Below are 113,193 nucleotides of genomic sequence, written 5' to 3'. Positions count from 1 at the left end.
TGCTCCACCAACAAGGACCAGCAGTGGATCTACCGCAAGCGTAAGGTCGTCAACGCCAAGACCGGCATGTGCCTGGCGATCGCCCGCGGCGCCCAGGTCAAGGGCAAGTACGCGATCCAGTGGCCGTGCACCGACGGCGGGATCGAGCAGGAGTGGATCTACGACGAGCACCAGCGACTGCGGAACCGGGCCACCGACATGTGCCTGGCGGTCGGCAAGGGCGAACGCAAGCCGGGCAAGTGGATCATCCAGTGGACGTGCCGGGTCTCCGCCGACCAGGCCTGGCTGATGCGGTAGTACCGGGGCCGGCTTCTTGGCGGGACCCGGCGGCCGTACGCCGACGAAGCTGGCCGTCGAGCTTTTTGAGTTCGACGACCAGCTGGAGATGTACGAGCCCGCCGCCAAGCGCCGATCCTGTACGGCGACCGCCTGGTGGGCGAACTCGACGCCACCGCCGACCGCGGCGGCCCACCGACCTCTTAGTTCTTGCTCCAGATCGCCGCGTAGACGTTGTCCTCGACGTTCATCACGATGGGGTGGTAGCCCAGCCCCTTCATTTCGAGGGACTTGAGCTTGTAGGTCACGCTGGACAGCTGCAGGTACTCCTTCAGGCCGGTCGAGCTGGCCTTGCCCCACACGGTGGTGTAGAGCTTGCCGGGCTCGACGGCCATGGCAACAGGACTCAGACCCTGCTTCGCCCGCGCCAGGAGCTCCCTGCCGCGCTGCTCCACGGTCTGGCCGGTGGTCACTTGGAGGGTTCCCGTGACGGCCCCGGCAGCCCAAACGGCCGTGTAGAGCGGCTTCTCGGCCGTGCCATACACGTCCAGCGAGGCAATGTGGTAACCGGCGGTGCTGAGCTGAGCATTGACGGTCGCCAAGGTTTCCTTGGTGAGGTCGGTCTTGGACTGGAGCTTATTGGTGGTCTTCTCGAAGACCGCCGCGAAGATGGCGCCCGCGCCCGAACCCGTACCAGTGATCATGGTGGGCTGGAAGCCCAGCTTCTGCTGCTCGGTGATGCGCTTCGGCAGGTCGGTGACCGACAGGTCCTGCAGGACGTTCACCTTGCGGGTGGCGTCCTTGACCCATACGGAGGTGTACTCCGGGTTGGCCGCGTTGGTCACGCTCAACGCCGAGGGAACGTAGCCCGTCCCCAGCAACTGCTTGATGCGCTGCAGGTGCGCGTTCTCGGTGAGTCCCTGGAGGGAGAGCCAGTTCAGCGGCAGGTTCTGGACGGACTGGACGGTCTTGGCGGGCTGCTCGGCCATCGCCGGAGACGAGAGCGCCAGCAAGGGAGCCGTGACCGCCGCGAGAGCCGTGGTGACAGCGACGATTCTCGGAGTGTTCCTCATGGTCCTCCTTAGGTAAAGGTTGTCCCAAAACCAGGACAAGAAGCGACCATAACAGGGAATGAGCGAAACTTGACCATCTGTCACCAGGATCGTGACAACGATGTGTCAAGAAGGCGGGTGCCGAACGGCCTCAACCAGAGGAAGCTTCATGTTTTGGCCGGTCACCGTCGTGCCCAACCCACGCTGTCAGGTTTGCGAGGCTCGTGCGCGATTGGGGTGCCAGCTTGTGGCCTGGGCTTGTCTCATGTGCCTGAGTACTGCCTACTCATGCGGCTCACGCGGTGGCCGCTGATAGTGGCCGCATGCAGATCAAGCCAGCAATCCGCTACGCGGTCGCGCTGGTCGTGGCGCTGGCCGGGGTGTTCGTGACCTCGCCGCCGGCCAGGGCCGAGACGACGACCCAGCCGCTGACCTTACGCGTGCTCCTGGTGAACTGTGTGGACCCGTGCCGCAACGAGGGCCTGGAGGCCGCGGACGAGAGCGCTCCGGACTTCTACGCCGAGATCACCTTCGACGGGTTCGACACCTACACCACGCCCAGAGCGCCGGACGACCAGGTCCAGGTCGCGCCGAACTGGTCGCTGACCAAGCAGATCCCGACCACCAAGACCGAGCAGAAGATCAGCGTCCTGATCAAGGACCACGACGACACCAGCCCCGACGACTGGGGGGACGCCTCACCGCGCCCCGACGACCCGTACGCCCGCTTCACCGTGAACCTCATCCACGGCACCGTCACCGGCGACCTGACCTCCTCGACGGGCTGCGTCGCGGGCAACGGCGAGCCGGGCGGCGGGATCTTCGGGCCGGACCCGAAGCCCTCGGTCCAGGTCTGTGTGGACATCACGCCGTACCCCAGCGCGGACACCGACGGGGACGGGTTCACCGACTACGAGGAGTACCGGGGCCGGGACTTCAACAACGACAACGTGGTCGACCTGACGCTGCCGGGCGCGGACGCCGAGCGCAGGGACGTCTACGTCGAGGTGGACTGGATGCGGGGCGAGGACCCGCAGACGGGCGTGCTGCAGGACGTCGAGGGTGTCTTCAACAACGCGCCCGTGATCAACGATCAGCACCGGACGGGCATCGGACTGCACCTGCTGGCCGATGAGGCGGTGCCGTACGTCGCCACGCTGGAGTTCAACGACCATCCCACCGGCACCCTGGACGACTTCGACGACCTCAAGCTCGGCAACCCGGAGCGGGCGTGCGGTCCTACCGCCACCGGCCACTTCGGCACCGCGCAGGACAGGTCCAGCCCGCTGTGCAATGACATCATGCTGTTCAAGCGGCTGCACTTCCGGTACGGGATGTTCATCCACGCGCTGCCCACCTTCAACTCGGGAATGGCGGAGCTGGACGAGCGCGGCAGCAACGACTTCGTGGTGGCGGTGGACGGCCTCGGGACCTCGCTGATCAACACCCTCGGCGGCAGGAAGGTGGCCGAGGAGTCGACGTTCCTGCACGAGCTGGGCCACACGCTCGGCCTGGGGCACGGCGGCCGCTTCGACAACGGCGACCTCGACCTGCACAACTGCAAGCCCAACTACCTGAGCGTGATGAACTACCTGTACCAGTTCCCCGACGTCGACACCACGCGCCCGTTGAACCTGGCCACGGTCGCCACGGACACGCTGACGGAGAACGGCGGGCTCGACGAGCTCAGGTCGCCCGCGCTCGCTCATGCCGGCTCGCGGCTGATCATTCATGGCGTGGGCGGTAAGCCCGCCAACCACCCGGCGGACAAGGCCATCCATTGGGCAGGCGAGGACGGCTCCTACTCCGACCACGCCACCGAGGACGTCAACTTCATCCCCGTCTACGGCAAGGAATGCGCCACCGCCAGCCCCGGCGACACGCTGCTCAGCCACACCGATTGGGACCGGCTCCAGTTCAACTTCACCAGCAGCAGATACTTCTCCGAGGGCGCGCACGGTCAGGCCATCGACGAGCTCACCGCCGCCGACCTGGAGCGCGTGCATTCCATCGACCTGGCCGTGACCAAGACCGTGGACAAGAGCGACGCCCAGGCCGGCGACACGCTCACCTACACCGTGCGAGGCACGAACAAGTCCGCCAACGACGCCTCCTCGGTCACCCTCACCGACACGCCGCCGAGCGGCGCGCCGATCACGAGGTCCGTCGGCGCCCTGCCCGCCACCGAGACCTTCACCTACCAGGTCCCCTGTACGGCGGTGGACGGCAGCACGCTCACCAACTCCGTGCAGATCTCCGGCGTCAACGCCGGCGGCGAGCCCGAGGTCGAGGCGACCCTGGCCGACAACACCGCCACCGCCTCGACCACCGCCCACGCCCCGGTCCTGACCCTGTCGCAGACCGCGACGCCGTCGGCCGAGCCCGGGGAGGCGATCACGTACACATTGGCCTACCGCAACACCGGCAGCGCCCAGGCCACCGGCGCCACGCTGACCCAGACGCTGCCCGCCGGCCTGTACTACAGCCAGGCCCTGGACAAGGGCTCCGGCCCGCGCCCCGGAACGGTCACCCGCAACGCCGACGGCACCACCACGCTGACCTGGACCGTGGGCGCCCTCGCCCCGGACGCCACGGGCAGCGTCGCCATCACCGCCCGGCCGAGCCTGCTGACCCCGCCGGGGCCGCTCACCGTCCAGGCCGCCCTGCGGTACGGCGGGCAGAACGGCTGCGCGTTCACCCCCGCCACCGCCCAGGCCACCACCCAGGTCACCGAACCGGCTCCCACCAGGAACCCGCAGCTCAGCGCGGTCTGGGCGCTGCGCGGTGACCTTCGTACCCCTGAGGTGCTGGCCCGCGTCCAGGCGACGGACACCCGCTTCGACGGGGCCGACGGCACTACCCCGGACGGAGCGCTGTCCCAGGCGGAGGCCACGGCCGTCCTGACGCTGCCGGTTCTGCAGCCGCGCACGCTGCGTGCCGAACTGCTGGCCACCGCGCTCAACCTGGCCACTCACCGGATCAACGCCGGCACGGCCATCCGCACGATCACCATCGAACGGCTCGGCCTCCACACGGTCGCCGACGCCTACCGGTTCACGGCAGCCACCCTGGCGCTGCCCGTCCTGCCGAACACGATCCGCTACACCGACAACACACTGGCCCTGACCGAGATCAACTCCAACCTCGCCGAACGATATTGACCACCTCTCGCGGTGGCCCCGGCGCTTCGCCGGGGCCACACCCGCCGAACCGAGTCAGGCCAGATGGTCCATAGCGCGGCGGCGATCGATGAGCACCCCGATCCCGTCGAGAAGCCGGTCGAGCCCGAACTCGAATGCCTCCTCGCCCCAGAATCGGCCCTGGCGTGCGGCTTGCGCTGCGAGGCCGACGCGCGAGGACAAGGGGAAACGTCGTCGGTCGACCACCGGCATGAGAGTAGGCATGATCGCTTGCCACCATTGCGAATCATCGAGTCCGGTCGCGTCGCGTTCCCGCCGCAACATCGTCTCCATCCGCGTCATCCCCTCGACATGCAGGAGAAGCTGGGTCAGCACCTGATCCTTCTCGGCGTCTGCCAACGGTGTCGACTCCAGCGGAACGAGCTCGTGGTCACGCTTCTGCAATTCGCACGGTCCCATGAGAGACCGGACCACCTGTAGCTCATACAGCCACGGATGCGCCAGGCCGAGGTCACGGTTGGCGTGCGCGACCGCGGTCAACCCGCGACGCCAATCCAGGCCCTCTAGCTGTTCACCCCCGGGATACAGATCCCGATAGATCCGGTCCACAGCCAGCGCGACCAATTCCTCCTTGTTGCCGAACGTGTAGGTGGCCATCGTCCGGACACCCAGCCGAGCAGCCACCGCGCGCATCGACAGCCCCGCCGCACCGTGCTCGTCGAGGATGGCGATCGCCGCGGCGATGAAGTCCGCGATCGTCAGCCCTGTCCGGCCGACGGGCTTGTCATCCTCGCCCCACAGCAGAGCGAGGGTGCTGTCGAACCGCATGGCACTCAACCGCCTCTCTCAAAGATTCGTTGACACTACTAGAGACCATTCGATACGTTGTATCGGTACAGCGTATCAAATAAGAGGGAGTCTCATGCGGACAATCGACACCCGCGTCTACGAACTCGCATCCGCCGGAGCCGTGGACATGGCCGCACCAGCGATAGCCGGCGGCGCGATCGACATCGACGCACCGCGCGAAGTCGTGTGGGACGCACTGGCCCAGGTCGAGAACTGGCCTGGCATCCGCGCCGACGTCTCTGACGTGGAGCCTTCAGGGCCGACGGAGTCGGGCAGTTCGTTCACCTGGTCCGCCGGCGGCGCGCCGGTCACGTCGGCATTCGCTCTGGTCGAGCGTGCCTCCCGGCTCACCTGGGTCACGACCGCGCCTGGTTTCTCGATGGCCGCCGTCTACGAGTTCGATGACCTCGGTTTCGAACGCACACGTATTCGGTGCCAAGAGTCGATGGACGCCGCCGCCGTAGCGCCGCATATCGACCACGACGTCTTGGCGGGGCTCATCCGCTCCTGGCTCGAAGGCATCAAGGCCTTCGTCGAAACCCAGCCCGTCCCGCGGTGACCGCGCGGAAACGGAACATTGGAGAACAGCAGATGACCTCTGACGCGCCCCTCACGCCCGATCAGATGTGGCAGGCAGTCGCCGTCGAGCGAACGACATTGGTGCAGATGTTGGAGTCACTACCCGAACAAGACTGGGACCACAACTCGCTGTGCGCGGGCTGGCGAGTCCGCGACGTCGCGGCCCACTTGGTGCTGTCCACCAACGCCAACCTGGCCTGGATCCTTGCCAACGTGATCCGCGCCCGCGGCAACGTCAACCGAGCGATCCGCGACACCGCCATCCGTCACGCCGACCACACGACCACATCAGAACTCATCTCCACGCTGCGCGAGGGCATCCACCAACGCGTGACGCCGACCGGCTCGACCGTTGCCGATCGGTTGATGGATTTGGTGGTCCATGCGCAGGACATCGCGATGCCGCTGGGAATCCACCGCCATGTGCCCGCCGCGGCCGCCCGATCCGCACTCGACCGCATCTGGACAGGAGGTGGTTTCAAGGCTCACAAGAGCTTCAAATATCACCTTGTCGCCACCGATGCCAGATGGGAAGCCGGCGAGGGACCTCTGATCGAGGGCCCCGCCGTCTCGGTTCTGCTGCTGCTCAGCGGCCGCAACGCCGGGCGCGAACCTCTCTTCGGCGAGGGCGCGACACAACTGATCGCCCAAGGGATCTAGGAGCACGGCTGGTTTCGGTGCCCTGGCGCGCAGGGGCCCGCCGGGCAGGTAGTCGACCCGCAGGCGGATCAGGGTGCCCTGGGCCCGACTACCGCTGCGGCGTCACTCCCACTCGATGGTGCCCGGCGGCTTGCTCGTCACGTCGAGCACCACCCGGTTGACGTCGCGGACCTCGTTCGTGATCCGGGTGGAGATCCGGGACAGCACGTCATAAGGCACGCGCGACCAGTCGGCCGTCATCGCGTCCTCGGACGTCACCGGCCGCAGCACCACCGGGTGCCCGTACGTACGCCCATCCCCCTGTACGCCCACCGATCGCACGTCGGCCAGCAGCACCACCGGGCACTGCCAGATCTCCCGGTCGAGACCGGCGCGCGACAGCTCCTCGCGGGCGATCGCGTCGGCCTCGCGCAGCAGGTCGAGGCGCTCGCGGGTGACCTCGCCGACGATGCGGATGCCGAGGCCGGGGCCGGGGAACGGCTGGCGCCAGACCATCGCCGTCGGCAGGCCGAGCTCCTCGCCCGCCCGGCGCACCTCGTCCTTGAACAGGGTCCGCAGCGGCTCCACGAGCTTGAACTGCAGGTCCTCCGGCAGGCCGCCGACGTTGTGGTGCGACTTGATGTTGGCGGTGCCCGTGCCGCCGCCGGATTCGACCACGTCGGGGTAGAGCGTGCCCTGCACCAGGAAGTCGACGGGGCCGTCGGCCATGATGGCGCGCTGTTCGTCCTCGAAGACCCGGATGAACTCGCGGCCGATGATCTTGCGCTTCTCCTCGGGGTCGCTGACGCCTTCGAGGGCCTTGAGGAAGCGGTCGGCGGCGTCGACGACACGGAGCTTGACGCCCGTGGCGCGGACGAAGTCGCGCTCGACCTGCTCGGCCTCGCCCTTGCGGAGCAGGCCGTGGTCGACGAACACGCAGGTCAACCGGTCGCCGATGGCCCGCTGGACCATCGCGCCGGCCACCGCCGAGTCGACGCCGCCGGACAGCGCGCAGATCGCGCGGCCGTCGCCCACCTGCTGGCGGACCGCCTCGACGGCGTCTTCGACGATGTTGAGCATGGTCCAGGTCGGGCGGCAGCCCGCCGCGTCGAGGAAGTGCTTGAGCACCGTCTGGCCGTGCTCGGAGTGGAGCACCTCGGGGTGGAACTGCACGCCGTAGAGACCGCGCCCGGTGTCCTCGAAGGCGGCGACGGGCGTCTGCTGGGTCGAGGCGGTCACCGTGAAGCCCTCGGGGGCGGTGGCCACGCTGTCGCCGTGGGACATCCAGACCTTCTGCGCGGCGGGCAGCCCGGCGAAGATCACGCCCTCGCTGAGCACGTCGAGGTCGGTGCCGCCGTATTCGGCGACGCCCGTCTGGGCGACCTCGCCGCCCAGCGCCTGGGCCATGGCCTGGAAGCCGTAGCAGATGCCGAACGTCGGCACACCCGTCGAGAACAGCCCCTGGGGCACGGCGGGCGCGCCCTCGGCGTAGACCGAGGAGGGCCCGCCGGACAGGATGATCGCCTTCGGCTTCTTGGCCAGCATCTCCTCGACCGGCATCGTCGAGGGGACGATCTCGGAGAAGACGTGACACTCACGGACCCGCCTGGCTATCAGCTGCGCGTATTGCGCGCCGAAGTCGACGACGAGCACTGTGTCGAACTCAGACACCGAGAGAACCCCCCAAAGCGAATGCGGTGCTCCAAGTGTATCGGGGGGTGGCCCTAGCTAGAGGATGCTCCCCATCAGTCCCGAGGTGACCCTGGAGGATGCTCCTCAGTCCCGACATGACCCCTAGAGGATGCTTCCGATCAGCCCCAACGGCGGCGAGCCCAGGTCCAACAGGGCCTTGTGGAAGCGCTGCAGCGTGAAGCCCGTCCCCCATTCCTTGCGCGCCTGCTCGCGCAGGTCGAGGATGAGCAGCTTGCCCCAGGTGTAGCGGCCGTAGGTGGGGTCGAACGTGGCCCGCCTCGCCTCCGACAGCGCGGCCGGTCCGGCCAGGTGGGTGTCGGACTCGAAACGCCTGGCACCGTCCTCGACCGTCATCTGCCCGGTGTGTACGCCGATGGCGCAGGCCAGCCGGGTGACCCGGATCAGCGCCTCCACCCAGACCCCGATCTCGAAGCGCGGGTCCTGAGCCTCGAACCCCTCCTCCACACAGAGCTCCTCGGCATAGTGCGCCCAGCCCTCGGCGAACGCCATCGACTGCAGCAGCCGCCGCACGTCCGAGCCGGCCCGGCGCAGGGCGCGGGAGTGCGAGAAGTGCCCGGGAGCGACCTCGTGCACGTTGATCGCGGGCAGCGTGGTGTCGCTGAACACTTCCAGCCACTCCTCGGCGTCCTGCGCCGGCCAAGCGGGGTCGGGCGGCGTGATGTGGTACCAGGAGGGACCCTCCGGTTCGCCGGGAGAGTTCCACGACATCATCGCCATCCCCCAGCGGCGCGACGGAGGCGCCAGGCCGACCAGGCACTCGCCGTCGTGGTAGGGCACCAGGTCCTTCTCGCGGGTGAACGCGATGGCCTTCTCGGTGCCGATCCTGGCCGCCTCGATCACGCCGTCGGCGTCGGGGTGCTGCTTGACCAGCTCGCGTACGACGTCCAGCGGCGCCTCGTCCCGCCGCCCCAGCTTGGCGCAGGACTCGGTGAGCAGGGCCATGAGCCGGTCGCGCTCGGCGTCGGCGCGCTCGGCCAGCCTGCCGAGGTCGACGGGGAGCCCCTCGGTGGCGCCCATCAGCCGGGCCAGCGCGTCGCCGCCGAGCGACGCGTCGGGGTCGCCGACCGCCGCCGCCCGCTCGATGTGGGCGACCAGCAGGCCGTGCGCGTCGAGCGCGGCCTGGTCCGTGACACCGGCGGACAGTCCCTGTACGGGGGCGACCAGCGATCTCGCGACCGGCGCGCTGACCCGGTCGAGCGCGGCGATCGCGTGCGTCACCGCCTCCGGCCAGCGCGCCAGGTGCGCGGCCTTGGCGGCCTCGCGCTCGGCCTCAGGGGCGTAGTCGCGGTCGTAGCAGGCCAGGTCGAGGTTCGACAGGTGCGGCAGCGGATTGCTCCGGTGCAGCTCCAGCTCGCCGTACTGGGTACGCAGGCCGTCCTCGAAGACCCGGAGATGCGCCGAATCGTACGGGTCGGCGGGGTCGGCGCCCTCACCAAGCCGCGCCAGTCCGGCCTGTACGCCTTCCGGCGACAGATCCTGGATCTTGCCGTCGTACTCGTGCCTGCCGCCCGACTCGCGTGCGTCGGCCACGTTCAGATCCGTTATGGCGCGGAGCCTGGGGTCGAGTTCCGTCATGCCGCCGACGCTAGCGCACCGGAGTCCCATGGGATCCGGCCCATCGGCCGCCGTGAAGGGCCTCGCGCCGACCGTGATCCCGGCGGCACCGAGCATCAGCCTGTCCAGCGGCCGGTGGAAATGGGCTGAAGGAAGATCGCGACAGGTGTGACAATGAGCCGCATGTCCCTCCGGATCACCACGCTCGCCGAGCGTCCCGAGTTCGCGTCCGCGTTATGGGAGATGGATCACTCGTGGCGTGTCTTCATGTTCAACGACCCGATCGCCGACCTGTTCTATCCCGTCGCCGCGACGGACTACGCCGACTACGTGCTGGTGGCCGATGACGACGCCGAGCCCGGCCGGATGGTGGCCAGGGCCTGCATGATCCCCTTCCCGGCCAGGGACGACGGCGAGTTGCCCGACGACGGCTGGGACGGAGTGATCCGCCAAGGGTGGCTGGCTCGCAAGCTGGAGCGCCCCCTTGACGCCGTCTCCGCGCTGGAGATCACCGTCAGGAAGGACCTGCTGGGCTCAGGGGTGTCGCCGACGATGGTGGCCGGGATGCGGGACCACGCCGCGCGGCTGGGGTTCCGGGAGTTGGTGGCGCCGGTCCGGCCGAACCAGAAGCACCTCGAACCGCACACGCCGATGACGGAGTACGCCTTCAGGTCCCGGGACGACGGCCTGCCGCACGACGCCTGGCTGCGCGTGCACGTACGGGCCGGCGGGGAGATCGTCAAGGTCGCGCCGCGCTCGATGGTGGTGCCGGGCACGCTCGCCGAGTGGCGCGAGTGGACCGGCCTGCCGTTCGACCGGACCGGGCCGGTCGAGGTGCCCGGCGCGCTCAGCCCGGTGTACTGCGACGTCGCCCAGGACCACGCCGTCTACGTCGAGCCGAACGTCTGGGTCAGCCACCGGTTGAGCTGACGGGGGGCCGTCACACGACCGCCTCGACCTCTGTGACGGTCCGTGGTGGCTGAGGTCCTTCGGGGAGCGGAAGAAGACGGTCTGTGGTGGCTGAGGTCCTTCGGGGAGCGGAAGAAGACGGTCTGTGGCGGCTGGGTCCCTTGGAGGGATGAGGCAGCATCCTCTAGGAGAGGGTCACCCGCTCGCCCGGCTCCAGGAGGTGCACGCGGTCGCCGAGCCCCGCGAGGGACTTGACCAGCGTGTCGCGGCCCTGCGTGAAGTGTCCCCAGTGCTCGAAGTGCAGCGGCACCACGTGACGGGCGCCCAGGATCTCGGCCGCCTCGGCCACGTCGTCGCTGGTCAGCGTCAGGTACGCGGCACCCACCAGCGGCGTCCGCGCCCCTCCGGCGAACAGCACCGCCACGTCCACCGGCCCGACGCGCGCGGCGATGTCCCTGACCACGTCCAGCGAGGCGTTGTCGCCGCTCACGTACACGGTCGGCAGTGCCTCGCCGCTCAGTACGAACCCGGTCACCTCGCCCACCAGGTGCTCGCTACCGTCGGGCCCGTGCTGCGCGGGCACACCGGTGATCCGCAGCGTGCCGCCGCCGGGGCGTACCAGCTCGGTGTGCGTCCAGTTCGGCAGCGCCCGCACCGGCTCGCCGATCCGCTCGGCCGCCGAGCCCGTCGACAGCACCACCGGCGCCGAGTGCAGGAAGGCGCGCCCGGCCTTGTCGAGGTTGTCGGGATGCTGGTCGTGGGAGAGCAGGACGGCGTCCACGGTCCCGGCGTCGTCCGGCCCGAACGCCGGTCCGGCCGTCTTGACCAGCGCCCGGTTCCCGATCGGGTAGTCGCCCGGCGGGTCGAACGTGGGGTCGGTCAGCAGCCGTACTCCGCCGATCTCCAGGACCGCGGTGGGCCCGCCGACGTAACGAATCTCCATGGAGATCATGACACCCGCGCCGGACGCGGTATTCCACTCACGCCCGCAGGCCGTCGATGATCCGCCACATGGACCGGTGGCAGAGCGCGCGGAAGGCGGCCTCGTCCATCGCGACGCGCCCGCTCAGGTACTGGTGGATGAGCCCCTGCGTGCTCGACGTGACGGTCAGGGCCACCTCCAGGGGATCGTCGCGGCGGAGCATGCCGGTGCGCATCCCGTCCTCGACGAGCTCCACGATCACGGTGAACGGCGGCCCCTGCCCGTCGCGGAAGTCCTCGGGGAAACGGCGGGCCTGCGCCCAGGCGTCCGACATCAGGAACGTGTACAGGTGCGGCCGGCCGAGCGCGAAGTCGAGGAAGCCGTCGAGCAGGGGGTCGATCCGCTCCTCCAGCGTGCCGGCGGGCGGGAGCCGCTCCCACTGCTCGGACAGCTCACGGCCGCTGGCGGTGGCGACGGCGCGCAGCAGCGCCTCGCGGTTCGGGTAGTGCCGGTAGATGGCCATCGCGGTGACGCCGACGGCCTCGCCGACCCGCCGCATGCTCACCGCCTCGGCGCCCTGCTCGACGAGGATCCGCTGCGCGACCTCCGCGATGCGGGCGGCCGTTCCCCCATCTCTCACGTGTACAGCGTATACCTATTTGAGGCGCAGCCTCTTCATGCTCTTCAGCGTGGTGACCAGGACGCCCGCCCACTTGTCGTACGTCATGCCGAAGGGCGGCTCGAAGCCCAGCCACGTCGCCTGCGAGGCGACGGTCTGCGCCTCGGTGTAGCGGAGCAGGCCCTCGGCTCCGTGCCGGCGGCCCAGCCCGGACGCCTTCATGCCGCCCATCGGCGCGTCGTAGGAGGCGTACGCCGAGCCGTACCCCTCATTGATGTTGACCGTGCCCGCCTTGATCCGGGCGGCGAGCGCGCGGCCCCGCGCCAGGTCGGACGTCCAGACGGAGGCGTTGAGCCCGTAGATGGTGTCGTTGGCCAGCGTCACCGCCTCCTCGTCCGAGGAGAACCGGTAGAGGCCGACCACCGGGCCGAACGTCTCGTCGCGGCAGATCCGCATCTCCTCGGTGATCCCGGCGAGCACGGTGGGCTCGTAGAACAGCGGGCCGAGGTCGGGCCTGGCCTTGCCGCCGGCCAGCACGGTGGCGCCGTGGGCCACGGCGTCGTCCACGTGCGCGCTGACCGCCTCCAATTGGCGCCGCGAGGTGAGCGAGCCCATCTGGACCGACCAGTCGTGGCCCGCGCCCATCTTGAGCTCGGCAGCCTGCCCGGCGAAGCGCTCCGCGAAGGCGTCGAACACGGCGGTGTGCACGTACAGGCGCTCGATCGACAGGCAGAGCTGGCCCGCGTTGGTGAAGCAGGCGCGGATCGCGCCCTGGACGGCGAGGTCCAGGTCGGCGTCGTCGAGCACCACCATCGGGTTCTTGCCGCCGAGCTCCAGCGAGCAGCCGATGAGCCGCTTGGCGGCCTCCTCGGCGATCTTCCTGCCGCCTCGGGTGGAGCCGGTGAAGGCCACATAGTCGGCGCCGTCGAGCAGCGCGTCGCCGATCTCGGCGGGCTCGCCGAGCACGACCTGCCAGACCTCGCGCGGCAGGCCCAGCTCGGCCAGCAGGTCGATGGTCCACAGCGTCGACAGGGCGGTCTGCGTGTCGGGCTTGTGCACGATGGCGTTGCCGGCGAGCAGCGCGGGCACGGCGTCGGTGACGCCCAGGGAGAGCGGGTAGTTCCACGGTGTGATCAGCGCGACCACGCCCTTGGGCCGGCGCAGCTCCGTCACCCGGGTGGCCACGGGGAAGATGCCGGCGCGCCGCCGCGGGGCGAGCAGGCCGGGGGCGCGCCGGGCGAAGTAGAGGCTGCAGCCCGCCACGTCCAGCACCTCCTCGAAGGCGTGCTTGCGGGCCTTGCCGGTCTCGTTCTGGACGATGTCGAGGATCTCGTCCCTGCGGTCCAGGATCGCGTCGTGCAGCAGCAGGAACGGCCGTGCCCGCTCCGCGACCGGCCGCGCGGCCCACTCCTCCTGCGCCGTCCGCGCCTTCTCATATGCCGTACGTACGTCATCCACCCCGGAAACCGGCAGGTCGGCGAGGGGCTCGCCGGTGAACGGCGCGGTGATCTCGGTCGTCTTGCCGCTGGACGTCACGTGCATGGAAGCAGGGTATTCCGGATCGCTACCGGCGGGTAGTTTTTGCCAATCCATGGCATGGGGACAGAATCCCTTCATGCCTTCCTTCGCGCCACTCAGACCGGGAGACCCCGAGAGGCTCGGAGGTCTGCCTCTCCTAGGCCGGCTGGGCGAAGGCGGCCAAGGCGTCGTCTACCTGGCCAGAGATTCGGCGGGCACGCACGTGGCGGTCAAGTGGCTGCGCCCCGACCAGGCCGGCGACGAGGTGAGCGTGGGCCGGTTCCTGCGCGAGGTCCAGGTCGCCCAGCAGGTGGCGCCGTTCTGTACCGCCGCGGTGCTCGGCACGGGCATCGAGCACGACCGCCCGTACATCGTCAGCGAGTTCATCGAGGGCCCCTCCCTCCAGCGGGTCGTCCAGGAGGAGGGCCCGCGCACCGGCACGGCCCTGCACCGCCTGGCCATCGGCACGGCGACCGCGCTGGCCGCGATCCACCAGGCCGGGATCGTGCACCGTGACTTCAAACCGGCCAACGTGATCATCGGCGCCGACGGGCCGCGAGTGATCGACTTCGGCATCGCCAGGGCGCTCAACGCCACCTCGACGATCAGCAGCATGCCGGTGGGCACCCCCTCGTACATGCCGCCCGAGCAGGTGATGGGCCATACCGTCGGGCCGTCGGCCGACCTGTTCTCGTGGGGAAGCACGATCGTGTTCGCCGCCTCGGGACGTTCGCCGTTCGGCAGCGACACGATGCCCGCGGTGATCAACCGGGTGCTGAACCACCAGCCGGACATGAGCGGGCTGCACGGTCCGCTGCTCGACGTGGTGGCCGCGTGCCTGGCCAAGGATCCGGCGCTGCGGCCCACGGCGGAGCAGGTGATCATGCGCCTGCTGCAGCACCCGGTGCCCAACTCCGGCATGCTCGCCCAGGCCGCGGCGGCGGCCGCCCCGGTGGAGCCCTGGCAGGCGGCGCCCTACGGTCAGCCGCCCGTGACCGGTCAGCCCTCTCATATGGGGCCGCCCTCCATGCCCGGCGGGTCGCCTTCGGCGCCCGGCCACCACCATGGACCGCCGTCCATCGGCGGCGGATACCCGCACACGGGCGACCACCGGCCGACGCATCCGAGCCCGTACACCCCCGGACACTCCCAGCGGAAGAAGAGCAGGGCGCCCATCGTCATCGGCGTGACCGTGGCCGTCGCGCTGCTCGTGCTGGCCGGCGTCGGCGTGGTCATCAGCCAGACCAAGCCCCCGGCCACCACGCCGACCGCCAACAGCCGCGCCTCCACCACGACGTCCGCCAGGAAGCCCAGCACCACGCCGGCGGGCGTGCCGCGGACGGGCACGAAGCGGGCAATACCCGGCGGCGCCATCTCGCTGTACGAGAATCCGGCCGACCCGATCACGCTGACCTCGTACGAGGTCTACAACAAGAAGGCCGACGACTGGATCGACTACGCCCGCAACTCCCTGCGCGGCACGTACACGAAATACTCCGGCAACTGGGAGACGCTGGTCTCGCCCGACGGCCACTCCATGGTCGGCCGCGGCCGCAACTACACCTCCGACGACTACGACTCGGTGATCATCACCAACCGGCGGACGGGCGACAGGACCTCGATCAAAACCGTACGCAAGCCGCTGATCAGCAGCATCCGCGCGTGGTCGAAGGACGGCTCGAAGATCCTGCTCAACATCGAGAAGGAGTCGGGCAAGGACTGGATCTACCTCGGCTTCGTCATCGTGGACGTGGCCGCGGAGGACGCCAAGGTGGTCACCGTGGCCGACACCTCGATCCGCAAGACCGCCTTCGGCTGGGACGGCGAGGAGGAGGGCGTGGTCAACATGTCCCCCGGCCGGGGCCTGCGCTTCTACGACATCAGCGGCAAGGCCACCCGCACTCTGGCGAACATCGGCTCGCTGGCCTCCGGCACGCAGGACATCTTCTCCCCCTCCGGCAAGGTGTTCATCACGAACTGCCCCAAGGGCGGAGACGGCGACCACTGCGTCTGGAACACCGAGAGCGGCGACCGGGTCCGCCGGTTCACCTCTGACTGCGACAAGGTCCTCGGCTGGTACGACGACACTCACGTCTACTGCTGGGAGCAGGACAACTCCACCAGGGACGAGATCCAGGTGACGGACTTCCAGGGCAAACTTGTCCGCAAGCTGCTCGACATCCCCGAGAACCTTGACTTCAGCCCGGTCTTCACGGTCGACCCCCCTGGTTGATCGTGAACCGCTCGGCGCGGGGATCCGTCAATGAGGTCATGAAGACGCTGATCCGTACGGTCGTGGCCGGGGCGGCCCTCGCGACGGCCATCTCCGCCTGCACCTCCGCGCCGGGGGGCACCGCGCCCGTGAAGCAGCGCCTGCAGGTGCGCCTGGTCTCCTACAACGGGTGCGACGACCTGCTCGCCGGGCTGCGCGAGCACGCGGCGAGCAACGTCGGCCAGTGGGGCTTCGGCGGCCCGATGCCCATGTACATGACCCGCCAGAAGTCCGCGGACGCGACCGCCGACACCGCCCCGGAGCACTCCACGACCAACACCCACGAAGCGGGGGTGGACGAGCCCGACCTGGTCAAGACCGACGGCAACCGGATCATCACGGTCGCGGGCGGCACGCTGCGGATCATCGACACGGCCACCAGGAAGGTCACCGGGTCCGTCAAGCTCACCAAGGCCGACGAGCCCGCCTACGCCCCCGCCGACCTGCTCGTCTCGGGCGACCGCGCGCTGGTGCTGTATCGCGGGGGCGACATCATGTACAAGACGTTCGCGCCCGTCGGGGAGACCAGATACCTGCTGGTGGACCTGTCCGGTGCGCCCAAGGTGCTCGGGACGATCAAGCCGCAGGGCACGTACGTGGACGCCAGGATGGTCGGCTCGACCGTCCGGCTCGTCACCCGCAGCCGGCCCGACATCACCTTCCCGGAGCCGAAGCAGAACGCCTCCGAGGCCGAGATGAAGAAGGCGAACGAGGCGGCGGTACGCCGGGCGCCGCTCGACGCCTGGCTGCCCAAGATCCAGATCACGGACGCGGCCGGGACCGTCACCAAGAAGACGGTCGACTGCGCGCGGGTCAGCCATCCGGCCGACTACACCGGCACCTCGCTGCTGACCGTGCACACCATCGACCTGGCCCAGGGCCTCACGGAGGCGGGCACCGACCCGATCAGCCTGGCGGCCGACGGCGACACGGTCTACGGCACCGGCCAGAGCCTGTACGTGACCAGCAATCCGCGCTGGTGGTTGCCGGTGCCGATGGCGGCCGTGGAGGACACGCCCCAGGCCCCCGCCACCGAGCCCGAACCGACCGAACCCAGCCCCTCGGCCAAGGTCACACTCAGCCCCGAGCCCACGCCGACACCGACCGCCCCGCCCGAGGAGACCGAGGTCCACCGTTTCGACATCGGCAAGCCGGGTCCGCCCTCCTACGTGGCCTCGGGCAAGGTGCCGGGACGGCTGCTGAACCAGTACTCGCTGTCGGAGTACGACGGCAACCTGCGCGTCGCCACCACGCTCAACTCCGAGGCCCAGAAGACCAGCACCAGCAGCGTGTACGTGCTCAAGGCCGACACCCTGGACAAGGTCGGCGAAGTGGGCGGCCTGGGTGCGGGCGAGCGCATCTACTCGGTCAGGTTCATCGGCCCGGTCGGCTACTGCGTCACGTTCAAGCAGGTAGACCCGCTCTACACGCTCGACCTGCGCGACCCGGCCGCGCCCAAGGTGACCGGCGAGCTGAAGATCACCGGCTACTCCGCCTACCTCCACCCCGGCGCCGACGGCCGGCTGATCGGGATCGGGCAGGAGGCCAGCGAGAAGGGCCGGACGCTCGGCACGCAGATCTCGCTCTTCGACGTCAGCGACCCGGCGAACCCGAAACGGCTGTCGCAGATGTTCCAGAAGAACTCGGGCTCCGAGGCGGAGTGGGACCCGCACGCGTTCCTGTACTGGCCCAAGACCGGCTTGTCGGTGATCCCGCTCAACACCTACGAACAGAACAAGGAGGAGATCGGCGCGGTGGTCCTGAAGATCGACGACTCCGCCGTGACGAAGCTCGGCATGATCAAGCATCCGGTCCAGCGGCCGAAGGACGGGGCGTACCAGCCGAGCATCCAGCGCGCGATGGTCATCGGCGACTCGATCTGGACCGTCTCCACCGACGGCGTCCAGGTCAACGACGCGACCACGCTGGCCGAGCAGGCGTACATCCCACTCCGCTAAAGGCATCCCACTCCGCCAAAGGCATCCCACTCCGCTTAAAGGCATCCCACTTCGCTAGGCGTCACGATCCGGGAGGGCGACCGGCACGATCTCGGGCGCGCCGAGTCTGGTCGCGTCGGCCTCCTGGTCGGTGTCCTGCTCCTGGGACAGGCGTTCGGCCTCGACGCGCTTGGTGAAGTATTCGACCTCGCGCTTGACCTGTTCGCCGTCCCAGCCGAGCGGCTGGGCGAGGAGCTCGGCGGCCTCGTGGGCGCTGGCCAGGCCGCGGTGGAAGGTCTCGATCGAGATGTGCGTCCGCCTGGTCAGTACGTCATTGAGATGCCTGGCGCCCTCATGGGTGGCCGCGTAGACGATCTCCGCGCGCAGGTAGTCGTCGGCCCCGCCGAGCGGCCGGGCCAGCGACCTGTCGTGCTCGATCAGCTCCAGGACCTCGTCGACGAGCGAGCCGTACCGCTGGAGCAGGTGCTCGATGCGGGCCACGTGCAGGCCCGAGGTGCGCGCGAGCCGGTACCTGGCGTTCCACCGCGCCTGGTAGCCCTCGGCGCCCACGAGCGGGACGCGGTCCGTGCACGACCTCGGCACCCGCTGGTCGAGCCCGTGGGCGACGGCGTCGACGGCGTCCTTCGCCATAACCCGATAAGTCGTATATTTCCCGCCGGCGATCATCACCAGACCGGGAACCGGATGCGCCACCACGTGCTCGCGCGACAGCTTCGATGTCTCCTCCGACTCCCCTGACAGCAGCGGCCGCAGCCCCGCGTAGACGCCTTCGACGTCGTCCCGCGTCAGCGGCACGGACAGGACGGCGTTCACGTGGTCGAGGAGGTAGTCGATGTCGACCCGCGACGCCACGGGATGCGCCTTGTCCAGCTTCCACTCGGTGTCGGTGGTCCCGATGATCCAGTGCCGCCCCCACGGAATCACGAAAAGTACGGATTTTTCGGTGCGAAGGATGATTCCGGTGAGCGAGTGGATCCGGTCGCGCGGCACCAGCAGGTGGACCCCCTTGGAGGCCCGTACATGGATCTGTCCCCGGCCGCCCACCAGCTCCTGGATGTCGTCGCTCCACACGCCGGTCGCGTTGACCACCTGACGGGCGCGTACGTCCAGCTCGGCGCCGCTCTCCAGGTCGCGCACCCGTACCCCGGTGACCCGCTCCCCCTCGCGCAGGAACCCCACGACCTGGGCCCGCGGCGCCACGTGCGCGCCGTAGGTGGCCGCCGTGCGCAGCATCGTCATCACGTAGCGCGCGTCATCGACCTGCGCGTCCCAGTACTGCACCGCGCCGGTGAACGCGGTCCGCTTCAACGCGGGCACCAGCCGCAACGCCCTGCTCCTGGACAGGTGCCGATGCCCCGGCACCCCGCGGGCCAGCCCCGAGGCGAACCCCAGGGCGTCGTAGAGGGCCACCCCCGCCCCCACGTATGGCCGCTCCCACCCGAGGTGGGTCATCGGAAACAGGAACGGCACCGGCCGGACCAGGTGCGGCGCGATCCGCTGCAACAGCAGCGCCCGCTCCTGCAACGCCTCTCTGACCAGCTCGAAATTGAGCTGCTCCAGGTAGCGCAGGCCGCCGTGGATCAGCTTGGAGGATCGCGACGACGTACCGGAGGCGAAATCGCGCGCCTCCACCAGGCCGACGTCGAGCCCTCGGGTGACGGCGTCAAGCGCGATCCCCGCGCCGACGACTCCCCCGCCGACCACGACCACGTCGAGTTCCTGTGCCCCCATCCAACCCAGCGCCGAGGTCCGCTCTCCAGGCCCAAGCCGGGCGATTCCCCTTCCCGCCATGCCCCTCCTCTTACCCGCCGCAGGCTCTCCTGCGACAAACTTCACTCTTTTCTTGTACGGCACGCATGGGATACCCGCCACCCGCCGACCATGCCTGAGGGCCTCCAGGAGACGGCCGCTGACCGGATGGTGGCCGAGCGCCGTTACGGCCCGCGGAAGAGTGGGCGAGCACGCTGAGACGGAGGCGGGCACGAGCACGCTGAGACGGAGGCGGGCACGAGCACACTGAGACGGAGGAGCAGGGGAACCGCGCTGAGGCGGGAGCGTCAGGCGCGGATGACCTTCACGCCCGCGTCGGTCAGCTCGCCGGCGAGGGAGTCGGAGAGCTGGGCGTCGGTGACCAGCGTGTCGATCTGGTTGGTGGGACAGATGCGGGAGAACGCCCTCTTACCGATCTTGGAGGAGTCCGCCACCACCACGACCTGCGCGGCGCGGCTGATGAGCAGGTGGTTGACGCTGGCCTCCCCCTCGTGGTGGGCCGAGGCGCCAAGCTCCACGTCGAGCGCGTCCACGCCGAGGAAGGCCACGTCGAGCGTCACCTGTTCGAGCACGCCCGACGCCAGCGGGCCGATGAGCTCGTAGGACTGCGGCCTGGCCACGCCGCCCGTGACCACGATCTTGACGTGCTGGCGGACCGTGAGCTCCGAGGCGATGTTCAGGGCGTTGGTGACGATGGTGAAGCCCGATTCGAGCGCTGGGCTGGTGGCCAGCGTGCGGGCCAGCTCGGAGGTCGTGGTGCCGCCGTTGAGCCCGATCACGGCGCCCGGCGAGACCAGCTCGGCGGCCGCCGCGGCGATGACGTGCTTCGCGTCGGCGTGCCGGGCGGTCTTGTAGCGCAGCGGCAGGTCGTAGCTGACGCTCTGGGCGACGGCCCCGCCCCGCGTGCGCATGAGCATCTGCTGCTGGGCGAGCTGGTCGAAGTCGCGGCGGATCGTGGCGGTGGAGACGTCGAGCTCTTGGGCGGCCTCCTCGACGGAGAGCCGTCCTTCCTGCGCGAGCAGCTCGAGAATCGCGTTCCAACGATCGTAGCGGGACACGATGCCTCCCCTTTGAGATCCGTCGGGGCCAAGCGTGGCACAACCTGGGAGGTCAAGCCACCGGTGCAAATTTCTGCTCCTTTATGCTATAAAAACAGCAGAAATAATCAATCACGGGAGGCAAGTGGTGACCACCCACACCGAGGCCGAGATCGGCTCCCAGCCCGAGTGCTGGCGTCGCGCCGTCGCGAACGTGCCCGTCGACGCGCTGCCCCGCCCCGGTGAGCGGGTCGCCGTCGTCGGCTGCGGGACGTCGTGGTTCATCGCGATGGCCTACGCCACCCTGCGCGAGCGGGCGGGACTGGGCGAGACCGACGCGTTCGCCGCCTCGGAGGCCCCCACCGGCCGCTCGTACGATCGCGTGCTGGCTCTGACACGCTCCGGCACCACCACCGAGGTCCTCGAACTCCTGCGCAGGACCGACGCCAGGACCACGGCCATCACCGCCGACCCGAACACGCCGGTCATGACAGCCGCGGACGATGTCATCGTGCTCGACTACGCCGACGAGCAGTCGGTCGTGCAGACCCGGTTCGCCACCACGCAACTGGCCATGCTCCGCGCCAGCCTGGGCGAGGACCTCACCCAGGCGATCGCCGACGCCGAGCAGGCCGTGGCGGCCCCGCTCCCGGCCGAGCTCACCGACGCGGAGCAGTTCAGCTTCCTCGGCATCGGCTGGTCGGTCGGCCTGGCCCAGGAGGCCGCGCTGAAGATGCGCGAGGCGTCACGGTCGTGGACCGAGGCGTACCCGGCGATGGAATACCGTCACGGCCCCATCAGCATCGCCGGCCCCGGCCGCGTCACCTGGATGCTCGGCACCGCCCCCGAGGGCCTGCGCGAGCAGGTCGAGGAGACCGGCGGCACGTTCTTCCAGACCGGCCTCGACCCCATGGCCGAGCTGATCAGGGCGCAGCGGGTCGCGGTCGCCAGGGCGTTCGCCAGGGGTCTCGACCCGGACGAGCCCCTGCACCTCACCCGATCTGTGATCCTTTCTTCATGAGCCTTACTCTCGCCGACGCCCGCATCGTGACTCCTGAGGGAATCCACGACGGGTGGTTGACCATCGAAGACGGCCGCATCACGCACGTCGGGCACGGAGTCGCCCCCCGCGCGGGCCACGGCCTGGGCGGGCGGCATGTGGTGCCCGGCTTCGTCGACCTGCACAACCACGGCGGAGCGGGCGGCTCGTTCCCGACCGGCGAGCAGGACCAAGCGCGTGACGCCGTGGCGCTGCACGAGCGCCACGGCACCACGACGATGGTGGCCAGCCTGGTGACCGGCGCGCTCGACGACCTGGCCCGCGCCACGTCGTCACTGGCCGAGCTCTGCGACGACGGCCTGCTGGCCGGCATCCATTTCGAAGGCCCGTACATCTCACGGGCCCGCTGCGGCGCCCACGACCCCGGGCTGCTGCGCGAGCCGTCGCCGCGGGAGTTCGCCGGGCTGCTGAAGGCCGGACGCGGGCACGTACGCATGCTGACCATCGCCCCCGAGCTGCCCGGCGCCCTTGAGACGATCCGCATGGCCGCCGCCGAGGGCGTGCTCGCCGCGCTCGGCCACAGCGACGCCACCTATGAGCAGACGCTGGCGGGCATCGAGGCGGGCGCGACCGTGGCCACGCACCTCTACAACGCGCTGCCGTCGCTCGGCCACCGCGCCCCCGGCCCCATCGCCGCGCTGCTGGAGGACGAGCGGGTCACGATCGAGCTGATCAACGACGGCGTGCACGTCCACCCGGCCATGCTGCGGCTGGCCTACGAGGTGGCCGGACCCACCAGGACCGCGCTGATCACCGACGCGATGGCCGCCGCCGGCATGGGCGACGGTACGTACGTGCTGGGCTCCATGGACGTGATCGTCACCGACGGCGTCGCCAGGCTGGCCGAGGGCGACTCGATCGCGGGCAGCACGCTCACCATGGACGTGGCCTTGCGCCGCGCCGTCCAGGAGGTGGGCCTGACGCTGTCCGAGGCGGTCCAGCTCACCTCACTGACGCCCGCCCGTGTGCTGGGCGTCGCCGACCGCGCCGGCTCGATCGCCGTGGGCAAGGCGGCCGACCTGGTGGTCCTGTCCGACGAGCTGGAGGTGGCGGGCGTGATGAAGCGCGGAGCCTGGGTCGCGGAGCCCTGATGATCCTGACCGTGACGCTCAACGCCGCCCTCGACGTCACCTACCAGGTGCCCCGCGTCGACTGGGACGGGGTCAACCGCGTCGCCGCCGTACACCGGCGGGCCGGCGGAAAGGGCGTCAACGTCGCCCGCGTCCTGGCCGCGCTCGGCCAGGACGTGCTGGTCACCGGCCTCGCGGGCGGCCCGACCGGCCAGGCCATCGAGGCCGACCTCCGGGAGGCCGGACTGCCGCACGCATTCGTGGGGATCGCGGCCGACTCGCGCACGACGCTGGTGGTCGCGGATTCCGGCCAGGCCGCGGCGGGCGGCGAGCGGGGTTCCGGAGGCAGGGCCGCGCCGAGCGACTTCGGAGCCAGGGCCGTGGCGGGTGGCGAGCGGGGTTCCGGAGGCCGGACCGCGCTGTTCAACGAGCCGGGGCCGGAGGTCACGGCGGCCGAGTTCGGGCGGATGGTCGGCCGTTTCACCGACCTGCTGGCCACGGCGGAGGCGGTCGTCATCTCGGGCAGCCTGCCCAGGGGCGTGCCGCTCGACGCGTACGCGACGCTGGCCGCCATCGCCGCCGAGCACAGCGTGCCCGCCATCGTGGACGCCGACGGCGAGCCGCTGCGGCACGCGCCCGGCGGCCGCCCCTCGATCGTCAAGCCGAACGCCGAGGAGCTCGCGCGGGCCGTGCCGGAAGGTGGTCCCGAGGAGGGCGCCCAGGCACTGCGCGGTCGCGGGGCCGAGTCGGTGGTCGTGTCGATGGGCGCCGACGGTCTGCTGGCCGTCACGCCTGAGGGGATCTTCCGGGCGCGCATGCCGTACAAGGTGGAGGGCAATCCGACCGGAGCCGGTGACTCGCTGGTCGCCGGGCTGGCGCTGGGGCTCGTGGAGCGGTCCCCGTGGCCCGAGCGGCTCACCCGGGCGGCGGCGCTGGGCGCCGCGGCGGTCGCGGCGCCCGTGGCGGGCGACTTCGACCGCGACGTCTACGCCGACATCCACCCCCGCATCGTCATCGCTTGAGTAACCGTCTTCACCCCGTCTAAGGAGCCGTCATGCCCCTCGCCCGAATCGGCGACATCGTCCGCGAATCACCCGCGGGAGTGGGCGCGTTCAACGTGATCCAGCTGGAGCACGCCACCGCCATCGTCGCGGGCGCCGAGGCCCTGGGCCTGCCGGTCGTCCTGCAGATCAGCGAGAACTGCGTCCGCTACCACGGCGCCCTGGAACCCATCGCGCTCGCCTGCCTCGCGGTCGCCAGGGGAGCCACGGTGCCGGTGGCGGTGCATCTCGACCACGCCACCGATCGCGCCCTGGTCGAAGAGGCGGTGGAGCTGGGCGTCGGCTCGGTGATGTTCGACGCGTCGGCGCTGCCCGACGAGGAGAACGTGACCGCCACCGCCGACGTGGCCGCCTGGTGCCACGAGCGCGGCGTGTGGGTGGAGGCCGAGCTGGGCGAGGTGGGCGGCAAGGACGGCGTGCACGCGCCGGGCGCGCGTACCAAGCCGCACGAGGCGGTGGACTATGTGGCGCGCACCGGCGTCGACGCGCTGGCCGTCGCCGTGGGCACCTCACACGCGATGACCACCAAGGACGCCGTGCTCGACCTGGACCTCGTCGCCGAGCTCCGCGCCGCCGTGGCGGTCCCGCTGGTGCTGCACGGCTCGTCGGGGGTGCCCGACGACACTCTGCGCGCGGCCGTACGGCACGGCATGAAGAAGATCAACATCGCCACGCACCTGAACAAGGCGTTCACCGGCGCGGTACGCGACTACCTGGCCGGCGACGAGAAGGTGGTCGACTCGCGCAAGTACCTGCGGGCGGGCCGCGACGCGGTGGCCCGCGAGGTGACCCACCTCCTCGGCGTCCTCACCGGCTGAGCCCGGAAGAGCACTCAAGCGGATCCACGCTCGGCCGCAACCACCGTGCGGGTGAAGAAGTCGGTGACCGCCTTCTCGTAGCGGGCGGGGTCGGAGTTCCACGACTCGGAGTGCTCCGCGCCGGGGAACTCCGCGTACTCCACGGGCCAGTGCGCCTTCTTGGCCGCCGCGACGAAAGCGCGGTCCATCGCCGGCGGGGCCTCCGTGTCACTCAGTCCGGCAAAGAGCAGTGTCGGCGGCTTCGTGGCCGGTGGGTGGTTGATCAGATCCAGCTGATCCATGTCGACACCGCTGCGCCAATAGGTGATCTTGTTACTCAGCCAGATCGCCGGGGCGGGCACTCCGTAATGCTCCCCTCCGAACGCGGCCACCATCGGCATGCTGAGCAGCGGTGAGTCCAGCAGCGTCGCGGTGACGACACCGGCCAGCGGCGAGCGGGCCAGGAACTGGCCGACGATCATGCCGCCCATCGACCCGCCGTACAACACCACCCGCTTCGCCCCCTTGCTCTGCGCGTAGCGAACCGCCGACTCCAGGTCCCGATACTCCGATTCGCCGTAGTGCATCAGACCGTCGGCGGACGCGGGCGCCCCTTCGTCGTTGCGATAGGTGATCGCGAGCACCGGCAGGCCGAGCCGGTGGAATATCGGGATGGCCACCATGGCGTTGCGCCGAGCGTTCTGCCCGTGTACCGCGATCACCCACGTCGACCCGGACGCCGGTACGTACCAGGCCGGGGCTGGACCGAGCTCGGTGCGCACCGAGACCTCCGAGTAGTCCAGCCCGAGGGAGCTCTTCGGGTCGCTGATCATCACGCCGGTCACGTCCACCGTCGTCCCGACCGACGGAGCCGGGCCGCTCAGGATGGGCCGTTCCACGGAGCCCGCCGAACCGGCGACGACATCGCCGATCTTCGCTTCGACGCCGCCCCACACCATCCGGTATGTCCCGCGCCTTCGCGTGTACGCGTTGGGTGAGCCGATGACCACGTTCTCGCCGGAGCCGACACGCTTCACTTCGAGCACGACGTTGGAGTGGTCGGGGTGCGTGTTGAAGTGATGGTCCGGCTTGATGGCGAAGTCGCTCCCCCACCAGGCGACCCCGAAGGCGCCGCCGACCAGGGCCACCAGCAGCACGGACACCGTCACGATGATGATCCGCCGCCTGAGCTTCCCGCCCTCGGGCCCGTTCTTCCGGATGACCTTGAGCGTGGCATCTTCCGCTGTCATGTATACAGCGTACACGAACGATGTTTACGGCGTATACGTCACGAGACAGATTGACACCACTCCAGTCGTAGTACTACGGTGAAGCCACTTCATCCGCAGTACTATCAACGGAGTGCTCATCTTGCGAAGCCTCACCTACTACGTCGCGACCTCCATCGACGGCTACATCGCGGGCCCGAACGGCGAGTTCGACTTCTACCCGCTGTCCGACGACCTGGCCGCCTACATCAACGAGGAGTTCCCCGAGACCGTCCCCACCCACATCCGGAAGCAAATCGGCTTCGACGCCCCCAACAAGCGCTTCGACACCGTGCTCATGGGCCGGGGCGCCTACCAGCCGGGCCTCGACGTCGGCGTGACCAGCCCCTACGCCCACCTGCGGCAGTATGTCGTCTCCACCACGACCCCGGAGATCGACGACCCGGCGGTTGAACTCGTCTCCGGCGACCCTCTCGCGCTGGTCCGCCGCCTGAAGAAGGAGGACGACGGCCTCGGCATCTGGCTCTGCGGCGGCGGCAAGCTGGCCGGCACGCTGCTGCCGGAGATCGACGAACTGGTCGTCAAGGCCTACCCGGTGGTGGCGGGGTCGGGCATCCCCGCCTTCCACGGCGAGTTCCGCCCGACCCTGTTCAACCTGACCGCGACGCGCACGTTCGGCAACGGCACGGTCCTCATGACGTACGCGCGCTAGGAGTTCAGCGCGCTCATCAGCTCCTCGCGGTACTCGTCCATGCCCATGGGGTTCCCGTAGTCCCGCGAATGGACGATCAAGCCGTCCCGCACCCGGACGACCATGATGTACGACGAGACGACGGACCGCCCCGAGGCGACGAGACAACCGTGGATGTCGAACTCCACGATGACCACCTCGGGGTCAGCGGTCTCATGGATCAGCACGTTGTCCGTCCGCTCCCAGCGCAGCACGCCTTCAGCGGCCTTGAACCTGGCCCGCAGCTCCTCACGCCCCTGCGAGCGCCGAGGGATGCCGGCCGGGGCGAACGGTATTTCGATCACGACGTCGGGGGCGTACAGGTCGGCCAGCCCGCCGTCCACGGACGCCCGCAAGAAGCGATCGACGACCTCTCGGGCGGTCGGGTATGTCGGTACGGACATGCGAACTCCTCGTTGTGCATAGAATCGGAACGGTCAACCCGCTTAGACGCTACGGAACGCACGTTCCGGTTGTCAATCCGGGCACCGAACCGGCGCATGGGAGGCCACATGACGATCGCCGCTCGCGCGGACGCCCGGCACAACCGCGCCCGCGTGCTGGCGGCCGCCCAGGAGGCGTTCGCGGCGGAGGGTCTGTCAGTGCCGCTCGACGTGATCGCCAGACGCGCGGGCGTCGGCGCGGGCACGGTCTACCGGCACTTCCCCAGCAAAGAGGCCCTGTTCGAAGCGGTGGTCCACGACCGGATCGAACGCCTGGCCGACGACCTCACCGCCCTGCTGGCCACCGGCGAAGCGGAGACCGGAGAGGCGTTCTTCACCGCCTTCTCATCGACCGTCGAGCAGGCCGGGCTCAACAAGGCGCTCTGCGAATCCTTCGCCTCGGACCTGAAGGCGGAGATGGCGCCGGAGGCCCGGCGACGCTACGGCGTCGCCCTCGCCGCCCTGTTCGACCGGGCTCGTCAGGCAGGAGCCGTACGGCCGGACGCGCAGCTGACGGACGTCATGGCGCTGATGGCGGGATGCATCACGATGGAGGCGCACAGCACCACCCCGGGCAGGCCCACCGCCCTGGCCCTGGACGGCCTCCGCACCGGACGCTCCCCGCTGCCCACCGTAACGAAACCTGTTACGAAACAGGAGGCCCGTAACGAAACCTCTGTGGAGCCCACAGCCCGCTGCGAGGAGTGTGACACCATCATCCACACCTCCCGCACAGGCCGCCCACCCCGCTTCTGCGGCGGCGCCTGCAGGCAGAAGGCCCACCGCCGCCGGACCGCCGGCTGACGGGTGGATCACCAGGCCAGAGCCTCGCCGTCACGGAAGAACCCCCCGGTAGGCCCGTCATCCGGCAGATCCACCGCCCACAGCACACTCCGAGCCCCCTCGGCGACCGGCCGCCCGCCGGCCCCGCCCATGTCGGTGGCCACCCACCCGGGGCAGACGGAGTTCACCAGGATCCGATCCTCGCGCAGCTCGGCGGCCAGCATCCTGGTCAGCGCGTTGAGCGCGGTCTTCGACACGGTGTAGGCCGGGGTGCCGCCTCCCATGACGGCCAGCGACCCGGCCTCACTGGAGACGTTCACCACCCGACCATGATCGCCAGCCCGCAACGACGGCAGCAGCGCCAACGTCACCCGCCAGGTCCCCAGCAGGTTCGTCTCCAGAGCCTCCCGCACCACGTCGAGGTCGGCGTTCTCGGCTCGCTGCCAGGTGTCGTAGTGGATGGCGGCGTTGTTGACCAGGACATCTACCTTGTCGTACGGCAGCTCCTCGACGAATCGGCGCACCGACTCCGGATCACCGACATCCAGTTGTCGCGGTACCACGGTTCCGCGCAGTCCACTCGCCGCCTTCTCCGCCTTCCCCAGATCCCTGGCGGTCAGGATGACGGTGTCCCCAGCCAGCGCAAGCTGGCGACAGACCTCCAGTCCGAGGCCCCGATTGGCCCCGGTGACCAGGCAGACTCGATTCATTCGTAGGAGCCTATCCACGCATGTACCAAGACGGAGCCTCCTGCTTCGTAGACGAGCCGGCATGCGGCACAAGGGCGGGGTTCACAGACTGCCCCCGTAATTGGACGCGGAACACCGCCTGTGCGCTGCTGCCCTTTCTGGGCGCGGGGGCAGCCACGGCGCAGACCGCCACCGACGACCCGGGCGGCAAAACTCCGGTCAGGGACGCAACGGGCGTCGTGGAAAGCCGCGCCTACCCCACGGCGTAGGCGCGGATGACGGTCTGGGTGAGGCCCGCGCCGGAGGCGTCCTCGACCCGCGTTCGCAGCGACACATGTCCCGGCGTGCGTGGGTTGGGCACGGTCGCCGTCCATCCCGAGCCTGCTCGGGCCGTGGGGATGAGGCGCCAGGTCGCGCCGTCGTCATCGGACATCTCCAGCCGGACGCTCTTGACCGGGGCGCCGGGACTGCCCTCCAGCCACATCGGCAGTCGGGTCATCGACCCGGGGGCGGCGCGGTTGAGGTCGTCGAGCCCTGCCGGGGCGTACCGCATCGCCATCAGGGGCAGCGGCCGTTCTCCCGCCGTGTGTGCGGACCGCACCGTCCAGACGGCGTCCACGGCCGTGGACAACGTCGAGTACGGCACCTGTCGGCGCAGGGACGTGCTGATCGTGTACGTGGCCGCCTCGCCCGGCACGTTCGCGCGGAGCTCACACGTGCCGGGAATCTCGATCGCGCAGCCGGTGAGGCCGGCCCTGGCGAGCACCTGCCCGTCCCTGGCGACCGTGGCGGAGCCCGTGGCCGCGGCGTCCGTTCCGGCCCGTCCCGCGACGCCGTCGGCGAACATGGCCCCGGCCCTGAGTACCAGCTTGTCGCCGGTACGCCGTGCGTTGAGCCCGGCGAGCGAAGGCCCCGTCACCGCGGCGTTCCACACCTGCCGGGTGGCCCCGCGCCGCGCGGTTCTTCCCTCGTCCGCAATCGTCGCGGTGCCGACCTGGAGCTGGCTGTCCCAGACGAGGCCGGGTGTGCGGTAATGGGTGAGCGTGCTGGGCAGATCGAATTCGTCCAGGGGCGCCTGAAGGAACTCGTCAGGGGCGTCACCAAGGCGCGCCCCGGTCCACAGGATGCCCTTGGCCGCCACGCCGGAGGCCCGGTGTGTGGTCGTCGTCTTCGCCAGGTCGCGCCGCTTGGCCGCGTAGACGGGTTCGTCCGGGATCTCGTCGACGTGGCGCTGAGCCAGGTCGTAGACCGTGGTCTGGTTCACCCACATGTTTCTGATCATGAGCTTCAGTCCGGGTTGGCGGGTCGGGACGACGAACAGCCTGTCCGGATATTTCTTGAACGTGAGCCAGGTCATGGCCCACTTCCCGAACGCCACCTGGAAGTCGAAACCGCGCTGCTGCACCGCGTCCGGGTCGTCGATCGCGAAGCGGACCTGTTTGCCCGCGCGCGCGTCCAGCGCCACCTGCTGGTCCGTCTCGCCCACGGTGATGATGGCGTGGGCGATCGTGCTGCCTTCGGGCTCCGAGGTCTCCGTCAACAGGTTCCACTGGCCCTTGGGCAACCGGATGCGGGCGCTGCCCTGCTCGAAGAACAGGTCGCGTTCGGCACCTGTGTCCGGATTGTAGATGCGGGCCTGCGGGTCGGCGGGCGTACCGGATCTGCCGACGGCGGTGATGGTCACGTTGTGGGATTCCGGCTCGATGTACGCGCCGGCCAGCGTCCTGATCACCTGTTTCCCGGATCCGGCGGTGACGATTCCCGTATGGTCGCCGGTCGCCTTGCCACGTGCGTCGAACGTCAGGGTGACCGATGCCTGTCCGTGCGCGGGCACTTCGACGCGTTCGGCGGAGAGGTGGAGCAGCTCACCCTCCCCGGCCAGGTCAAGCGTGACCGGGGTGTCGCCCGCGTTGGTGTAGGTGACGATCCTGGTCTGCACCTGATCGGCCGCGCCGAAGGGGAAGACTGCCTGCAGGTTGGCCGGTTCGGCTACCACGGGCTGGGCCAGCGCGCGTACCAGGTCCACCAGGCCCGCACCCTGCTGGTACGGCGTCGCGTCCACCGTGGGCACGGCGGTGCCGACGAGGGCCGCCTTCAACCGGGAACCGGTCCAGTCGGGATGGCGCTGGGCGAGGATCGCGGCGGCTCCGGTCACGTGCGGCGCGGCCATCGAGGTGCCGCTCATCGCGACGTGGCCGCCGCCGGCCTGCGCGGCCACGATGCCGACGCCGGGCGCCGTGACGTCCGGTTTGATCGCGTGGTCGCCGTCGCGCGGTCCCTTGCTGGAGAAGGGGGCCAGCCGGCCCTGCCGGTCCACGGCACCTACCGTCAGGGCCGCGTCGGCGGTGCCGGGGCTGCTCACCGGGTTGATGGGGTCGTTGCCCGCAGCCACGACGAACAGCGCGCCGGTCCGTTCCGACAGCGTGTTCACCGCCTGCTCCACGGGGTCGAGCTCAGGGGTGTCGGGTGCGCCGAGACTCATATTGACGATCTTGGCCTTGACCTCGACGGCGGCCCACTCCATGGCGGTCAGCAGGGCCGAGTCGGTGAAAGAGGCACTGCCCAGCTTGGCGAGGGCGATCTCCGCGTCCGGCGCCACACCCCTGTACTTCTCGTCCGCCCCCGCGACGATCGACGTCACATGGGTGCCGTGCCCGATGTTGTCGCGGATATCGGGTTCATCGCTGAAGTTGCGCGCCTGTTTGACCACGTTCTTCAGATCCGGATGGTCGGGGTCGTACCCGGAGTCGAGTACGGCGACTTTGACGCCCTTGCCGGTGAAGCCCTGTTTCCACGCTTCAGGGGCGCCGATCTGCTTGACGCTCTCGTCGAGGCTGAAAGAGCGGCGGCCGTCCAGCCAGAGCTTGACCGTCCCCCCGGCCAGTGTGCGGGCTCCCTGGCCCGTCAGGTCCCGCCACATCTCGGCGGCGCCCGTCTTGGGCAAGCGCAGCGCGGTCATGCCCACGTCCGCGAGCCGCCGGACCTGCCCGGCGCCCCGCAACCGGGCGGCGGACTCGTCCCGCGACTGGAGGATGAGCGGGATGTCCTGCGTGGTGGCGTCGCCGTAGTCCCATCCCAGCAGCTGGGTGACGTCGAACAAGCGCTTGTCAAGGACGCCTTTGGCGATCAGCGGCGTGGCGTCGGATGGTGTCACGTACAGGTGGCCCCCTTGCACCTGCCCCGTGAACGTCACCTCGCGGCCAGGGCCGGGTGTCACGCGGTATCCCTTGCTGGCGACCATGACGCGGTCACCGGTGATCAGGGTCACCGTGTTCCCGGCGGGTCCGGCGCTCGCCTGGGCGGCCGATAACGGTGTCGCGGCGGTCGCCGAGAGCAGCAGTGCACCGATCAGCACCCTGGCGGCGATCATGACGTGCTCTTCTCGTCGGCGGCGCAGCCTTCCTTCCGCAGGATCGTGCGCATGAGCTCCTCCTCCATCGGCGTCTCGCTGACGATGAGGAAGGCCTTGCCGAGCTCGGACATCCCGCCACCGGTCACGTACATGGAGTCGGGCACGGATGTGCTGGCCTCCGTGTCCTCGCCCCGCTGGCCGGGCTTTTTGATCGAGAAGTCGGTGATGGAAATACCGAGCGCGGCCAGGCTCCCCCGAACCTCGCTGACCCGGCGGTTGTAGAACGGCTTGCAGTGCAGGGGCTCGCCCCGATCGTGCAGGCCGGCGACTGCTTGGTACTCCTCCCCGGGACGGCCTTTACGGCCGAGCTTGATCTCGGCCTTGCCGGTGAAGTCCTTGGCGATGGTGAGCCCGATCGGGCAGCTACGCGAGAAATCGCACCCCTCCGGGCGGTCGATCGTCTTGATCTTGTCCGCGTAGGGGAACGGGCCACTGGTCCATCCCGGGGTGTCGGGGGAGATCTCGCCCACGAAGGAAGGGGAGACGGGCACGACCTTGAGTGAGATGTCGAGGCCCGAGTCCTTGAGCTGTGTCTCGTACACCTCGCTGTTGGCGTACAGGTCCTTGACCTCGATGAGGTAGTGATCACCTTCATCCTTGATGTCCAGCGCGGCGGCGGGCGTGGCACCAAGAACGACCGTGGCCGACCAGCCCGCGGCGGTGACCGCCGCCGCGATCGGCAACGCGATCAACGGCCGCCACCTCGCGCGCCGGGCGCGCGGAGCGGGCTCGGCCATGTCCATGATCTGGGTCAGCATCTCCCGCGCGCCCGGTGTGAGGCCGGGGCCGGAGTCCGGGGCCAGGCTTCTGACGACGTTGTCGAGTGTCATGTGCTCTCCTTGGCGAGGCTTACGGCACGCGGGCCGTACGTGCTCAGGTCGACGTCGGTGGCGGCCAGCTCATTGGCCAGGCGCTTGCGGGCACGGTGCAGGCGCTGGCGCACCGCCACCCGCGAGCAGCCCAGCACCTTGGCGATCTCGGTGGCGCTGAGCTCTTCCCAGCCCACGAGTGACAGCAACTCCCTGTCGTCGTCCGACAGGCGCGCGAACGCCTCCCTGGCCCCTTCCGGGGCCTGGTCAAACGTCGTGCCGACGTACGCGGAGAGCTCTTCGCGAAGGCGCAGTGTCAGGGCCGTACGGCGCAGGGCCCCGCGGCGCTGGTTGGCCAGGATCCGCCGGGCCGCGCCGTAGAGCCACAGCCTGACCTCGTCACCGGCCGGCAGGTCCGCCAGCCGCCGCCAGGCCGTGGTGAACGTCTCGGCGAGAACATCGGCGCAGTCGTCCGGGTGGTCGGTACGCCGCCGGACATAGCCGGAGACCGCGGCGTAGTGCTCCGTGTAGATCTCTTCGAAGCGCCGCCGGGACTCCGCCGTGCCCACATCATCGTCCTTCTTCAGGAATGTCACATGCCGGTAGATGTCCGGCAACCTACGAGCGTGACAGTTCCACCGTCCGGAACGATCGCGACCCGGTGATGCGACAGTCGCACCGGGCAAAAGGAAGAACTATGTCTCGCCATTTGAACATCAGGCAAGCAGCGTAGACACTTCCCGACGCGGCGTGGGACCTGCATCTGGCCTGGCCGGAGGCGGAGCTGCGGATCGTCGAGGACGCCGGCCACGCGGGCGCCGAACGTGGCACCCTGCACGAGCTCATCGTGGCCACCGACGGCTACCGGGACCACCGTCCCGCCTCCCTCGTCCAGCCGCGCACCGCCGGCGGATCGCGTGACGGCCGCCAGATCGCGTGATGGTTGCCGAACGGGAGTCCGGCAGGCGGGTGGCGCCGCCCGCCGGACTCCCACCTGGAGAGGGTCAGCTACCCAGGGTCAGCTACCGGGCGGCGGGTAAGCCTCAGGGTGCGTCTTGGGATCGGGCATCTTGTCCCAGGAGGGGTCGTCGATGACCTTGCACGGCTTGACCGGACCGGTGACGAGATAGCCGCTGAACCCCCACAGAGCTCGGGGCTTCTCCGGCCCCGAGGTCTGGTCCGCGTTCTCGACGAACTCCATGACGGCGGTCTGCCCCAGCTTGATGTACTGCGGACTGATCCGGACCTCGCCGCCGCCCAACTTGAACGTCTTGCTGTTCACCGAGTTCTCGATCGCTTCCCTGACCCTCTTCTGGACCGCGGGATCCTTACTGGTGATCTCCTCCTTGGAGAACGAGGGGCCGAAGTCGGCGTCGCCGCGGCCGGTGGCGCATCGGGTGCCGGGCTTGACGTAGGAGACGTCAGCGGTCACGCCGGCTGCCGCCAGGTCCTTCTCCACCTGACCGGGGTCTCTGAACTCGGCGATCTTCAGGGTGACCGAGCCGTCGCCGTTCTTGGTCACCGCGTAGGCCGGGGTCTCCGACCCGGTCAGGAACGGCACCGCGACGGCCGCAGCCGCCGCCATCGCGGCCACCGCCACTCCGGCGAGCAGACGCCGCCTGACGACCACACGTCTAGCCGTGTTACGGGCGGCGATTTCGGATTTGAGCTCCATCAGCAGCTGCTCCTTGAATCTCATCGCATTCCTTCCATAACGAAGGGAGCCATCTCCGGCACGTTCCTGAGCGCGTGGCGAGCGCGGTGCAGCCTGGCCCTGGCGGCCCCCTGCCGGATGCCCAGAGCAGTGGCCGCCTCGCTGACGGTGAGCTGGTCGATGACGACCAGTTCGAGCATCGCGCGATCACCGTCCGCTAATCCGGCCATGGCCTGGAAGGCCCGCCTGGCCACGCTTTCCGCGTCGATCCGCTCTTCCAACTCGGCGAGGTCATCGGAGTCGAGCAGCCTTCGCCCGCCTAGGCGATCGGCCAGCCTCGTCTCCTTGAACGCCCGCCGCCGCTCGGCCGAGAGAGTGTTGCGAGCCACGCCGTACAACCACGCGATCTCGCTGCCGAGCCCGGGCCGGTAGGTGTGGGCGGAGTCGAGCACCGCGACGAAAACCTCGGCCACCAGATCGGCGACCGTGTGCGGATCATCGACCCGGCGAGCCAGGAACCGCGCGATCGCGTCGACGTGGCGCCGGTAGAAGGCTTCGAAAGCCTCCGGGTCTGTGGCGATGTCCGACTGTCTGCGACGCACCGGCCATGCTCCCTTCGTCGATTACATCCCTTCTTGGTCAGCTGCCGGAAAAGCGTTATGAGAGTGAGCAGAGATGACAATGTTCCCGGCGCGCGATGGTCGCGGGCCGGGAACATTGGTCATGGGCCCGCCGTCAACGCGGCGGGCCCATGCGGATGATCAGCTCTTGGTGCGCCGGGCGAGCCAGGCGGCCTCGTACCGGTCGATCGCCGAGCCCAGTTGGGCCAGCTTCTCGGTATAGGCGACCGGGTAGACGCCGGGCTCGGTGGCCGGCCGGTTGGCGTCCACGTACTGGGTGCCGAGGTTGGTGAAGGCCACGACGACGTAGTGGCGGCCCGCCTTGCCCGGCAGGGACCGCACGATGCCCGCGTCAGCTCCCGAGTTGCCGACCCAGCCGGTCTTGTGTGCGAACGTGACCTGCGCCTGCTTGTTGCAGGGCCGGACGTCCTTGCCGAACTTGTTGCCCTCGACCGTCACCGTGCCGTCGGCGGCCACCCACCGCGAAGCCACCCGCTGCGGGATGCCCGCAGCCGGGTAGGCGCTGCCGCACCGGTTGGTGGTGGAGAGCATGTCGTTGAAGCCCTGTTCGCCGAGCAGCTTCTTGAAGACCTGGCGGGAGGTGGGGCTCAGCACCGCGCCGGTGACCGGTGAACCGTTGGGGGCGGTCCACGCCGTGCCCTGTACGCCATCGACCAGCGTGAGCAGCTTGGCCGTGTCCAACGAGCTCATCGTGACCGGGTTGGACCAGCGGCCACCGTTGGCCGGGTTGGTGTTCTTCAGCTGCATGGTCTCCAGGCCCAGGTCCTGGAAGGTCTGGTTGAGCTCGTCCACCGCGCCCTTGTCGTGCAGCAGCTTCACCAGCGCACAGGACGCGGCGTTGGAGGAGGAGGTGATCGAGGCGTCCATGTAGGCGCTGATGGTGTTGCTCGACGGTCCACCGCACAGTGAGCTGACCGTTGTCGGCTGGTAGTCGTAGGTGTCGTCGAGCTTGATCACGCCCTTGTCCACCAGGCGCAGCACCCCGAAGTTGACCATCAGTTTCAGGACGGAGGCCGGGTAGGGCAGCATGAAGTCGATGGGCGCGTTCTCCCGGCCCGGCACGATGTCGATGGTGCCCTTGCCCTGGTTGGCGTACCATCCCGCGTCATCCCACTGCCGCCATCGCACCTGATCAGTGTGGAAGTTCTGGTCCACCGGCACGACGATCCCGTTCGGATACTGCGGGCTCATCAGGACCGTGCCGGACGACACCGGCCGGCCCCGCCGGTCCAGCTCCAGTACGGTCACGTCGAGTTGCGGCTGCTGGACGATGGGTTTGGGGTCGGCCGCATTGGCGAACAGCCGGGCATAGTCGGCGGCCGTCTTCGCGTCCTTGTCGACACCATAAGAAAGCGTCCGAGCCTGCGGGGATGTCGGCGGCGCCAAGTCGAGGACCTGCTCGAAGCGCAGTTCGTTCATGGCCTCCTGCAGGAAGGTCGCGACCTCGCCGGTCTCGGTGGCCTGGGCGGGCGGTGTCGCGGCGCATAACAGCACCGAGGCGGCGGACAGCGCGGCCGCAGCACGACGACTCGTTCTGGTGCGGAAGATGGACAAGTTTCTTGATCCTCTTCGGTAGATGTTCACGCTCCAGGGATTCAGGTGATGCGGGCTTCGGTTCGGCAGCCGAACGCCGATGGGATCGGCACTGTTCGCGGCCACTGCCGTCACACCGCCCTGGAGCCGGGCCGTTCTGCGTCTGGGAGTCGATGCCCCAACCTGATCGGCCTGGGCATCGTCCGTAGAGGACACTCGACGGCAGCCGTCACACGGCCAGCCGACCCGCCGGTGACGGTGACGGTGATCCCACCTCATCGCCGGAGCTGTCCCGTCCAAGCCCGGCCATGGGCGAGGATCTCGCAGCTCTTTGCGGTTCTTCGCCCGTTGACTGATGACACTTACACCCCGTCATCGATGCCCCCTTCGATGCAGGTTCGTGACCTTAACACAGTCTGGATCTTGGTTTCTGATGTTTTCGAGGCAACGGTCGTACGACGTGCTCTCGACTGGACGATCTGGAAGGCCGATGCCCACACCGTCCTCGCCGCAGCGAATCACACATTCAGCCCACGGAAGAGGAAACCTGCCTACTCCAGCCGCGCATACCTGATGGAATGTAGCGGCGGTGTGATCTTTCCTTGGGTGCGGGCAGGGCTGGAGGCGATGGTGCAGCGGAAGGTGGAGCTGGCCGGGCGATACCGGCTGGAGGAGCCGCTGGGCCGGGGCGGGATGGGCGAGGTGTGGCGGGGGGTCGATCTGCGGCTCCGGCGTCCGGTCGCCGTCAAGATCCTTCCGTTGACGATCGCGGCGGAACCGACCGGGGTGGCCAGGTTCCGGCGAGAGGCCGAGGTCGCCGCGACGTTGAATCATCCAGGTATCACCACGGTCTTCGACATCGACGAACACCGGCATGAGAACGAGCCCTGGCTGTTTCTGGTGATGGAGCTGATGGTCGGCCGCGACCTGCGCCACCTGCTCATCGCCAATCCCATGGGCCTGCCGATCGAGCAGGTGAGGGAGTTAGCCGTCCAGATCACCGATGCGCTTGCCGCCGCCCACCGCGGTGGCGTGGTGCACCGTGACATCAAACCGGCCAACCTGTTCCTGCTGGAGGAGGGTCGGGTGAAGATCTGCGACTTCGGGATCGCCCGCCTGGCCGACGCCACGAAGATCACCGCCACCGGCTCCTCGGCGGGGACCCCGCTGTACATGGCGCCCGAGCAGATCCAAGGCGGGCAAGTCGACCACCGCACCGACCTGTACGCCTTCGGCTGCGTCTTGTACGAACTGCTCACCGGGACCACCTGGGTCGAGACCGGCTCCAATGTCGGCGCGATCCTCTACCAGCACCTCGACCGGCACCCGGCGTCACCGAAGTCGTCGCGCCCGGAGATCCCCGACCATCTCGACTCGCTGGTGCTGGACCTGTTGGCCAAACAACCCGACGACCGGCCCCAGAACGCCGCGTTCGTCGCCGAACGGCTGCGCCAGTTGCCCGAGGTTCGGGTGAGCCGACGCCCTCCAGCAGAGGTGATCGACACACCGGACCCGCCCCCGGCAGACCGGACACCGACCCTGCGCGTACAACCGGTGGCTCCGCGACCAGAGAAGACCACCCCCGCGCCGGCGGAGACGTCCTCGCCCGCCCCACGCCGGATCCGGCGCCGCACCGTTCTCTTCGGTGGTCTCGGGGCAGCCGCCCTCGCTGGCGTCTCCGCGGCATTCCTGCTGCTGGACGCCGAATCCACCCCCTATATCACCCTCGCTACCGGTAACGACGACGACGTCACTGCGGTGGCGTTCAGCCCGGACGGCACAACCCTCGCCACCGGCAACGACAACGAAATCGTCCGATTGTGGGACGTGGCCACCGGCCGCAGCACCGCCGGCCTCATCGGCCACACTAACCCGGTGTCTTCGGTGGCGTTCAGCCCGGACGGGAAAATACTCGCCACCGGCAGCCATGACAGCACCGTCCGCTTGTGGGACATGACCACCCGCCGCACCACCGCCACCCTCACCGGCCACACCGGGTGGATCTCTTCAGTGGCGTTCAGCCCGGACGGCAAGATGCTCGCCACCGGCAGCGGCGACTACACCGCCCGACTGTGGGATGTGGCCACCGGGCGCACCACCGCCACGCTCACCGGCCACACCAACAACGTCACCGCGGTGGCGTTCAGCCCGGACGGCAAAACCGTCGCCACCGGCAGCGACGACGACACCGCCCAATTGTGGGAAGTGGCCCACGGCCGCACTGTCAACCTCATGGGCCACGCCAACAACGTCACTGCTGTGGCGTTCAGCCCGGACGGCAAAACTCTCGCCACTGGCAGCGACGACGACACCGCCTGGCTGTGGGACGTGGCCACCAGCCGCACCACCACCGCTTTCACCGGCCACACCGACGACGTCTCTTCGGTGGCGTTCAGCCCGGACGGCAAGACCCTCGCCACCGGCGGCGATGACAATACGGCCCGATTGTGGGATGTGGCCACCGCCCGCGCCACCGCCACCCTCACCGGCCACACCGGCTCGGTATCTTCGGTGGCGTTCAGCCCGGACGGCAAAACCCTCGCCACTGGCAGTTGGGACAGCACCGCCCGGCTGTGGAAGATCAAGTGACCACCAGATCGCCGGCTTTGGTGGACATCTCTACCCACACAACGCAGCGCCCCACGTCGCCGTGGCTGTGAGCCAGATCACGGTTGAGGTTGACCTTGGGTCAGGGTGGAAGCTCGGCGCAGCGGCAGGACGCCGACCCCGACATCACCCATTCGAAGGATCGAACCACCATGACGATCACCCTTTCCGACCAGGACAAGAGCACCCTGCGGACTGCCGCGTACGGCGCCGTGTCGCTGATGGCCGCCAACGGCGCCGCCGGCAAGCCCCACAAGATCGCTTCCACCGGCAGCATCGCGCTGGGCTCGGCCACCGGTCTGATCGGGCACGTGCTCGCCGAGTACCCCAAGGGCAAGGACCTGGCCGGCAAGTCCGTGGCCGAGATCGCCGACCGCGTGCTGCCGGCCCTGACCGCGGCCATGAACCTGCTGAATAAGCAGGATCCGGCCGAGGCCGACAACTTCCGCGGCACCGTTCTCATCGCCGTCGAAACCGCCCAGATTCACCAGGGCCAGCCAAGCCCTGCCGCGGCCGAGATGGCCCGCAAGATCACCGCAGCTCTCGACGCCGCCAGGGTAGCCGCCGCGGACAACGGGGCCGTGCCGGAGGCGGCTGCCGGGCAGGATCGCCCGGAGCTGCAGAAGGCGATCGAGGAGATCGTCGATTCCGGTTTCGTCGGGGTGTCGCTGCGCGTGCACGATGAGCGGGGCGAGTGGGCCGGCAGCGCCGGGGCGGCCGAGCTGGGCGGGACCGCCAAGCCGCCGATCAACGGACATGTCCGGATTGGCAGCAACACCAAGACCTTCACCGCGACCCTGGTGCTGCAACTGGTGGCTGAGGGCAAGATCGGGCTGGACACCCCGGCGGCGTACTATCTGCCCGACTTCGGGCTGGATGAGCGGATCACGGTGCGGATGCTGCTGCGGCACACCAGCGGGCTGTTCAACTTCAGTGGCGAGGTCTACGACGACGGGACGGTCGTACCAGGGATCCCCATCCCCTACGGCACCACAGGCAAGGAGTGGGTGGACAACCGGCTCAAGACCTACCGGCCGGAGGAACTCGTACGTCTGGCGTTGTCCAAGCCTGCGCGGTTCGAGCCGGGCACGGGCTGGAGCTACTCCAACACCAACTACGTGGTGACCCGGCTGCTGATCGAGGGGGTCACCGGCCGTTCGGTCGCCGAGGAGATGCGGCGGCTGATCCTGGGGCCGCTCGGGCTGTCCGGCACCATGGTGCCGGATGCCTCGCCGGAGATCCCCGCGCCGCACGCCCACGCCTACTACCGGTACGAGGACGCCGGCGAGCAGAAGACGATCGACATCACCCGCCAGAACCCCTCCTGGATCTCCAGCGGCGGTGACATGATCTCGACCACCCGAGACCTCCACACGTTCATCTCCGCGCTGCTGAGCGGCAAGCTCCTGCCGGCCCCGCTGCTGGCCGAGATGTGCACCCCACACCCGACGGGCATCCCGAACATGGACTACGGCCTGGGAGTGTTCGTGGTGACCACGGACGACGGCACGGTCATCTCCCACAACGGCGCCGCCGTGGGCCACGCGGCGCTGATGTACAGCACACCCGACGGCAGCAAGACCCTGATCGCCGCACTGAACTGCGTGGACGACGCCGACCTGTCCATCGCGGCAGCATTCCAGAACGCTCAGCAAAGGCTCCTCAACGAGGTGTTCGGTGGCGGGCAGGCCGATCCGGCTCAGCCGACGGACTGAGCACCTGTGACCCGTACGCCTCCGGGGGCGACCCCTTCCGGCCGGGCATCAGGTAGAACGCGAAGCGGGGCCATGCCGAGCTCGGCGTGGCCCGTCCACATGCTCGGCTGGGGTCTGCTTAGTGGCCGAGCTAGCGCACAAGGCAGGATTTCGCAGATGAACGGAGTCACGATCGGGCAGGCGGCGGCATTCGTCGGTGTCACGGTGAAGACGGTGCGGCACTACCACAAGCTTGGCTTGGTGACGGAGCCGGAACGCGACAGCTCCGGCTACCGGAGGTACGGATCGGCCGAGTTGTTGCGGCTTGTGCAGGTCCGAACGCTGGCCGCCGCCGGGGTGCCCTTGGCCGAGATCGGGCCTCTGCTCGACGCCGACCCCGCGCTGTTCGCCACCGCGCTCGCCGACGTCGAGCGGCAGCTCAACGAACGGATCGAGGAGTTGATCGCGCAGCGTGACACGCTGCGTCGGCTCGCCGATGGTGACCGGGCTCTGCTGCCCGACCGTGCTGCGGCGCTGCTGGAGCGGCTATCCGGCCTCGGCTTCCCCGCAGCGGAGGTGGCGGCCGCCAGGGAGGGCTGGGTGCTGGCCAGGGCCCTGGTCCCCGAGGGCTTCGACGACTACCTCACTCATGTCGAGCACGCCCTCGAAGACACCCGGTTCGTCGCCTTGATCAAGCGCGGCGCCGAAGCCGCGGGCTGGGAACCGGACGACCCTCGCATCGCCGAGCTCGCCACCGCCATGGCCGACCACTTCCTCGCCAATCCCGCACAGCTGAAGATCGTGACCGGCCTGCAAGCCCGCACCGAGGCCGCGACCCGGTACAAGCTGATCGCCCTCCACGGCGAAGAGCAGGGATCGGCCGCGGCCCGGGGGGTCGCGCTCATCGAGACCAAGCTCCGCGCCGCCGGCGTCCATATCCCCAGACCAGGCACCCACTGACCACGCCGTGCCCCGGCCCCCGGCCCCGCGGCCGGCCGGGATCTGCCCGGGGGCCGGTCAACGAGCGTGTCGCGATCCCACAGCGGCCGGTAGCCCGCCGGGCCGGAGGCGACTCACTCGTCTTCGTCCTCCTCGTGGAGGTCGGCCATGTCCAGGTCGCGCATTCCGCGGCGATTCTCGACGCTTGGGGCCAACTGGTATGCCGTAGGCGAAGCGCGCGGCGGAGCCGCGCCCAGAAGGGCGTCCGAGCGGAGCGAGGCCCCTCAGGGGTCGGGCCCACGGCCCGACTGGAAGCAACGCCTGCCCCCGAAGCGCGAAGCGCCCACCCGCGAAGCCGTTTGTGTCCGAAGCGGGGGGCGCCCAAATGGTCAGCGCTGCGTAGGCGCGACGACTACCTCGACGCGCTGGAACTCCTTGATGTCCGAGTAGCCCGTCGAAGCCATCACCCGCTTCAACGCCCCCATCAGGTTCATGGACCCGTCAGCCACGCTGGACGGCCCGTGCAGGATCTGCTCCAAGCTGCCCACCTGGCCGAAAGCCACCCGCCGCCCGCGAGGCAGGTCCGGGTGGTGTGCCTCCGAGCCCCAGTGGAAGCCATGGCCAGGGGCCTCCGTCGCGCGGGCGAGCGGGGAGCCGACCATGACCGCGTCGGCGCCGCAGGCGATGGCCTTGGCGATGTCGCCGGACGTGCCCATGCCGCCGTCGGCGATCACGTGGACGTAGCGGCCGCCTGATTCGTCCATGTAGTCGCGGCGGGCGGCGGCGACGTCGGAGATCGCGGTGGCCATTGGTACGGCCACGCCCAGCACGTTGCGGGTGGTGTGGGAGGCGCCGCCGCCGAAGCCGACCAGGACGCCCGCCGCGCCGGTGCGCATGAGGTGCAGTGCGGCCGTGTAGGTGGCGCAGCCGCCCACGATGACCGGTACGTCGAGCTCGTAGATGAACTGCTTGAGGTTCAGCGGCTCGGCCCGGCCCGAGACGTGCTCGGCCGAGACCGTGGTGCCGCGGATGACGAAGATGTCCACGCCCGCGTCGATGACGGCCTTGTGGTATTGCACCGTACGCTGCGGAGACAGGCGGACCGCGGTGGTCACGCCGGACTCCCGGATCTCCGCGATCCGGCGGCCGATCAGCTCTTCCTTGATCGGCGCCGTGTAGATCTCCTGCAGCCGCTTGGTCGCGGCCTCGGCGTCGAGCGAGGCGCACTCCTCCAGCAGCGGCGACGGGTCGTCGTAGCGGGTCCAGAGCCCTTCGAGGTCGAGGGGTGCCAGGCCGCCGAGGCGGCCGATCTCGATCGCGGTGGCGGGCGAGACCACGCTGTCCATGGGGGCGACGACCACGGGCAGCTCGAACCGGTAAGCGTCGATCTGCCAGGCGATCGAGACCTCCTCCGGGTCACGAGTGCGCCGGGAGGGTACGAGGCCGATCTCGTCGAGCGAGTAGGCCCGGCGACCGGTCTTGCCCCGGCCGATCTCCACCTGCTGAGTCATGTCTTACCTTCTGTGATAATTCGGGGCTTCCACGGTCATCTGAATATCGTGGGGATGGCTCTCCGTGAGTCCCGCCGCCGTGATCGGCATGAGCTCACAGTCGGTGTGCATCTGCGTGATCGTGCGGCAGCCGGCATACCACATGCCCTGGCGCAGGCCGCCGACGAGCTGGTGGGCGACCGCCGCGACCGGGCCCCGGAAGGGGACCTGGCCTTCGATGCCCTCGGGGATGTATTTGTCCTCGCCGCCGATGTCGGCCTGCGCGTAGCGGTCCTTGCTGAAGGACATGCCGCCGCGCTCGCGGTTGCGGACCGCGCCGAGCGAGCCCATCCCCCGGTACGACTTGAACTGCTTGCCGTTGATGAAGATCAGCTCACCGGGCGACTCCTCGCAGCCGGCCAGCAGCGAGCCGAGCATGACCGTGTCGGCGCCGGCGGCGATGGCCTTGACGATGTCGCCGGAGTATTGCAGACCGCCGTCGCCGATGACCGGCACACCGGCCGGCCCGCACGCCAGCGACGCTTGGTAGATGGCGGTGACCTGCGGCGCGCCCACGCCGGCCACGACGCGGGTGGTGCAGATGGAGCCGGGGCCCACGCCGACCTTGACCGCGTCGGCGCCCGCGTCGACGAGCATCTGGGCGCCCGCCCTGGTCGCGATGTTGCCGCCGATGACGTCGACCTTGCTGTTGGCCTTGAGCTTGGCGACCATGTCGGCCAGGCCCTTGGAGTGACCGTGCGCGACGTCGACCACGACCACGTCGACGCCCGCCTCGATCAGCGCCTTGGCCCGCAGCTCCGCGTCACCGCCGACGCCCACGGCGGCGCCGACGACCAGGCGGCCGTCCGCGTCCTTGGTGGCCAGCGGATATTGCTCGCTCTTGGTGAAGTCCTTGACCGTGATCAGGCCGCGCAGCCTGCCGTCGGGGTCGACCAGGGGCAGCTTCTCGATCTTGTTGCGCCGCAGCAGCGCGAACGCGTCGTCACGCGACACCCCGACCGGGGCGGTGACCAGCGGCATGGGAGTCATGACCGCGTGCACGGGCCGGGACTGGTCGGTCTCGAAGCGCATGTCGCGGTTGGTCACGATGCCGACGAGTACGCCGGACAGGTCGGTGACGGGCACCCCCGAGATCCGGTACGTCGCGCACAGCCGCTCCACGTCGGCCAGGGTGTCGTCGGGAGTGCAGGTGACCGGGTTGGTGACCATCCCGGCCTCGGACCGTTTGACCAGGTCGACCTGCTGGGCCTGCTCCTCCACCGACAGGTTGCGGTGCAGGATGCCGATGCCGCCCTGGCGGGCCATGGCGACGGCCATGCGGGCCTCGGTGACCGTGTCCATCGCGGCGGAGACCAGCGGGATCGACAGGTTGATGCCGCGCGACAGGCGCGAACCGGTCTCCGCGTCACCTGGTTGCAGATCTGAATAGCTGGGGACGAGCAACACGTCGTCGAAGGTCAGACCCGTCTCGGTGAACTTGGACATGCTGCGGCCCCTCCTGCCGATGCTGATGAGGCAAGTCTAGGGCCTACATGCAAAACGTCCCGAGGCCGGGAGCACGATGACCCCCACGGCCCGTCGTACCCCCGGCATCCCAAAGAGCCGGAGGATGGGGCGGTCGGTGATCCGCCCCATCCTCCGGCCACCGACATCCGGGCGGAAGCGCATAAAGCGCCACCGAACCCCCCTCCGCGTCCTGATGGCAAGCGCTGCCAGCTCAAGTGGATGCCGACGCTGGGTTAAGCCTGCGTTACTCATCGGCACACCGCAATGTGAAAACGTGCAATTGCACGAAGTTGCACATGTGGCCAAGGAGTCCACGCAAGGAGCGGACAAGGACGTATCGCCGAGTTATTCTCACGACACGCCCGTGTCCCCCCTACGGAGCCCCTTACATGCCCAGCGAGTCACCCACCCTGCCCGATCCTCTCGCGACCCTGGGCCTCGACCCGGCTCAGACCGCGCTTTACACGGCGGTGCTGCGCCTGCACAGGACCACGCGTACCGAACTGGCCGAGGCCATGGACGGTCCCGTCGACAAGGTGAGCAGGCAGCTCGACGACCTCGTCAGGCTGGGGGTGATCGATGAGCAATCGGGGGAATACCTCGCCCGGCACCCCGCCGCCGCGCTCGGCCGGCTGATCGCCGAGCGCCTTGACCGGCTGGCCGAGGAGAGCAGGCGCATCGACTCCGCGCTCGGCTCGATCCGCGGGCTGATCCGTGACTACGACGTGGGGCACGACTACCAGAACGGCGCGTTCCGGGTTGAAATGGTGAGCGGCGCCGACGTGCTCTACGAGAGCGTGGTGGGCATGGCGGTGCAGTCCCAGTCCCCGCCGATGCGCTTACTCACCGCGATTCCCGATGAGCGCACCATGGCGGACTTCGTCCGAAAGTTCGCCGATCCTTGGATCGATGCACAGCAGCGGAAACTGCTGAACGTGCGGGCCGTCATCCCGGTCTCCACTCTGACCCTGCCCGGCGTACGCGACCAGCTGACCAGACTGCTGGCGACCGGCGGGACGGTACGCACGCTGGACCGGGTGCCGAGCTGGTTCATGACCGCCGGGCCCGACGCCGCCGGCCTGCCCGCGCTGTGGGGCGGCAACCTGCCCGACCACGCCTACAACTTCTACCTGGTACGGACCCCGATCGTCGTGGGCATGCTCCGTTCGCTCTTCGAGGAGCTGTGGGGCCGGGCCGTACCCCTGCCCTGGGGTCGCCGCGGCGAGGGCGTGGTGCAGGTGCTGCGGCTCGCGGCGCAGGGCATGTGCGACGACTCGATAGCCCGCCAGCTCGGTATCTCCATACGCACGGTACGGGCCAGGTTCGCCGACGCCATGGTTCAGCTTGGCGCGCAATCACGCTTTCACGCAGGTGTGGAGGCCGCCCGGCGTGGATGGCTGAGCTAATCACCACCGCGGTGGCCGCATCGGTCATATGGTGGGAAGGTGCTGGAAGACGTCCCCCGCGACCCGTTCGCGGACGACCCGAACGACCCTTCCTCAGCGATGGGCGAGCTCGACGACGCCGAACCGCTGACCGCCTCCGAGCGCGACGAGGCCATCACCGACCTGGCCGACGTCGAGGTCTTCCGCTCCTTGTTAGAGCAGCAGGGAGTGCTGGGCCTGGTGCTCGACTGCCCGGAATGCGGCGAGCAGCACTTCTTCGACTGGGAGCTGCTGCGCGGCAATCTGCGCCAGATGATCGACAAAGGCCAGCCCCAGATGCACGAGCCGGCCTTTCATCCTGACCCGGCCGACTACGTGACCTGGGAATACGCCAGAGGCTACGTCGACGGTGTCATCGACACCGAGGAGCGCCGCTGATCCACGTCGTCCAGCAGCGCGGCGAGTAGCCGCGCGGCCGGATCGCGAGAATCTGGCAGCTCGCCGCGGGCCAGCACGTCGAGGAGCGCGTCAGTCTGCTCCTCCGGCGTCAAGCCGACTCCAGTTCGGCCATCTGCCGCAGCCTCGCCAGCGCTCGATGCTGGGCAACACGGACCGCGCCTGGTGACATACCGAGTACATTACCGGTCTCCTCAGCCGACAGCCCCGACACCACCCGCAACAACAGCAACTCGCGCTGGTTGTCGGGGAGTCTGGCGAGCAGCCTGCGGGCGTACTCCACCTCGATGTAGCGGACCACCGTCTCCTCGGGCCCCGGTCCGTCGTCCGGCCCGTCCGGCAGATCCTGAGTCGGTACGGCCGAGCGGACCGAACTCCGCAACGCGTCGGCCACCTTGTGCGAGGCGATACCGAAGACGAAGGAGGCGAAAGGCCGTCCCATGTCGCGGTATCGCGGCAGCGCGGACAGGACCGCGATGCACACCTCCTGGGCTACGTCATCGGCAATGTGATATTGCCCTGAAACCCTGCCCAGCCTGGCGCGACAATAGCGCACCACCATCGGACGCAACTCGCCGAGCAGGGATTCGATCGCAGTGCGATCTCCCTGTACGGCGAGGCTCGTCAGTTCCCTTAGGTCGGAGTCATCCGTCCGTGCCGGAAGTCTCGACGCGAGCCTTACCCCAATTTTGGCGTCGGCGACGCTTCCCTCGCTCACGATAGGCATGATGCCCGCACTGATCGGGCCTGTCGTCATCGCGAACGGCTACGGATTGGTCACATTGACGCGGCGATAACGGGCAGTAATCGAGCGGCGACACTAAGCCTTTATTGCGGAAGAATATTTCATCCCATAACCCCAAATGTGCAGAAATTGTCAGACGCCTAGACGCTTAAGCCACACATCCGGTTTACCCGAATAAACCACTTTCCTGGTTCATCACCCATCGCGCACCCTCTCATGCGGCATCGCCTGGATTGCCCGTATGTCATATGCCATACATGGCTTTGAGGGGCGCAGGTGCCCGAGGAGGACGCGCTCGAACAGCCGGAGAAAGCACACGACCCGCACCTGGAATCAGGCGCGGGTCGGGTGAGGAACGGCCCAGTGGAAAGAACGGCCCAGTGAAGAACGGCTCAGTGGCCGTGACCGTGGCCGTGGCCCTGACCGGCGGCGGCCGGCTCCTCCTCCGGCTTCTCGACGACGAGCGCCTCGGTGGTGAGGAGCATGCCGGCGATCGACGCGGCGTTCTGAACGGCCGAACGGGTGACCTTGACCGGGTCGATGACGCCCTGGTCGAGCAGGTTGCCGTATTCGCCCGTGGCGGCGTTGAGGCCGTGGCCCGCCGACAGCTCCGAGACCTTGTGGGTGACCACGTAGCCCTCGAGACCGGCGTTCTCGGCGATCCAGCGCGTCGGCTCGACCAGCGAGCGGCGGACGATGGCGACACCGGTCGCCTCGTCGCCCGTCAGGCCCAGGTCGTCGAGGTCCTTGGCGACGTGGATCAGCGCGGAGCCACCGCCGGAGACGATGCCCTCCTCGATCGCGGCGCGCGTAGCGGAGATCGCGTCCTCGAGGCGGTGCTTCTTCTCCTTGAGCTCCACCTCGGTGGCGGCGCCGACGCGCAGCACGCACACACCGCCGGCCAGCTTCGCCAGACGCTCCTGCAGCTTCTCGCGGTCCCAGTCGGAGTCAGACTGCTCGATGGCAATCTTGATCTCCTTGACCCGGTCCTCGATCGCCTGCTGGTCGCCGCCGCCGTCGACGATGGTCGTGTTGTCCTTCGTCACGACGATGCGGCGGGCGTTGCCGAGCACCTCGAGGCCGACGTTCTCGAGCTTGAGGCCGACCTCCTCGCTCACGACCTGGCCACCGGTGAGGATGGCGATGTCCTGCAGCATGGCCTTGCGGCGGTCACCGAAGCCCGGAGCCTTGACGGCGACCGAGGTGAACGTGCCACGGATCTTGTTGGTGACCAGGACGGCCAGGGCTTCGCCCTCGACGTCCTCGGCGACCACGAGCAGCGGCTTCTTGGTCTGGGCGATCTGCTCGAGCAGCGGCAGGAAGTCGGAGATCGAGGAGATCTTGCCCTGGGTGAGCAGGATGTAGGCGTCCTCGAGGACGGCCTCCATGCGCTCGGGGTCGGTCACCATGTACGCCGACAGGTAGCCCTTGTCGAACTGCATGCCCTCGGTGAACTCGAGCTCCATGCCCATGGCGTTGGACTCTTCGACGGTGAGAACGCCGTCCTTGCCCACCTTGTCGAACGCCTCGGCGATCAGGTCGCCGATCTTGGCGTCCTGGGCGGAGATGGTCGCGACGTTCGCGATCTCCTTCTTGTCCTCGACCGGGCGCGCGCTGGCGAGCAGCTTGTCGCTGATCGCCCTGGCGGCCTTGTCGATGCCGCGCTTCAGCGACAGCGGCGAGGCGCCGGCGGCCACGTTGCGCAGGCCCTCGCGGACCATCGCCTGGGCCAGGACGGTCGCGGTGGTGGTGCCGTCACCGGCGACGTCGTTGGTCTTGGTGGCGACTTCCTTGGCGAGCTGGGCGCCGAGGTTCTCGTAGCGCTCCTCCAGCTCGATCTCACGAGCGATGGTCACGCCGTCGTTCGTGATCGTCGGAGCACCGAACTTCTTGTCGATGACGACGTTGCGGCCACGGGGGCCGAGGGTTACCTTCACGGCGTCCGCGAGGGCGTTGACGCCACGCTCAAGCGCGCGGCGTGCGTCCTCGTCGAACGCTAGGATCTTGGCCATGCTGAAAGTCCTCTCCTAGCGTCGAGAGCCCCGGCCGCACGCGCTCAGACGAGACGCGCGCCCGGGGCCCGACGCATCCGGCTTACTTCTCGATGATCGCGAGAACGTCGCGGGCGGAGAGCACGAGGTACTCCTCGCCGCCGTACTTGACCTCGGTGCCGCCGTACTTGCTGTAGAGGACGATGTCGCCCTCAGCGACGTCGAGCGGAATACGCTTGTCGCCGTCCTCATCCCAGTTGCCCGGGCCCACCGCGAGGACCTTGCCCTCTTGCGGCTTCTCCTTGGCGGTGTCAGGAATGACAAGGCCGGAAGCGGTCGTCTGCTCGGCCTCAAGCGGCTGAACCACGATGCGGTCGCCGAGCGGCTTAACGGGAACCTTGGTGGCGGTCGTCACGATCGGACCTCCCCTTCAGATGTGAATGATCTAGAAGAGGCGACCAGCGGGGCCTGCCGTCGCGGGTGTCAGACCTGCCTCGTCGCACGTTGGCACTCTCAAGGGGAGAGTGCCAACAGGAAACATATGCAAGAGGGGCTTGACAGTCAACACGAACGCGTCTGCTCAGAGCGATAAGGCCCAAGAGCTTGCCCAAGGTTGAGGGTAATTGGGGTGACACGTGCCGTTGGCGTACGGCGGACGCCTGAGCTCGCACCTCCGCGCACAGCGGACGTTCCGGCCGCCGTACGCACATGGCGGACGTTCCAGTCCACAACCGTACGCGCACGCCGGCAGGCTGGAGTGCGGCGGGGAGACGCTAACGTCGGGTGACGTGGATCTCGACGCCTTCACCGAGTTGCTCACCCCGCGCGGGCAGCGCGCACTCGCCGAGGCCGTCGAGGTGGTGGGAGCCGATCTGGTGGCCGCGGCGACGAGGCTGCGCAGGTCGTACGACGCCGCCCTCACGTCGGCCGCGCTCACCCAGGCGGCGCTGCGTGAGCGCGCCAAGGCCAAGTTCGGCGCCGACGCGGCACTCATGTACTTCACTCCGCACGGCCTGGAGCAGGCCACCCGAGCCGAGGTCGGCATCCACCGGGCCCGCCGCCTGGCCGGACCCGCCGGCGGGACGCGGGTCGTGGACGTCTGCTGCGGCATCGGCGGCGACTTCCTCGCCCTGGCCCGCGCCGGTTGCGTCGTGGACGCCGTGGACCTCGACCCGCTGACCGTCGCCGTCGCCCGGGCCAACGCGGAGGCGCTCGGGCTCGCGGATCGGGTCACCGTACGCGAGGCCGACGCCGCGACGGTCTCGCCGGAGGACTACGACTGGCTGTTCGCCGACCCCGCCCGCCGCACCAGCCGGGGCAGGACGTTCGACCCCATGGCCTACTCGCCGCCGTGGCCGGTCGTGCTCGACCTGGTCGCCAGGGCCGGGCGGGCCTGCTTGAAGGTGGCTCCGGGCATCCCGTACGAGTTCATCCCGGACGAGGCCGAAGCCGAGTGGGTGTCGTACAAGGGCGAGGTGAAGGAGGCAGCCCTCTGGACCGGCACCGCAGAGGGGCCGGTGGGGTCGCCGCGAGCCAAGGGGTTGGTGGGGTCGCCGCGAGCCGAGGGGTCGGTGCGACGGGCGACGTTGCTGCCCGGCGGGGAGACACTCGTCGCCCGCGGGGCCGAGGCGCCGATCGGCCCCGTCGGCCGGTTCATGTACGAACCCGACGGGGCCGCGATCCGCGCGCACCTCGTCGGAGAGGTCGCCGAGATGGTCGGCGGCCGCCTCCCCGACCCGATGATCGCCTACATCACCGGCGACGAGCCGTTCGACACCCCATGGGCCGCGCGGTACGCGGTGGAAGACGTGCTGCCGTTCTCGCTGAAGCGCCTCCGCGCCACCCTTCGCGAGCGGCAAATCGGAAATGTCATCATCAAGAAGCGGGCCTCGGCGGTCGACATCGAACGGCTCAGAAATGACCTGCGACTTTCGGGTGGCAAAACAGCGGTAATCATGCTTACCCGAATCATGGATAAGCCCTCCGTCCTGATTTGTCACCCATCCTCACCTGCACAAATGACAAACTAGGACGTTCTCGGGCCAACCCCGATCTTTTACTTCGCTCCTGACGGACCTTGATCGAGCGGCTAAGGTGAGCACGCGGGAGTCCTCCCCCTTTGGCGGTTAGCCGCGTTCTCGTTTCATTTGCAAACCGGACCTATCCCACCGCTGCGCGGCAGACCGTCGGCGAGCGAAGGAGCCTTTCGGTGGATCACTCCAACCACACCACCCTTCTACAGGCAGGCGGCGATTCCGCCATCTCCGAAAGGATGCGGGACCTGCTCGCGCGTGCGTCTCAGGACCACGTCTACGAGCAGCGGACCCAGGGGGCCGTCCTCGACGAGATCCGCCAGCGCCTTGAGGGTATGGAGTGGCTGCTCCGGGAGGTTCGCGAGCGGGAGCTGGGGGGTCTGAGCGGCACGCTCGAGACGGTGAGCGGACGACTTGACGAGATCGCGGCCAAGCCGCCGATGTGGGCGGAGGGCCTGGCCCAGCATGTCGAGGCGGTACGCGACCACGTTGACGCCGTCGGCGAGCAGGTGGGCACCGTTGACGCGCATGTGGAGTCGGTTCACCAGCGGGTCGCGCCGGTGGCGGAGTTGCCGGGGCTGTGGGCCGAGGTCGGCACCGTCGGCGACAACGTGGACGAGGTGCTCAAGAAGCTGCAGGCGGTCCTCGACTTCACGGAGGGCATCACCAAGCGGATGAGCGACCTGGGCGTCCGGCTGGGTCACCTCAACACGGGCATGGAGGCCGCCGCCGGCCGCTTCAGCCGCGTCGACAAGTCGCTCGCCGAGCTGACCGCCCGTACGGACCGCATCGAAGGCGCGCTGCTGGAGCTGCCCGGCAGCTTCGACGGAAAGCTCGCCGCCAACGCCGAGCTGCTCGACGGAAAGCTCGCCGCCGCCGCCGAGCAGATGACCGACCAGCTGGACAGCAAGCTCGCCGCCAACGCCGAGCAGCTCGACGGCAAACTCACCGCCACCGCCCACCTGCTCGGCGGCAAGCTCACCGCGGCGACGGACCGGCTCGGCGCCCAGGTGGACGGCGCCGAGCAGCGCCTGTCCGTACGTCTCGGCGAGACCGAGGACCTCCTGACCGACCTGGACCAGCGGCTCACCGGCCGCCTCGACAGGGCCGAGCAGAGCCTGACCACGCACCTCGACCGGGCCGAAAAGGGGCTCAGCGCCCGTTTGGGCGAGTCTGAGCAGGGCCTGGCCGACCGCCTCGACGAGGCCGAGCAGGCGCTGACCGCCCGGCTCCACGAAACAGGGCAAACCCTGACCGAACACCTGGACGACACCCGGCAGAGCGCGACAAGCCGCCTCGACCAGACCGAGCAGCGCCTGGCGGGCCGCCTCGACGAGACCGAGCAGCGCGTGGCCGGGCGCCTCGACGGCGTCGACGGCAAGCTGCTCGACGTCCACGGCGCCCTCGACAGCCGGCTCGGCGGCGTCGACGAGCACCTGATCACGGTCAACGGCCACCTGACCACGGTCAACGGCCAGCTGACCACCGTGAACGGCCACCTGGCCCGCCACGACAACCGCTTCGACACGCTGGACGGCCGCGTCGACGGCCACTTCATCCGGCTCGACGAACGCCTGGCCGCCGCCGACCGCCACCTCATCGACTCCGCCACCCGCAACGAGGGCCGCTTCAACCAGCTCGACAACGGCATGGACACGCTCGACGAGCGCCTGGGCGAGGTGGAGGAGCGGGTGACCACCCGCTTCGACGGTCTCGGCACCCAGCTCAACGGCGTGGAATCCCACCTGACCGGCCTCGCCCAACGCGCCGAGCAGGCCGGCGAGCACCTCGAAGCCGTCGACGACCGGATCGAGGCCGTCAACCAGCGCATCGGCCAGCTGCCCGCGACGCTCAGCATCGGCGAGCGGGTGGGCGAGCTCCTCGACTCCCAGACCACCCACCAGGGCGAGCGCCTGGCCGCCGCCGCGGCGGTGCTCACGGAGCTGGTCGCGGCGCGCCCCGACCGCACCGAGCTCACCCAGACGGTGACCGACATCGTCGAGCCCGCCACCACCGACCTCACCAGACGCCTGGGCGCTCTGGAGGAGACCATGCTCGCCCTCGCCGAGGCCCTCCTCCGCCCCACGAGGAAAGACTGAGCTACCTGCCCGGCACTGCCAGGGACGCAAGCTTGTCCGGGTTGACCAGTGCATAGAGCCCGCCCACCCGAGTGCCCGTCTCGTCCGGTTCCACGGTGAGCGCGACGCGGACCCGTCCCCCGGCCAGCAGCAGGAATGTCGGCCCAGCCGTCCAGAGAAGGTCCAGGTCCACGTACCTGGGCCCGATTCCCATGAGGACGCGGGACACCCGGTCCGAGCCGTGAATCGGGCGTAGTGACGCGTGCACGCGGCCGCCCCCGTCGTTCCACATGGTGACATCCGGAGACAGCACCGCCAGCAGGTCGGCGAGGCTGCCGCCCGCCATCGCCGCGACGAAGCGCTCCGCCACCTCGCGCGCCACCCGGGGGTCGGCCGGGTAGCGCGGGCGGCGGGAGTGGACGTGTTCGCGGGCCCGGCGGGAGAGCTGGCGCACGGCCGCCGGTGTGCGGTCGAGGATGCGGGCGATCTCGGCGTGCTCGAACCCGAACGCCTCCCGCAGCACGAACGCCGCCCGTTCCAGGGGTGACAGCGTCTCCAGTACGACCAGCAGGCCCGTGGTGACGTTCTCAGCGGCCGTCACCGGGTAGTCGGCGGTCACCACCGGCTCGGGCAGCCACGGGCCGGTGTAGTCCTCTCTGGCGGCGCGCAGACCGCGCAGCCGCTCCAGGGACCGCCGGACGGCGATGCGGATCAGGTAGGCCCGCGGATTGCCCACCCGGGCCAGGTCGACACCGGACCAGCGCAGCCAGGTGTCCTGCACGACGTCCTCGGCGTCGGCCACGCTGCCGAGCATGTCGTAGGCCAGGGTGAACAGCAGGCTCCGGTGCTCCGCGAACACCGCCTCGGCATCGGCCACGGCCCCCTCCAGCTCCCCCGGCGGTCTCCAGTAGACGGTTTCGGCCCACCGTAACGGGCACGTGGGCCACACACGCAACGGGCACCTGGGCCACATGACAGCTCGGCATGTCACATCCGGCCCCCCGCCACGCATCCGTTGCAGGAGGACACCACCACACGACAAGGAGCGGCATGAAGGTACTTCTGGCAGGAGCCACCGGCACCGTCGGCACCGAGCTGATCCCCCAGCTGCTCGCCGCCGGCCATTCGGTGCTAGGCCTCACCCGCTCCGGGCGGGGCGCGGCCAAGCTGGCGGAGGCGGGCGTGACCGGCCTGGTCGCGGACATGATGGACCGCGACGCCCTGCTCGCCGCGGTGAAGGGCCACCAGGCCGACGCGGTGATGCACCAGGCCACGGCGATCACCGGCCTGCCGCTGTTCCACCGCCAGCTGTATCCGACGGGCGCGCTGCGCGACCGGGGCACGGCCAACCTGATCGCGGCCGCCAAGGAGCTCGGCGCGCACCGCTTCGTGACGCAGTCGTTCTTCCTCGGGTACGGCTACCGCGACCACGGCCCGGAGCCGGTGACCGAGGACCGGCCGTTCGCCGAGCCCGCCAGGGGCCCTTTCGGCGTGCACATGAGGTCGATGCGGGCCAACGAGGAGCAGGTGTTCAACACGCCGGGCATCGACGGCGTCTCCCTGCGCTACGGCCTGTTCTACGGCCCCGAGATGACGACGCGGAAGATGATGGCCATGGCGCGGCGGCGGATGCTGCCGGAGGTCCACCCGGCCGGCGTCATCTCGCTCGTGCACGTCCATGACGCCGCCTCGGCCGCCGTCGCCGCGCTGGACCGGGGCCGGGCCGGGCGGGCGTACAACGTCGCGGACGACGAGCCGGTGAGCTTCGACGCATATGTCCGGGCACTGGCTGAGACGGCGAAGGCGCCCGCACCGCTACGGGTGCCCGGCTGGCTGCTGAGGCCGACGCCGTACATCCACGCCTTCATGACCGGCGTGCGCATCCGGCTCTCCAGCGCCCGCGCGAAACAGGAACTCGGCTGGACCCCCGTCTACCCCACCTATCGCACAGGACTCACACGTGAACCGTCGTGATCGGCATCGACGAGTCGGCGGGGATGTCCAGCCTCGACGGGGTGATGCCCGCCGCGACCAGGTCGGAGCCCAGGGCGGCGACCATGGCGCCGTTGTCGGTGCACAGTCCGGGCCGGGGCACGCGCAGGCGTACGCCCGCCGCGTCGCACCGCTCCTGGGCCAGGGCGCGCAGCCGGGAGTTGGCCGCGACGCCCCCGCCGATCAGCAGGTCGCGCACCTCGTACTTGCGGCAGGCCTGGAGCGCCTTGCGGGTCAGCACGTCGACCACGGCCTCCTGGAAGGAGGCCGCCACGTCGGGTACGTGAATGGACTGGCCGGCCGACTCGCGGGCCTCCACCCAGCGCGCCACGGCGGTCTTCAGCCCGGAGAAGGAGAAGTCGAGCGTGCCGTCGTCGATCTTGCCCCGGGGGAAGGCGACGGCCGTGCCGGACCCGGAGGTGGCGGCCTTGTCGATGTGCGGACCGCCGGGGAACGGCAGGCCCAGCACCCGCGCCACCTTGTCGAACGCCTCCCCGGCCGCGTCGTCGACGGTGGAGCCGAGCGAGATCACGTCTTCGGCCACGTCGGGCACGAGCAGCAGCGACGAGTGGCCGCCCGAGACCAGCAGGGCGATGCACGGCTTGGGCAACGGGCCGTGTTCGAGCTGGTCGACGGCGACGTGGGCGGCCAGGTGGTTGACGCCGTAGAGGGGCACGCCGAGACCGAGCGAGTAGGACTTGGCCGCGGCGACGCCGACGAGCAGCGCCCCGGCCAGCCCGGGACCGGCGGTGACGGCTATCGCGTCGATGTCGGAGAACTTCAGCCCGGCCTGCGCCAGCGCGGCCTCCACCGTCGGCGTCATCGCCTCCAGGTGGGCCCGCGAGGCGACCTCCGGCACGACGCCGCCGAACCTGGCGTGCTCTTCCATGCTGGAGGCGATGGTGTTGGCCAGCAGCGTGTGGCCCCTGACGATGCCGATGCCGGTCTCGTCGCAGGAGGTCTCGATGCCGAGAACCAGGGGTGCGTCAGCCATCCAGCTTCCTTCTCATCATGATCGCGTCGGTGCCGTCGTCGTAGTAGTGGCGGCGCCGGCCGATCACCTCGAACTCGAAGTGCTCATAGACCCCCCGCGCCTGCGGGTTGTCGGCCCGTACTTCGAGGAAGATCTCCCGTGCCGCGCGCCGGCCGGCCTCGGCCAGCAGCTCCGCCAGCATCGCGCCGCCGATGCCGGTGCCCTGGTGCGGCTGGACGACCGCGATGGTCTGGACGTCGGCCTGGTCGGCCGCGGCGGCCAGGCCCGCGTAGCCGACGATCTCCTGGTCGACGAGGGCCACCACGTAGTGCCTGGTCCGGGGCTGGTCGGCCAGCTCGCCGCGGAGCATGGCCTCGCTCCACGCGTCGAACGGGAACGTGTCACGCTCGATCGCCATGACCGCCGGCAGGTCGGCCTCGGTCATCTGCCGGAGCCGTACGTCCACCTGCCGAGGCTTCACGCCGTCACCCTCTTGGGGGCGCCGGGCACCACCGCGTCGGGCCGCCGCAGGTAGATCGGGCGCGGCGGGCCGAGCGGCTCCCCCGCCGCGATGCGCTCGGCCGCCAGGGCGGCCAGGAATCCGGCATAGGGGTATGGCGGAGCGTCGGAGTGCCCCAGGAGGTCGGGGTAGAGCCCGGCACCGGCACCCGCCACGGGCAGACCCTGCACCGGCACCTCGGCGGGCCGGTCGACGAACGGCCCGTCGAGCCGGGTGCGCGCGTCGGAGTAGCGGGCCCAGAACACCTCCTTGCGCCGCGCGTCGGTGGCGACCAGGAACGGCTCGGCGAGCCCGCTGCCGTAGGCGACGGCGTCGAGGGTGCAGATGCCGTACGCGGGGACGGCCAGCGTGGTGGCGAGCCCCTGCGCGGTCATCAGCCCGACGCGCAGCCCGGTGTAGGGGCCCGGTCCACTGCCCGCCACGACGGCGGTGACCTCGGACAGGGCCGCACCCGCCTCGCGCAGCACGGTCTCGATGGTGGGAATGAGCAGCTCACCGTGTCGCCGGGCGTCGATCGTCGTCGACTCGGCGAGGACACGCCGCCCGTCGTGGAGCGCGGCCGTGACGGCGGGCGTCGCGGTATCAAAGGCCAGGACCAGCACGACTGTTTAGCCTACCCGCCCGCCGGGTCACGCCCAGCCGGTGCGCTGTTTCAGCCAGTCAAGACAGTCACGCCCAGCCCGTGCGCTGTTTCAGCCAGTCGAGCGCCACGACGCCCTGCGCCCGCTGGAACGCCCTGACCGTCGGCAGGCCGGGTGGCGGCGGCTGCCGGCTCTGGCGTACCAGGAAGCCGGTGAACGCGGCGATCACCGCCGTGGCGGCGGGATCGGGGTCGGGGAAGAGCTCCTGCGGCGGCGGGCCGCCCTGCATGGCGACCGAGGGCAGCATGGCCAGGGAATCGAACCAGGCCGCGCCGACGCAGGCCCACGGCCAGTCGACCACGTAGACGCGCTCCTCGGTGAGCAGCATGTTGTCGGCCCGCAGGTCGGCGTGGAGCAGCGTGTCGCCGGCGGCGGCCGCGGCCCAGCCGGACTCCAGCTCGGCCAGCGCGCCGAGATGGCGCAGCGCCCACGGATCCAGACCGGTGGTGTCCTCCATGAGCAGCTTCCGCCAGCCCCGGAACGCCTCGCCGAACGCCTCCGCGACCGGCGGCGCCTCGATCGGCGCGGGCGTGAGCGCGGCCGACATGCGCCGCACCGCCTCCAGCACCCGGTCGAGCTCGTCCGGGCGCCAGGGCAGCTCGGGGTGGCGGCCCTCGACGTCCTCGAAGACCAGCACCACCCAGCCCTCGATCTCGAAGGAGGTCAGCAGCCGCGGCGCGGGCACGGACTCGGGAAGGGCGGCGGCGATTCTGCGCTCGGCCTGGTAGAGGCGGACGCTGTCGGGGTTCGGCTCCGGGCCGACGGCCTTGACGAAGACGCACCGGCCGTTCGCGGCGCGCAGCCGTACGGCCGCCGCGGGCGAGAACCCGCCCGTCTGCGTCACGGCCTCGGTCACGGGGGCGCCGAGGAACTCCTCGACGGCCGCCTGGGCCGCCGGGTGCACCTCCGGCCAGGGAACCCGCGCGCCCGACGCGGGCGGATCGGTCTGCTCGCTCACGCTCTGGAAGCGTAGACGATGATGTTGTCGTCGTATTCGCCCTTGGCGTAGTCGAACTTGCCGCCGCAGGTCACCAGCTTGAGGCCGTCCTCGATGTAGACCCGCTTGGCCGGGAAGTTGTGCTTCGACACCTGTTCGACCGAGTCGACCTTGTACTTGACGACCTTGCCGTCACTCCGCTCGACCTTGACGATTTCGCCCTTGCGTACCTGCCGGAGCTTGAAGAACACCGCCGGGGCCGTCTTGGTGTCGACGTGGCCGATGATGACCGAGGCGCCCTTGTCGCCGGGCACGGCGCTGCCGGTGTACCAGCCGGCCATCTTGGGCTTCTCGTACGGCGGCAGCTCGACCTCGCCGTCCTTGCTCAGGCCGAGCTTCATCAGCGGCGCCTCGACCTCGATCGACGGGATGTCGATACTCTGGGGCACGACGGAGCCGACCGACTTGGTGGTCGCCTGATAGGACCTGCCGAACGCGACCAGCACCAGGCCGGTGACGGCTCCCGCGATGACCACCCGTCCAGGGCGGGCCACCGGCTAACCCCGGACGCGGCGCTTGATCAGCAGCCCGGCCGCCGCCAGCACGGCCGCGCCGACCAGTACGCCGCCGACCGGCATTCCTGAACCCTCGTCCACGTCCTTGCCGAAGGTGCCGCCGCCGCCCGCTCTGGGCGCCTTCGTGGGCGCCTTGGTGGAGCTGTCGTCGGAGGTGTCAGCGGTCGCACTGACGACGCGCAGGGTGGCCTTGCCGGTGTCGTTGGTGCCGTCGCACTTGACCTCGACCAGGTAGGTGCCGCGCTTGACCGTGCCCGACACCTGCGCCTCGCCGCGTACCCACGGGTTGCCGGCCGCGGTGCCGGTCGGGGCGGGTGTGGCCGTCGAGGACGTCGGCGCGGTGGTCAGCGACACCCCGTTGATGAACGCCTTGGACGTGGCGGTGCCGGTGTGCGCGGGGCCGCCGCTGGGGACGGGGCAATTGGCTAAGATCCACACCTTCGAGGTCTCACCCGCGGTGACCTTGGCGGGGCTGAGCTCGACCAGGATGGGTTTCCTGGTCACGGTGGCGGTCGGTGTGGCGCTCACCGACCCGGTGGCCGAGGCTGACGGTGTGGGAGTCGGTGTCGTCTGCGCGGAGGCCGAGCAGCCGACCGCACCGATCATGACGATGGCTCCCGCGTACGCGACTCGCCTGACCCTGAGCACCGCCGCACCCCACTCCGCGCCGTCCTTCACCAAGCATCCACCAAAAAAGTGGACGCCGCCCCTCCTGATACCCAGTTTTTCTGGGCGAACCCTTACCAATGATCATGTTTTCTATCGATGGTGAGGTACGTCAAGGGTGGCAGTTTTGCCGGAAGACAGGGCGGAATTTACTTTTCCGCAGGTTCGGACGGCGTGTCGGCCCACCGCGCGCCGACGCCGCGCAGCGTCACGAGGCGGGCGTCGTCTCCGCTTTCGCGATCGATGTGGATCTCCAGGCGGTCGTCGGACAGCCCCTCGACCAGTCCCTCGCCCCACTCCACGACCGTCACCGACTCGTCGAGCGAGGCGTCGAGGTCGAGATCGTCTACCTCCAGGTCACCGCCCAGCCGGTAGGCGTCGGCGTGGACGAGCGGCGGCCCCTGGCGCAGCGACGGGTGCACTCTGGCGATCACGAACGTGGGCGAGGTGATCGGGCCGCGTACCTTGAGCCCTTCGGCGATGCCCTGCACGAGCGTGGTCTTGCCCGCGCCGAGCGGGCCGGACAGAATCAGCAGGTCGCCCGCCCGCAGCCCGGCGGCCAGCCGGGCGCCGTAGGCGCGCATGTCCTCGGCGGTCGGAAGCCTTTCGGCCACTACAACTCCACTCGCTTGATCAGGTCGCGCAGCGCGTCGTTGACCACGCCCGGGCGCTCCAGCTGGATCAGGTGCGAGGTGTCGGGCACCTCGGTGAGCTGAGCGTTGGGCAGCGCGGCGGCGATCGCCTTGCTGTGCTCGGGCGGCGTGAGCCAGTCCTTGTCGCCGACCAGGATCGCGGTCGGGACCGGGTCGAGCACGTCCAGGGCGGCCAGCTTGTCGTGGTTCATCAGCGCGGGGTAGAAGTTGGCGAACACCTCGGTCGGCGTCGCCCTGATCATCGTCTCGGCGAAGTCGACCAGGGTGGGGCTGACGTTCCTGGAGTCGCCGAAGCCCATGTAGCGGGTCATCAGGAACGCGATCTCGCTGCCCGCGCTGCGGGTCTTGTCGACGAACGCGCCCCGCCGGCCCAGCAGCGAGATCGTCGAGGGGGCGAGCTTGTGCACGGCCTTGGACAGCAGCGCCGGCAGGCCCAGGGTGAGCTCGGCCAGCTTGCCCGCCGAGGTGGCGATGAGGGACACCGCGCGGATCTTGTCACCGAACAGCTCGGGATGGCGGTCGGCCAGCGCCATGATCGTCATGCCGCCCATGGAGTGGCCGACCAGCACGCACGGGCCGGGCACGAGGCGTTCGATCACTTCGGCCAGGTCGTCGCCCAGCCGGTCGATCGTGCAGTCCTCGGCGGTGGCGCGCTGCGAGCGGCCGTGTGAGCGCTGGTCCCACAGCACCATGCGGTGGGTGTCGCGCAGGTCGCGGCGCTGGTAGTGCCACGACTCCAGACTGAGGCAGTAGCCGTGGCAGAACACGATGGTCAGCGGCGCGTCCTCGGGCCCGTCGATCTCGACGTGCAGCTCCGTGTTGTCGGAGGTGACCAGCGTGAGGTCCCTGCCGCGCAGCTCGCCGAACCGCTCGCTCGCCTCGGCGTCGGGGCGCAGCCTCATGCGGCCCACCGCGTAGCGCTTGGCCAGCGCCGCCGCCGCCACACCGGCCGAAGCGGCGCCGACGATGGCGCCGGCGATCCCGACCTTCCGCCGTGTTGTCGTCGTCATGTCCCTGATCCCCTATACACCCGCGGCACCCGCGAACCGATCCTGGTCACGATCTCATGCGTAATCGTGCCGAGGTTATCCGCCCACTCCTGAGCGGTCGGCTCACCCCTCCCACCAGGCCCGAACAGGATGACCTCATCCCCTGCGGCGAGCGGCTCGTCGCCCATGTCGATCATGAACTGGTCCATGCACACCCGGCCGGCTATCGCCCTTCGGCGACCGCCCGCCAGAACCTCTGCCCGCCCCGTCGCGTGCCGGAGGATCCCGTCGGCGTACCCGAGCGGCACCAGCCCAAGCGTGGTCTCGGAACTCGTGACATAAAGGTGCCCATAGGACACTCCCGAGCTCTCCGGCACCCGCTTGGCCAGAGCGATCCGCGCCACCAGCGTCATCGCCGGTCGCAGACCGAAGTCGCCCAGCTCGGGAACCGGGCTGAGCCCGTACATGGCGATGCCGGGCCTGACCATGTCGTAGTGAGTCCGCGGCAGCGTCAGGATCGCGGCGGAGTTGGCCAGGTGCCTGATGACGTGGGACCCGGCCGCGCCGGCCTGCTCGGCCTGCTTGAGCGCCACCTCGAACGCCTCGATCTGCCGGTCGATCGAGCCATGCCCCGGCACGTCCGCGCAGGCGAAGTGGGACCACAGGCCGACGATCTCGATCGCGCCCTCGGCCTGGAGGGCCAGCGCCTTGGCCAGCAGTTCCGGCCAGGCGGCGAGCGGGGAGCCGCCCCTGCTCATGCCGGTGTCGGCCTCCAGGTGCGTCCTGGCGGTCCGCCCGGTGCGCCGCGCCGCGGCGGCGATCTCGTCGAGCAGCGGCGCATCGGCCGCCGACAGCTCGATCTCGGCTTCGAGCGCCTCGTCCAGCGGCTCTCCGGGCGTGATGATCCACGACAGCAGCGGCGCGGTGATGCCACCGGCGCGCAGCGCGAGCGCCTCACGGATGTAGGCGGTGCCGAGCCGGCTCGCACCACCCCGCAGCACGGCCTCGGAGGTCGGGACGAGCCCATGCCCGTAGGCGTCGGCCTTGACGGCCCCCAGCACTTCGGCGCCGCCCGCGCGCTCCTTGAGCAGCGCCACATTGTGCCTGATCGCGGCCAGATCGACCCGCGCCTCCGCGGGCGTCGCCATCGGGGATGTCATCCCTCCAGTCTGGCAGCTCACTCACGTGGTCGAGCGCGAATCGCCCCTGTCGAGGTCAGCCGACCGAACAGGATTCGCTCCCCGGCTTACCTGAAGAGCCTCGCAACGTACGGACTCCGGCTCACCTGAAAGAGCCTCGCAACGTACGGACTCCGGCTCACCTGGAAGAGTCGCGCAGCGCCCGGATCGCCGCCGGAACCGCCGAGGCCACGTCCGCGGCCGTCAGGGGCGCGTCCTCGGCCGCGATCCGGCCGGCCAGCCCGTGCAGGTAGGCGCCGCACGAACCCGCGTCGTAGCAGTCGAGCCCCTGGGCGAGCAGCGCGCCGGCCACCCCGGAGAGCACATCCCCCGTGCCGCCGGTGGCCAGCCAGGCCGTGCCGGTCGGATTGACCCGTACGGGCAGGCCCTGCTCGGCCACGACGGTGGTCGAGCCCTTGAGCAGGACGGTCACGCCCAGCTCCGCCGCCGCCTGGCGGGCGTATCGGAGCCGGCCCGCCTCGATCGCCTCGCGATCCACCTCCAGCAGCCGCGACAGCTCGCCCGCGTGCGGCGTGATCAACACCGGAGCGGTACGCCGGAGCAGCGCCCGGTCACGGGCGACCAGCGTCAGGGCGTCGGCGTCGACCAGCACGGGCACGTCACTGGCGAGCACCCTGGCGGCCAGCTCGTGCGCCCAGTCCCCGGTGCCCAGACCGGGTCCCAGCACCCATGCCTGCACCCGGCCGACCTCGTCGATCGACGGCTCGCTCAGCTCGGTGATGACCGCCTCGGGCCAATGGTGGCGTACCTGGGCCACCGGCTCACTCGGCCCCACGTAACGCACCATCCCCGCCCCCGCGCGCAGCGCGCCGCCCACGGCGAGCACGGCGGCGCCCGTGTAGCGGTCGCTGCCCGCCGCGACGCCCAGCACGCCCCTGCGGTATTTGTCGGACTCGCCCATCGGCGACTTCAGCCGCCCGGCGACGTCGCGGTGGGTGAACGCCACCACATCGGGCTCGGGCAGGTAGGGCGCGAGCCCGATGTCGATCAGCTCGATCTCGCCCACGTTGCCCGCGCCCGGATCGACGAGCAGCCCGGCCTTGGGCGCGCCCATGGTCACGGTCACCTGCGCCGCGATGGCCGCCCCCTCGACCTGACCGGTGCTCGCGTCCACGCCGCTGGGCACGTCCACCGCGACGACCAGGCCGGGGGCGGCGTTGGCCGCCTCGGCCAGCCCCGCGTACGGCTCACGCAACGCCCCGGTCGCCCCGATTCCCACCAGCCCGTCGACGATCAGCTCGGCCCGGTCCACGGCGTCCGGCCCGGCGATCGTGCCACCCGCCCGGCGGAACGCCTCCAGGCCGGCCTCATGGCTCTTGGAGCCCGCCAGGACGGCCTCGACCCGGGCTCCGCGCCCGGCCAGCCGGGCCCCCGCGTACAGGGCGTCGCCGCCGTTGTCGCCGCTGCCGACGAGCAGCAGCACGCGTGTGCCGTACACCTTGCCGAGGAGGCCCGCGCAGACGGCGGCGAGCCCGGTGGCGGCGCGGTCCATGAGCGTGCCGTCGGGCAGCCGCGCCATCAGCGCGCGCTCGGCGGTCCTGATCTGGTCGGCGGTGTAGGCGGTACGCATGATCTGAAGCTATCCCTCCGCGATCACGTAGGCCATCGCCACACCGGCGTCGTGGCTGAGCGAGATGTGCCAGCGCTTGACGCCCAGGCCGTAGGCGACCTCGGCGGCCTTGCCGGTGACGCGCAGCTCGGGCTTGCCGCTCTCGTCGCAGCGCACCTCGGCCTCCAGGTGCCCGAGCCCCTTCGGCGCGCCGAGCGCCTTGGCGACGGCCTCCTTGGCGGCGAACCTGGCCGCCAGCGAGTGTACGGCGAGCGGCCGCTCGACCTCGGTGAACAGCCGCTCGCGCAGCCCCGGCGTGCGTTCCAGCGCCGACTCGAACCGCGCGATGTCGACCACGTCCACGCCGATGCCCAGGATCATCCCCTCAGGTTAACCGGGCGCGTGCCTACAGCCAGCTGGCCCGCACGCTCTCGGCCGGCCCGTCACCGGGCGCCCTGCCGAGCTCGCCCTTCGCCACCCTGGTGAGCAGGCGGCTGACGCTCTCGACGATCTCGGGGACGCACCCGCGCAGCTCGGCCACGTCCGCGGCGATCGACTCATCGCGCTCCACCCCCGCCCTTTCCAGTACGGCGTCCAGGTCCGCCAGCTTGCCCGCCAGCCACGGAAGGGGATCGCTCGACAGCTCCCTGTCGAAGACGCGTGGGCCCGGGTCCCATCCGGTGAAGACCGGATGGTGATGGGTGCGATCGAAGCTGCCGGGGCGGCCGTCGACCGACTCCAGCAGGTCGACGCGCCAGAGGGGCCGGTCGAGGTTGATGGGCCGCGCCGAATAGATGGACCCGTTCAGCTGCCCTGGTTCGAGCATCCGTACTTCGAGGCGGACGCCGTGCTCGGCGCCCTCCTGGCCCTTGACCGGATTGGGGTCGACGAAGTAGAGATCGCTCACGGCTACGCCGATCCGGTCGAAGCCGAAGATGTACAGCACGAGGAGCCCTCCTGTCGCGAGTGTCCTCTCGGAGTATGGACAACCTCCTGGCCGGCTTCAATCAGGGGGTATCAGAGGCGCGTACGCCCTCTCGGGCTAGAACGAGCCCCGCTGCCAGGGTCCCCAGATGGCGAACGAGGTGCCCTCTTTGGACTGGACGTTGACATACAGGGTGTGACCGCCGGGGCCGAAGGTGGAGCCCGCGAACTCCGCGCCGGGGTCGCCCGCCACCGGCTCCAGGCGGCAGAAGTCGAAGATCTGGCCCTGCTTGGTGAGGCCGCGCAGGAAGTTGTCGCCGTCGCCGTCCTCGCAGAGCACCAGCGTGCCGCGGGTGCTGGCCGTCACGTTGTCGGGCAGGTCCAGCACCGACGAGCGCGGCGACTCGTACACGAGCCGGAGCCGCCCGGTCCACGTCTCGTACGCCCACACCTGCCCGCGTCCCTTGCCGAACCCGGACGGCGGCGTGTCACCCTCGGCGGTGGCGCCGCCCTGGGTGGAGCAGAAGTACACGGTGCCCTGGTGGTAGATGGCCCCCTCGAGCCTGGAGAAGATCGCCGCGCCCTCGGCCCGCCCCTGCTTGCCGACGGCCTGGACGGCCTCGTCGTTCGACGGCTTGCCGGTGAAGGTGGGGTCGGGGTCGTCGATGGTCACCCATACCGTGTTGTACGTCGCGCCGGGCCGCTGCCCCTTGGACAGGTCCTTGCGCGGCGAGCCCTTGATCGCGAGCATCTGCAACCGGCCGCCGTCCAGCAGCCGCCCGGCCTTGAGCGGGTGCTTCGGCGGCGTGTAGCGGTAGAACCCGGAGGCGAACGCGAAGCAGTCCTCGGTCAGGTAGAGCGCCCCCGCCTGCGGGTCGAACGCGGCCGACTCGTGCGCGAACCGGCCGGCGGCCTTGATCGGCTTGGCGTTGGAGGTGCCCGACACCGGCACCTCGAAGATGTAGCCGTGCTTGCGGGTCAGCTTGCCGTTGTCGCCGCCGGAGAAGTCGTTGGCCACGTCGGGGCCGTTGACGGTCTCCTCGCAGCTCACCCAGGCGTTCCACGGCATCGGGCCGCCCGAGCAGTTCATCATGGTGCCGTTGAGCGACGGGGCGCTCTTGAGCACCTCGCCGTAGCGGGTGACGTGGAGGGTCGAGGTGCCGCCGCCGGCCGCGGGGTCGTAGGCCTTGTCCTTGTCGCCGAAGGCACCGACCGCGCCGCTGACCTCGTGGTTGCGCACCAGGATCGCCGTGTCGCGCGGCCCACGGAAGGCGGCCATCCCGTCGTGCCGGCCCGGCACGGTGGAGCCGTCGGAGTATTTGCTGCCCGCCGGGCTGAAGGAGCGGTATTTGAACCCGTCGGGCAGGTTCAGCCTGACCTTCCCGTCGCGCGCGTCGCGCACCGCCTTCAGCGGCCCGTAGCCGGTCGCCCGCGTGACCCCGCCCCTGGCGCCCGCGCAGGCCACTCCGGCGAACGGCCCGGTGATCCCGGCCGCGGCGGCCAGGCCTGCTCTGGTCAGAAAGCGACGACGGTCCACAAGCCCTCCCGAAGGTCAGGTCTCCGAACAGTATCCGCTGGCAAATCGCCGCATGCCCGGTTTGGTGAGATCCCCGGGCGCGGGCCACCGCTTTACCCCAAACTGGTCCTAAGTAATCCCATGTCTTTATCCACAGGGTGTGGATAAAGAAGGCCACCCGGTCGAGAGCGCGTTTGCCGGCCGTCGATACGCTGCCAACGTGAACAACGGCTACGTTGAACTGAGCAGGGAGCAGTGGAGCGAACTCCGCAAGAACACGCCCTTGACTCTCACCGAGGCAGAGCTGGAAGAGCTGCGTGGCGTCGACGATCCCATCGACCTCGCCGAGGTCACCGACATCTACCTCCCCCTGACCCGGCTGCTGAACCTCCACTACACCGGGTCCAAACAACGCAGTAGCGTGCTGAGCGCCTTTCTCGGGCATCCCGGGCAGCGCGTGCCGTACATCCTGGGCATCGCCGGCAGCGTCGCGGTCGGGAAGTCGACGACGGCGCGGCTGCTGCACACGCTGCTGGCCCGCTGGCCCGAGCACCCGCACGTGGAGCTGCTCACCACTGACAGCTTCCTCTATCCCAACGCGGTGCTGGAGTCCGAGGGGATCATGCATCGCAAGGGCTTCCCCGAGAGCTATGACCGCAGGGCGCTGGTCAGGTTCGTCGCCGAGGTCAAGGCCGGGCTGCCCGAGGTGCACGCCCCGGTCTACAGCCACCTCGAATACGACATCGTCCCCGGCGCCAAACAGGTAGTGAAAAATCCGGATATCTTGATCATCGAGGGGTTGAACGTGCTGCAGCCCGCTCCGCCCACCTCCCTGGCGGTCAACGACTACTTCGACTTCTCGATCTACGTCGACGCCAAGGTCGAGGACATCCGGGCCTGGTACGTCGACCGCTTCCACAAGCTCCGCCGCACCGCCTTCGAGGATCCCAAGTCGTACTTCAAGTACATCGCCGACCTGTCCGACGAGGAGGCGACGGAGTTCGCGGTCAACGTCTGGCGCGACATCAACGAGCGCAACCTGGTCGAGAACATCGCTCCCACCCGTGGCCGCGCCGGCCTGGTCATGCAGAAGGGCGCCGACCACTCCGTCAGGCGGGTACGGCTTCGCCGTACCTGAACACCTCCTCGAACAGGTAGGTCGCGAACCTGCCCGCGCACCCCTGATCGTCTATGTCGGCGAACCAGCAGTCCTCGCCGTCCTCGTGACACCTGAACGTCTGCCTCATGCGAGAGACCCTCGCGTACGGGGGTCAACGCCCCATCAACATCGAATGGACAAGAATGACCCAGTGCTACATCTGCGATTGATCACTCCGTCCACCCGTACGGAGGAGGTGACGGCCGTGCTCGACGAGTGCACGGGCGTCACCAACGTCGCCGTGCTGCCCGGCGCGGCCCGCGAGCCGAAGGGCGATCTGATCCTCTGCGACGTCGCGCGCGAAGCGGCCAACGAGGTGATCGACCGGCTCAGGTGGGTGCAGGACGAAGGGTCGATCGCCGTCGAGCAGGTGCACCTGGCCCTGTCCAAGGTCGCCGCGGACGCCGTCGAGGAGGCTCCCGGCGACCCCGACGACGCGGTCATCTGGGCGGAGCTCGCCCAGAAGGTGCAGGCCGAGTCGCGCATCACGTGGGCGTACCTGGCCTTCCTCGCGATCGCCACGCAGCTCGCGGGCATCGGCGTCCTGCAGAACTCGCCCATCCTGATCGTCGGCGCGATGGTGCTCGGCCCCGAGTTCGGCGCCATCGCGGCCATCTGCTTCGGCCTGCTCCGCGGCCGGGGCCGGCTGATCGTCTCCTCGCTCAAGACCCTGGCCGTCGGGTTCGCGGTGGCGATCGCGATCACGTTCGCCTGCGCCCTTGTCTCGCGCTGGATGGGCTGGATCGACCTGAGCAACCTGCGCGTCAACCAGGAGGTCCAGTTCATCGTCAAGCCCGACCGCTGGTCGTTCATCGTGGCGTTGCTGGCGGGCGCCGCCGGAGTGCTGTCGATCACGGCGGGCAAGTCCTCGGCCCTGATCGGCGTCTTCATCTCGGTCACCACGGTCCCCGCCGCCGGCTACGTGGCCGTGGCGCTGGCGCTCAGCGATTGGGGCGAGGTCGGCGGGTCGATCGCGCAACTCACGCTGAACATCGCCGGCATGCTCATCTCGGGCACTGTCACCCTGGCCATCCAGCGGAAATTCTGGCCTCAAGTAGGACATCGTTCATCCGTGTGAACGAGGCCACACCCCATACCCGGCCGGTAGGGTCCGGACCATGCACATCCTCGCTACCGAGGGGCTGACCAAACGCTTCCCGACCGTCACGGCACTCGACCAGCTGACGGTCACCGTCGGGTCCGGTGTCACCGGCCTGGTCGGGGCGAACGGCGCGGGCAAGTCGACGCTGATCAAGATCCTGCTGGGCCTGTTGCCCCCGACCGGGGGCGGCGCGCGGGTGCTCGATCTCGACGTGACCACGCAGGGCGCCGAGATCCGCAGGTTCGTGGGCTACATGCCCGAGCACGACTGCCTCCCCCCTGACGTGTCCGCCACCGAACTGGTCGTCCACCTTGCCCAGATGTCCGGGTTGCCGCGTACGGCCGCCCGCGAGCGCGCCGCCGACGTGCTGCGCCACGTCGGCCTGGCCGAGGAGCGCTACCGCGCCGTCGGCGGCTACTCCACCGGCATGAAGCAGCGGGTCAAGCTGGCCCAGGCGCTCGTGCACGACCCCAAGCTGATCTTCCTCGACGAGCCGACCAACGGGCTCGACCCGCGCGGCCGGGACGAGATGCTGGCGCTGATCAGGCGCATCGGCACCGACTTCGGCATCAGCGTGCTCGTCACCTCGCACCTGCTCGGCGAGCTGGAGCGGATCTGCGACCACGTGATCGTCATCGACGCGGGCCGGCTGCTGCGCTCGTCGGCGATCGCCGAGTTCACCCAGGCCACGCAGACCGTCACGGTCGAGGTCGAGGAGGGCACGCAACCGCTCGCCGAGCGGCTGTCCGAGCTCGGTCACAGCGCCGTCCAGCACGGCCGCCTGCTGCTGGTCAAGGTGGCGGGCCCGGAGACGTTCGACGCGATCCGCGACGCGGCCGTCGATCTCGACCTCTGCCTGATCCGGCTGGAACAGGGCCGCCACCGCATCGAGGACGTCTTCAGGGAGGAGGTCGACGCGGGTGTCTGAGATCTATGACATCGGTTACCGCCATTACGACGGTCCGCGACTGGGCCGCGGCTACTCGACGCGCGCGCTCACCGTCCACAGCCTGCGCGGCGTCTTCGGCCTCGGGCGCACGGCGCGCAGCAAGATCATACCGTTCGCCCTGGGCGTCATCATGCTGCTGCCCGCGGTCGTGTCGATCGCGATGATGGCCCTGATGAACCGGCACGGCATGGCCTACAGCGGCTTCGCGGTCTACATGCAGACGGTCGTGGCCATCTTCCTGGCCGCGCAGGCGCCGACGGTCGTCGCGCCCGACCTGCGCTTCCGGGTGCTGCCGCTGTACCTGTCACGTCCGGTCACGATCGCCGAGTACGTGGCCGCCAAGGTCATCGCCATGACCGCGGCGCTGTTCCTGCTGCTCGCCGTGCCGCTCACACTGATCTACGTGGGCGAGCTGATCATCGACCTCGAAGGGCCGCCGCAGACCAAGGAGTACCTCGGAGCCCTGGTCATGGCGCTGGTGCTCGCGCTCCTGCTGTCGTCGTTCGGCCTGGCCATCGCCTCGCTGACGCCCAGGCGCGGGCTCGGCGTCGCCTCCGTCATCGCCCTCTACCTGCTCACCTTCGCCGCCGTCCCGGTCATCTTCGCCACGCTGTACTCGGCGGGCAACGAGTCGGGAGCCGCGTGGGCCTGGCTGCTCAACCCGTTCTGGCTGGTCGACGCCGTACAGGTGTGGCTGTTCAGCACCACGCCCAACATCACGGACGGCACCTACCCGCCGGGGCCCGTCCCGGCGCTCCTCGTGGTCGTGCTCATCGGGATCGGCCTGGCGGCGCTCGCGGCGCGCTATCGGAAGGCGGCCGCCCGATGAACATCGAGCTCGCGCAGGTCTCTCGCTGGTACGGCAACGTGGTGGCGGTCAACGACGTCACGATGACCATCGGTCCCGGCGTCACCGGCCTGCTCGGCCCCAACGGCGCGGGCAAGTCGACGCTGCTGCACCTGATGGCCGGGTTCCTGGCCCCCTCGGGCGGCACGGTGACGATGGACGGCACCCAGATCTGGAAAAACCACCACATCTATAAGAACATCGGCCTGGTCCCTGAACGGGAGGGTGTCTACGGGTTCCTCACCGGCTGGCAGTTCGTCCTGTCCGCCGCCAGGCTCCACGGTCTGCCCGATCCGATCGAGGCCGCCCGCAAGGCGCTCGCCACGGTAGAGATGGAGGAGCCCAAGGACCGCCGCGTCGAGACCTACTCCAAGGGCATGCGCCAGCGGGTGAAGGTCGCCGCCGCGCTCGTCCACGACCCGCCGGTGCTGCTGCTCGACGAGCCGTTCAACGGCATGGACCCGCGCCAGCGCCTGCACCTGATGGACCTGATCCGCTCGATGGGCACGGCGGGCAAGACGATCCTGTTCAGCTCGCACATCCTGGAGGAGGTCGAGCGGGTCGCCCAGCAGATCGAGGTACTGGTCGCGGGCCGGCACGCCGCCTCGGGCAACTTCCGTGAGATCCGCCGGCTGATGACCGACCGGCCGCACCTGTTCAGGATCCGGTCGAGCGACGACAGGAAGCTCGCCGCCGCCCTGATGCTCGACAACTCGGCGGGCGGCGTCTCGCTCGGCGCGGGCGGGCTGGAGGTCCAGGCGGTCGAGTTCCGGCGCTTCGCGCGGCTGCTACCGCGCGTCGCCCGCACCGAAGGGATCCGCCTGCACGAGGTCTCCCCCGCCGACGAGGACCTGGAGAGCGTCTTCGCCTACCTGATCAACAGGAGCACGTGATGAACCCGCGAGGAAGCGCCGTCGCCTGGAGGAGGAGCGCCGGGAGCGAAGCGACCAGAGCGACGGGGGAAGGCGGCGGCATCCAGGCGACCGAGCCGCCGAACGGAGTGAGGCAATGAACACAGTGGTTGCGGGTATTACTTATCGGGCGTTGCTGGGTAGGCGCAGGATCTTTCTTCTGCTTCTGCTGCCGCTGGCGCTGATCGGGTTGGCCGTCATGCTGCGGGTTTTCGTCGGCTACGACCCGCGCTCGGCCGAGATGCTGATGGCCAAGTTCGCCGTCGGCACGATGCTTCCGCTGCTCGGCCTCATCGTGGGCACCGGGGTGATCGCCCCGGAGATCGACGACGGCACGATCATCCACCTGATGTCCAAGCCGATCTCCCGGCCGGTCATCGCGCAGACGAAGTTCCTGGTGGCCGCCTCGCTGCTGGCGGTGTTCGCGGCGGTCCCGACGTACTTCGCGGCCTGGCTGCTGGTGGGCAACGAGGACGGTCTCGCGGTGGGCTTCGCGCTCGGCGCGCTGGTCGCGGGTATCGCCTACGCCGCGGTGTTCCTGCTGCTCGGCATCCTGACCCGCCACGCGGTCACGATCGGGATCATCTACGCGCTGTTGTGGGAGACGCTGGTCGGCTCGTTCGTACCGGGGGCGCAGAAGTTCTCCATCCAGCAGTGGGCCCTGACGATCGCCGACCAGCTCTCCGGCAACCCGTTCCTGACGGCCAACGTGACGCTCGGCTTCGCCGTACCGGCGCTGATCATCGTGACGCTGGGCGCGGTGCTCTGGGCGGGACAGCGACTGCGGGTCTTCGCGTTGACGGGCGACGAATAGCTCCTCGCTCGCGAGCGACGCTCACGGGCGTCGCTCACGGGCGTCGCTCACGGGTGAGAACAACTCACGGGCGGCCGATGGCCGCGCGCAGCGCCGCCCGGTCGAGCTTGCGCCTGCTGGATCGCGGGAAATCCGGCAGCACCGCGATCCGGTCGGGCAGCGCGCCCGCGTCGACCAGCGCAGGCAGCCGGGCGCGTACCGCCGCCTCCTGGAAGCCGTCGCCGGGCACCAGCGCCAGTACGACCTCCTCGTCCCCGGTGACCGGATCGGCCAAGCCGACGATGGCCGCGTCGGCCACGCCGGGCAGCGCGGCGATGGCCGGTTCGTACAGGCTCGGGTAGATGTTGAAGCCATCGCGAAGGATCATGTCCTTTTTCCGGCCGAGCAGGACGAGGCGGCCCTGTCCGTCCAGGCGGACCAGGTCGCCGGTGGCCACCTCGTCGTGCGGCGGCTCACCCAGGTAGCCGCGCGCCACGTGCGGGCCGCTGACGACCAACTCCTGGTCCTCGGTGAACCGCACGCCGACTCCCGGCAGCGGCGCGCCGAGCAGGTCCCCCTCCGCGCAGGCCAGCTTCTCGGCCGCGCCGGCCAGCGCGATCGGCAGCGCCTCCGTCATCGCGTAGACGCTCAGCACCTCCGCGCCGGGCGCGGCGGCGACCGCCTTCCGCAGTACGGCCGGCGGCGCGGGAGCCGAGCCGAGCAGCAGGTGGCGCAGGCTCTCCGGCAGCCGTTCCACCCGGGCGACGAGCCCGGCCAGCTCGACGGGCACGCAGTACAAATGGGTGACCCTGCGCTCGAAGATCAGCTTGGCCGGGCCCGGCATCGACCAGGTGGCGCCGCCGATGAGCGCGGGCAGGCCGAGCATGAGGCCGTCGGTGTGGACGACGTCGCCGGGCTCGACGGGGAAGCGGTCCCTGAAGATCTCCAGCCCGGCGGCGAGGGACGCTCGGGTGTGGACGACGGCCCTGGGATGCGCGGTGGTACCGGAGGTGAAGATCACCGCCGCCGGATCGTCCACCTCACCCGGACTCGCGTCAGTCGGCGGTACCGGCTCGTCCAGGCCGCGTAACCGTACGGCGGCTCTGGGCACCCCGGGCAGCCACCGGCCCGTGTAGGCGTGCCGCAGTTCCAGCTCCGGCAGCGGATCGCGAAGGCCGGGCAGGAGTACCCCCCGGCGCCTGGCCAGCGCGCGCAGCGGCGCGAACGACGTGACGGCGTACAGCAGCGACCCCGCCACCACCCAGCGCGGCCGGGCCAGCCGGAGCCGGGCCCGCAGGACCTCCGGCGCGAGACCGGGATCGGCCAGCACCAGCACCCCGCCCGCGGCGACCACGCCCAGCGCCACGGCGATCGCGTCCGGCGAGGGCTCGACGGCGTACAGCACGCCGTCCCCGCGCTCGAGCCCCTCCGCCACCAGCCGGTCGCGGATGCGTAGCGCCCGCTCGCGCAGCCCGCCGAACGTCAGCTCCCGCCCGCGCGCCCCCACGATCGCCGTCGCCCTGGGCGTACGCTCGCAGGCGGCGAACACCTGAGCCAGCAGATCACTCCGCATCCCACTCCCCTCAAAGCTCGTAACGCCGCATGACCGGCACCGCCACCCGATCGAGCAGCCAGGCCAGCACCACCCAGCCCGTACGCCGCCGCCATGGCAGATGCCCGACGGACACGGCCCGATACTCGATCTCCGGCACCGCCCCACGCAGCCGCTTGAACTCCCCCGCACCCGCACTGTCGTTGACCGACAGCCCCTCGTCCACGGCGATCTGGTAGACCAGCGCGCTCAGCATCCGGTACAGCCCGATCCCCTGCGGCAGCGCGGTGTCGTAGCCGAAGATCGGCGTGGTCAGCGTCCCGTCGCGGTGGAAGTAGCCGAGCACCCCGTCGATCCGCCCGTCCCTGGCCAGCGCCCAGTAGGTGATCGTCCCCGCCCGCATGGTCTCGCGGACGAACCGCTCGGTGAACTGCGGATTGTTCCGTGAGTACTTATCCAGATAAAGCAGGTCATAAAGCTCGACCACCCGAGCCGCATCATTCTCGCCCGGCCGCACCACCTCATACCCCCTGCGCCCCACCAGCCGCAGATCGCGCCGCCACCGCTTGCGGTACCGAGCCTCCTGCTCCCCCGGCCGCGCCAGGTAGACCCGCCGCCCCGGCACCATTACACAGCCGTCGATCCGCCGGTTCACCGAGCAGAACCCGATGGCGTGCCCGGGGAACCGCTCCCGCAGGAAGCGGATGGCGGCCCGCTCATGGGCGGGCTCGATGGCCGGATAGAGGTTCGTGGACAGCAGCCAGTTGTTGACCAGCACCACCCGGTCCAGCTCCGCCCACCGGCACAGCGCGCCCAGCGCGGAGAGCGCCGCCGCCAGCACCGCGCGCAGCACCCCGCTGCCGAGCACGCGCAGCTCCTCACCGGCATAGGTCACATAGTGCGTGTACGGCGAGCACACCCACGCGTTCCCCTGTTCGCCATCATTGACCGACACCGGCAGCACCACGCGCCCGTCCACGAGCAGCACCCCGTAGGTCGTGGCCACATTACCGACGAACGCCTCGGTCCCGTCCTCGACCAGCGGCACCAGGTAGTCACGTGCGTAGGCGCCGTCCTCGGTGTCGGGCCAGGGCAGCTGACCCAGAGTGTCCTTCATGAACAGCTCGGCCTTCACCGGCCGTCCCACTCGATGTCGTACGTCGAGCACTCGATCAGTGACCGCCGCGTCCACAACGAGCGGATCCAGTTCTCCCACAACACCCCGAACTGCGCCAGGAACGGCCCCCGGTCCCCGTCCACCGCGATCACGTCGTCAGCGGCCGACACCACGCTCGCCCACCGGCGCAACTCCGCCCAGGACCGTACCCTCGCCAGGCCGAAGCTCAGCATCGCCAGCCCGATCATCGCCCGCGCGCCCGGCGCGGGCCGCAGCGGCCGCTCGGGTACGTCACCGAGCAACACCCCGGCCAGCTCGTCGCCCAGCAGATGGACCCCGCTGGTGGCCCGCGGATTGCACTCCAGCGGCAACACCCGGTCACCGACCATGAAGTCGAAGGCGATCTGCCCGCTGAACTCGCCGCGCGCCACGAACTCCGTCACCCAGGCGTCCACCTCGGCGTGCTCCACCGGCTCGAAACTGACACAAGCCCCGGAAGCCGTGAACTCCACCGCGTAGGCGGCATGAGCCACCAATCGTCCCTTCACGGCCACGGAGTAGGTGCAGATCTGCGTCCCGCTGAGCAACTCCTGAGCCACCCAGGGCCCCTCGCCCGCCCTTAACGCGATATTTCCCTGTACAACCTGCACTTTCGTACCGAAGCGCGAAAAGACAGGCTTCAGGATGAACGGGCGCGGGATCCCGGCCAGGTCAGCCTGCGACATCACCAGCGCCGTCTCGGGGACCGGCAGCCCGAACCCCTTCGCCAGCTGGACGAACTCCCACTTGCTGTGCAACGCCCGCAGGGTCCCGAGCGGCTCGGCCAGCACCTCGCAGTGCAGCCGCTCCCGCCCCCGGGCCACCCAGAAGATCTCCTCGCAGGTGGGTACGACCAGCCGCACGCCCTCCAGCTTGACGATGTCGGCCAGCGCGTCGGCGAACGCCTCGGGGGCCCGGTTGGGCGGCGGCACCCGATGGCTCACCGCCACGGCCGAGGACCGCGCGCAGAGCTGCGCCCGCGAGCTCTCGGCCACCACGACCCGCGCACCCGACCTGACGAACTTCCTGGCCAGGTCCAGCGCCACGGGCGCCCGCCCACCGGTGATCAGCACAGTCACGCTCACCAGCCGCAGGATACGCGTGAGGGGCACGGCGCCGCCGTGCCCCTCACCGGAAAAGCCTCAGACGCAGGCGACCCGGACCACGTCGGCCAGCCGACCGGCGACCTGGGAGGCGTGCTCCTCGGACGAGGCCTCGACCATCACGCGGATCATCGGCTCGGTGCCACTGGGCCTGATCAGCACCCGGCCCGTCTCACCCAGCTCCTTCTCCGCCAGCGCCACTGCCTCGGTGAGCTCGGGCACCGACGCCTTGCCCCGGTCCACGTCCTTGACGTTGATCAGGATCTGCGGCAGCGGCGTCATCACCGCGGCCAGCTCGCGCAGCGACTTGCCCGACCTGGCCACGACCGAGAGCAGGTGGAGCGAGGTGAGCAGCCCGTCTCCGGTGGTGGCGTGGTCGAGCATGATGACGTGACCCGACTGCTCACCGCCCAGGTTGTAGCCGCCGGACTTCATGCGCTCCAGCACGTAGCGGTCGCCCACCGCGGTCTCCACGACGTGGATGCCCGCCTCGCGCATCGCCAGCTTGAAGCCCAGGTTGGACATCACCGTCGCGACCACGGTGTCCTTGGCCAGCGTGCCCTCGGCGTGCATGTCGGCCGCGAGGATCGCCATGATCTGGTCGCCGTCGATGATCGCGCCGGTGTGGTCGACCGCCAGGCAGCGGTCGGCGTCGCCGTCGTAGGCGATGCCGAGGTCGGCGCCGCGCGAGACGACGACCTGCTGCAGCTTGGGCAGGTGGGTGGAGCCGTAGCCGGCGTTGATGTTGAGGCCGTCCGGCCGCGCGCCGATGGCCTCCACCCTGGCTCCGGATCGCACCAGCGCCTCGGGGGCGACCATGTGGGCGGCGCCATGAGCGCAGTCGACGACGATGTCGAGGCCGTCGAGCCGGCCACTGACCGTGGTCAGCACATGGGAGATGTAACGGTCGGCCTCACCGTAGGCGTCACGCACCCGGCCCACGGCGGAGCCGACGGGAAAGGTCCAGTCCTCGCCGAGCCGCCGCTCGATCTCGTCCTCGACCGCGTCGGACAGCTTGAAGCCGCCCCGGGCCAGGAACTTGATGCCGTTGTCCGGCGCCGCGTTGTGCGAGGCCGACAGCATGACGCCGATGTCGGCGCCGAGCGCCGCGGTGAGGTAGGCGACGGCCGGGGTGGGCAGCACGCCGAGGCGCAGCACATCCACTCCGGACGACGCAAGGCCGGCGACCACTGCGGCCTCGAGGAACTCCCCCGAGGCACGCGGGTCCCGGCCTACGACGGCCACAGGACGACGTCCTGTGGCCGTGAACGCGCCCGCATCGCCGAGGACGTGAGCCGCCGCGACCGAGAGGTCCATGGCGAGCTCCGCCGTGAGGTCGCGACCAGCGACCCCACGAATCCCGTCGGTGCCGAAAAGACGCGCCAATTTAGCGCTTGCTGTACTGCGGAGCCTTACGGGCCTTCTTGAGGCCGTACTTCTTCCGCTCCGTGGCGCGCGCGTCACGGGTGAGGAAGCCGGCCTTCTTCAGAGGCGCTCGGTTGGTCTCGACATCAAGGGCCGTCAGCGCACGGGACAGGCCCATGCGCAGCGCGCCGGCCTGGCCGGTCACGCCGCCACCGTCGATGCGCGCGATGACGTCGAACGCCTCTTCGGCGCCGAGCACCACGAAGGGCTCGTTGACGATCTGCTGGTGGACCTTGTTGGGGAAGTAGACGTCCAGCGAACGACCGTTGATCGTCCACTTGCCGGTGCCGGGGACGATGCGCACGCGGGCGATCGCCTCCTTACGGCGGCCGGTGCCGTACGAGTTGCCCGTGGTGACGGGCTTGCGCACGGGAGCGTCAGCGCTGGCGGTGGACTCGGTGGTGTACTCGGAAGGGAACTCCTCGCCGGAGAATTCTTCCACCTCGGCCTCGACGGCCGTCTCGACACCGGTGGGCTCAGCCACGGTTCTCCTCTAAATCTTTCGGAACTCGGTAACCCCGCAGGGGGTTGCGGGGGGTGTGTCCCCCCGCAGGTCTACTACTGGGCGATCTGGGTGATCTCGAACGGCACCGGCTGCTGGGCCTGGTGCGGGTGCTCGGACCCCGCGTAGACCTTGAGCTTCTTGGCCATCTTCCGGCCGAGGGAGTTCTTCGGCAGCATGCCCTTGACGGCCTTTTCGACGGCCTTGTCCGGCCGCTTGTCCATGAGCTCGCCATAACTGACGGAACGCAGACCGCCCGGGTAACCCGAGTGGCGGTAGGCCTTCTTCTGCTCACGCTTGTTGCCGGTGAGCGCGATCTTGTCCGCGTTGATGATGACGACGAAGTCGCCGGTGTCGACGTGGTTGGCGAAGATCGGCTTGTGCTTGCCGCGGAGCAGGATCGCGACGTGGCTGGCCAGCCGGCCCAGCACGACATCGGTCGCGTCGATGACGTACCACTGACGCTGAACGTCGGCGGGCTTCGGTGAGTACGTGCGCACGGTCGTAGCCTTCTTTATGCTCGCGTCTTCGGCGCTGTCGGGAAGCGACAGCTCTAGGGTCGGTCGGTGCGGGCACACGACGGCCCGGACCTTCCGTCTCCCAGGCCCGATGGGCTGATGATGGGAGATGACGCCGGACGCGCCGCGCATCGGTCGCGCTGGACCTATGCACACAACGATTGATTAGGCTACCCGCATTTAAGGGTGCTGGTCAAAAGACCGGTAACCTGCGATGAGTCTACCCGACACAGAACGGTTCGATTTCGGTTCCCTGGGATCCCTTCTTTCCCAGGACCAGACATCTCTATCGTTGGGTGTGGCATGTGGCACACCTCTCTCACCCGGCACACCCAGCGGAGCGCACGGCGCCGGAACCATCTGGGGGTGCTCGCCTGTCTTATGGCGGTTCTGTTCACGGGTGTGCTGATCGGGCGGTTGACGGACAACGTTGAAGAAACCGGCCACATCTACCTCAACGAGACGGCCCCGCCCGCCGCCGCGGCCAAGGCCAAGCCCACAGCGACGCCGACTGCCAAGAAGGCGCAGCCGTACGCCGGGCGCATCCCCAGGGAGAGCACCGCCGGGGTCCCGCGCGGCAGCGTCAAAGTCAAGCCCACCAGGAGCCCGGACGGCAACATGGTGCCCGGCTACACCGCCGAGGACCCCACGCGGGTGCTCGGCGAGCAGACCGCCGAGATGTCGCCGGCGATGGCGGCCAAGGTCGTCAGCCTCACCAACGCCGCCAGGGTCAAGCGCGGCTGCGGCCGCCTCCGGACCGACGCGAGGCTGACCCGCTCGGCCCGCGTGCACTCCCTGGAGATGGCGCGCAGCGGCCGCTTCACCCACGACTCCCCCGACGGCTCGTCGCCGTGGGACCGGATGGAGCGCGCCGGATACCGCGCGGGCGCCGCCGAGAACATCGGCCGCGGCTACACCTCCCCCGACGAGGCGGTCCGCGGCTGGCTCGACAGCAACGACCATCGCCAGAACATCCTCAACTGCCGCATCGAGTCCATCGGAGTCGGCGTGGTGGCCGGTCCTGGCGGTCCGTGGTGGACGCAGGACTTCGGTTACTCATGACCACCTTCACGGTAATGTCGCCGCATGGGTTTTCCCGACGAACGTGACACCAGCACGGAGAGCACCCCCCGCCGTTCTCGCAGGGCCCGTGACACGGCCGAACCCGGCGGCTCCCGCAACCCCTTCGAACCGATCGGGGTCGCCACCGGTCGCAGGGCCAAGGAACCGGCCGCGGCCCCCCAGCCGCCCACCGAACCGGCGCGCCGCAGCACGACATGGAGCCCCTACGACGAGGGCAAACGCTCGCGTGGGCCGCTCTGGTTCACACTCGGCGGCGTCGCGGTGCTCGGCCTGTTCGTCGCGGGCCTCGTGGTGATGTTCAAGTCAGGCGGCTCCGGGGAGGCCGAGACCCAGGCGGCCCGCCGCACCTCCGCGCCGCTGCCGTCGTCGCCTCCCGGCAAGTACAGCTACGCGGGCGAGCGCAAGACCGACCCCGAGCCGCTCACGGTCAAGGAACTGTTCGCGACCAAGAAGATCACCGTCGCCGGCCGCTCGTACACGATGACGGTCACCAGCAAGGTCAAGAAGTGCTCCGACGCAGCCGTCGGCGACAAGCTCCAGAAGGCCCTCAAGGCCGGCAAGTGTACGCAGATCATCCGCGCGAGCTTCCGCGACAAGGCCGGCAAGGTGATGGGCACGGTCGGCGTGGCCAACCTCAAGTCCAGCAAGACCGCGACCAAGGTGCAGTCGGTCGGCAGCAAGACCGACTACGTCAAGCCGCTGACCGGCAAGGACTCACTCACCAAGAGCCTCGGCACCGGCAGCGGCGGCACCCAGATGTGGATGTACGGCCACTACGCCGTCATGATCTGGTTCCAGAACAAGGACGGCAGCAAGCCTGACAAGAAGGGGCAGAAGACGCTCTTCCAGGCGGTCGACGACATCACCAAGGCCACCGTCTTCAAGGCCCTTGACTCCCGGACTCTGACCGGCCACCCGGGTAGCTGAAAGCCTCAAACCTTTTCATACGTACCCAAACAGCATCGATGATCCAGTCGGGAACGCCCATACCGGCATAACGATCTCGCGACTCTCGCTAGGCTCCCCCTTATGCGTGGCCAGGAACCTGGGTCTGACAACGATCGTAGGGAATCTGACGGCTCGGCCGCACCGGCGACGCCACCGCCGAGCTTCGGCCAGCCCCTTCAATATCCCGAGTCACGGGCGTCTCACGAGGCGCCCGGATCTACTCCAGCATCGCCGCCGGACCCCGGCACGGGCGCTGACTCCGGCTCTGACAGTGCCGGTTACGGGAGTGCCGATAACGGGAGTGCCGATAACGGGAGTGCCGATTATGACGATGCCGGTCATGACATGCTGCCCGCCTTCCCGGGCACGTCATCGGACGCCGAGCAGACGGTGACCGGGGCATCGGCCTCCGACTCGCCGGCCGAGTGGCAGCCGTTCGAACCACAGCCGTCGGACCCGGCGTCGGCCGAGGACCAGTCCGACCTTCCTGGCCTGCCGGCCTTCCCCGGCGCGCAGCCATGGGAGGTGGCGGGCGACGACGCCGCGCCGTACGACTGGTTCGCCGACCCCCAGGGCCCGCCCCGCCCCATGCGCGGCCGCCTGCCCCGCAACCTCGGCGCCCAGCCCGGCACCCCGTCCCCGTCTCCACGACCTCCTGCCGCGGGCCCCCCGCCTGCCGGCTCCGCACCCACACGGCCGCCCACCGCTCCAGGACCGGGCGCTCAGTCTCCATCGCACCCGCCGCGACCTGGCGGCGCTCAGCCTCCCTCGCACACCTCCGGGTCAGACGCTCAGCATCCCTCGCACACCTCCGGGCCAGATGCTCAGCATCCCTCGCACGCCTCCGGGCCAGACGCTCAGCATCCCTCGCACACCTCCGGGTCAGACGCTCAGCCTCCGTGGCAGCCAGCCGCGTCCGGATCGGGCGGTCAGCCCTCCGGTCCCCAGCCCTCGTGGCAGCGTGCCGAGCCGGACGCCCCGGCGCCCGGACAGCCCGGCGCCGGGTGGTCCCCGGCGGCCGGCGCCTGGCCCGCGCCCATCCCGGAGGAGCCCGCTACCTGGGCGGTCGACCCCGTGGTGCCCGGTGCGCCGTCGTGGGAGCCGCCACCGGCCTTCACCGCCGCGGCCGCGGGCATGCAGGTATGGCCCGCCCCCGTCGCCGACCCGCCCGCCATGCCGCCCTGGCCCGCCGCCACGGGCGAGCTCGCCGTGGAGCCGGACGCCGAGGACGTCTCAGGCCCGGCATCGCCCTGGAACGTCCCATCGGCCAGCTCGCCACCGGACGACGCCGACACCCGTCCGGGGGGCATCATCCCGCCCGGACTCCCCACGTCCGGTGACAGCGACCCCGCGCCCAAGAGCTCCGTGTACGGCGGGCCGACGACCAAGGGCCCCACGTTCGGGCAGCCCGCGGCCGACTACGAAGAGGCCGACCCCTCAGAGGACGCCGAGGACTTCCAGACCGACCCGAACCTGACCGCCCCCTTCGACGCGAGGGGCGCGTCCACCCGCCCCTCCGCCGCCAACGAGACGGTCCCACCGGCCTTCGACCCCAACACCACCGCGCCTACGTTCGACGCGACGACCCCCCACGCCTTCGGTCCCAACACCGGCGCCCCCAGCACCTTCGACCCGGGCACCCCGCCGCCCGCCTTCGACCCGAACGCCGCCGGGCACCCGGCCGAGCCGAGCGATGTCCCGGTCTGGCCGCGGATCCCCCCTGGCGGACCCGAGCAGAAGGGCCAGGTCCCCGACCTCCCGTTCGAGGTATGGGGCCAGAAGCCCACCGCCGCCCTGCCCGTCCCGGCCTCGCCGGACCGCTCCACACCACCCCAGGGACTCCCCGTCCCCTACGGGCAGGGACCGTTCAAGCAGCCGCCGTTCCAGGCGACACCGCCCGCCACCGGCCAGCCCGGCAAACCGGCGGGCCGGAAAGCACTCTTCATCACCCTGGGCGTGCTCGCGCTGGCAGGCGTAGCCACGGGCGGCTTCTTCGCCTACAAGTCGGTGAGCGCCCCGTCATCGCCCGCCGCCACGTCGGCCGCCAAGGAGCCGCCGACGACGGCACCCCCGGCCATCGTCAGCCCCGATGCCTCCACGACCCCGGTCGTCCCCGCCACCTCGATCCTCAACTCCGAGCAGACCGACCCGCGCAAGATGTCGCTCTCCGAGGCGTTCCCGAAGAAGAAGATCGAGGCGGAAGGAGCCGTGTTCTCCAAGGTCAAGACCGATATGACGGCGAGTTGTGAGAAGGCCGCCTCCGGTCCCTTCGCCGACGCGCTGCGCGAGCAGAAGTGCAGCCGGATCGTACGGGCGACGTACGTCGACACCAAGCGCCGCTACGCCGTGACGACCGGCATCGCGGTGCTGCCGACCAAAGAGGCCGCCATGAGCGCCGACAAGGCCAAGAACCTCGGCCGCAACGTCTGGTTCCGCGGCCTCCCCTCGGCGGCGGGCACGGGCGGCGAACGCGTGGAGATCGCGGGCGGCTACGCCGCGGGGCTGGTCTGGGGCCGCTACATCGTCTTCAGCTACGCCACGTACGCCGACGGCCACACGCCCGGCACCAAGGAGAAGACACTCGGCAAGGTCAGCGGCGCCTTCCGCGACCAGACCTCACAGGCCCTGGAACGCCGCCTCACCAACGACTGACGGCCCGCTCGACACGGGCAACGGCTCATCGACAGGCGGATCGACGCGCCGGGTCACGCTCGTCGACAGGCGGATCGAAGCGCCGGGTCACGGCTCGTCGACGGCAGGCGGATCATCGCCCAGCGTGCGGACGCGCCGGGTCGCGAGGGCGCGCGCGGCGAGCTCCGTGTCCGGCGGGTAACTCACCTCTTCCAGGCACAGGCCGTGCGCGGGCGCCACGTGCACCCCGGAGTCCCGTACGGCCCGCCCCAGCACCTGCCCCGGCCACTCGACAGGCCGGCGCCCATCGGCGGCCGACAGCAGAGAGCCGACCAGCGAGCGCACCATCGAGTGGCAGAACGCGTCGGCGACCACGGTGGCGACCAGCACCCCATCGTCCTCTCGTACCCAGTCGAGCCGTTGCAGCCGCCGGATCGTGGTGGCTCCCTCGCGCTTCTTGCAGAAGGCGGCGAAGTCGTGCTCGCCGAGCAGGTGCGCGGCCGCCGCGTTCAGCGCGTCGAGGTCCAGCGGCCGGTTGTGCCAGACCACCTCCCGGCGTCGCAACGGATCCACCCCGCCGGCCGCGTCACTGACCCGGTACGCGTACCGGCGTGACAGAGCGGAGAACCGTGCGTCAAAGCCCTCAGAAGCCACGCAGACCCGATGCACGCGTACATCCGAGTCCAGTACCCCGGCCAGCCGTCGCAGGAGTGCAGCGAGCCGCTCATCCACGTCCAGCGGCAACACCGCGCCGGCCGCCACAGGCTCGACAGCCAGGAAACCCGCCGCGGAGTCGGCGGCCGGAAAGGGCACCGAAGGGTGGCCAGCCGGAAAGGCCACAGGGTCGGTAGCCGAGAGGGCCGCCGCGGGCTCGGCCCCGGCGGATCGCCGATGGTTGCGGTCGAGGGCGGAGAACGCCTCCACGGGAAGATCCACGTGCGCCACCTGCCCACGCGCGTGCACCCCGGCATCCGTACGCCCGGCGACGGTCAGCGCCGGTGGCTCGGCCAGCCGCAGGATCCTGCCGAGCGCCTGCTCGATCTCGCCCTGGACCGTACGCAGCCCCGGCTGCCTGGCCCACCCGGAGAAGTCGGTCCCGTCGTAGCCGAGATCAAGCCGGAGCCGTATCACCATCACTCTCCCCAGAGCGCCCAAAAACGCGAACAGGCCCGAACCCCCGCTAGAGGGGCCCGAGCCCGATTCAACTAGGCCCGTGATCCCCGCATGGCGGGAGCCTGGGCCCGATTCAGCCGACCTGACGGATCAGGCCTCGTCCTTCTTCGTCTCGCCGGCCTCAGCCTCGGACGAGCCCGAGTCAGCGGCCTCGGCCGTGGTGGCCTCGTCGGACTCGGCGGTCTCCGCAGCAGCCGGCGCCTCGGTCTCAGCCTCGGTCTCAGCGGCGGGAGCAGGAGCGGCAGCGGCGGCCGGAGCCTCCGTGCGCGACACGCGAACCGGGTTCAGCGGCTCGGTCACCAGCTCGATCACCGCCATGGGGGCGTTGTCACCCTTACGGGCGCCCACCTTGGTGATCCGGGTGTAACCGCCGGGACGCTCGGCGAACGTCACCGCGATGTCCGTGAACAGGTGGTGGACGACGCCCTTGTCCTTGACGACCGTGAGCACCTGGCGACGGTTGTGGATGTCGCCCTTCTTCGCCTTGGTGATCAGGCGCTCCGCCAGCGGGCGGACGCGCTTGGCCTTGGTAACCGTGGTGCGGATCTTGCCGTGGCGGAACAGGTCCGTGGCGAGGTTCGCCAGGATCAGCCGCTCGTGCGCCGGGCTACCGCCAAGACGTGCACCCTTGGTGGGCTTGGGCATTGCGTTCTCCTTGTGAGTTAACCCGCCCCGGCCGTACCAGGTACCGGAGTCGGGCCGGTCGCAGTCGCTCTAGAGGCGATGCGAGCCGTTACCGTCGCCCGCGCCGAGCGGGAACCGCTCGGCGCGGGGAGTCGCGAGGCAGAGCCCTCGCGATGGCTTAGTACTGCTCGGTCTCGACGTACGCGCTGTCGTCGTCGTCGTAACCGGCGCCGGCCACCGCGCTCGGGTCGAACCCGGGCGGGGAGTCCTTGAGCGCCAGCGTCATCTCGTGCAGCTTCTGCTTGACCTCTTCGATCGACTTGGCGCCGAAATTCCTTATGTCGAGCAGGTCCTGCTCGCTGCGGGCGACGAGCTCACCCACGGTGTGGATGCCCTCGCGCTTGAGGCAGTTGTAGGAGCGAACGGTCAGGTTCAGCTCCTCGATCGGCAGCGCCAGATCGGCGGCCAGGGCGGCGTCGGTCGGCGACGGGCCGATGTCGATGCCCTCGGCCTCGACGTTGAGCTCACGGGCCAGGCCGAAGAGCTCGACGAGGGTCTTACCGGCGGAGGCCACCGCGTCGCGGGGCTTCATGGCCGGCTTGGTCTCGACGTCGAGGATCAGACGGTCGAAGTCGGTACGCTGCTCGACTCGGGTCGCCTCGACCTTGTAGGTGACCTTGAGCACCGGGGAGTAGATCGAGTCGATCGGAATACGGCCGATCTCCTGACCCGGCTGCTTGTTCTGCGCGGCGGAGACGTAGCCGCGACCGCGCTCGACGGTCAGCTCCATCTCCAGCTTCGCCTTGCCGTTGAGCGTGGCGATGCGCAGCTCGGGGTTGTGCACCTCGACACCGGCGGGCGGCGCGATGTCGGCGGCGGTGACCTCACCCGGGCCCTGCTTGCGCAGGTACATCACGACCGGCTCGTCGTGCTCGGAGGAGACGACGAGCTCCTTGAGGTTGAGGATGATGTCGGTGACATCTTCCTTGACCCCGGGAACCGTCGAGAACTCGTGGAGCACGCCCTCGATCCGGATGCTCGTCACGGCCGCGCCCGGAATGGACGACAGCAGCGTGCGGCGGACCGAGTTGCCGATGGTGTAGCCGAAACCCGGCTCCAGCGGCTCGATGACGAATCGGGATCGGGTGTCGTCGATCGACTCTTCGAGAAGAGTCGGGCGCTGAGCGATCAGCATGTGGGGTCTCCCCTTTTCGTGTGGCGCCCGCTATATGACGCCACTCCGATACAAGCCTAGTTGAGGTGCGGCGAACCGCACCTCAACCACTACTTACTTCGAGTAGTACTCGACGATCAGCTGTTCCTGAACCTGGGTGTCGATCTGCTGGCGAACCGGCAGCTGGTGGATCAGGACGCGGATCTTGTCCGGGACGACGCCGAGCCACGCCGGGACCGAGCGGTCGCCGGCGGTGGCGCGAGCCACCTCGTAGGGCAGCAGGTTGCGCTTGGTCTCACGCACCTCGATGATGTCGTGCTCACGCACGCGGTACGAGGGGATGTCGACCTTCTTGCCGTTGACCAGGAAGTGTCCGTGACGGACCTGCTGGCGAGCGGCGTCGCGCGACTGGGCGAACCCGGCGCGGTAGACCACGTTGTCGAGACGGCTCTCCAGAATCTGGAGCAGCGCCTCACCGGTCTTGCCGCTCTTGCGGGAGGCTTCCTCGTAGTAGTTGTGGAACTGCTTCTCGAGGACGCCGTAAATGCGGCGGGTCTTCTGCTTCTCACGAAGCTGAAGCTGGTACTCGGACTCCTTGGGACGTCCGCGGCCGTGCTCACCCGGCGGGTAAGGACGGATCTCGATGGGGCACTTCGCGGACTCGCACTTGCTGCCCTTGAGGAAGAGCTTGGTCTTCTCCCGGCGGCAGAGCTTGCAGTCCGCACCCGTGTAACGAGCCATTTCTCAGATTCTCCTGGGTGTCAGACGCGGCGGCGCTTCGGCGGACGGCAGCCGTTGTGCGGAACCGGGGTGACGTCCTGGATCGAACCCACTTCGAGACCGGTGGCCTGAAGGGAGCGGATCGCGGTCTCACGGCCGGAGCCGGGACCCTTGACGAAGACGTCGACCTTACGCATGCCGTGCTCCATGGCGCGGCGGGCGGCGTTCTCGGCGGCCATCTGAGCGGCGAACGGGGTGGACTTACGGGAGCCCTTGAAACCCACGTGGCCGGCGCTGGCCCAGGCGATCACGTTCCCGTTGGGGTCGGTGATCGAAACGATCGTGTTGTTGAACGTGCTCTTGATGTGGGCGTGCCCATGAGCGATGTTCTTCTTTTCCTTGCGGCGCACCTTCTTGGGCGCACCCTGACGACTCTTAGGAGGCATCCTTTGCCTTCACTCCTGAGGTGTTCGGTCCCGCGGCTGCGTGGACTACTTCTTACCGGGCTTCTTCTTGCCGGCCACGGTCTTCTTCTTGCCCTTGCGGGTGCGCGCGTTGGTCTGTGTGCGCTGACCGTGGACAGGCAGGCCCTTGCGGTGCCGAATGCCCTGGTAGCACCCAATCTCGATCTTGCGACGAATGTCGGCCTGAACCTCGCGGCGCAGGTCACCCTCGATCTTGAAGTTCGCCTCGATGTAGTCACGCATCGGGACGAGCTCAGCGTCGGTGAGCTGGTGCACGCGGGTGTCGCCGCTGACGCCGGTGGCCTCGAGGACCTCCAGCGCACGGGTGCGGCCGATTCCGTAAATGTAGGTGAGAGCGATCTCCAGCCGCTTTTCGCGGGGGAGGTCGACGCCAACCAGGCGAGCCATGGTCGGGCATTCTCCTTCGTTGTGGCGGAGGTCTTGCGCCTCACGACCCCTCCCCATGCCCGGGGTGAGGGCCCCGGCCTCCGACCGGGGGTCTCCTGGGTGGTACGGCTCGGAAATAGGGCCGCCTGCTCAGGTGTGACGCGCGATTACTGTCTCAGGCTTCTCATGCGTCGAGCCCGCTCCCTAACCGGGGCGGACTCGGAGAAGCCTTACGGCGACTAACCCTGACGCTGCTTGTGGCGCAGGTTGTCGCAGATCACCATGACGCGACCGTGCCGGCGGATCACCTTGCACTTGTCGCAGATCTTCTTGACGCTCGGCTTTACCTTCATTGTCCTTCGTGTTCCTCAGACGTCTTACTTGTATCGGTAGACGATCCGCCCACGACTCAGGTCGTAGGGGCTCAGTTCCACGACTACCCGGTCGTCGGGCAGGATCCGGATGTAGTGCATCCGCATCCGTCCGCTGATGTGGGCCAGGACCTTATGGCCGTTGTCAAGCTGCACCCGGAACATAGCGTTCGGGAGCGACTCGACCACAGTGCCCTCGATCTCGATGGCGCCGTCTTTTTTGGCCAAAATTCCTCGCGTTTCACTGATCGATCGTCTGAGGCTCCGGTTCACTAAGCAGCCGCGACCTCACGCTTCGAAGAGAGCGGCGTCCGGCAACGGGCACCGACGCGTGATAGTCATAGTGAGCCGAGTAAGGAGTGTACGACACCTGAGACAAAAACGCGAAACGCGTGTCAGGTGTCCTGACACAACCACGAGTTAGCTTACCCCACCCGCCAACCCGTATGGGCCGGGCGGCACAGCGATTCGGGCGGCACGGCGAAGGCCCGCCGGCGAACCGGCGGGCCCCTGCGAGTCAGCACACCCCCTGGGATCACTCCCCCTGATGTACTTGGACGCCCTGATGTGCTCGGACGCCTGATGTGCTTAGAAGACGTCGTGCCAGCTGCCGCAGCCACTGTTGCGCGAGCCGCCCTCACACACCTGGATCTTGAAGTCCCTCTTGAAGCGGATGCCCTCGAAGTGCCGGCGGTCGTCGGACCGGTACCAGTTGCGGTGGAAGTCGCCGTGGCGGTCGTAGTACTTGAACCACACGTAGCTGTAGTCGCCGTCGTTGTGGTGACGGTCGTACAGATCGCCGTAGAAGTAGTAGTCGCCCCCGCGCTTCTGCCAGTAGCCCCTGAAGTACGACTCGTGGCCGCCGTTCTCGGAGCCGTTGGAGAAGTACGGGCCGAAGAAGTGCTTCGGGCCGGCCTGGGCGCTCTGCGCCTGGGTGGCGGTCGCGGCGTCGGCCTGGGCGGCGGGAGCGATGGCCAGCGCCCCGGCGACCATCGATCCGGCGAGAGCGGTGCCCGCGAGAAGGTGTCGAATACCCACTGTGTCCTCCTGTAAGACGGTTCCCCGTACCGGACCGGGGCTGCTCGGGTGAGCCCCTCTGTTGTCCGGCACCGCTTACGTTAGGAAGGACATCTGCTGCCTTCTGCGGACGAATGCACACAGTGCAGTACTACACACTCACTGACGCTTCGGACCGCTTCCGAAGATGGTGCTGATCAGCAGAATCGCACCCCAAGGACCCATCACCCACAGCGGCCAGGGATAGATCATGTGCCCGGAGGTGACGCTCACGATCAGCCAGATCACCCAGTTGATCGAGCTCGCCGCCGCCCACGCGCTCCAGGCCGCGCGCATCCCCGAGTGCATGCCGCTCTTGGGCGCCGGGGTGGGCTCGGTCAGCTTGGCGGGCGGGTTGCGCAGGTCCACGTCCGGCAGGTCCGCGGTCAACCGGGCCAGCTCGCCGTAGGTCTTGCTCTGGTAGAGCTGTTCGAGCCGCTCGTTGAACTCGTCCATCGTGATGCGGCCCTGCGCGGTGTGCTCCCGGAGCACGCCGGCCACCCGATCGCGGTCGACGTCCGAGGCACGCATCTCGGGGCTCTGCGCCATACCCACCACTCCCGGCTCGTCTACGGCTGCGCCAAGCGCTCTTCGCCCCCATCGAGGGCGGTTAGCACCCAAGGACCATTATGTGTCACCGCGACGCTGTGTTCGAAGTGTGCGGACTGCTTGCCGTCGATCGTCACGACGGTCCAATCGTCGGCCAGTACGCGCGTGCGCTCCGTGCCCAGGTTGACCATGGGCTCGATGGCCAGGCACATCCCGGCCTCCAGCACGGGTCCCCTGCCGGGGCGGCCGTGGTTGGCGATCCACGGGTCCATGTGCATCTCGGTGCCGATGCCGTGGCCGCCGTACTCGGGCGGGATGCCGAAGCGGCCCTGCGACTTGATGTAGCGCTCCACCTCGTACCCGATGTCCGACAGGTGGCGGCCGACGGTCAGCGCGGCGATGCCGCGCCACATCGACTCCTCGGTGATCCGCATGAGCTCGGTGAGCTTCGGGTCCACCTCCCCCACCGGCACCGTGACCGCTGAGTCGCCGTGCCAGCCGTCGAGGATGGCACCGCAGTCGATGGAGATGACGTCGCCCTCGCGCAGCGCACGGGAGCTCGTCGGGATGCCGTGGACCACTTCCTCGTTGACCGAGGCGCAGATAGTGGCGGGGAAGCCCTGGTAGCCCTTGAACGACGGGATGGCGCCCTCGTCCCTGATCGCCTTCTCAGCGATGGCGTCGAGGTCCAGGGGCGTCATCCCCGGCTCGACGGAGCGCTTCAACAGATCGAGCGTTCGCCCGACCACCAGACCGGCCGCCCGCATCTTGTCGAGCTGCTCGGGCGTCTTGATCTGGATTCCATGCCGGTTCTTCTTGAACACGTGTGGCACCCCCCGGGGTCTCAACGGGCAGATGTGGGAGCCCAATTCCCTCACAATAGCCGCGAGGTGGCACGGAAATCCGTGCCACCTCCGCAGTCGGCCATCGGGCTTACCCCATGAAAGGGCGGATGGCCTCCATGGCCCGCTGGGTGACCTCCTCGACCGGACCGGTCGCGTCGACACCCACGAGGATGCCCTCGTCCGCGTAGTAGGACACCAGCGGCGCCGTCTGCTCCTGGTAGACCTCCAGGCGATGCCTGACGGTCTCCTCTTTGTCGTCGTCACGCTGGAACAGCGTGCCGCCGCAGGCGTCGCACCGATCGTCCTTCTTGTCATCGAACTCGACGTGCCAGATGCGACCGCACTGGCTGCAGGTGCGGCGGCCGGCCAGCCGCCTGACCACCTCGTCGTCGTCCACTACCAGCTCCAGGACCAGGTCGAGCGCCTGGCCCCACTCCTTAAGCATGTCGCGCAGGATCTCGGCCTGAGCCACGTTCCTGGGGAAGCCGTCGAGCAGGAAGCCGTCCTGCGCGTCGTCCTCGGCGAGACGGTCACGGACCATGGCAATGGTGACCTTGTCGGGCACCAGGTCGCCGCGGTCCATGAACGTCTTGGCGAGCTTGCCGAGCTCCGTGCCCCCGGAGACGTTGGCACGGAAGATGTCACCTGTCGAGATCTTCGGGATGGACAGGTTCGACGCGATGTACTGGGCCTGTGTCCCCTTACCCGCTCCGGGGGGCCCGACCAGAACGAGACGCACTACCGCAGGAAGCCTTCGTAATTACGCTGCTGCAACTGGCTCTCGATCTGCTTGACCGTGTCCAGGCCGACGCCAACCATGATCAGAATGCTCGTCCCTCCGAACGGGAAGTTCTGGCTCGCTCCGGACACCGCGAGCGCGACGATCGGGATCATGGCGATCAGACCCAGATAGAGCGCGCCGGGGGCGGTCAGCCGGGTGAGCACGAAACTCAGGTATCCAGCCGTCGGCCGTCCCGGACGGATGCCCGGAATGAACCCACCGTACTTCTTCATGTTGTCGGCCACTTCAGTGGGGTTGAAAGTGATGGACACGTAGAAGTAGGTGAAGAACACGATCAGGACGAAGAACGTGATCATGTAGATGGGCGTGTCGCCCTTGGTGAGGTTCGCGGAGATCCACTGCACGACCGCGTTGGGGTTCGCCGCGTTGGCGAACAGCGAGGTCAGCAGCTGCGGCAGGTAGAGCAGCGAGGACGCGAAGATGACCGGGATGATGCCGGCCTGGTTGACCTTCAACGGGATGTAGGTGGACGTGCCGCCGTACATCCTGCGTCCGACCATCCGCTTGGCGTACTGCACCGGAATGCGGCGCTGCGCCTGCTCGACGAAGACCACGGCGGCGATCATGAAGACGCCCACCACCATGACGACGGAGAAGGTGAACTTGTTGGCCTGGAAGATGCTGGCCAGCTCGGACGGGAAGACCGCGACGACCTGCGTGAAGATGAGGATCGACATGCCGTTGCCCACACCACGGTCGGTGATGAGCTCGCCCAGCCACATGATGACCGAGGTGCCGGCCGTCATGATGACGACCATCGTGACGATCATGAAGATGTTGTCGGGGTCGAGCAGGACGTCCTTGTCACAGCCCTGGAAGAGCTGCCCGGAGCGCGCCAGCGCGATGAACGCCGTCGACTGCAGGATGCCCAGACCGATCGTCAGATATCGCGTATATTGTGTGATCTTCGTCTGACCGGCCTGTCCCTCCTTCTTGAGGGCTTCGAGGCGTGGGATCACGACGACGAGAAGTTGGAGAATGATGCTGGCGGTGATGTACGGCATGATGCCCAGAGCGAACACCGACAGCTTCAGGAGCGCGCCGCCGCTGAACAGCTGCACCATCCCGTAGATATTGCCGTTTTCACCGTTGCGGACCTGATCAAAACAGGACGCAAGGTTCTGGACGTGAACTCCCGGAGTCGGAAGAACCGAGCCGAGTCGGAACAGCGCGATGATGCCCAGAGTGAAGAGCAACTTCTTGCGCAGATCCGGCGTCCGGAACGCCCGGGTAAACGCGGTCAGCACGGTCCCTCCTGCGCGCCTAAAAGGCGGTGTGAGTATGCGATGGTGCGGGGATCTGCCATCAGAAGTCTCAGGTCAAAACGAGCCGGACAGAATCCTGCCGTCTCGCGAACTCTAACGCACTACGGGCGTGGGGGCCCATGGTCGGAGCCCCCACGCCTCGTAATAGCTCTTACAGCTCGGTAACGGAACCCCCAGCAGCGGCGATTTTCTCCTTCGCGGCGGACGAGAAGGCATGCGCCTGCACGTTGACCGCGACCGAGATCTCGCCGGTGCCGAGCACCTTCACCAGCTGGTTCTTGCGGACAGCACCCTTGGCGACCAGCGTCTCGACGGTGATCTCGCCACCCTCGGGGAACAACTCGCCGATCCTGTCCAGGTTGACGACCTGGTAGGTCGTCTTGAAGAGCGCGTTGGAGAAGCCCTTGAGCTTCGGCAGACGCCTCTGCAGCGGCACCTGGCCACCCTCGAAACCGAGGGGGACCGTCGTACGGGCGCGGCTGCCCTTGGTGCCGCGACCGGACGTCTTGCCCTTGGACGCCTCGCCACGGCCCTTGCGGACCTTGGACTTGTTGGCGCCGGGAGCCGGACGCAGGTCGTGAATCTTGAGCGGAGCCTTGTCAGTCATGACTAGTCGACCTCTTCCACCTCGACGAGGTGCGTCACCACGGTGACCATGCCGCGAATCTCGGGCCGGTCCTCCTTGACGACGACATCGCCGATTCGCTTCAGGCCAAGCGAGCGCAGCGAGTCACGCTGGTTCTGCTTGCCACCAATCTTCGAGCGAACCTGAGTGATCTTCAGGCGTGCCATGACTAGCTCACCGCCTTGGCGGCCGCCGCTTCGGCGATGCCTTCGCGCTGAGCCTTCAGCATCCGGGCCGGAGCGACGTCCTCGATCGGCAGACCACGACGGGCGGCGATCTCCTCGGGCCGGGAAAGACCCTTCAGAGCCGCCACCGTGGCGTGCACGATGTTGATCGGGTTGTCCGAGCCGAGCGACTTGGACAGAACGTCGTGGATACCGGCGCACTCCAGAACGGCGCGCACCGGGCCACCGGCGATGACGCCGGTACCGGCGGAAGCCGGACGCAGGAAGACGACACCGGCCGCCTCCTCACCCTGCACGGTGTGCGGGATGGTGCCCTGGATCCTCGGGACCTTGAAGAAGTGCTTCTTGGCCTCTTCGACGCCCTTGGCGATGGCCGCGGGGACTTCCTTGGCCTTGCCATAGCCGACGCCGACCAGGCCGTTGCCGTCACCGACGACGACGAGGGCGGTGAAGCTGAAGCGACGACCACCCTTCACGACCTTGGCCACTCGGTTGATCTTCACTACGCGCTCGATGTACGAGACGCCCTTGTCTGCGGCGCCACCGCGGCGATCGTCACGACGGTCCCGCCGCTCGCCACCGGTGCCGCCACCGCGACGCGGAGCTGCAGCCATCAGTGGTTCCTCATCTCAGTTGCCATATCAGAACTCGAGCCCACCTTCGCGGGCGCTGTCCGCCAGAGCGGCGATGCGCCCGGCGTAGCGGTTGCCACCGCGGTCGAACACGACCGCCGTGATCCCGGCTTCCTTGGCCCGCTGAGCGAGGAGCTCGCCGACCTTCTTGGCCTTCTCGGTCTTGTCAGCCTCGAGCGTGCGCAGCGCGGAGTCCATGGTGGACGCGCTCACCAGCGTGTGGCCGACGGAGTCGTCCACGATCTGCACGAACAGGTGACGAGTCGAACGGTTGACGACCAAGCGCGGACGCGCGGCCGTACCGACGACGTTCTTGCGGACGCGGCGGTGACGGCGGGCCCGCGAGACGGTGCGGGCAGCCGTGTGCTTGCCGAACGCAGTCTTCGGAGCCATGCCTACTTACCAGCCTTTCCGACCTTGCGGCGGATCTGTTCGCCCTGGTAACGCACGCCCTTGCCCTTGTACGGGTCAGGCTTGCGCAACTTGCGGATGTTGGCCGCGACCTCGCCGACCTTCTGCTTGTCGATGCCGTCCACGTGGAACAGGGTCGGCTTCTCGACGCGAAAGGTGACGCCCTCGGGGGCGTCGACGATGACCGGGTGACTGAAGCCCAGTGCGAACTCCAGCTGCGCCGGGCCCTTGGCCTGAACGCGGTAACCGACGCCGACGATCTCCAAGGTCTTGGAGTAGCCCTGCGTGACGCCCTGCACCATGTTGGCGATCAGCGTCCGCGACAGGCCGTGCAGCGCACGGACCTTGTTCTCGTCGTTGGGCCGGGTGACGGCGATAGCGCCGTCGTCATCGCGACCCACCGTGATGGGATCCGCGACTGTATGAGAAAGCGTGCCCTTCGGGCCCTTGACCTGGACATCCTGGCCGCTGATCGCAATGTCAACGCCGCTCGGCACAGGGATGGGCAGCCGTCCGATTCTCGACATGCTGTGTTCCTCCCCTCTACCAGACGTAGGCGAGGACTTCCCCGCCCACGCCACGCTTGCCGGCCTGCTTGTCGGTCATGAGACCGGCGGACGTCGAGATGATCGCGACACCCAGCCCTCCCAGAACGCGAGGCAGGTTGTCCTTCTTCGCATACACCCGCAGACCGGGCTTCGACACCCGGCGCAGCCCCGCGAGCGACCGCTCACGGGTAGGCCCGAACTTGAGCTCCACCACGAGGTTCTTGCCAACCTTGGCGTCTTCGACGGTCCAAGCCTGGATGTAACCCTCCTGCTGGAGGATCTCGGCGATGTGCGCCTTGATCTTCGAATACGGCATGGTCACGCTGTCGTGATACGCCGAGTTCGCATTACGCAGACGCGTCAACATGTCTGCGATCGGGTCGGTCATCGTCATGGCCAGTGGCCTTCCTCGCCGCGGTTTCCAGTCGGTGAAGCAGAGCTCTACCGGTGGACCTTCGGCGCGGTCATGGGCGCTCTCTAGGAGAGCTCCCGGTTTGACAGTTCTACATATGTACGGCGAGCAGCCCCCACGGGGGCGACACGTGGCCGCCCCCAAGGGTAACTACCAGCTGGACTTGGTGATGCCGGGCAGCTCGCCCCGGTGCGCCATCTCACGGAAGCACACGCGGCACAGCCCGAACTTGCGGTAGACGGCGCGGGGCCGGCCACAACGCGTGCAACGGGTGTACGCCCGGACTTCGAACTTCTGCTTACGCCCTGCCTTGGCGATCAGCGACTTCTTCGCCATGATCAGGCCTCCTTGAAGGGGAACCCGAGGAGCTTCAGCAGCGCCCGGCCCTGGTCGTCGGTCTTCGCGGTGGTCACGACCGTGATGTCCATGCCCCGCGGGCGGTCGACCTTGTCCTGGTCGACCTCGTGGAACATGACCTGCTCGGTCAGACCGAACGTGTAGTTGCCGTTGCCGTCGAACTGCTTGGGCGACAGGCCACGGAAGTCCCTGATGCGGGGCAGCGCCAGCGACAGCAACCTGTCGAGGAACTCCCACATCCGGTCGCCGCGGAGCGTGACGTGCGCGCCGATCGGCATGCCCTCGCGCAGCTTGAACTGGGCGATGGACTTGCGCGCCCGGACGACGGCCGGCTTCTGGCCGGTGATCACGGTGAGGTCGCGAACAGCGCCCTCGATGAGCTTCGAGTCGCGAGCCGCCTCGCCGACACCCATGTTGACCTTGATCTTCACCAGGCCGGGGATCTGCATGACGTTCTCGATGCCGAAGTCCTCGCGAAGCTTGGCCGCGATCTCCTCGCGGTACTTCGTCTTGAGGCGCGGCGTCGGACGCTCGGTCTCAGTGGTCGTGGCAGTCATCAGCTGTCCTCACCCGTCTCGTCGGCCTTGTCCTCGGCCTTCTTGTCGGCGGGCTTGTCCTCGCGCTTCTCGTCCTTGAGCTTCTTCACGTTGCTCACGTGGATGGGAGCCTCCATGGTCTGCACGCCGCCGGTCTTGGCGCCACGCGGACCCTGGTGGGTCTCCTTGGTGTGCTTCTTGATCATGTTGACGCCCTCGACCACCACGCGGTCTTCCCGCGGGAGGGTGGCGATGACATGACCCTTGGCACCCTTGTCCTTGCCGGTGATGACCTGGACGAGGTCACCCTTCTTCACATGCAGCTTCGGCATTACAGCACCTCCGGCGCGAGCGAGATGATGCGCATGAACTTCTTGTCGCGCAGCTCACGGCCCACCGGGCCGAAGATACGGGTGCCACGAGGGTCACCGCTGTCCTTGATGATGACCGCGGCGTTCTCGTCGAAGCGGATGTAGGAGCCGTCCGGCCGGCGGCGCTCCTTGGCCGTGCGGACGATTACGGCCTTGACCACGTCGCCCTTCTTGACGCCCGTGCTACCGGGCAGGGCATCCTTGACGGTGGCGACGATCACGTCGCCGATACCGGCGTAGCGTCGGCCCGAGCCACCGAGAACGCGGATGCAAAGAATCTCCTTGGCACCCGTGTTGTCGGCGACCTTGAGCCGCGACTCCTGCTGGATCACTGTTTTCTCCTGATTAGTCGCGCCGGTTCTCGTCACCGAGCCTGGCGGAACTCGTATGGTCTTGTTCCTCCGACGACAGCCCCTCAGTGCCCCCGAAAGCCCAGGGGCTTCGGGTGGCTCTGGAGCCGCACCGCAGGCGACGCGAGGCCGGAGCCTCGCGTCCTTGGACACCGTCATGGGGGCTTGGAGGCCCCCACGAGGCGCGGTATATCCGGGAAAGCCGTTAGGTTACTTGGCCTTCTCGAGGATCTCCACGACCCTCCACCGCTTGGTGGCGGAGAGGGGGCGGGTCTCCATCAGCAGCACGCGGTCGCCGACGCCACAGGCGTTGGCCTCGTCGTGCGCCTTGTACTTGGTCGTACGGCGGATGACCTTGCCGTACAGCCGGTGCTTGACCCGGTCCTCAACGGCGACGACGACGGTCTTGTCCATCTTGTCGCTGACGACCAGGCCCTCACGGACCTTGCGGAAGTTCCGCGAGTCGTCGTTCGTCTCGGTGGTCTCTGTGGTCTCGGTCTCAGCCATCGCTCGTCTCCTTCTCGACCGTGATGATGCCAAGCTCGCGCTCGCGCATCACGGTGTAGATACGGGCGATCTCGCGGCGGACGGCGCGCAGCCGCCCGTGGCTCTCCAACTGTCCGGTCGCTGCCTGGAAGCGGAGGTTGAACAGCTCCTCCTTGGCTTCCTTGAGCTTCTGGACCAGGGTGTCCTCGTCCTCGACTCGCAGCTCGCCGGCGGTCAGGCCCTTAGCCATCACGCCTCACCAACTTCACGCTTAACGATCTTGCACTTCATGGGCAGCTTGTGGATCGCGCGAGTGAGCGCCTCGCGGGCAACCGACTCGGCGACACCGGAAAGCTCGAACATGACGCGACCCGGCTTGACGTTGGCGATCCACCACTCGGGCGAACCCTTACCGGAACCCATGCGGGTCTCAGCCGGCTTCTTGGTCAGCGGGCGGTCGGGGTAGATGTTGATCCACACCTTTCCACCACGCTTGATGTGACGGGTCATCGCAATACGAGCCGACTCGATCTGGCGGTTGGTCACGTAGGAGTGCTCAATCGCCTGGATGCCGAACTCGCCGAACACGACCCTGGTGCCACCCTTGGCGGCACCGCTGCGGTCGGGCCGGTGCTGCTTGCGGTGCTTGACCCTGCGCGGGATCAGCATGGTCAGCTCCCTTCAGCACCCGGCTGCGCAGCCGGGCCGGTCTCGGGGGCAGCCTGTGAGGCCGCCTCAGTCCTGGGGGCACGGTCGCCACGACCGCCACCGCGACGGGCGCCACCACCGGCGCCACCACGGCGCGGACGCTCGCCGCCGCCACCGCCGCCACCACCGCGACGGTCGTCACGGTCACGACGCTGGCCGGCGCGTGCGCCGGCCGCGGCCGCCTCACGCTCGGCGCGGCTGGTGGGGGCCTCGCCCTTGTAGATCCACACCTTCACGCCGATGCGGCCGAAGGTGGTGCGGGCCTCGTAGAAGCCGTAGTCGATGTCCGCGCGGAGCGTGTGCAGCGGCACCCGGCCCTCGCGGTAGAACTCCGACCTCGACATCTCAGCGCCGCCAAGACGACCGGAGCACTGCACCCGAATGCCCTTGGCGCCGCTCTTCATGGCCGACTGCATCGCCTTGCGCATGGCGCGACGGAACGAGACACGGCTGGAGAGCTGCTCGGCGACACCCTGCGCGACGAGCTGGGCGTCGATCTCGGGGTTCTTCACCTCGAGGATGTTGAGCTGGACCTGCTTCTTGGTCAGCTTCTCCAGGTCGCCGCGGATCCGGTCGGCCTCCGCGCCGCGACGGCCGATGACGATGCCCGGCCGGGCGGTGTGGATGTCGACCTGAACGCGGTCGGTCGTGCGCTCGATCTCCACCTTGGAGATACCGGCCCGCTCCATGCCCTTCTGCAGCATGCGACGGATCGACACGTCCTCGGCGACGTACGACTTGTACAGCTTGTCGGCGTACCACCGGCTCTTGAAGTCGGTCGTGATGCCGAGGCGGAACCCGTGCGGGTTAACCTTCTGGCCCACTATCGGGTCCTTCCCTTCGGCTCGCGGGACTCCACGATCACGGTGATGTGGCTCGTCCGCTTGTTGATCCGATAGGCACGACCCTGGGCACGCGGACGGAACCGCTTCAGCGTCGGGCCCTCGTCGACCCACGCCCGGCTCACGAAGAGCGTCTGGGGGTCGAGATCGAAGTTGTGCTCTGCATTTGCCATGGCGCTCGAGAGCACCTTGTAGATCGGCTCGCTCGCCGACTGGGGAGCGAACTGCAGCACGGCCTGCGCCTCCGAAGCGGGCAGCCCGCGAATAAGGTCCACCACACGGCGGGCCTTGAGGGGCGTGACGCGGACGAACCGCGCCTGAGCCCTGGCTTCCATCGCTTACTCCTCTTAACTGCTTCTGAAGGCGTCTATCGCCGGCTGCGGCGGTCTTCCTTGACGTGGCTGCGGAAGGTGCGCGTCGGGGCGAACTCTCCCAGCTTGTGGCCGATCATCGACTCGGTGACGAACACCGGGACGTGCTTGCGGCCATCGTGTACGGCGATCGTGTGCCCGAGCATGTCAGGCACGATCATGGAGCGCCGCGACCACGTCTTGATGACGGTCTTGGTGCCCTTCTCGTTCTGGACATCCACCTTCTTGGCGAGGTGGCCGTCCACGAAGGGACCCTTCTTAAGGCTACGTGGCATATCGGCTGCTCCTACCGCTTCTTCCTCTTGCTCCGGCGGCGGATGATCAGCCGGTCGCTGGACTTGTTGGCCTGGCGGGTGCGGCCCTCGGGCTTGCCCTTCGGGTTCACCGGGTGGCGACCACCGGAGGTCTTACCCTCACCACCACCATGCGGGTGGTCAACGGGGTTCATGGCGACACCGCGGACGGTCGGGCGCTTGCCCTTCCACCTCATACGGCCGGCCTTGCCCCAGTTGATGTTGGCCTGCTCGGCGTTGCCGACCTGACCCACCGACGCCCGGCAGCGCACGTCGACCATGCGCATTTCGCCGGACGGCATACGCAGCGTGGCGTACTGGCCTTCCTTGGCGAGCAGCTGGATCTGAGCGCCAGCGGAGCGACCGAGCTTGGCGCCGCCGCCCGGACGGAGCTCCACCGCGTGGATGAAGGTACCCGTCGGGATGTTGCGCAGCGGCAGGCAGTTGCCCGGCTTGATGTCGGCCCCGGCGCCGTTCTCGATGCGGTCGCCCTGCTTGAGGCCGGTCGGCGCGATGATGTAGCGCTTCTCACCGTCGGCGTAGTGCAGCAGAGCGATGTTGGCGGTGCGGTTGGGGTCGTACTCGATGTGAGCGACCTTCGCCGGGATGCCGTCCTTGTCATGCCTACGGAAGTCAATGATCCGGTAGGCGCGCTTGTGACCGCCGCCTTGGTGGCGCGCGGTGACCCGGCCGTGTACGTTGCGGCCGCCCTTGCCATGAAGGGGCGCAAGCAACGACTTCTCGGGCGTGCTGCGGGTGATCTCGGAGAAGTCCGAGACACTCGAGCCGCGGCGACCCGGAGTCGTCGGCTTGTACTTACGGATGCCCATCTTTTTCGTTCATCCTTCGTCGGTTACATGGGTGAGCCCGCCGCACGAACATGCGACGGTCTCCACCCTTGGCAAGCCGTACGGCCCGCCTACTTCTATGGCTGCTAGCCGATCTGACCGAAGATGTCGATCCGATCGCCCTCGACCAGGCTCACAATCGCGCGCTTGGTGTCGGGACGCTTGCCGAAACCGGTGCGGGTGCGCTTGCGCTTGCCCTGCCGGTTGATCGTGTTCACGCTGGTGACCTTGACCCCGAAGATCTGCTCAACGGCGATCTTGACCTGGGTCTTGTTCGCGGTCTTCTTCACCAGGAACGTGTACTTGTTGTTCTCATCGATCAGGCCGTAGCTCTTCTCAGAGACGACCGGCTTGATGATGACGTCGCGCGGGTCGGCGATCTTCTCCATCAGGCGTCTGCCCCTTCACTCGAATTGGCCGACCCTGCCGACAAACGCGCCACGACCTGGTCGTACGCCTCCTGGGTGAAGACCACGTCGTCGTGGCAGAGCACGTCGTAGGTGTTGAGCTGCCCGGAGTCCAGCAGGTGGACCTCGGGAGCGTTGCGCAGGCTCAGCCAGGTCAGCTCGTCGTCCGCGTCAACGACGAGGAGGACGGTCCTGGACTGGGTGATCTTACGCAGGGCCTCGAGAGCCGCCTTGGTCTTGGGCGTCTCGCCGGTGACCAGACCGCTCACCACGTGCACGCGACCGCCGCCGGCCCGGTCCGACAGGGCGCCACGCAGGGCGGCGACCTTCATCTTCTTGGGCGTCCGCTGCGAGTAGTCGCGCGGCACCGGACCGTGGACGACGCCACCACCGGTGAACTGCGGCGCGCGGGTCGAGCCCTGACGGGCGCGACCGGTGCCCTTCTGGCGGTACGGCTTCTTGCCACCGCCCCTGACCTCACCACGGGTCTTGGCCTTGTGGGTGCCCTGCCGACGAGCGGCGAGCTGGGCCACGACGACCTGGTGGATCAGCGGAATGTTGACCTTGGCGCCGAAGATGTCTTCGGGCAGGTCGACGGTGCCGGCCTTGCCACCGCTGGCGTCGAGGACGTCAATGCTGGTCACTTGGCTGCCCCCTTCTTAGACGCGGTGCGGACGAGGACCAGGCTGCCATTGGCGCCGGGGATCGCACCCTTGATCAGGATGAGACCGTTCTCGACGTCGATGGCGTGAACCTTGAGGCTCTGCACGGTGGTGCGGACGTTACCCATCCGACCAGCCATGCGCAGACCCTTGAATACGCGGCCCGGGGTGGCGCAGCCACCGATGGAACCCGGCGAGCGGTGCTTGCGCTGCGTACCGTGCGACGCGCCCAGACCCTTGAAGCCGTGCCGCTTCATGACACCGGCGAAGCCCTTGCCCTTGCTCTTGCCCGTCACATCGACGAACTGGCCGGCCTCGAAGGTGTCGGCCAGCAGCTCCTGGCCCAGGGTGTAGTCGCTCGCGTCGTCGGTGCGGATCTCCGCGAAGTAACGGCGCGGGGTGATGTCGTGTTTACGCAGGTAGTCGCCGAGCGGCTTGTTGACCTTCCGCGGGTCGACCTGTCCGAAGCCGAGCTGAACGGCGGAATAGCCATCCTTGTCGGCGGTGCGGACCCTGGTCACCACGCACGGACCGGCCTCCACCACGGTCACCGGAACCATCCGGTTGTCCGCGTCGAAGACCTGGGTCATGCCGAGCTTCTTGCCCAGGACGCCCTTGATCGTCTTAGCCATGTCAGTGCGTTCCCTCAGAGCTTGATCGAAATGTCGACGCCCGCGGGGAGGTCGAGCCGCATGAGCGAGTCGACGGTCTTGGGCGTCGGGTCGATGATGTCAATCAGCCGCTTGTGCGTGCGCATCTCAAAGTGCTCGCGGCTGTCCTTGTACTTGTGCGGCGAGCGGATGACGCAGTACACGTTCTTCTCGGTCGGCAGCGGCACCGGGCCCGCGACCTTCGCGCCAGTCCGCGTCACCGTCTCGACGATCTTCTTGGCCGAGCTGTCGATGACCTCGTGGTCATAGGCCTTAAGCCGGATGCGGATCTTTTGTCCCGCCATAGTGGCCTCGGTGTCCTTCGCTGTCGTCTGAAAAAGTATCGTGCGGCCTGTTGCCGCTGTTCGTGCGGGTCGAACCCGCACAACCCCACGTGACAGACGTTTATGATCTGCCGTTTTCTTCCGTGATCCGGCAGTTACTTCGGTCACTCCGAAGCCACTGCGAGATCACGGCTTTCCCGTGGAGCCTGAGGGCGGAAGCCGTAGGGACTCCTGCCCTCGTGGCGCGGCGGTCGGCCTTCATCCGAGGGCCGACCGCCGCCCCGCGATCGTACTACTTGATGATCTTGATGACCCGGCCGGCGCCGACGGTGCGGCCACCCTCACGGATCGCGAACTTCAGACCATCCTCCATGGCGATGGGCTGGATCAGCTCAACGCGCATCTCGGTGTTGTCGCCCGGCATGACCATCTCGGTGCCCTCGGGGAGGTGCACGACACCGGTCACGTCAGTCGTACGGAAGTAGAACTGCGGGCGGTAGTTGTTGAAGAACGGCGTGTGGCGGCCGCCCTCGTCCTTCGACAGGATGTAGACCTGGCCGTCGAACTCGGTGTGCGGGGTGGTCGTGCCCGGCTTGATGATGCACTGGCCACGCTCGACGTCGTCCCGCTTGATGCCGCGGAGCAGCAGCGCGGCGTTGTCGCCGGCCTGACCCTCGTCGAGCATCTTGTTGAACATCTCGATGCTGGTGACGGTGGTGGTCGTCTTCTCCGGCTTGATGCCGATGATGTCGACCTGCTCGTTGACCTTGACGATGCCACGCTCGATACGACCGGTGACGACCGTGCCACGACCGGTGATCGAGAAGACGTCCTCGACCGGCATGAGGAACGGCTTCTCCGTCTCACGGGGCGGCTCGGGCACGTTCTCGTCGACCGCGTCCATCAGCTCGATGATGCTGTCGGCCCACTTCTGGTCGCCCTCAAGAGCCTTGAGCGCGGAGACGCGGATGACAGGCAGGTCGTCGCCGGGGAACTCCTGAGCGGACAGGAGCTCACGGACCTCGAGCTCGACGAGCTCCAGGATCTCCTCGTCGTCGACCATGTCGGACTTGTTGAGCGCCACGACGATGTAGGGAACGCCGACCTGGCGGGCCAGGAGGACGTGCTCCTTCGTCTGCGGCATCGGGCCGTCAGTGGCGGCGACCACGAGGATCGCACCGTCCATCTGCGCGGCACCCGTGATCATGTTCTTCACGTAGTCGGCGTGACCGGGGCAGTCCACGTGGGCGTAGTGGCGCTTCTCGGTCTGGTACTCGACGTGCGCGATGGAGATCGTAATCCCGCGGGCCTTCTCCTCGGGCGCCTTGTCGATCTTGTCGAACGGCGTCGCCTTGTTCAGCTCGGGGAAACGGTCGTGAAGCACCTTGGTGATCGCCGCGGTGAGTGTGGTCTTACCGTGGTCGATGTGCCCAATGGTGCCGATGTTCATGTGCGGCTTGTTCCGCTCGAACTTGGCCTTGCCCACTGGTTCTCTCCTTGAGAATCTGTCTGACTTTCGTCTACACACTCGGGCCCGGGTGATCCCGAACCCCTAAGCGGTGAGGCGGCTCGCACCGCCCCACCAGAGGCCGAAGCCCCTTGACGGCTGGGCCAGGCCCAGCCGGGGGTCCCGGGACTATTCGCCCCGGGCCTTCGCGACGATCTCCTTGGCGATGCCCGGGGGCACCTCCGAGTAGGAGTCGAACTGCATGCTGTAGCTCGCGCGCCCCTGCGTCTTGCTACGCAGGTCGCCCACGTAGCCGAACATCTCAGAAAGCGGTACGAGCGCCGAGACGACACGGGCGCCTGCCCGCTCGTCCATCGCCTGGATCTGCCCGCGGCGACCGTTGAGGTCTCCGATGACGTCACCCATGTAGTCCTCGGGCGTGGTGACCTCGACGGCCATCATCGGCTCGAGGAGTACAGCGTCGGCCTTGCGAGCGGCCTCCTTGAAGGCCATCGAGCCGGCGATCTTGAAGGCCATTTCCGAGGAGTCGACGTCGTGCGCGGCACCGTCGATCAGCGTCACCTTCACGCCCACCATCGGGTAGCCGGCCAGCACGCCGAACTCGGCGGCCTCCTGGGCACCCGCGTCGACCGAGGGGATGTACTCCCTCGGGACACGGCCACCCGTGACCTTGTTCTCGAACTCGTAGCCGTCGTTGCCTTCGCCCAGCGGCTCGAGCTTGATGATGACCCGCGCGAACTGGCCGGATCCACCCGTCTGCTTCTTGTGGGTGTAGTCGAGCTTGTCCACTGTGCGACGGATGGTCTCGCGGTAGGCCACCTGCGGACGACCGACGTTGGCCTCGACCTTGAACTCGCGACGCATACGGTCGACGAGGATCTCCAGGTGAAGCTCGCCCATGCCCCAGATGACCGTCTGGCCGGTCTCCTCGTCACGACGGACCTGGAAGGACGGGTCCTCCTCGGCCAGCCGCTGGATCGCGGTCGACAGCTTCTCCTGGTCGCCCTTGGTCTTGGGCTCGATGGCGACGTTGATGACCGGAGCCGGGAACGTCATCGACTCGAGCACGACCTGGTTGGCCGGGTCGGACAGGGTGTCGCCGGTCGTGGTGTCCTTGAGACCCATGACGGCGACGATCTGACCGGCGGAGGCCACCGGGCGCTCTTCACGCTTGTTCGCGTGCATCTGGTAGATCTTGCCGATCCGCTCCTTCTTGCCCTTCACCGAGTTCACGACCTGTGAACCCGACTCGAGCGTGCCGGAGTAGATGCGGATGTAGGTGATCTTGCCCAGGTGCGGGTCGCTCGCGATCTTGAAGGCGAGAGCGGAGAACGGCTCGGTCGGGTCCGCGTGACGTACGACGACCTTGTCCTCGTTGCCGACCGCGTGGCCCTCGAAGGCCGGGATGTCGGTCGGCGCGGGGAGGTAGGCGATCACCGCGTCGAGCAGGGGCTGCACGCCCTTGTTCTTGAACGCGGTGCCGGTGAGAACCGGGTTGATGGCGCTGGCCAGCGTCGCGCGGCGGATGGCCGCGACCAGCTGCTCCTCGGTGGGCTCGATGGCCTCGAGGAAGAGCTCCATCATCTCGTCGTCGTTCTCGGCGACGGTCTCGACGAGCTTGTCACGCCACTCACGAGCTGCTTCGGCGTGGTCGGCCGGGATGTCGACGACGTCGTACATCTCGCCCTTGGCCGCATCCTCGCTCCAGAGCAGGCCCTTCATCTTCACCAGGTCGATGACGCCGCGGAAGCCGGCCTCAACGCCCCAGGGAAGCTGGATGACCGCAGGAGTCGCGGCAAGACGGGTGACCATCATGTCGACGCAGCGGTGGAACTCCGCGCCGACGCGGTCCATCTTGTTCACGAAGCAGATGCGGGGGACGTTGTAGCGGTCGGCCTGACGCCACACCGTCTCCGACTGCGGCTCGACGCCCGCGACACCGTCGAACACGGTGACCGCACCGTCGAGGACACGAAGGTTGCGCTCGACCTCGATGGTGAAGTCGACGTGGCCCGGGGTGTCGATCAGGTTGATCGTGTGACCGGCCCACTCGCAGGTCGTCGCGGCAGACGTGATCGTGATGCCACGCTCCTGCTCCTGCTCCATCCAGTCCATGGTGGCTGCGCCGTCGTGGACTTCACCGATCTTGTAGTTGATGCCGGTGTAGAACAGGATGCGCTCAGTCGTGGTGGTCTTACCCGCGTCAATATGGGCGATGATCCCGATATTTCGGACCTTCGCCAGGTCAAGGGCGGTCGTTGCGGCCACTTCTCTCGCGTCCTCGTCGTCTCGTCGAACCCGCCGGGGTTACCAGCGGTAGTGGGCGAAGGCCTTGTTGGACTCGGCCATCTTGTGGGTGTCCTCGCGCTTCTTGACGCTCGCCCCGAGGCCGTTGCTGGCGTCGAGGAGCTCGTTCATGAGGCGCTCGGTCATGGTCTTCTCGCGGCGGGCGCGGGAGTACTGCACCAGCCAGCGCAGGGCCAGGGTCGTGCTGCGCGCGGCGCGCACCTCGACCGGCACCTGGTAGGTCGCGCCACCAACGCGACGGCTGCGAACCTCGAGGGTCGGCTTGACGTTGTCAAGCGCGCGCTTCAGGGTGACGACCGGGTCGTTGCCCGTCTTGTCCCTGCAGCCCTCAAGGGCGCCGTACACGATCGACTGCGCGATGGAACGCTTGCCGTCCAGGAGCACCTTGTTGATCAGAGCGGTGACCAGGGGCGAGCTGTAAACCGGGTCAGACATGAGCTGACGGCGGCCGGGAGAACCCTTGCGAGGCATAGTTAGCTCTTCTCCCTCTTCGCGCCGTACTTGCTGCGAGCCTGCTTGCGGTTGCGGACACCCTGAGTGTCCAGCGAACCGCGAATGATCTTGTAGCGGACACCCGGCAGGTCCTTCACACGACCGCCGCGCACGAGCACGATGGAGTGCTCCTGCAGGTTGTGGCCCACACCCGGGATGTACGCCGTGACCTCAATGCCGTTGGTGAGCCGCACACGGGCCACCTTGCGCAGTGCCGAGTTGGGCTTCTTGGGGGTCGTGGTGTAAACGCGCTGGCAAACACCTCGCCGCTGCGGATTCGCCCTAAGGGCAGGAGTCTTGGTCTTGGCGACCTTGTCCTGCCGGCCCTTGCGGACCAACTGCTGAATAGTGGGCACTGCCACTCCGTTTCGTGCCTTGGCCGGTAATACGTCTTGTGTTCATTCGCAGGTTCTGCCGGTGTCATGACCTGCTGGTTTTCCCCGTCTCGGCGCCCCCGCGCTCGGGCGTGTCGCGCACTTCGCACAAACACATCCGCAGGGACTTGGAGCCAGGAAGCCGTCCGGCGCTCGCATATATGAGCGCACAGCCGAGAGCCCGCTAACGACGGGCACGATGCTCTAGACTACCCAGGCCCACGCGACACGTCAAAGCAGCGCGACAAAGCGGACAACGCTTCTGCCACTACTGCTGGTCGCTGGGCCTCTTCGATGCATGCCCGGCTACTGCTCCGCGCCTATCATATCCGGCCCGCGGAGTGTTCAGGCGCGCTTCGCCAGGATGCCGCGCGCGGCGCTGCACCGGCGCACCGGGGCCCTGGACCGGCGTGGCGGTCCTGGCACCCCCCCAAACCTCCCGACGGCCCAGGGGGCGCACGTAGCGGCGCACAACCACCGTGCTGACAGAAAAGCACCGCGCCCGGATCACGGAGATCCGGGCGCGGTGCTTCAAAGAGCGACTAGCGGTTGTACTGACCGAAGTCGTACTCCTCCAGCGGAACGGCCTCGCCGCTACCGGTGCCGAAGGTGTAGTCGGCCGCGGAACCGTCGTATCCACCAACGGTGTACATGGCCGCCTTGGCCTCTTCGGTCGGCTCGACCCGGATGTTGCGGTACTGGGGCATGCCCGTACCGGCCGGGATGAGCTTACCGATGATGACGTTCTCCTTCAGGCCCAGGAGCGAGTCGGACTTGGCGTGGATCGCCGCGTCCGTCAGGACCCTGGTCGTCTCCTGGAAGGAGGCCGCCGACAGCCACGACTCGGTGGCGAGCGACGCCTTCGTGATGCCCATGAGCACCGGACGACCGGCGGCCGGAGAGCCACCCTCCGCCACGGTCTCGCGGTTCATCTGCTCGAAGCGCGGACGCTCGACGAGCTCGCCGGGCAGCAGGTCGGTCTCACCGGACTCCAGCACGTTCACGCGCTTGAGCATCTGCCGCACGATGATCTCGATGTGCTTGTCGTGGATCGACACACCCTGCGAGCGGTAGACCTGCTGGACCTCCGCCACCAGGTGCAGCTGCACGGCCCGCGGGCCGAGGATGCGCAGCACCTCGTTGGGGTTGACCGCACCGGCGACCAGCTGCTGGCCGACCGTCACACGCTGGCCGTCGGACACCTGCAGGCGCGAACGCATCGAGACCGGGTAGGCGATCTCCTCCGAGCCGTCGTCCGGAGTGATGACGAGCTTCCGGGACTTGTCGGTCTCGTCGATGCGGACCCTGCCCTCGGCCTCGGAGATCGGGGCGACACCCTTGGGGATGCGCGCCTCGAAGAGCTCCTGGACACGGGGCAGACCGTGGGTGATGTCCGCGCCCGCCACACCACCGGTGTGGAAGGTACGCATCGTCAGCTGCGTGCCCGGCTCACCGATCGACTGGGCGGCGATGATGCCGACCGCCTCGCCGACGTCGACGAGCTTGCCGGTCGCCAGCGAACGGCCGTAGCAGGTCGCGCAGACGCCGATCTTGGCCTCGCAGACGAGCGCGCTGCGCGTGCGGACGGTCTCGATGCCGGCCTCGACCAGCGCGGTGACGTGGATGTCGTTGATGTCGACACCCGCCGCCACGATGACCTTGCCGTCAACCTCGACGTCCTCGGCCAGGATGCGGCCGTGCACGTTGGACTCGGCGTTCTCCGCCTTGACCAGGTTGCCCGAGGAGTCCCGCTCGCCGACGTGCAGCGGGACCGCGCGGTCGGTGCCGCAGTCGATCTCACGCACGATGACGTCCTGCGCGACGTCCACCAGACGACGGGTCAGGTAACCCGAGTCGGCGGTACGCAGGGCGGTGTCGGCCAGACCCTTCCGCTGTCCGTGGGTGGAGATGAAGTACTCCAGCACCGACAGGCCCTCGCGGAACGAGGCCTTGATCGGACGCGGGATCGTCTCACCCTTGGTGTTGGACACCAGGCCACGGATGCCGGCGATCTGACGCACCTGCATCTTGTTGCCTCGGGCACCGGAGTTGACCATCATCCAGACCGGGTTGGTCGCCGGGAAGGCGTTGACCATGTCGGTCTCGACGTCGGCCGTGGCGTGCGTCCAGATCTCGATGAGCTCCTGACGGCGCTCCTCGTCGGTGATCAGGCCGCGCTCGTACTCGCGCTGGACCTTGTCGGCCCGGCGCTCGTAGTTCTCCATGATCTCGGCCTTGTTCGGCGGCGCGACGACGTCGTCGATCGAGATCGTGACGCCGGAACGGGTCGCCCAGCGGAAGCCGGCGTCCTTGAGCGCGTCGAGCGAGTTGGCCACGTCGACCTTGGGGTAGGTCTCGGCCAGCTCGTTCACGATCGTGGACAGCTGCTTCTTGCCGACCTGGAAGTTGACGAACGGGTAGCTCGCCGGGAGCGTCTGGTTGAACAGGCACCGGCCGAACGTCGTCTCCAGACGGATCGGGTCACCCTGCTCCCAGCCCTCCGGCGCGACCCACTCACGGGGCGGCAGGACGTCCTTGAGCCTGATCTGGATCTTCGCCTGAATGTCCAGCTCGTGGCGGTCGAAGGCCATCTGGGCCTCGGCGATCGAGCCGAAGACCCGGCCCTCACCCGTGGCGCCGTCCTTGTGGGTGGTCAGCCAGTAGAGGCCGATGACCATGTCCTGGGTGGGCATCGTCACGGGCTTGCCGTCAGCCGGCTTGAGGATGTTGTTGGTCGAGAGCATCAGGATGCGTGCCTCGGCCTGGGCCTCAGCCGACAGCGGCAGGTGCACGGCCATCTGGTCGCCGTCGAAGTCCGCGTTGAACGCGGTGCAGACGAGCGGGTGGATCTGGATGGCCTTGCCCTCGACCAGCTGCGGCTCGAACGCCTGGATGCCCAGGCGGTGGAGCGTCGGAGCGCGGTTGAGCAGCACGGGGTGCTCGGTGATGACCTCTTCGAGCACGTCCCACACGACCGGACGCGCCCGCTCGACCATCCGCTTGGCCGACTTGATGTTCTGGGCGTGGTTGAGATCGACCAGCCTCTTCATCACGAACGGCTTGAACAGCTCCAGCGCCATCTGCTTGGGCAGACCGCACTGGTGCAGCTTGAGCTGCGGGCCGACGACGATGACCGAACGGCCGGAGTAGTCGACTCGCTTGCCCAGCAGGTTCTGGCGGAAGCGACCCTGCTTGCCCTTCAGCATGTCGCTGAGGGACTTGAGCGGACGGTTGCCGGGACCGGTGACCGGGCGACCGCGACGGCCGTTGTCGAACAGCGCGTCGACGGCCTCCTGGAGCATCCGCTTCTCGTTGTTCACGATGATCTCGGGAGCACCGAGGTCGAGCAGACGCTTGAGGCGGTTGTTCCGGTTGATGACCCGGCGGTAGAGGTCGTTCAGGTCGGAGGTCGCGAACCGGCCACCGTCGAGCTGCACCATCGGGCGCAGGTCCGGCGGGATGACCGGAATGCAGTCGAGCACCATGCCGCGCGGCGAGTTGGTGGTGTTGAGGAACGCCGACACGACCTTGAGCCGCTTGAGGGCGCGGGCCTTCTTCTGGCCCTTGCCGCTGCGGATCGTCTCGCGCAGGTTCTCAGACTCGACGTCGAGGTCGAAGCTGATCAGGCGGTCCTGGATCGCCTGCGCGCCCATGCCGCCCTTGAAGTAGCGGCCGAAGCGGTCGCGCATCTCGCGGTAGAGCAGCTCGTCGCCCTCAAGGTCCTGGACCTTGAGGTTCTTGAAGCGGCTCCAGACCTCGTCGAGCCGGTCCAGCTCGCGCTGGGCCCGGTCGCGAAGCTGACGCATCTCGCGCTCGGCGCCCTCACGAACCTTGCGGCGCTGGTCGCCCTTGGCGCCCGCGGCCTCCAGCTCGCCCAGGTCGCCTTCGAGCTTCTTCTGCCTGGCCTCGACGTCGGCGTCACGGCGCTGCTCGATGTGCTGCCGCTCGACGGAGATCTTCGCCTCCAGCGACGGCAGGTCACGCTCACGCATCTCGGTGTCGACATGCGTGATCATGTACGCCGCGAAGTAGATGACCTTCTCCAGGTCCTTCGGGGCGAGGTCGAGCAGGTAGCCGAGGCGCGACGGGACGCCCTTGAAGTACCAGATGTGGGTGACGGGCGCGGCCAGCTCGATGTGGCCCATCCGCTCACGACGCACCTTGGCGCGAGTCACCTCGACGCCACAGCGCTCACAGATGATGCCCTTGAACCGGACGCGCTTGTACTTGCCGCAGTAGCACTCCCAGTCGCGGGTCGGACCGAAGATCTTCTCGCAGAAGAGCCCGTCCTTTTCCGGCTTGAGGGTGCGGTAGTTGATTGTCTCCGGCTTCTTGACCTCGCCGTGCGACCACTGACGGATATCGTCGGCCGTCGCGAGGCCGATCCTGAGCTCGTCGAAGAAGTTGACGTCTAGCATTTTGTGCGATCTCCCCCTCAGACTTCTTCCACGCTGCTCGGCTCGCGCCGGGACAGATCGATTCCGAGCTCTTCCGCGGCGCGGAAGACGTCCTCGTCGGTGTCGCGCATCTCGATGGACATGCCGTCACTGGAGAGCACCTCGACGTTGAGGCACAGCGACTGCATTTCCTTGATGAGGACCTTGAAGGACTCGGGGATTCCCGGCTCGGGGATGTTCTCGCCCTTGACGATCGCCTCGTAGACCTTCACGCGGCCCAGGACGTCGTCGGACTTGATCGTCAGCAGCTCCTGGAGGGCGTAGGCGGCGCCATAGGCCTCCAGAGCCCACACCTCCATCTCACCGAAGCGCTGGCCACCGAACTGGGCCTTACCGCCGAGCGGCTGCTGGGTGATCATGGAGTACGGGCCGGTCGAACGTGCGTGGATCTTGTCGTCGACCAGGTGGAGCAGCTTGAGGATGTAGATGTAGCCGACCGAGATCGGGTACGGGAACGGCTCGCCGGAGCGGCCGTCGAACAGCTTGGCCTTACCGCTCTGCTGGACCATGCGGTCGCCGTCGCGGTTGGCGATGGTGTTGTCGAGGAGACCGACGATCTCCTCCTCGTGGGCGCCGTCGAAGACCGGGGTGGCCATGTTGGTGCGCGGGGCGACCTTGTCGAAGCCCTTGTCACGCAGGCGTTCGGCCCAGGCCTCCTGCACGCCGGAGATGTCCCAGCCGCGGGCGGCGATCCAGCCGAGGTGGGTCTCCAGCACCTGGCCGACGTTCATCCGGCCGGGCACGCCCAGCGGGTTGAGGATGATGTCGACCGGGGTGCCGTCCTCCAGGAACGGCATGTCCTCCACGGGCAGGATCTTGGAGATGACGCCCTTGTTGCCGTGCCGGCCGGCCAGCTTGTCACCGTCGGTGATCTTACGCTTCTGGGCCACGTACACGCGGACCAGCTCGTTGACACCGGGCGGCAGCTCGTCGCCCTCCTCACGGGAGAACACCCGCACCCCGATGACCTTGCCCTGCTCGCCGTGCGGCACCTTCAGCGAGGTGTCGCGGACTTCGCGGGCCTTCTCACCGAAGATCGCGCGCAGCAGCCGCTCCTCGGGCGTCAGCTCGGTCTCGCCCTTCGGGGTGACCTTGCCGACCAGGATGTCGCCGGGTACGACCTCGGCGCCGATGCGGATGATGCCGCGCTCGTCCAGGTCGGCCAGGACCTCCTCGGAGACGTTCGGGATGTCCCGGGTGATCTCCTCCGG

114 protein-coding genes and 1 pseudogene (1 of these 115 only partly in view) are annotated in these 113,193 nt (G+C 68.7%); 30 read left to right on the top strand and 85 right to left on the bottom strand.

Translation table 11 applies throughout. The annotated features are described in order from the left end of the window. On the top strand, positions 1-297 hold the 3' portion of the coding sequence (locus tag AB0H88_RS31500) for an RICIN domain-containing protein (RefSeq protein WP_357650812.1). It extends 207 nt beyond the left edge of the window; only the last 297 of its 504 coding nucleotides appear in the window; the start codon falls outside the window, past its left edge; the stop codon is at positions 295-297. Positions 298-479: 182 nt separating this feature from the next. On the opposite strand, the gene AB0H88_RS31495 is transcribed toward AB0H88_RS31500, so the two are convergent. Next, positions 480-1,349, bottom strand: coding sequence for a hypothetical protein (locus AB0H88_RS31495; RefSeq protein ID WP_357650810.1), 870 nt, complete (start codon positions 1,347-1,349; stop codon positions 480-482). Between the two features lie 302 nt (positions 1,350-1,651). On the opposite strand from AB0H88_RS31495, the gene AB0H88_RS31490 reads away from it, so the two are divergent. Then, positions 1,652-4,489, top strand: a complete 2,838-nt coding sequence (locus AB0H88_RS31490) for a DUF11 domain-containing protein (protein WP_357650808.1) — start codon at positions 1,652-1,654, stop codon at positions 4,487-4,489. Between the two features lie 54 nt (positions 4,490-4,543). Here AB0H88_RS31490 and AB0H88_RS31485 read toward each other — a convergent pair whose 3' ends face one another. Then, the gene (locus AB0H88_RS31485; protein ID WP_357650806.1) at positions 4,544-5,296 is read right to left on the bottom strand and encodes a TetR/AcrR family transcriptional regulator C-terminal domain-containing protein; all 753 of its coding nucleotides are present in this window, start codon (positions 5,294-5,296) and stop codon (positions 4,544-4,546) included. Positions 5,297-5,390: 94 nt separating this feature from the next. Between AB0H88_RS31485 and AB0H88_RS31480 the strand changes: the two genes are divergently transcribed. After that, on the top strand, positions 5,391-5,876 hold the full coding sequence (locus tag AB0H88_RS31480) for an SRPBCC family protein (protein WP_357650804.1): 486 nt from the start codon (positions 5,391-5,393) through the stop codon (positions 5,874-5,876). A gap of 32 nt (positions 5,877-5,908) precedes the next feature. Beyond that, positions 5,909-6,556 (top strand): maleylpyruvate isomerase family mycothiol-dependent enzyme, encoded by a 648-nt coding sequence (locus AB0H88_RS31475; protein WP_357650802.1) that lies wholly within the window; start codon positions 5,909-5,911, stop codon positions 6,554-6,556. A 102-nt stretch (positions 6,557-6,658) separates the two neighbouring features. Here AB0H88_RS31475 and guaA read toward each other — a convergent pair whose 3' ends face one another. Both guaA and AB0H88_RS31465 read right to left on the bottom strand, forming a co-directional pair. After that, positions 6,659-8,206 (bottom strand): glutamine-hydrolyzing GMP synthase, encoded by a 1,548-nt coding sequence (gene guaA, locus AB0H88_RS31470; protein ID WP_357650800.1) that lies wholly within the window; start codon positions 8,204-8,206, stop codon positions 6,659-6,661. 123 nt (positions 8,207-8,329) lie between these two features. Continuing rightward, positions 8,330-9,823 (bottom strand): DUF885 family protein, encoded by a 1,494-nt coding sequence (locus AB0H88_RS31465; RefSeq protein WP_357650798.1) that lies wholly within the window; start codon positions 9,821-9,823, stop codon positions 8,330-8,332. A gap of 162 nt (positions 9,824-9,985) precedes the next feature. Here AB0H88_RS31465 and AB0H88_RS31460 point away from each other — a divergent pair, with 162 nt between their 5' ends. Further along, entirely contained in the window at positions 9,986-10,732 is a 747-nt protein-coding gene (locus tag AB0H88_RS31460) for an N-acetyltransferase (protein ID WP_357650796.1), read from the top strand. Between the two features lie 163 nt (positions 10,733-10,895). On the opposite strand, the gene AB0H88_RS31455 is transcribed toward AB0H88_RS31460, so the two are convergent. The 3 genes from AB0H88_RS31455 to AB0H88_RS31445 are packed head-to-tail and all read right to left on the bottom strand — an operon-like array spanning position 10,896 to position 13,794. Continuing rightward, positions 10,896-11,654: an MBL fold metallo-hydrolase gene (locus AB0H88_RS31455; RefSeq protein ID WP_357650794.1), complete on the bottom strand. Its 759-nt coding sequence runs from the start codon at positions 11,652-11,654 to the stop codon at positions 10,896-10,898. Positions 11,655-11,691: 37 nt separating this feature from the next. After that, positions 11,692-12,273 carry a TetR/AcrR family transcriptional regulator gene (locus AB0H88_RS31450; protein WP_357650792.1) on the bottom strand — a complete coding sequence of 194 codons (582 nt, stop codon included), beginning with the start codon at positions 12,271-12,273 and terminating at the stop codon, positions 11,692-11,694. Between the two features lie 15 nt (positions 12,274-12,288). Beyond that, complete coding sequence (locus AB0H88_RS31445; protein ID WP_357650790.1) at positions 12,289-13,794, bottom strand: succinic semialdehyde dehydrogenase; 1,506 nt, start codon at positions 13,792-13,794, stop codon at positions 12,289-12,291. 73 nt (positions 13,795-13,867) lie between these two features. Here AB0H88_RS31445 and AB0H88_RS31440 point away from each other — a divergent pair, with 73 nt between their 5' ends. Together AB0H88_RS31440 and AB0H88_RS31435 are read left to right on the top strand one after the other, a co-directional pair. Further along, positions 13,868-16,003: a protein kinase gene (locus AB0H88_RS31440; RefSeq protein ID WP_357650788.1), complete on the top strand. Its 2,136-nt coding sequence runs from the start codon at positions 13,868-13,870 to the stop codon at positions 16,001-16,003. A gap of 38 nt (positions 16,004-16,041) precedes the next feature. After that, positions 16,042-18,000: a beta-propeller domain-containing protein gene (locus tag AB0H88_RS31435; protein WP_357650786.1), complete on the top strand. Its 1,959-nt coding sequence runs from the start codon at positions 16,042-16,044 to the stop codon at positions 17,998-18,000. A gap of 54 nt (positions 18,001-18,054) precedes the next feature. Here the strand turns inward: AB0H88_RS31435 and AB0H88_RS31430 are convergent, their stop codons facing one another. Both AB0H88_RS31430 and AB0H88_RS31425 read right to left on the bottom strand, forming a co-directional pair. Further along, on the bottom strand, positions 18,055-19,791 hold the full coding sequence (locus tag AB0H88_RS31430) for a glycerol-3-phosphate dehydrogenase/oxidase (protein WP_357650784.1): 1,737 nt from the start codon (positions 19,789-19,791) through the stop codon (positions 18,055-18,057). Positions 19,792-20,057: 266 nt separating this feature from the next. After that, positions 20,058-20,828: a DeoR/GlpR family DNA-binding transcription regulator gene (locus AB0H88_RS31425; RefSeq protein ID WP_357650782.1), complete on the bottom strand. Its 771-nt coding sequence runs from the start codon at positions 20,826-20,828 to the stop codon at positions 20,058-20,060. Positions 20,829-20,955: 127 nt separating this feature from the next. On the opposite strand from AB0H88_RS31425, the gene AB0H88_RS31420 reads away from it, so the two are divergent. The 4 genes from AB0H88_RS31420 to AB0H88_RS31405 are packed head-to-tail and all read left to right on the top strand — an operon-like array spanning position 20,956 to position 24,816. Then, entirely contained in the window at positions 20,956-21,828 is an 873-nt protein-coding gene (locus AB0H88_RS31420) for a sugar isomerase (protein WP_357650779.1), read from the top strand. Next, on the top strand, positions 21,825-22,958 hold the full coding sequence (gene nagA, locus AB0H88_RS31415; RefSeq protein ID WP_357650777.1) for an N-acetylglucosamine-6-phosphate deacetylase: 1,134 nt from the start codon (positions 21,825-21,827) through the stop codon (positions 22,956-22,958). The genes AB0H88_RS31420 and nagA overlap by 4 nt, the downstream gene beginning before the upstream one ends. After that, the gene (locus AB0H88_RS31410) at positions 22,958-23,959 is read left to right on the top strand and encodes a 1-phosphofructokinase family hexose kinase (protein WP_357650775.1); all 1,002 of its coding nucleotides are present in this window, start codon (positions 22,958-22,960) and stop codon (positions 23,957-23,959) included. Before nagA ends, AB0H88_RS31410 begins: the two co-directional genes overlap by 1 nt. 32 nt (positions 23,960-23,991) lie before the next feature. After that, positions 23,992-24,816, top strand: a complete 825-nt coding sequence (locus AB0H88_RS31405; protein ID WP_357650773.1) for a class II fructose-bisphosphate aldolase — start codon at positions 23,992-23,994, stop codon at positions 24,814-24,816. 14 nt (positions 24,817-24,830) lie between these two features. Here the strand turns inward: AB0H88_RS31405 and AB0H88_RS31400 are convergent, their stop codons facing one another. Next, positions 24,831-26,045 carry a prolyl oligopeptidase family serine peptidase gene (locus AB0H88_RS31400; RefSeq protein ID WP_357650771.1) on the bottom strand — a complete coding sequence of 405 codons (1,215 nt, stop codon included), beginning with the start codon at positions 26,043-26,045 and terminating at the stop codon, positions 24,831-24,833. A gap of 121 nt (positions 26,046-26,166) precedes the next feature. Here AB0H88_RS31400 and AB0H88_RS31395 point away from each other — a divergent pair, with 121 nt between their 5' ends. After that, complete coding sequence (locus AB0H88_RS31395) at positions 26,167-26,736, top strand: dihydrofolate reductase family protein (RefSeq protein WP_357651166.1); 570 nt, start codon at positions 26,167-26,169, stop codon at positions 26,734-26,736. Here the strand turns inward: AB0H88_RS31395 and AB0H88_RS31390 are convergent. Then, positions 26,733-27,158 carry a nuclear transport factor 2 family protein gene (locus AB0H88_RS31390; RefSeq protein WP_357650769.1) on the bottom strand — a complete coding sequence of 142 codons (426 nt, stop codon included), beginning with the start codon at positions 27,156-27,158 and terminating at the stop codon, positions 26,733-26,735. The two genes, AB0H88_RS31395 and AB0H88_RS31390, sit on opposite strands and share 4 nt — an antisense overlap. A gap of 108 nt (positions 27,159-27,266) precedes the next feature. Between AB0H88_RS31390 and AB0H88_RS31385 the strand changes: the two genes are divergently transcribed. Further along, entirely contained in the window at positions 27,267-28,001 is a 735-nt protein-coding gene (locus AB0H88_RS31385) for a TetR/AcrR family transcriptional regulator (RefSeq protein ID WP_357650767.1), read from the top strand. Positions 28,002-28,009: 8 nt separating this feature from the next. Here AB0H88_RS31385 and AB0H88_RS31380 read toward each other — a convergent pair whose 3' ends face one another. The 7 genes from AB0H88_RS31380 to AB0H88_RS31350 all read right to left on the bottom strand — a co-directional run bounded on the left by AB0H88_RS31380 (position 28,010) and on the right by AB0H88_RS31350 (position 36,739). Beyond that, on the bottom strand, positions 28,010-28,690 hold the full coding sequence (locus AB0H88_RS31380) for an SDR family oxidoreductase (protein WP_357650765.1): 681 nt from the start codon (positions 28,688-28,690) through the stop codon (positions 28,010-28,012). Positions 28,691-28,922: 232 nt separating this feature from the next. After that, complete coding sequence (locus AB0H88_RS31375) at positions 28,923-32,039, bottom strand: S8 family serine peptidase (RefSeq protein ID WP_357650763.1); 3,117 nt, start codon at positions 32,037-32,039, stop codon at positions 28,923-28,925. Then, complete coding sequence (locus tag AB0H88_RS31370) at positions 32,036-32,911, bottom strand: hypothetical protein (RefSeq protein WP_357650761.1); 876 nt, start codon at positions 32,909-32,911, stop codon at positions 32,036-32,038. Before AB0H88_RS31370 ends, AB0H88_RS31375 begins: the two co-directional genes overlap by 4 nt. Further along, positions 32,908-33,507: an RNA polymerase sigma factor gene (locus tag AB0H88_RS31365; RefSeq protein ID WP_357650759.1), complete on the bottom strand. Its 600-nt coding sequence runs from the start codon at positions 33,505-33,507 to the stop codon at positions 32,908-32,910. The genes AB0H88_RS31370 and AB0H88_RS31365 overlap by 4 nt, the downstream gene beginning before the upstream one ends. 401 nt (positions 33,508-33,908) lie before the next feature. Then, entirely contained in the window at positions 33,909-34,589 is a 681-nt protein-coding gene (locus tag AB0H88_RS31360) for a hypothetical protein (RefSeq protein WP_357650757.1), read from the bottom strand. Next, the gene (locus AB0H88_RS31355) at positions 34,586-35,146 is read right to left on the bottom strand and encodes a sigma-70 family RNA polymerase sigma factor (RefSeq protein WP_357650755.1); all 561 of its coding nucleotides are present in this window, start codon (positions 35,144-35,146) and stop codon (positions 34,586-34,588) included. The genes AB0H88_RS31360 and AB0H88_RS31355 overlap by 4 nt, the downstream gene beginning before the upstream one ends. Positions 35,147-35,305: 159 nt before the next feature. Continuing rightward, positions 35,306-36,739 (bottom strand): serine hydrolase, encoded by a 1,434-nt coding sequence (locus AB0H88_RS31350; RefSeq protein WP_357650753.1) that lies wholly within the window; start codon positions 36,737-36,739, stop codon positions 35,306-35,308. 585 nt (positions 36,740-37,324) lie between these two features. Here AB0H88_RS31350 and AB0H88_RS31345 point away from each other — a divergent pair. The 3 genes from AB0H88_RS31345 (at position 37,325) to AB0H88_RS31335 (ending at position 41,979) form a co-directional block, all read left to right on the top strand. Beyond that, positions 37,325-39,307, top strand: coding sequence for a serine/threonine-protein kinase (locus AB0H88_RS31345; RefSeq protein WP_357650751.1), 1,983 nt, complete (start codon positions 37,325-37,327; stop codon positions 39,305-39,307). Positions 39,308-39,477: 170 nt separating this feature from the next. After that, positions 39,478-41,040 (top strand): serine hydrolase domain-containing protein, encoded by a 1,563-nt coding sequence (locus AB0H88_RS31340; RefSeq protein ID WP_357650749.1) that lies wholly within the window; start codon positions 39,478-39,480, stop codon positions 41,038-41,040. A gap of 156 nt (positions 41,041-41,196) precedes the next feature. Continuing rightward, positions 41,197-41,979, top strand: a complete 783-nt coding sequence (locus tag AB0H88_RS31335; protein ID WP_357650747.1) for a MerR family transcriptional regulator — start codon at positions 41,197-41,199, stop codon at positions 41,977-41,979. A gap of 368 nt (positions 41,980-42,347) precedes the next feature. Here the strand turns inward: AB0H88_RS31335 and AB0H88_RS31330 are convergent, their stop codons facing one another. Both AB0H88_RS31330 and guaB read right to left on the bottom strand, forming a co-directional pair. Then, positions 42,348-43,469 (bottom strand): GuaB3 family IMP dehydrogenase-related protein, encoded by a 1,122-nt coding sequence (locus tag AB0H88_RS31330; protein WP_357650745.1) that lies wholly within the window; start codon positions 43,467-43,469, stop codon positions 42,348-42,350. Between the two features lie 3 nt (positions 43,470-43,472). Then, positions 43,473-44,954 (bottom strand): IMP dehydrogenase, encoded by a 1,482-nt coding sequence (gene guaB / locus AB0H88_RS31325; RefSeq protein WP_357650743.1) that lies wholly within the window; start codon positions 44,952-44,954, stop codon positions 43,473-43,475. Positions 44,955-45,364: 410 nt separating this feature from the next. Between guaB and AB0H88_RS31320 the strand changes: the two genes are divergently transcribed. Both AB0H88_RS31320 and AB0H88_RS31315 read left to right on the top strand, forming a co-directional pair. Beyond that, on the top strand, positions 45,365-46,381 hold the full coding sequence (locus AB0H88_RS31320) for a LuxR C-terminal-related transcriptional regulator (RefSeq protein ID WP_357650741.1): 1,017 nt from the start codon (positions 45,365-45,367) through the stop codon (positions 46,379-46,381). Between the two features lie 39 nt (positions 46,382-46,420). Next, positions 46,421-46,798 carry a DUF5319 domain-containing protein gene (locus AB0H88_RS31315; protein WP_225293853.1) on the top strand — a complete coding sequence of 126 codons (378 nt, stop codon included), beginning with the start codon at positions 46,421-46,423 and terminating at the stop codon, positions 46,796-46,798. Here the strand turns inward: AB0H88_RS31315 and AB0H88_RS31310 are convergent. From AB0H88_RS31310 to groES, 4 genes are all read right to left on the bottom strand, one after another. Next, positions 46,759-46,911, bottom strand: a complete 153-nt coding sequence (locus AB0H88_RS31310; RefSeq protein ID WP_357650738.1) for a hypothetical protein — start codon at positions 46,909-46,911, stop codon at positions 46,759-46,761. The two genes, AB0H88_RS31315 and AB0H88_RS31310, sit on opposite strands and share 40 nt — an antisense overlap. After that, a complete protein-coding gene (locus tag AB0H88_RS31305; RefSeq protein WP_357651164.1) occupies positions 46,908-47,543 on the bottom strand; it encodes a sigma-70 family RNA polymerase sigma factor in 636 nt (211 codons plus the stop codon). The genes AB0H88_RS31310 and AB0H88_RS31305 overlap by 4 nt, the downstream gene beginning before the upstream one ends. Positions 47,544-47,953: 410 nt before the next feature. Next, on the bottom strand, positions 47,954-49,573 hold the full coding sequence (gene groL, locus AB0H88_RS31300; RefSeq protein ID WP_357650736.1) for a chaperonin GroEL: 1,620 nt from the start codon (positions 49,571-49,573) through the stop codon (positions 47,954-47,956). Positions 49,574-49,655: 82 nt separating this feature from the next. Then, on the bottom strand, positions 49,656-49,970 hold the full coding sequence (gene groES, locus AB0H88_RS31295; RefSeq protein WP_214633886.1) for a co-chaperone GroES: 315 nt from the start codon (positions 49,968-49,970) through the stop codon (positions 49,656-49,658). Positions 49,971-50,340: 370 nt separating this feature from the next. Here groES and AB0H88_RS31290 point away from each other — a divergent pair, with 370 nt between their 5' ends. Both AB0H88_RS31290 and AB0H88_RS31285 read left to right on the top strand, forming a co-directional pair. Then, the gene (locus AB0H88_RS31290; protein ID WP_357650734.1) at positions 50,341-51,582 is read left to right on the top strand and encodes a methyltransferase domain-containing protein; all 1,242 of its coding nucleotides are present in this window, start codon (positions 50,341-50,343) and stop codon (positions 51,580-51,582) included. 179 nt (positions 51,583-51,761) lie between these two features. Beyond that, positions 51,762-53,684 carry a hypothetical protein gene (locus AB0H88_RS31285; protein WP_357650732.1) on the top strand — a complete coding sequence of 641 codons (1,923 nt, stop codon included), beginning with the start codon at positions 51,762-51,764 and terminating at the stop codon, positions 53,682-53,684. 1 nt (position 53,685) lies between these two features. Here the strand turns inward: AB0H88_RS31285 and sigJ are convergent, their stop codons facing one another. After that, the gene (sigJ, locus tag AB0H88_RS31280; protein WP_357650730.1) at positions 53,686-54,540 is read right to left on the bottom strand and encodes an RNA polymerase sigma factor SigJ; all 855 of its coding nucleotides are present in this window, start codon (positions 54,538-54,540) and stop codon (positions 53,686-53,688) included. Positions 54,541-54,713: 173 nt separating this feature from the next. On the opposite strand from sigJ, the gene AB0H88_RS31275 reads away from it, so the two are divergent. Continuing rightward, entirely contained in the window at positions 54,714-55,637 is a 924-nt protein-coding gene (locus AB0H88_RS31275; RefSeq protein ID WP_357650728.1) for an NAD(P)-dependent oxidoreductase, read from the top strand. Here AB0H88_RS31275 and tsaD read toward each other — a convergent pair. From tsaD to AB0H88_RS31210, 13 genes are all read right to left on the bottom strand, one after another. Beyond that, positions 55,618-56,649: a tRNA (adenosine(37)-N6)-threonylcarbamoyltransferase complex transferase subunit TsaD gene (gene tsaD / locus AB0H88_RS31270; protein ID WP_357650726.1), complete on the bottom strand. Its 1,032-nt coding sequence runs from the start codon at positions 56,647-56,649 to the stop codon at positions 55,618-55,620. The genes AB0H88_RS31275 and tsaD overlap by 20 nt on opposite strands. Beyond that, positions 56,642-57,109, bottom strand: a complete 468-nt coding sequence (gene rimI / locus AB0H88_RS31265) for a ribosomal protein S18-alanine N-acetyltransferase (protein WP_357650724.1) — start codon at positions 57,107-57,109, stop codon at positions 56,642-56,644. Before rimI ends, tsaD begins: the two co-directional genes overlap by 8 nt. After that, entirely contained in the window at positions 57,106-57,750 is a 645-nt protein-coding gene (gene tsaB / locus AB0H88_RS31260; protein ID WP_357650722.1) for a tRNA (adenosine(37)-N6)-threonylcarbamoyltransferase complex dimerization subunit type 1 TsaB, read from the bottom strand. The genes rimI and tsaB overlap by 4 nt, the downstream gene beginning before the upstream one ends. A gap of 67 nt (positions 57,751-57,817) precedes the next feature. After that, positions 57,818-58,747, bottom strand: coding sequence for an aminoglycoside phosphotransferase family protein (locus AB0H88_RS31255; protein WP_357650720.1), 930 nt, complete (start codon positions 58,745-58,747; stop codon positions 57,818-57,820). Next, positions 58,744-59,280 (bottom strand): class F sortase, encoded by a 537-nt coding sequence (locus tag AB0H88_RS31250; RefSeq protein WP_357650718.1) that lies wholly within the window; start codon positions 59,278-59,280, stop codon positions 58,744-58,746. The genes AB0H88_RS31255 and AB0H88_RS31250 overlap by 4 nt, the downstream gene beginning before the upstream one ends. A 3-nt stretch (positions 59,281-59,283) precedes the next feature. After that, positions 59,284-59,979, bottom strand: coding sequence for a hypothetical protein (locus tag AB0H88_RS31245; protein ID WP_357650716.1), 696 nt, complete (start codon positions 59,977-59,979; stop codon positions 59,284-59,286). A 137-nt stretch (positions 59,980-60,116) separates the two neighbouring features. Next, a complete protein-coding gene (gene tsaE, locus AB0H88_RS31240) occupies positions 60,117-60,581 on the bottom strand; it encodes a tRNA (adenosine(37)-N6)-threonylcarbamoyltransferase complex ATPase subunit type 1 TsaE (RefSeq protein WP_357650714.1) in 465 nt (154 codons plus the stop codon). Continuing rightward, on the bottom strand, positions 60,581-61,630 hold the full coding sequence (locus tag AB0H88_RS31235) for an alpha/beta hydrolase (RefSeq protein ID WP_357650712.1): 1,050 nt from the start codon (positions 61,628-61,630) through the stop codon (positions 60,581-60,583). Before AB0H88_RS31235 ends, tsaE begins: the two co-directional genes overlap by 1 nt. Beyond that, positions 61,627-62,769, bottom strand: a complete 1,143-nt coding sequence (gene alr, locus AB0H88_RS31230) for an alanine racemase (RefSeq protein WP_357650709.1) — start codon at positions 62,767-62,769, stop codon at positions 61,627-61,629. Before alr ends, AB0H88_RS31235 begins: the two co-directional genes overlap by 4 nt. A 157-nt stretch (positions 62,770-62,926) precedes the next feature. Further along, positions 62,927-64,378: an NAD(P)H-hydrate dehydratase gene (locus AB0H88_RS31225; RefSeq protein WP_357650707.1), complete on the bottom strand. Its 1,452-nt coding sequence runs from the start codon at positions 64,376-64,378 to the stop codon at positions 62,927-62,929. Positions 64,379-64,387: 9 nt separating this feature from the next. Further along, complete coding sequence (locus tag AB0H88_RS31220) at positions 64,388-64,738, bottom strand: holo-ACP synthase (RefSeq protein ID WP_225293879.1); 351 nt, start codon at positions 64,736-64,738, stop codon at positions 64,388-64,390. Positions 64,739-64,763: 25 nt separating this feature from the next. Beyond that, positions 64,764-65,303, bottom strand: coding sequence for a hypothetical protein (locus AB0H88_RS31215; protein WP_357650704.1), 540 nt, complete (start codon positions 65,301-65,303; stop codon positions 64,764-64,766). A 96-nt stretch (positions 65,304-65,399) separates the two neighbouring features. Then, positions 65,400-66,818 carry an alkaline phosphatase PhoX gene (locus tag AB0H88_RS31210; protein ID WP_357650702.1) on the bottom strand — a complete coding sequence of 473 codons (1,419 nt, stop codon included), beginning with the start codon at positions 66,816-66,818 and terminating at the stop codon, positions 65,400-65,402. A gap of 199 nt (positions 66,819-67,017) precedes the next feature. Here AB0H88_RS31210 and coaA point away from each other — a divergent pair, with 199 nt between their 5' ends. Then, the gene (gene coaA / locus AB0H88_RS31205) at positions 67,018-67,935 is read left to right on the top strand and encodes a type I pantothenate kinase (RefSeq protein WP_357650700.1); all 918 of its coding nucleotides are present in this window, start codon (positions 67,018-67,020) and stop codon (positions 67,933-67,935) included. Here the strand turns inward: coaA and AB0H88_RS31200 are convergent. Next, on the bottom strand, positions 67,907-68,044 hold the full coding sequence (locus AB0H88_RS31200) for a hypothetical protein (RefSeq protein ID WP_225293890.1): 138 nt from the start codon (positions 68,042-68,044) through the stop codon (positions 67,907-67,909). The two genes, coaA and AB0H88_RS31200, sit on opposite strands and share 29 nt — an antisense overlap. A 63-nt stretch (positions 68,045-68,107) precedes the next feature. On the opposite strand from AB0H88_RS31200, the gene AB0H88_RS31195 reads away from it, so the two are divergent. The 5 genes from AB0H88_RS31195 (at position 68,108) to AB0H88_RS31175 (ending at position 72,579) form a co-directional block, all read left to right on the top strand. Then, positions 68,108-69,034, top strand: coding sequence for a DUF389 domain-containing protein (locus AB0H88_RS31195; RefSeq protein WP_357650697.1), 927 nt, complete (start codon positions 68,108-68,110; stop codon positions 69,032-69,034). Positions 69,035-69,074: 40 nt separating this feature from the next. Beyond that, a complete protein-coding gene (locus tag AB0H88_RS31190) occupies positions 69,075-69,986 on the top strand; it encodes an ABC transporter ATP-binding protein (RefSeq protein WP_357650695.1) in 912 nt (303 codons plus the stop codon). Then, entirely contained in the window at positions 69,979-70,836 is an 858-nt protein-coding gene (locus tag AB0H88_RS31185) for an ABC transporter permease subunit (protein WP_357650693.1), read from the top strand. Before AB0H88_RS31190 ends, AB0H88_RS31185 begins: the two co-directional genes overlap by 8 nt. Then, positions 70,833-71,747, top strand: coding sequence for an ABC transporter ATP-binding protein (locus tag AB0H88_RS31180; protein ID WP_357650691.1), 915 nt, complete (start codon positions 70,833-70,835; stop codon positions 71,745-71,747). Before AB0H88_RS31185 ends, AB0H88_RS31180 begins: the two co-directional genes overlap by 4 nt. A 115-nt stretch (positions 71,748-71,862) precedes the next feature. Beyond that, positions 71,863-72,579, top strand: a complete 717-nt coding sequence (locus AB0H88_RS31175) for an ABC transporter permease subunit (protein WP_357650689.1) — start codon at positions 71,863-71,865, stop codon at positions 72,577-72,579. A 64-nt stretch (positions 72,580-72,643) separates the two neighbouring features. On the opposite strand, the gene AB0H88_RS31170 is transcribed toward AB0H88_RS31175, so the two are convergent. The 6 genes from AB0H88_RS31170 to rplM form a co-directional block, all read right to left on the bottom strand. Beyond that, positions 72,644-74,131, bottom strand: coding sequence for a class I adenylate-forming enzyme family protein (locus AB0H88_RS31170; RefSeq protein WP_357650687.1), 1,488 nt, complete (start codon positions 74,129-74,131; stop codon positions 72,644-72,646). Positions 74,132-74,141: 10 nt separating this feature from the next. Further along, complete coding sequence (locus AB0H88_RS31165) at positions 74,142-75,326, bottom strand: GNAT family N-acetyltransferase (protein WP_357650685.1); 1,185 nt, start codon at positions 75,324-75,326, stop codon at positions 74,142-74,144. Continuing rightward, the gene (locus AB0H88_RS31160) at positions 75,242-76,351 is read right to left on the bottom strand and encodes an ATP-grasp domain-containing protein (protein WP_357650683.1); all 1,110 of its coding nucleotides are present in this window, start codon (positions 76,349-76,351) and stop codon (positions 75,242-75,244) included. The genes AB0H88_RS31165 and AB0H88_RS31160 overlap by 85 nt, the downstream gene beginning before the upstream one ends. A gap of 57 nt (positions 76,352-76,408) precedes the next feature. After that, entirely contained in the window at positions 76,409-77,755 is a 1,347-nt protein-coding gene (glmM, locus tag AB0H88_RS31155) for a phosphoglucosamine mutase (RefSeq protein ID WP_357650681.1), read from the bottom strand. 1 nt (position 77,756) lies between these two features. Beyond that, on the bottom strand, positions 77,757-78,278 hold the full coding sequence (gene rpsI, locus AB0H88_RS31150; RefSeq protein ID WP_357650679.1) for a 30S ribosomal protein S9: 522 nt from the start codon (positions 78,276-78,278) through the stop codon (positions 77,757-77,759). 74 nt (positions 78,279-78,352) lie between these two features. Continuing rightward, the gene (gene rplM / locus AB0H88_RS31145) at positions 78,353-78,796 is read right to left on the bottom strand and encodes a 50S ribosomal protein L13 (protein ID WP_225293910.1); all 444 of its coding nucleotides are present in this window, start codon (positions 78,794-78,796) and stop codon (positions 78,353-78,355) included. Positions 78,797-79,117: 321 nt separating this feature from the next. Between rplM and AB0H88_RS31140 the strand changes: the two genes are divergently transcribed. The 3 genes from AB0H88_RS31140 to AB0H88_RS31130 all read left to right on the top strand — a co-directional run bounded on the left by AB0H88_RS31140 (position 79,118) and on the right by AB0H88_RS31130 (position 83,497). After that, positions 79,118-79,876, top strand: coding sequence for a CAP domain-containing protein (locus AB0H88_RS31140; RefSeq protein WP_357650676.1), 759 nt, complete (start codon positions 79,118-79,120; stop codon positions 79,874-79,876). Between the two features lie 24 nt (positions 79,877-79,900). After that, complete coding sequence (locus AB0H88_RS31135) at positions 79,901-80,824, top strand: hypothetical protein (RefSeq protein WP_357650673.1); 924 nt, start codon at positions 79,901-79,903, stop codon at positions 80,822-80,824. Positions 80,825-81,190: 366 nt separating this feature from the next. Then, on the top strand, positions 81,191-83,497 hold the full coding sequence (locus AB0H88_RS31130; protein WP_357650671.1) for a hypothetical protein: 2,307 nt from the start codon (positions 81,191-81,193) through the stop codon (positions 83,495-83,497). Between the two features lie 87 nt (positions 83,498-83,584). Here AB0H88_RS31130 and AB0H88_RS31125 read toward each other — a convergent pair whose 3' ends face one another. From AB0H88_RS31125 to AB0H88_RS30930, 40 genes and pseudogenes are all read right to left on the bottom strand, one after another. After that, positions 83,585-84,607, bottom strand: a complete 1,023-nt coding sequence (locus AB0H88_RS31125; protein WP_357651161.1) for a tRNA pseudouridine synthase A — start codon at positions 84,605-84,607, stop codon at positions 83,585-83,587. A gap of 132 nt (positions 84,608-84,739) precedes the next feature. Continuing rightward, positions 84,740-85,294, bottom strand: coding sequence for a 50S ribosomal protein L17 (rplQ, locus tag AB0H88_RS31120; protein ID WP_357650669.1), 555 nt, complete (start codon positions 85,292-85,294; stop codon positions 84,740-84,742). A gap of 157 nt (positions 85,295-85,451) precedes the next feature. Continuing rightward, positions 85,452-86,468 (bottom strand): DNA-directed RNA polymerase subunit alpha, encoded by a 1,017-nt coding sequence (locus tag AB0H88_RS31115; protein WP_214633194.1) that lies wholly within the window; start codon positions 86,466-86,468, stop codon positions 85,452-85,454. Between the two features lie 93 nt (positions 86,469-86,561). Further along, positions 86,562-87,188, bottom strand: coding sequence for a 30S ribosomal protein S4 (gene rpsD / locus AB0H88_RS31110; protein ID WP_219539586.1), 627 nt, complete (start codon positions 87,186-87,188; stop codon positions 86,562-86,564). A 20-nt stretch (positions 87,189-87,208) separates the two neighbouring features. After that, positions 87,209-87,613: a 30S ribosomal protein S11 gene (rpsK, locus tag AB0H88_RS31105; RefSeq protein WP_066369011.1), complete on the bottom strand. Its 405-nt coding sequence runs from the start codon at positions 87,611-87,613 to the stop codon at positions 87,209-87,211. A gap of 45 nt (positions 87,614-87,658) precedes the next feature. Then, the gene (rpsM, locus tag AB0H88_RS31100; protein WP_214633192.1) at positions 87,659-88,039 is read right to left on the bottom strand and encodes a 30S ribosomal protein S13; all 381 of its coding nucleotides are present in this window, start codon (positions 88,037-88,039) and stop codon (positions 87,659-87,661) included. 218 nt (positions 88,040-88,257) lie between these two features. Continuing rightward, positions 88,258-88,371, bottom strand: a complete 114-nt coding sequence (gene rpmJ / locus AB0H88_RS31095; protein ID WP_003956441.1) for a 50S ribosomal protein L36 — start codon at positions 88,369-88,371, stop codon at positions 88,258-88,260. A gap of 24 nt (positions 88,372-88,395) precedes the next feature. Then, a complete protein-coding gene (infA, locus tag AB0H88_RS31090; RefSeq protein WP_012887858.1) occupies positions 88,396-88,617 on the bottom strand; it encodes a translation initiation factor IF-1 in 222 nt (73 codons plus the stop codon). A 360-nt stretch (positions 88,618-88,977) separates the two neighbouring features. Beyond that, positions 88,978-89,427 (bottom strand): hypothetical protein, encoded by a 450-nt coding sequence (locus tag AB0H88_RS31085; protein WP_357650665.1) that lies wholly within the window; start codon positions 89,425-89,427, stop codon positions 88,978-88,980. A gap of 138 nt (positions 89,428-89,565) precedes the next feature. Continuing rightward, on the bottom strand, positions 89,566-89,994 hold the full coding sequence (locus tag AB0H88_RS31080) for a DUF1707 domain-containing protein (RefSeq protein ID WP_357650663.1): 429 nt from the start codon (positions 89,992-89,994) through the stop codon (positions 89,566-89,568). A 20-nt stretch (positions 89,995-90,014) separates the two neighbouring features. Continuing rightward, the gene (map, locus tag AB0H88_RS31075; RefSeq protein ID WP_357650661.1) at positions 90,015-90,818 is read right to left on the bottom strand and encodes a type I methionyl aminopeptidase; all 804 of its coding nucleotides are present in this window, start codon (positions 90,816-90,818) and stop codon (positions 90,015-90,017) included. A gap of 109 nt (positions 90,819-90,927) precedes the next feature. Further along, positions 90,928-91,578 (bottom strand): adenylate kinase, encoded by a 651-nt coding sequence (locus AB0H88_RS31070; protein WP_225293929.1) that lies wholly within the window; start codon positions 91,576-91,578, stop codon positions 90,928-90,930. Further along, positions 91,578-92,888: a preprotein translocase subunit SecY gene (gene secY / locus AB0H88_RS31065; protein WP_357650658.1), complete on the bottom strand. Its 1,311-nt coding sequence runs from the start codon at positions 92,886-92,888 to the stop codon at positions 91,578-91,580. Before secY ends, AB0H88_RS31070 begins: the two co-directional genes overlap by 1 nt. 169 nt (positions 92,889-93,057) lie before the next feature. Continuing rightward, positions 93,058-93,513 (bottom strand): 50S ribosomal protein L15, encoded by a 456-nt coding sequence (rplO, locus tag AB0H88_RS31060; protein ID WP_357650656.1) that lies wholly within the window; start codon positions 93,511-93,513, stop codon positions 93,058-93,060. 2 nt (positions 93,514-93,515) lie between these two features. Further along, entirely contained in the window at positions 93,516-93,698 is a 183-nt protein-coding gene (gene rpmD / locus AB0H88_RS31055) for a 50S ribosomal protein L30 (protein ID WP_132509679.1), read from the bottom strand. A gap of 2 nt (positions 93,699-93,700) precedes the next feature. Continuing rightward, on the bottom strand, positions 93,701-94,330 hold the full coding sequence (gene rpsE / locus AB0H88_RS31050) for a 30S ribosomal protein S5 (RefSeq protein ID WP_049572667.1): 630 nt from the start codon (positions 94,328-94,330) through the stop codon (positions 93,701-93,703). A 27-nt stretch (positions 94,331-94,357) separates the two neighbouring features. Continuing rightward, positions 94,358-94,741, bottom strand: a complete 384-nt coding sequence (rplR, locus tag AB0H88_RS31045; RefSeq protein WP_225293936.1) for a 50S ribosomal protein L18 — start codon at positions 94,739-94,741, stop codon at positions 94,358-94,360. Between the two features lie 2 nt (positions 94,742-94,743). Further along, the gene (rplF, locus tag AB0H88_RS31040; protein ID WP_357650653.1) at positions 94,744-95,286 is read right to left on the bottom strand and encodes a 50S ribosomal protein L6; all 543 of its coding nucleotides are present in this window, start codon (positions 95,284-95,286) and stop codon (positions 94,744-94,746) included. Between the two features lie 16 nt (positions 95,287-95,302). After that, positions 95,303-95,701 carry a 30S ribosomal protein S8 gene (gene rpsH / locus AB0H88_RS31035; RefSeq protein ID WP_192789898.1) on the bottom strand — a complete coding sequence of 133 codons (399 nt, stop codon included), beginning with the start codon at positions 95,699-95,701 and terminating at the stop codon, positions 95,303-95,305. Between the two features lie 168 nt (positions 95,702-95,869). After that, a complete protein-coding gene (locus tag AB0H88_RS31030; protein ID WP_090769707.1) occupies positions 95,870-96,055 on the bottom strand; it encodes a type Z 30S ribosomal protein S14 in 186 nt (61 codons plus the stop codon). A gap of 2 nt (positions 96,056-96,057) precedes the next feature. Continuing rightward, on the bottom strand, positions 96,058-96,633 hold the full coding sequence (gene rplE, locus AB0H88_RS31025; protein WP_225293940.1) for a 50S ribosomal protein L5: 576 nt from the start codon (positions 96,631-96,633) through the stop codon (positions 96,058-96,060). Continuing rightward, a complete protein-coding gene (rplX, locus tag AB0H88_RS31020) occupies positions 96,633-96,935 on the bottom strand; it encodes a 50S ribosomal protein L24 (RefSeq protein WP_225293984.1) in 303 nt (100 codons plus the stop codon). The genes rplE and rplX overlap by 1 nt, the downstream gene beginning before the upstream one ends. A gap of 8 nt (positions 96,936-96,943) precedes the next feature. After that, positions 96,944-97,315 carry a 50S ribosomal protein L14 gene (rplN, locus tag AB0H88_RS31015; protein WP_225293942.1) on the bottom strand — a complete coding sequence of 124 codons (372 nt, stop codon included), beginning with the start codon at positions 97,313-97,315 and terminating at the stop codon, positions 96,944-96,946. Positions 97,316-97,543: 228 nt separating this feature from the next. Then, the gene (rpsQ, locus tag AB0H88_RS31010) at positions 97,544-97,840 is read right to left on the bottom strand and encodes a 30S ribosomal protein S17 (RefSeq protein ID WP_214633181.1); all 297 of its coding nucleotides are present in this window, start codon (positions 97,838-97,840) and stop codon (positions 97,544-97,546) included. Then, positions 97,833-98,069, bottom strand: a complete 237-nt coding sequence (rpmC, locus tag AB0H88_RS31005; RefSeq protein ID WP_214633180.1) for a 50S ribosomal protein L29 — start codon at positions 98,067-98,069, stop codon at positions 97,833-97,835. Before rpmC ends, rpsQ begins: the two co-directional genes overlap by 8 nt. Further along, entirely contained in the window at positions 98,069-98,488 is a 420-nt protein-coding gene (gene rplP, locus AB0H88_RS31000; protein ID WP_214633179.1) for a 50S ribosomal protein L16, read from the bottom strand. Before rplP ends, rpmC begins: the two co-directional genes overlap by 1 nt. A gap of 2 nt (positions 98,489-98,490) precedes the next feature. Then, positions 98,491-99,351, bottom strand: a complete 861-nt coding sequence (rpsC, locus tag AB0H88_RS30995) for a 30S ribosomal protein S3 (protein WP_357650648.1) — start codon at positions 99,349-99,351, stop codon at positions 98,491-98,493. Then, on the bottom strand, positions 99,351-99,704 hold the full coding sequence (rplV, locus tag AB0H88_RS30990) for a 50S ribosomal protein L22 (protein WP_219539598.1): 354 nt from the start codon (positions 99,702-99,704) through the stop codon (positions 99,351-99,353). Before rplV ends, rpsC begins: the two co-directional genes overlap by 1 nt. A 32-nt stretch (positions 99,705-99,736) precedes the next feature. After that, positions 99,737-100,015, bottom strand: coding sequence for a 30S ribosomal protein S19 (gene rpsS, locus AB0H88_RS30985; RefSeq protein WP_357650645.1), 279 nt, complete (start codon positions 100,013-100,015; stop codon positions 99,737-99,739). 11 nt (positions 100,016-100,026) lie between these two features. Continuing rightward, positions 100,027-100,863 (bottom strand): 50S ribosomal protein L2, encoded by an 837-nt coding sequence (gene rplB / locus AB0H88_RS30980; protein ID WP_225293948.1) that lies wholly within the window; start codon positions 100,861-100,863, stop codon positions 100,027-100,029. 104 nt (positions 100,864-100,967) lie between these two features. Beyond that, entirely contained in the window at positions 100,968-101,270 is a 303-nt protein-coding gene (rplW, locus tag AB0H88_RS30975) for a 50S ribosomal protein L23 (protein ID WP_221519391.1), read from the bottom strand. Then, a complete protein-coding gene (gene rplD / locus AB0H88_RS30970; RefSeq protein ID WP_357650642.1) occupies positions 101,270-101,932 on the bottom strand; it encodes a 50S ribosomal protein L4 in 663 nt (220 codons plus the stop codon). Before rplD ends, rplW begins: the two co-directional genes overlap by 1 nt. Continuing rightward, entirely contained in the window at positions 101,929-102,582 is a 654-nt protein-coding gene (rplC, locus tag AB0H88_RS30965) for a 50S ribosomal protein L3 (RefSeq protein WP_357650640.1), read from the bottom strand. The genes rplD and rplC overlap by 4 nt, the downstream gene beginning before the upstream one ends. Positions 102,583-102,596: 14 nt before the next feature. Then, the gene (gene rpsJ / locus AB0H88_RS30960) at positions 102,597-102,905 is read right to left on the bottom strand and encodes a 30S ribosomal protein S10 (RefSeq protein WP_012887830.1); all 309 of its coding nucleotides are present in this window, start codon (positions 102,903-102,905) and stop codon (positions 102,597-102,599) included. A 271-nt stretch (positions 102,906-103,176) separates the two neighbouring features. Beyond that, the gene (gene tuf / locus AB0H88_RS30955; protein ID WP_357650638.1) at positions 103,177-104,370 is read right to left on the bottom strand and encodes an elongation factor Tu; all 1,194 of its coding nucleotides are present in this window, start codon (positions 104,368-104,370) and stop codon (positions 103,177-103,179) included. Positions 104,371-104,520: 150 nt separating this feature from the next. Further along, entirely contained in the window at positions 104,521-106,620 is a 2,100-nt protein-coding gene (fusA, locus tag AB0H88_RS30950) for an elongation factor G (protein ID WP_357650636.1), read from the bottom strand. Between the two features lie 39 nt (positions 106,621-106,659). Continuing rightward, positions 106,660-107,130 (bottom strand): 30S ribosomal protein S7, encoded by a 471-nt coding sequence (rpsG, locus tag AB0H88_RS30945; protein ID WP_138670613.1) that lies wholly within the window; start codon positions 107,128-107,130, stop codon positions 106,660-106,662. A 2-nt stretch (positions 107,131-107,132) separates the two neighbouring features. Further along, positions 107,133-107,507: a 30S ribosomal protein S12 gene (gene rpsL, locus AB0H88_RS30940; protein ID WP_214633169.1), complete on the bottom strand. Its 375-nt coding sequence runs from the start codon at positions 107,505-107,507 to the stop codon at positions 107,133-107,135. Between the two features lie 560 nt (positions 107,508-108,067). Next, positions 108,068-111,943 (bottom strand): DNA-directed RNA polymerase subunit beta', encoded by a 3,876-nt coding sequence (locus tag AB0H88_RS30935; protein WP_357650633.1) that lies wholly within the window; start codon positions 111,941-111,943, stop codon positions 108,068-108,070. 17 nt (positions 111,944-111,960) lie between these two features. Further along, a pseudogene (locus AB0H88_RS30930) lies at positions 111,961-113,193 on the bottom strand (DNA-directed RNA polymerase subunit beta); the annotation flags it as partial.

The organism is Nonomuraea sp. NPDC050680, assembly GCF_040654555.1.
In the GTDB taxonomy this organism is placed as follows: Bacteria; Actinomycetota; Actinomycetes; order Streptosporangiales; family Streptosporangiaceae; genus Nonomuraea.
The sequence above is the reverse complement of the archived record's forward strand: the minus strand, read 5'-3'. Positions and strand labels throughout refer to the sequence as shown.

Excerpts from the sequence above, each read along its gene's own strand:
- rpmJ (WP_003956441.1), bottom strand. The coding sequence starts at position 88,371 with ATGAAGGTAAAGCCGAGCGTCAAGAAGATCTGCGACAAGTGCAAGGTG.
- AB0H88_RS31430 (WP_357650784.1), bottom strand. The coding sequence starts at position 19,791 with ATGGCGGGAAGGGGAATCGCCCGGCTTGGGCCTGGAGAGCGGACCTCG.
- rpsM (WP_214633192.1), bottom strand. The coding sequence starts at position 88,039 with ATGGCTCGCCTGGTTGGCGTCGACCTCCCCCGCGAAAAGCGGCTGGAG.
- AB0H88_RS31370 (WP_357650761.1), bottom strand. The coding sequence starts at position 32,911 with ATGACACTCGACAACGTCGTCAGAAGCCTGGCCCCGGACTCCGGCCCC.
- AB0H88_RS31475 (WP_357650802.1), top strand. The coding sequence starts at position 5,909 with ATGACCTCTGACGCGCCCCTCACGCCCGATCAGATGTGGCAGGCAGTC.
- rplE (WP_225293940.1), bottom strand. The coding sequence starts at position 96,633 with ATGACTGCCACGACCACTGAGACCGAGCGTCCGACGCCGCGCCTCAAG.
- AB0H88_RS31115 (WP_214633194.1), bottom strand. The coding sequence starts at position 86,468 with ATGCTGATCGCTCAGCGCCCGACTCTTCTCGAAGAGTCGATCGACGAC.
- AB0H88_RS31330 (WP_357650745.1), bottom strand. The coding sequence starts at position 43,469 with ATGACTCAGCAGGTGGAGATCGGCCGGGGCAAGACCGGTCGCCGGGCC.
- rpsS (WP_357650645.1), bottom strand. The coding sequence starts at position 100,015 with ATGCCACGTAGCCTTAAGAAGGGTCCCTTCGTGGACGGCCACCTCGCC.
- AB0H88_RS31385 (WP_357650767.1), top strand. The coding sequence starts at position 27,267 with ATGACGATCGCCGCTCGCGCGGACGCCCGGCACAACCGCGCCCGCGTG.
- AB0H88_RS31495 (WP_357650810.1), bottom strand. The coding sequence starts at position 1,349 with ATGAGGAACACTCCGAGAATCGTCGCTGTCACCACGGCTCTCGCGGCG.
- AB0H88_RS31275 (WP_357650728.1), top strand. The coding sequence starts at position 54,714 with ATGAAGGTACTTCTGGCAGGAGCCACCGGCACCGTCGGCACCGAGCTG.
- AB0H88_RS31180 (WP_357650691.1), top strand. The coding sequence starts at position 70,833 with ATGAACATCGAGCTCGCGCAGGTCTCTCGCTGGTACGGCAACGTGGTG.
- AB0H88_RS31410 (WP_357650775.1), top strand. The coding sequence starts at position 22,958 with ATGATCCTGACCGTGACGCTCAACGCCGCCCTCGACGTCACCTACCAG.
- AB0H88_RS31200 (WP_225293890.1), bottom strand. The coding sequence starts at position 68,044 with ATGAGGCAGACGTTCAGGTGTCACGAGGACGGCGAGGACTGCTGGTTC.
- AB0H88_RS31390 (WP_357650769.1), bottom strand. The coding sequence starts at position 27,158 with ATGTCCGTACCGACATACCCGACCGCCCGAGAGGTCGTCGATCGCTTC.
- rpmC (WP_214633180.1), bottom strand. The coding sequence starts at position 98,069 with ATGGCTAAGGGCCTGACCGCCGGCGAGCTGCGAGTCGAGGACGAGGAC.
- rplC (WP_357650640.1), bottom strand. The coding sequence starts at position 102,582 with ATGGCTAAGACGATCAAGGGCGTCCTGGGCAAGAAGCTCGGCATGACC.
- rpsH (WP_192789898.1), bottom strand. The coding sequence starts at position 95,701 with ATGACGATGACCGACCCGATCGCAGACATGTTGACGCGTCTGCGTAAT.
- rplP (WP_214633179.1), bottom strand. The coding sequence starts at position 98,488 with ATGCTGATCCCGCGCAGGGTCAAGCACCGCAAGCAGCACCGGCCCGAC.
- rplR (WP_225293936.1), bottom strand. The coding sequence starts at position 94,741 with ATGGCTCCGAAGACTGCGTTCGGCAAGCACACGGCTGCCCGCACCGTC.
- AB0H88_RS31320 (WP_357650741.1), top strand. The coding sequence starts at position 45,365 with ATGCCCAGCGAGTCACCCACCCTGCCCGATCCTCTCGCGACCCTGGGC.
- AB0H88_RS31235 (WP_357650712.1), bottom strand. The coding sequence starts at position 61,630 with ATGACGACGACAACACGGCGGAAGGTCGGGATCGCCGGCGCCATCGTC.
- AB0H88_RS31485 (WP_357650806.1), bottom strand. The coding sequence starts at position 5,296 with ATGCGGTTCGACAGCACCCTCGCTCTGCTGTGGGGCGAGGATGACAAG.
- AB0H88_RS31455 (WP_357650794.1), bottom strand. The coding sequence starts at position 11,654 with ATGGAGATTCGTTACGTCGGCGGGCCCACCGCGGTCCTGGAGATCGGC.
- nagA (WP_357650777.1), top strand. The coding sequence starts at position 21,825 with ATGAGCCTTACTCTCGCCGACGCCCGCATCGTGACTCCTGAGGGAATC.
- alr (WP_357650709.1), bottom strand. The coding sequence starts at position 62,769 with ATGACATCCCCGATGGCGACGCCCGCGGAGGCGCGGGTCGATCTGGCC.
- AB0H88_RS31030 (WP_090769707.1), bottom strand. The coding sequence starts at position 96,055 with ATGGCGAAGAAGTCGCTGATCGCCAAGGCAGGGCGTAAGCAGAAGTTC.
- AB0H88_RS31340 (WP_357650749.1), top strand. The coding sequence starts at position 39,478 with ATGACGATCACCCTTTCCGACCAGGACAAGAGCACCCTGCGGACTGCC.
- AB0H88_RS31375 (WP_357650763.1), bottom strand. The coding sequence starts at position 32,039 with ATGATCGCCGCCAGGGTGCTGATCGGTGCACTGCTGCTCTCGGCGACC.
- AB0H88_RS31480 (WP_357650804.1), top strand. The coding sequence starts at position 5,391 with ATGCGGACAATCGACACCCGCGTCTACGAACTCGCATCCGCCGGAGCC.
- rplQ (WP_357650669.1), bottom strand. The coding sequence starts at position 85,294 with ATGCCCAAGCCCACCAAGGGTGCACGTCTTGGCGGTAGCCCGGCGCAC.
- rpsG (WP_138670613.1), bottom strand. The coding sequence starts at position 107,130 with ATGCCTCGCAAGGGTTCTCCCGGCCGCCGTCAGCTCATGTCTGACCCG.
- rpsQ (WP_214633181.1), bottom strand. The coding sequence starts at position 97,840 with ATGGCTGAGACCGAGACCACAGAGACCACCGAGACGAACGACGACTCG.
- AB0H88_RS31440 (WP_357650788.1), top strand. The coding sequence starts at position 13,868 with ATGCCTTCCTTCGCGCCACTCAGACCGGGAGACCCCGAGAGGCTCGGA.
- AB0H88_RS31490 (WP_357650808.1), top strand. The coding sequence starts at position 1,652 with ATGCAGATCAAGCCAGCAATCCGCTACGCGGTCGCGCTGGTCGTGGCG.
- rplV (WP_219539598.1), bottom strand. The coding sequence starts at position 99,704 with ATGGAAGCCAGGGCTCAGGCGCGGTTCGTCCGCGTCACGCCCCTCAAG.
- AB0H88_RS31445 (WP_357650790.1), bottom strand. The coding sequence starts at position 13,794 with ATGCACGTGACGTCCAGCGGCAAGACGACCGAGATCACCGCGCCGTTC.
- AB0H88_RS31130 (WP_357650671.1), top strand. The coding sequence starts at position 81,191 with ATGCTGCCCGCCTTCCCGGGCACGTCATCGGACGCCGAGCAGACGGTG.
- rplO (WP_357650656.1), bottom strand. The coding sequence starts at position 93,513 with ATGACTGACAAGGCTCCGCTCAAGATTCACGACCTGCGTCCGGCTCCC.
- rplF (WP_357650653.1), bottom strand. The coding sequence starts at position 95,286 with ATGTCGAGAATCGGACGGCTGCCCATCCCTGTGCCGAGCGGCGTTGAC.
- AB0H88_RS31220 (WP_225293879.1), bottom strand. The coding sequence starts at position 64,738 with ATGATCCTGGGCATCGGCGTGGACGTGGTCGACATCGCGCGGTTCGAG.
- rpsE (WP_049572667.1), bottom strand. The coding sequence starts at position 94,330 with ATGGCTGCAGCTCCGCGTCGCGGTGGCGGCACCGGTGGCGAGCGGCGG.
- AB0H88_RS31400 (WP_357650771.1), bottom strand. The coding sequence starts at position 26,045 with ATGACAGCGGAAGATGCCACGCTCAAGGTCATCCGGAAGAACGGGCCC.
- AB0H88_RS31175 (WP_357650689.1), top strand. The coding sequence starts at position 71,863 with ATGAACACAGTGGTTGCGGGTATTACTTATCGGGCGTTGCTGGGTAGG.
- rpsK (WP_066369011.1), bottom strand. The coding sequence starts at position 87,613 with ATGCCTCCTAAGAGTCGTCAGGGTGCGCCCAAGAAGGTGCGCCGCAAG.
- AB0H88_RS31080 (WP_357650663.1), bottom strand. The coding sequence starts at position 89,994 with ATGGCGCAGAGCCCCGAGATGCGTGCCTCGGACGTCGACCGCGATCGG.
- rpsJ (WP_012887830.1), bottom strand. The coding sequence starts at position 102,905 with ATGGCGGGACAAAAGATCCGCATCCGGCTTAAGGCCTATGACCACGAG.
- AB0H88_RS31360 (WP_357650757.1), bottom strand. The coding sequence starts at position 34,589 with ATGAGATTCAAGGAGCAGCTGCTGATGGAGCTCAAATCCGAAATCGCC.
- rplB (WP_225293948.1), bottom strand. The coding sequence starts at position 100,863 with ATGGGCATCCGTAAGTACAAGCCGACGACTCCGGGTCGCCGCGGCTCG.
- rpmD (WP_132509679.1), bottom strand. The coding sequence starts at position 93,698 with ATGGCACGCCTGAAGATCACTCAGGTTCGCTCGAAGATTGGTGGCAAG.
- AB0H88_RS30935 (WP_357650633.1), bottom strand. The coding sequence starts at position 111,943 with ATGCTAGACGTCAACTTCTTCGACGAGCTCAGGATCGGCCTCGCGACG.
- AB0H88_RS31225 (WP_357650707.1), bottom strand. The coding sequence starts at position 64,378 with ATGCGTACCGCCTACACCGCCGACCAGATCAGGACCGCCGAGCGCGCG.
- rpsD (WP_219539586.1), bottom strand. The coding sequence starts at position 87,188 with ATGGCTCGTTACACGGGTGCGGACTGCAAGCTCTGCCGCCGGGAGAAG.
- AB0H88_RS31460 (WP_357650796.1), top strand. The coding sequence starts at position 9,986 with ATGTCCCTCCGGATCACCACGCTCGCCGAGCGTCCCGAGTTCGCGTCC.
- AB0H88_RS31170 (WP_357650687.1), bottom strand. The coding sequence starts at position 74,131 with ATGCGGAGTGATCTGCTGGCTCAGGTGTTCGCCGCCTGCGAGCGTACG.
- tsaD (WP_357650726.1), bottom strand. The coding sequence starts at position 56,649 with ATGGCTGACGCACCCCTGGTTCTCGGCATCGAGACCTCCTGCGACGAG.
- guaB (WP_357650743.1), bottom strand. The coding sequence starts at position 44,954 with ATGTCCAAGTTCACCGAGACGGGTCTGACCTTCGACGACGTGTTGCTC.
- groL (WP_357650736.1), bottom strand. The coding sequence starts at position 49,573 with ATGGCCAAGATCCTAGCGTTCGACGAGGACGCACGCCGCGCGCTTGAG.
- AB0H88_RS31405 (WP_357650773.1), top strand. The coding sequence starts at position 23,992 with ATGCCCCTCGCCCGAATCGGCGACATCGTCCGCGAATCACCCGCGGGA.
- AB0H88_RS31140 (WP_357650676.1), top strand. The coding sequence starts at position 79,118 with ATGTGGCACACCTCTCTCACCCGGCACACCCAGCGGAGCGCACGGCGC.
- AB0H88_RS31435 (WP_357650786.1), top strand. The coding sequence starts at position 16,042 with ATGAAGACGCTGATCCGTACGGTCGTGGCCGGGGCGGCCCTCGCGACG.
- AB0H88_RS31335 (WP_357650747.1), top strand. The coding sequence starts at position 41,197 with ATGAACGGAGTCACGATCGGGCAGGCGGCGGCATTCGTCGGTGTCACG.
- AB0H88_RS31190 (WP_357650695.1), top strand. The coding sequence starts at position 69,075 with ATGCACATCCTCGCTACCGAGGGGCTGACCAAACGCTTCCCGACCGTC.
- AB0H88_RS31465 (WP_357650798.1), bottom strand. The coding sequence starts at position 9,823 with ATGACGGAACTCGACCCCAGGCTCCGCGCCATAACGGATCTGAACGTG.
- rplW (WP_221519391.1), bottom strand. The coding sequence starts at position 101,270 with ATGGAGAAGATCGCCGACCCGCGCGACGTCATCATCAAGCCGGTCGTC.
- AB0H88_RS31380 (WP_357650765.1), bottom strand. The coding sequence starts at position 28,690 with ATGAATCGAGTCTGCCTGGTCACCGGGGCCAATCGGGGCCTCGGACTG.
- AB0H88_RS31135 (WP_357650673.1), top strand. The coding sequence starts at position 79,901 with ATGGGTTTTCCCGACGAACGTGACACCAGCACGGAGAGCACCCCCCGC.
- AB0H88_RS31305 (WP_357651164.1), bottom strand. The coding sequence starts at position 47,543 with ATGCCTATCGTGAGCGAGGGAAGCGTCGCCGACGCCAAAATTGGGGTA.